Below are 111,288 nucleotides of genomic sequence, written 5' to 3'. Positions count from 1 at the left end.
CGGGTGGGCGGTCAGGCGCTGGCGGAGCCGGTACCCGTGCTCCGCGGTCAGCCGGGCCAGGTCGTCCACGTGGGGCCAGGGCCGCTCCGGGTTGACGTGGTCCGGGGTGACGGGGCTCACGCCGCCCCAGTCGTCGATGCCCGCGCGGATCAGCAGGCCGAGCTCGCGCTCGTCGGTGAGGTTCGGGGGCGCCTGCAGGTGCGCGTCGGGGCCGAGCACGAGGCGCGCGGTCGCGACGGCCGCGACGTAGCGATCGGTCGCGAGGTCCGGGGCGCCCTGCATCGCCGTCCGCGCCTTCGCCCGGAAGTTCTGCACGATCGTCTCCTGCACGTGCCCCCACCGGTCGTGGGCGTCGCGGATCGCGACGAGGGAGTCCGCGGCGTCGCGCAGCGTCTCCCCGATCCCGAGCAGCACGCCGGACGTGAACGGCACGCGGCTGCGCCCCGCGTCCTCGAGCACCTGCAGCCGCAGCGCCGGGTCCTTGTCCGGCGACCCGAAGTGCGCGCCGCCGCGCTGCGCCCAGAGCGGCACGGACGTCGTCTCGAGCATCATCCCCATCGACGGCGCGAGGGGCCGGAGGCGCTGCAGCTCGATCCACGTCAGCACGCCGGGGTTCAGGTGCGGCAGCAGGCCGGTCTGGTCGAGCACGAGCCGCGCCATCGCCGCGAGGTACTCGAGCGTCGAGCCGTAGCCGTGGGCCGCGAGCCAGTCCGCCGCCGCGGTCCAGCGCGCCTCCGGCCGGTCCCCGAGGGTGAAGAGCGCCTCGCGGCAGCCCGCCGCGGCGCCCTCCCGCGCGATCGCGAGCACCTGCTCGGGCTCCAGGTAGGCGGCCTCGCCCTTCCGCAGCAGCCCGTGCGGGGTGTCGACGAAGGTGCAGTAGTGGCAGCGGTCCCGGCACAGCGTCGTGAGCGGGATGAAGACCTTGCGCGAGTAGGTGATGACGCGGCCGGTGTCGCCGCCGCGCGCCGTCGCCCCCGCGTCCCTGGCCGCCGAGGCGAGGTCGAGCAGCGCCTCCAGCTCCGGCCCGCGCGCGGCGAGCAGCGACGTCGCGGTCGCGGCGTCGAGCCGACCCGCGCGCTCGCCGCGGGCCGCACGGGTCAGCGCGGCGCGGACGTCGGCGGCCGGCACGGCGGGCTCCGTCGGGGTCAGCGGCATGCGTCCAGTCTGCGGTGCGCGCCGCCGGGCGTCGGACCGCGCCCGGTCGGCGCGGTCCGGTCGGCGCGGTGCGATCAGGAAGACGGGGCACACTCGCTCCGACACGACCGAGGTCGCCGAGGTCGCCGAAGGGACGGGCATGAGCATCCGCCGCCGGACGAAGGTGCTGATCGTCGTGGGCGCGGTGGTGGTGGTCGGCGCCGTCGCCGCCGCGACGGCCGGCCCCGTGCTCTACCGAGACCTGGTCGTCGGGCCGCCCGACGCGGCACCGAGCCTGCAGGCGCAGGAGGAGGACGCGCCGACGCCGACGGTGAGTGCGTCCGTGGACCCGCTCGCCGCGCTCCCGTCCTCGTGGCGGGTCGCGCGCGGCTCCTACGCCGGGTACCGCGTGGACGAGCGCCTGAACGGCACGCCCGTCACCGTCACGGGCCGGAACCGCGCGGTCAGCGGGACGGTCGAGACCTCCGGCACCCGCGTGTCCGCGGCGACGATCGTGGTCGACCTGCGGAAGGTCGCGACGAGCGAGCCCGCCCGCGACGCCTACTTCCGCTCGACCGCGATCGACACCGACCGTCACCCCACCGCCACGTTCACCCTGACCGGCCCGATCGCCGCCCCGGCGGGCACGCGGATCGGTGCCGTCACCGAGGTCGTCGCGCGCGGCACCCTCGAGCTCCACGGGACGAAGCGGGAGGTCTCGGCCCCGCTCCAGGCCGTCGTCGGCGCCGAGTCGTCGAAGATCGCCGGATCCATCCCGATCCGCTTCTCGGACTACGGCGTCACCGCGCCGGACCTGGCGTTCGTGCAGGTGGAGAAGACCGGGCGCATCGAGTTCCAGGTGGAGCTGACCCCGGCGGGCTGACCTCCACGGACCGACCTCGGGGCCCGGATCGCTTCCCCTCGCTCCCCGCTCGGCCTAGGGTCCCGCGCATGTGCCGCAACATCCGCTGCCTCCACAACTTCGCGCCGCCGACGACGGACGACGAGGTGCGCGAGTCGGCGCTCCAGTTCGTCCGCAAGGTGAGCGGGTCGACGCGGCCGTCGCGGGCGAACGCGGAGGCGTTCGAGGACGCGATCGAGGAGATCGCCGTCGCGACCCGGCGCATGCTCGACCGGCTCGTCACGAGCGCGCCGCCGAAGAGCCGCGAGCTCGAGGCGGTCAAGGGCCGCGCGCGGCACGAGCAGCGCATGGAGCGCGAGGTGCGCATCCGGACGGGTGCGGCGTGACGCACTGGCTGATCTCCTTCCCGAGCGCGGCGATGCGGATCCCGGAGGAGGACCTCCCGGACGTGGTGCGCGACTCGCACGCGATGGTGCGGCGCGCGAAGGACGCGGGCGTCTGGCGGTTCGGCGGCGGCGTCGACGAGGCCGTCGAGCCCGTGCGCGTCCACGCGGACGGCGGCACGGACCGCGGGCCGGAGGCGGGGCTGACGCACCTCGACGGCGGGTTCGCCGTGCTCGAGCTCGCCACCCGCGAGGAGGCGCTCGTCTGGGCGGCCCGGTTCGCCGCGGCCTGCCGGTGCCCGCAGGAGCTGCGCGCGTTCGGAGCGGGCTCGGAGGCGTCCTAGGCCGGCGACGACGGTCGACGTGCCGCCCACTCGCGGCGCAGCAGACCCATCCGCACGACGTCCTCGTAGCGGCCGCGCACCCAGGCGTGCTTCCGCTGGCGCCCCTCGACGACGAACCCGACCTTCTCGTAGGAGCGGATCGCGGCCGCGTTCGACGCGATCGCCTCGAGGTGGAGGCGACGGAGGTTGCGCCGCACGAAGGCGAACTCGACGAGCAGCTCGAGCGCCGCCGTGCCGATGCCGCGTCCGCGCGCCTCGGCCACGAGGCCGATCCCGACCTCGGCGTGCCGCGCGAGGGCGTCGAACGCGAACAGGCTCGTCCCGCCGATCGCCTCGCCGTCGGCCTCGATGACGAACCGCGCGGTCTCGGGGGCGCCCTCGGCGTCGCGCCGTGCGAGCTGCGCGTCGAACTCGGCCCGGCTGAGCGGGGCGGGACCGGAGGGGCTGCGCTCCTCCCACGTGTCGAGATCGGCGGCGAGCCGGTGGAGCAGGTCCAGGTCCGCGTCCGTCCGGGCCCGCAGCAGTACCGCCGGTCGATCGCCCACGGCGGCACGGTACGCCGGGTCCGCGTCCCGTCGCTTCCCAGTCCGCTCCCACCGCGCTGGTGGGATCATCGCGGGAGACGTGCAGGTGAGGAGACCCCGATGTCCGACTTCCCCGCGGAGAACATCCGGGACTGGCGCGACCACGACGTCGTGGACGCCGCCGGCGACAGGATCGGCTCGCTCGAGTCGGTGTACTTCGACACCGCGACCGACACCGCGACCTTCGCCGCGATCCAGATCGGCCTGCCCGGCCGGCGGCGCCTGGTGTTCGCGCCGCTCACCGGCGCCGTCGTCGCGCCGCGGTACCTGAAGCTGCAGGTCGACAAGAAGACCGTCAAGGACGCGCCCTCCATCGACACCGACGGCGAGCTGACCAGCGAGGCGGAGCCGGCGGTGTTCGAGCACTACGGCCTGCCCTACGCGCTCGGCGCGAACGGCGAGCGCCGGCTCGGACGCCGCTGACCCCGCCTCCCCGCGGAGCGGCCGGGCACGGCAGAGTGTCGGCATGACGACGACACGACGGGGTGCTGCGGTCCTGACCGGCGTGGGCCGGCGGCGGGGCATCGCCGCCGCGATCGCGCTCGGCCTGGCCGAGGACGGCTGGGACCTCGTGCTGCCCACGTGGACCCCGTACGACCGCCGGCTCGGCATCGGCGGCGGAGCGGACGAGGTCGTGGCGATTGCGGCCGCGGCCCGCGACGCGGGTGCCGCGGTGACGCTCGTGGAGGCGGACCTCGCGGCGGTGGACGCGGCCGAGACGGTCTTCGCCGCGGCGGCCGCCGCCGACCGGCTCGGGCCGGTCCGCGCCCTCGTGCTGTCGCACAGCGAGTCGGTCGACAGCGGGATCCTCGACACGACCGTGGCGGCGTGGGACCGGCACTTCGCGGTCAACGCGCGGGCGGCCTGGCTGCTCGTGAAGCGCTTCGCCGAGGGGCTGCCCGACGCGCCGTCGACCGCCGTCACCGGCCGGATCGTCGCGCTGACCAGCGACCACACCGCCTTCAACCTCCCCTACGGCTCGAGCAAGGGGGCGCTCGACCGGCTGGTCCGCGCCGCCGCGGTCGAGCTCGGGCCGCGCGGCATCCGGGCGAACCTCGTCAACCCGGGCCCGATCGACACCGGCTGGATGGACGACGCGATCCGGGAGGCGTGCGTCGCGGAGACGCCGGCGGGCCGGCTGGGCACGCCGAGCGACACGGCCGACCTCGTCCGCTTCCTGCTGTCCGACGCCGGCGGCTGGATCTCCGGGCAGCTGCTGCACAGCAACGGCGGCTTCCACGTCGGCTGACGCCTCCCCGCTCCCCGTGGGCCCGCCCGGACTACCGTGCGTCCGATGGACCTCGTCGAGCTCGAGCGGCGGGCCGCCGCGCGGCTGCCGCAGCACGTCTACGACTACATGCGCGCCACCGCGGGCGGCTCCGAGGTGCTGGAGCGCCAGATCGCGGAGTGGGACGCGATCCGGCTCCGGCCGCGGGTGCTGACCGGCGCGACGCCGCCGGCGACCGCGACGACCGTGCTCGGCACGCCGGTCGCGGCGCCGATCCTCGTCGCGCCGATGGCCCAGCAGGTCGACGCGCATCCGGACGGCGAGCGCGCCACCGCCGCGGGCGCCCGCGCGGCGGGCTCGCTGCTCGGCGTCTCCACGAACACGGCGGTGCCGTTCGCCCGGATCGCGGAGGGCGGTGCGCCCTGGTGGTTCCAGCTCTACGTCACCCGCGACCGGCGGCTCAGCACCGCGCTGCTCGAGCGCGCGGTCGCGGCGGGTGCGGGCGCCGTGCTGCTGACCGTCGACATCACCCGCCTCCGGCACCCGCGCGCCGGCGCCTCGGTATCGGTCGAGCCGACGGACTGGACCGACGGCCGCACGGGCGCCCGGCTCGCCAACCTCACGGAGGAGGAACTCCGCATCGCGCGCGGCGAGGGCGGCCGCGGCGACCGCGGGCTCGGCGTCGACGCGATCACCTGGATCCGGGAGGTCACCGGCCTGCCGGTCGTCGTGAAGGGCGTCCTGCGCGGCGACGACGCGGCCCGCGCCGTCGACGCGGGCGCCGCGAGCGTGCTCGTCTCCACGCACGGCGGGCGGGGCCTGGCCTCGAGCGTCGGCTCGGCGGCCGTGCTGGCGGAGGTCGTGTCCGCGGTCGGCGGCCGGGCGGAGGTGTACGCGGACTCCGGCATCCGCTCCGGCCTGCACGCCGCGGCGGGGCTGGCGATCGGCGCCCGGGCCGTGTTCGTCGGGCGGCCGGTGATGTGGGGCCTCGCGGCGGACGGAGCGGCGGGCGTCACCACGGTGCTCGAGGCGCTGCGGGACGAGCTGGTCGGGGCGATGGACCTGCTCGGCGCGAGCACCGTGGCCGACCTGACGCCGGACCTCGTCGCGCCGCGCTGAGTTTTCGACGCCGGAGCCGCGGTCAGGGCACGAGCGCCTTGAGCAGCGCCTCGAGCCCCGCGCCCGGCCAGGGCCGGACCGGCTCCCCCTCCGGCCGCGTGCCCCAGGTCGTCGTCGTGCCGCGCTGCAGGGAGAAGTCGCGGACGGCGAGGTCGAGCGACCGGGCCTCCCGCCGACCGAGCGGCCGCACCTCCCCCGTCCACGGCGCGCCCGCGCCCGCGGTGGACTCGGAGCCCCAGGTCGTCGCCCGCACGAGCCGAGCGTCGGGCAGCAGGGCGTAGCGCGTCAGCTGGTGGTCGGTCTCGGCCTGCTCCGCGCCGTCCGCCTCCCAGGTGCGGCGGCGGTGCCAGGCGAAGTCCGCGAGCGGCCAGTGCCGGTGGAGCACGGGGTGCACGCGGTCGAGCCAGAACTCCTCCGCCGGCGTGCGGGTCGTCCGGGCCGCGCGCTCGGCGAGGCGCTGGGCGCCGCCGAGGTCGACCCAGTCGGAGCTGGTGCGCTGCGGGTCGGTCACGCGGGCTCCTTCCGGCTCGGCCTCCAGGATCCTCGCCGATCGCTGGACGCCGGGCGACGCGGAACGGCGCAGGACCCGCGAGCGGGTCCTGCGCCGTCCTGCGCCTTCAGCCGGTCGGGCAGCGGGCGGTCAGGAGCCCGTCGACGCGCTCGGCGCGGCCGAGGGAGCGGCGGGCGCGGCCGGTGCGCTCGGCGCACCGGAGGGGGCGCTCGGCGCCTCGGTCGAGCCGGACGGCGCCGACGGGGCGGCCGGCGCCTTCGGGGCCGCGCCGTCCTTCGGAGCCGGGCCGCCCTCGCCCGGCGCCGGCGGGGTCGGGCGGCCGACCTGCACGGCGGTCGCGTCGAGGGTGGTGCCGTCGGAGGCGACGGTGCCCGTCGCGTCGATGTGCTTGCCCTTCACGATCGCGGAGGTCGACGACGAGGCGCCGTCCTTCTCGACCTTCACGTCGTCGGACAGGCGGATCGTGCGCGTGAACCCGTCGGGGTCCTGCACGGTGACCGTGCTGCCGCTCACGGACTGCACGGTGCCGCCGATGTGCGGCGCGGGGTGGTCCCGGCCCGGACCGCGGCCCGGACCGCCCTGCGCGGGTCCCTGCGGCCCGCCGGCCGGACCGCCCTGGGGGCCGCCCTGCGGACCCCCCTCCGGCGCGACGGGCGCGCCGCTCGGCGCACCCGAGGGAGCGGCGGCGGGTGCGGACTGGGAGGCGCCGGGCGTCGGCATCCCGTCGGCGAAGGCGACGGTGCCGAACCCGACCGCGCCGGCGACGGCCAGCCCGGCGGCGCCGAGGACGACCGCGCTGCGGCGGGAGGGCTTCTTGAACGACTGCATGGGGTGCTCCTGACTGCTGGGGCCGGTCGCTCACGACCGGTGCCGCGCTTCCGGCGACGGGATCCAGACCACGGCCGCCCTCTGAAGCGGACCTGAAGCGGGCGGCGCCGCGGGCGGCCTTCAGCAGCGCTTCAGGCGCCGGGCCGGTTCATGGCTGGTTCATCGGATTCCGAGAGGGACGAGGGCCTTCCGCCGCGGTTCCGCACCGCACGATCGGAGGATGACCGCTCCCGCCCGGATCCTGCTCGTCGAGGACGACCCGCTCATCCGCGAGTCCGTCACGGCCGCCCTGCGCGGCGCCGGCATGGTCGTGCACGCGGCCGCGGACGGCACGGGCATCGGCGCCGTGCTCGCGGACTTCCGGCCCGACCTCGCGCTGCTCGACGTCTCGCTGCCGGGCGACGCGGACGGCTTCGCGCTGGCCCGGGCGCTGCGCCGCGACCGCGACCTCCCGATCGTCTTCGTCACCGCGCGCGACGCGGGCGCCGACCGCCTCGCCGGGTTCGCGGCCGGCGGCGACGACTACGTCGTGAAGCCGTTCCTCGTCGAGGAGCTCGTGGCCCGGGTGCGGGCGCTCCTGCGCCGCCTCGGCCGCGTCCCGTCGACGCTCGACCTCGGCGACCTCGTCGTCGACGAGGGCAGCGGGGAGGCGGTCCGCTCCGGCGCGGTCCTCGAGCTGACCGCGACGGAGTACCGCCTGCTCGCCTACCTGGCGCGGGAGCGCGGCCGCATCCTGTCGAAGACGCAGCTGCTCACGCAGGTGTGGGGCTACGACGAGTACGACCCGAACCTCGTCGAGGTCCACGTCAGCGCGCTGCGCCGCAAGCTCGAGCTGCACGGGCCGCGGATCCTCCACACCGTGCGCGGCTTCGGCTACGTCCTCCGCCCGGTCCGCGGGTCGGAGGCGGCGTGAGGACGCCGTCGCTGCGCCGCCGCGTCGTGCTGTGGGCGGTCGCGGTGCTCGCCCTCCTGCTGCTCGTCGTCGGCGTCGGCGTGGACCTCGCGCTCGGCGCCGTGCTCCGCGCCGAGCAGCGCCAGCGCCTCGAGTCCGTCGCCGGCCTCGCGACCGAGCTGACCGGGCTGTCCGACCAGTCCCTCGCCGACCGGCTGACGATGCCGGGCATCACGGCCCGCATCACCTACTCCTCCGGCGCGGATGCGGTGACCGGCGTGCCGCAGGCGCCCCCGGCCCGGCCCGGCGGCCGCCCGCCCGGGCCGCCGGCCGCCCGGCAGGCGGACGCGGACGTCGTCGTCACCGAGCGCGACGGCGGCCTCGTGGCGACGCAGGCGCTCCGCCCCGGCACCACCCTCGAGCTGCGGGCGGACAGCGGCCAGATGGACGCCGCACTCGTCCGCTTCCGCTGGATCATGGCCGTCGCGAGCGTCGTCGCGATCGCCCTCGCGGCCGTGGTCCTGCCCCTCGCGCTGCGCCGCGCGATGCGGCCGCTCGACGCGCTGACGGAGGCGGCGAGGGGCACCGCGGGCGGCGATCGGGGCCGCCGGCTCGCGCCGCAGGACCCCGGCACCGATCTCGGCCGGGCGGCGGCGCAGTTCGACGCCATGCTCGAGGAGCTGGAGGGTGCCGAGCGGCGGGCGGCCGACGCCGCCGACCGGCTGGCGCGCTTCCTCTCCGACGCCTCGCACGAGCTCCGCACGCCGCTCGCGGGCGTCTCCGCCGGCGCCGAGCGGCTCATCCGCGAGCCGCTCGACGCCGACGAGCGGGACCGCGTGACGGTGTCGATCGTCCGCGAGGCCCGCCGGGCCGGCCGCCTCGTCGAGGACCTCCTGCTCGTGTCGCGCCTCGGGGAGCTGCAGGTGCGCACCGCGCCGCAGCCCCTCGCGCCGCTGCTGCGCGAGGCGGCCGACCGCTCGGCGCAGCGGCGCCCGTCGCCGGCGGTCGAGGTGCTGGGCGGCGACGCGCTCGTCGCCGTCGACCGGGAGCGCCTCGACCAGGTGCTCGCGAACCTCGTCGGCAACGCCGCGCAGGCCGGCGCGCAGCACGTGCGGCTGCGCCTCCTCGACCGCGGCCGGGACGCGGAGGTCCGTGTCTCCGACGACGGGCCGGGCGTGCCCGCGGCCCTTCGCGAGGCCGTGTTCGAGCGGCTCGTCCGCCTCGAGCGCGCCCGGCCCGCCGCGACGGGCGGCGCGGGGCTCGGCCTGCCGATCGCCCGCGGGCTGGTCGAGGCCCACGGCGGCTCGCTGACCTGCGTCGACCCCGACGACGGCGACCTGCCGGGCGCCGTGCTCCGGCTCGTGCTCCCCCGGATCGACGCGGCGCCGGAGCGCGCCCCGGCGGGCTCCGGATCGGACCGGGCGGCGGTGTCGGAGGCGGGCGGCATGCTGCAGCGACCGTGACCGATCCCTCCGCGCCCTGCGCCGTGCCCGGCTGCGCCGACGCGGCCGCCCGGCCGGAGCTGATCCCGCTCTGCGCGGACCACCTCGCGCTCGCCGCGGAGGTCGAGGGCTCGGTGCACGGCGCCGCGGACGTGCTGCCCGCGCCCTGCCGCCTGTGCGGGTCGCGGCTCGGCGTCCGATTCCTCTCGGGCCGCGTGTGCGCGGTGTGCGAGTGGCCGTACGGCGAGCAGCCCGACGGCGAGCTGCCGCCCCCGCGGGTCGACGTCGTCTACTACCTCCGCTTCCGCGACCGCGTGAAGATCGGCACCACCGCCAACCCGCGGCAGCGCTTCGGCGCGATCCGGCACGAGGAGCTCCTCGCGTTCGAGCGCGGCGACCGGCGGGTCGAGCACCGCCGGCACGAGCAGTTCGCCGCGGACCGCGCCGGATCGAGCGAGTGGTTCGCCTACAGCGACGCGATCAGCTCGCACGTCGACGCGCTCGCCGCCGGCGTCGACCCGTGGGACCGGTGGCGGCGCTGGGTCGCGGAGGCGACGGCGACCGCCTGAGCCGCCCCCCTCCCGCTCCGGACCCGCCGTCCCACAGCGGCTCTTCAGGGAACGAGGCTCGGCACGACGTACACATGGACGGCTCGACGAGGAGGAGGTGGCGATGGACGGATCGGCGGAGCGCCTGTCGGTGCGGACCTCCGACTTCGACCGCGGCGTCGCCTCGTTGCGGTCGGTGTTCGGCGACGTGGACCTCGCGCCGCCCGAGGACCGCGCGCCCGACTTCGTCCTCCGGTCCACCCGCACCCCCGCCCTGACCGCGACGCGCTGGTCGATCTCGGGCGTCGCGGGCGGCCGCCGGGCCGAGTCCGACTGCGCCGAGCCCGCGTTCCTGACGGGCGTCCGGGTCGGCGGCGGCCTGCGCATGTGGTGGCGGTGGGACGACATCGACACCGACCGGCCCTTCCTCTACCCCGACGCGATCGACTCGGCGCTGCAGGACCCGGACATCGCGAACCTCGCGATCGCACGGGCCGCGGTCGACGAGCGGGCGCGGGCGATCACCGGCCGGGACGACTTCGAGGTGCGCTTCACCGGCACCGCGCCCATCGACCCCGCGATGGACGCGGTGTGGCGCAGCACCGCGGCCTACGCCGCACGCATGACGGAGACGCTGCCCGCGACCGAGGACGCCGCCCTGGCGCAGGCAGCCGTGGTCGACCTCGTCGCGACGGTGCTGCTGCGCGTCTTCCCGAACACGACGCTCGACGCGGCGAACCGGCGGGACATCGGCGGCCCGCGCGGCGCGGCGCTCCGGCGCGCGCTGCGCCACATCGACGAGCACCTCGACGCGGAGCTCACGGTCGTCGACATCGCGGCGGCCGCGCGGCTCAGCCCCCGCGGCCTCTACGCGGCGTTCCGCCGGGACCTCGACACGACGCCGATGCACCACGTGCGCTCGGTCCGGCTCGTCGCCGCGCGCGACGCCCTCCGCAGCGCGTCGCCGCTCGAGACGACGGTGGAGGCGGTCGCCCTCCGGTACGGCTTCCCCGACGCCGGCCGGTTCGCGCGCCGGTACGCGGCGGTGTTCGACGAGACGCCGGTCGAGACGCTGCAGCGCTGAGGACCCGCTGAGCAGACGAGGAGGGGCCCGGCGTCGCCGGGCCCCTCCTCGTCCGCGGCGCGAGCCGCTACTTCTTCGCCGGCTCGGGCTCCGGCGCCGGGTTCGCGTAGACCGGCCCCTCGACGCCCTTGGCGCCCGGCAGCTCCGGCTCGACCTCGGGCTTCTTCCGGGCCCGCGGGGCGCGCTTCGGCGCCTCCGTCACGGGCTCGGCGGCGGCCGGCGGCTTCGGCCGGGACGCGAACGTCTCGAACGCGACGCGCGGCTGCTCGCGGGCGAGCAGCTGGACCATGTCGCGGCCGAGCACGAAGTTGAAGACCCAGTTGCCGATGACCCGGATCTTGCGCTCCCACGTCGGGATCGCGAGGCCGTGGTAGCCGCGGTGCATCACCCAGGCCGGGAAGCCCTTCACGGCGATCTTGCCGCTCTGGAACGCGCCGACGTAGAGGCCGAGGCCCGCGACCGCGCCGAGGCTCTCGTGGTAGTAGTCCTTGACGCCCTCGCCGCGCAGGCTGGCGGCGATGTTCTTCGCGAGCAGCTTGCCCTGGCGCACCGCGTGCTGGGCGTTCGGGACGCAGAAGCCGCCCACGCCCTTGCCCGTGAGGTCCGGCACCGCGGCCACGTCCCCGGCGCCCCAGGCGTCGGGTACGACGTCGCCGTCGGCGGTGACGACCCGCAGGTCGGCCTTCACGCGGAGGCGCCCGCGCTCCTCCGTCGGCAGGTCCGTGTTGCGGAGCATCGGGGACGCCATCACGCCGGCGGTCCACACGATCACGTCGGACTCGAAGGTCTCGCCGGTCGACAGCTGGATCACGCCGCCCGTCGCGTCCTTCAGCTGGGTGTCGAGGTGCACGTTCGCGCCGCGCTCGGCGTAGTTCTTCAGCACCCAGTGCGAGGTCGGCAGCGACACCTCCGGCATGATCCGGCTCATCGCCTCGATCAGGTGGAAGTGCGTGTCGTCGAACGTGAGCTGCGGGTAGCGGGCGAGCAGCGCGGACGCGAGCGAGCGCATCTCGCCGAACACCTCGATGCCCGCGAAGCCACCGCCGACCACGACGAAGGTGAGGAGCCGGTCGCGCTCCGGCCCGGCCGGCAGGTTCGCCGCGAGCTCGAAGTTGCGGACGATCCGGTCGCGGATCGCCACGGCCTCCTCGATCGTCTTCAGGCCGAACGCCTCGTCGGCGACGCCCGGGATCGGGAAGGTGCGCGAGACGGAGCCGGCGGTGACGACGATCTGGTCGTACGACATCGTCCACGGCTCGCCGACCGGCGGCGTGATCTCCGCCGTCTTCGCGGCGTGGTCGATGCGGGTGACCTTGGCGGTGATGACGCGGGAGCGCTTCAGGTGCTTGCGCTGGTCGACGACCGCGTGGCGGGCCTCGACGGCGCCGCCCACGACCTCGGGCAGGAACGGCTGGTAGGTCAGGTACGACAGCGGGTCGACGACGACGATCTCCGCGTCCTTGGCGGAGAGCCACTTCTCCAGCTTCCACGCGGTGTAGAAGCCGGCGTAGCCGCCGCCGACGATCAGGATGCGAGGCACGATCGGAGGATTCCCTTCGGGGTCGGTCGTTGTTACCGGTGAACGATGCTATCGGGGCGCCGGAGCGGGCCACGGACCGATGAGCGAGCGGACGGGCGGCTCCGCGGCGGCCGCCTCGCTGAGCGCGAGGTCGCCGATCGGGTTCACGCCGGGTCCGGCGGCGAGCGCGTGACCGGCGAGGGCGTGCAGGCACTTGATCCGCACGGGCATGCCCCCGGCGCTGATGCCCGCGACCTCCTCCACCTCGCCCGCCGCGGCGCGGTCGGCGAGGTAGGCGCGGTGCGCGGCCGCGTACTGCTCGGCGTACGGGCCGTCGGCCTCGACGAGCGGGCTCCACTCGCGCATCAGCCCCTCCGCCTCGAGCCGGGAGACGGCCGCGACGAGCGCCGGGTGCGTCAGGTAGTAGAAGGTCGGGAAGGGCGTGCCGTCCGCGAGGCGCGGCGCGGTCGACACGACCGCAGGCGTGCCGTTGAGGGTGCGGGCGGCGATGCCGAGCACGTCGCGCACGGGTCGGCCGAGCTGGGCCGAGACCGTCGCGAGGTCCTCCTCCGTCGCCGGCGTCACCGGGCCGGCTCGGTGGTCGTGCCCGCCGCGACGAGCGACTGCACCAGCGCCTCGGTCCACGGCGTGCGGTCGGGCTGCGCGGTCGCGCCCGGAGCCGGGGCCGCGGCGTCCGCCGCGGACGAGTGGATGACGCGGTACGCGGTGGTGCCGGGCGTCACGTAGAAGAGCCGGCTGCCCGCCTGCGCGCGGACGTACGCGGGGTCGTCCCAGCGCGCCTTCTCCGCGCCCAGCCGCTGCAGGTCCGCCCGCTGCTGCGCGATGCGCGCCTCCGTGTCGGCGATCCGCCGCTGCTGCGCGAGGTTCGTGCTGACGGCGGGCGCGAGGGAGAGGACGCCGAGCACGAGGAGCACCAACGCGGCGATCGCCGCACCGGGCACGCGCACGCGCGCCGGGCGCGCCGGGCGCGTCGAGCGGGCGCCGTGCACGTCGTGCACGTCGTGCACGTCCTGCTCCGCCGCGCGCGTCCCGCTCATCCGCGTCCTCCCGATCCGAGTCGCCGAGTCTATTCGGCGGCCGGGCGCGGCCCGGCGGGCGCGCCGTCGCCCGGGCGGCGCCCCTCCCCGCCGTCGCCCGGGGCGGGTCCGGAAGGATGAGCGCCCGATCCGCCTGTGGAAGGACCACCGCCATGACCGCCGTCCGGCACACCGTCGCGTTCGCCCTGCCCCACCCGCCCGACTCGGCGGAGGAGGCCGCGTTCCTCGCGGACGCGCGCCGACTGGCGACGATCCCCGGCGTCGAGGGCTTCGTGGTGCTGCGGGCGGACGGCGGCGAGCTGCCGCTCGCCCTGTCGATGGAGTTCGCGGACCGGGACGCCTACGCGGCGTACGACGCCGACCCGCTGCACCGCGACTTCGTCGAGCGGCGCTGGCTGCCGACGGTCACCGCGTTCCAGGAGGCCGACTTCGCCGTCGTGCCCCCGCCCTCCGCGCTCGGCTGAGCGCAGCCCGGTCCGAGCCCTTCGCGGATCCGCAGAAACGACGCGGATCCGCAGAAACGGGGCGACGCGCCGGGTCGAGGAGGTCTCGGCCCGGCGCGTCGCCCGGGAACTGCGGATCCGCGATCAGGCGGAGAAGCGCGGGAACGCCGCGAGGCCCGGGTAGACCGCGGCCTCGCCGAGCTCCTCCTCGATGCGGAGCAGCTGGTTGTACTTCGCGACGCGCTCGCTGCGGGCCGGGGCGCCGGTCTTGATGAGGCCCGCGTCGGTCGCGACGGCGAGGTCGGCGATCGTCGTGTCCTCGGTCTCGCCCGAGCGGTGGGACAGGATCGCCGTGTAGCCGTTGCGCTGCGCGAGCGCGACCGCGTCGAGGGTCTCGGTCAGGGTGCCGATCTGGTTCACCTTGACGAGGATCGAGTTCGCGGCGCCGAGCTGCAGGCCCTTCGCCAGGCGCTCCGGGTTCGTGACGAACAGGTCGTCGCCGACGAGCTGCACCTTGTCGCCGACCTCCTGCGTCAGCGTGGTCCAGCCCTCCCAGTCGTCCTCGGCCAGCGGGTCCTCGATGGAGACCAGCGGGTAGTTCGCGACGAGGTCGGCGTAGTACGCGGACATCTCCGCCGCCGACTTCTTCTGGCTCTCGAACGTGTAGGCGCCGTCCGCGAAGAACTCGGTGGAGGCGACGTCGAGCGCGAGCACGATGTCCTTGCCGGGCGTGTAGCCGGCGGACTGGATCGCCTCCATCAGCAGGTCGAGCGCGGCGCGGTTGCTCGAGAGGTTCGGGGCGAAGCCGCCCTCGTCGCCGAGGCCCGTGGAGAGGCCCTGCTTGCTCATCAGGCCCTTGAGCGCGTGGTACGTCTCGACCCCGGCGCGGATCGCCTCGCGGAAGCTGTCCGCGCCGACCGGCAGGATCATGAACTCCTGGATGTCGACGTTCGAGTCGGCGTGCGCGCCGCCGTTGATCACGTTCATCATCGGCACCGGCAGCACGTGCGCGTTCGGGCCGCCGAGGTAGCGGAAGAGCGGCAGCTCGGCGGAGGCCGCGGCGGCCTTCGCGACGGCGAGGCTGACGCCGAGGATCGCGTTCGCGCCGAGGTTCGACTTGTTCTCGGAGCCGTCGGTCGCGATCAGAGTCGCGTCGACGATGCGCTGGTCGGCGGCGTCGATGCCCTCGACGGCCGGGCCGAGCTCGTCGATGACGGCGGCGACGGCCTTCTCGACGCCCTTGCCGCCGTAGCGGCCCTTGTCGCCGTCGCGCAGTTCGTACGCCTCGAACGCGCCGGTGGAGGCGCCGGAGGGCACCGCGGCGCGGGCGACCACGCCGTCCTCGAGCAGGACCTCGACCTCGACGGTCGGGTTGCCGCGAGAGTCGAGGATCTCGCGGGCGTCGATGGTGTCGATGGCGGCCATGGGTCTCCCTCTTTCCAGCTGCGGACGCGTGCTCCGCGACCGCCCGCAAGCCTAGTGAGGGCCGGGGAGCGCCTTCCGAACAGCAGGCGAACCCTGACCCGCCCCCTTCGCGGATCCGGAGATCCGTCGCGGATCCGGAGATCCCGGGCGACACGCCGTCCTGCGGGCTCCCGCACCGGGGTGTCGCGCAGGAACTCCGGATCCGCGAGCATCGCCTCATGGAGCACCCGATCATGTACGACGAGCACGACCCCGTGCTCGCGCGCGTGCGCGAGGTCGCGCTCGCGCTGCCGGAGACGGAGGAGCGCCTCAGCCACGGCCGCCCCTGGTTCCACGTCGTCGGGCGGCCTGCCTTCGCGGTCTACGGCAGCGGGACGAAGGGGCCGGAGAAGGTGATGCACCCGCACTCGGTCGTCGTCCACGTCGACGACGACGAGCGGCCCGCGCGCCTGCAGGACCCGCGGTTCTTCGTGCCGTCCTACCTCGGCCCGCGCGGGTGGCTCGGCCTCGACGTCGACGGCCCGGACACGGACTGGACCGAGGTCGCCGAGCTGCTCGACGCCTCCTGGCGCCGCTCGGCCCCCGCCCGCCTCCTCCGCTGACCACCACTTCCGTTTTGAAGGAGTTCTCGGCCCGAGCGCGCGAGAACTCCTTCAAAACGGAAAGAGCGGATCAGGCGGGGCGGGAGCGCCCGGCCGTCGACCACGCCTGCTCCACCGCGGCGAGCACCTCGTCCGCGCTGCGTCCGTCGACGACGACGACGAGGTCGGCATCGGGCGGGTCCGCGGCCTCGAGGTCGTGCAGCGCGCGCCGCTCCTCCTCGGTGATGAAGGGGTGCCCGTCCGGCCAGTGCGCCCTCACCGCGTCGTCGCTCGCGGCGAGCCGCACGAGGAACGCGTCCGGGACCGTCGACCGCCACACCTGAACCGTCCGCGGCGTGAGGACGTCCGCGACGACGACCTCGAAGCCGGCGAACGCGAACGCGATCGCGAGCCGGGCGGCGTTCTCCGCGCCGAGCACGCGTTGGCGGGCGCCCTCCTCCCCCTCCCACGGAGCGGCCGCGCCGGCGACCACCAGCCGACGCACGTCATCCGTGTCGATGAAGGCGCAGCGTCGCCGCGACTCGGCGAGGCGCCGCCCGATCGTCGTCTTCCCCGCCCCCGGCGGCCCGGTGAGCACGAGCGGCGGCCGCATCTCGTCACTCTGCACGGATCAGGCGAGGGGACGGAGGTCGCCGAGGCCCTCGGCCGTCACGACGCCGAAGCGGGTGAAGCCGTCCGCGGCGAGCGCGTCGAGCTGCGCGCGGCGGTTCTTCCTCGCGCGCTCGAGGCGCACCCGGCCGCCGTCCTCCTGCGCCTGCCGCTTCGCCGCGAGCAGCACGCCCGCGGGCACGTCGCCGTCGTGGAGCAGCGCGGTCGCGGTCGCGCCGGAGACGCGGTCGGGCAGCAGGTCGACGATGCGCTCGAAGCCGATGGAGAAGCCGACCGCCGGGACCTCGCGGCCGAGGAAGCGGCCGATCATCCCGTCGTAGCGTCCTCCACCGCCCAGCGAGGAGGTGGAGGACGGGTGCGCGATCTCGAAGATCGTGCCCGTGTAGTAGCCCATGCCGCGCACGAGGGTCGGGTCGAAGACGAGCTCCACCTCGGGCAGCGCGTCCTTCAGCGCCAGCAGGTCCGTGTACGCCTCGACGTCGAGCCAGGCGGGCGGGTCGACCGCGAGGCCCCAGTCGGCGGCGGCGAGCCCGCCGAACGCCTCCGCCAGCCCGTCGACCGGGACGCCCTGCTGCGCGAGCTCCGCGACGACGCCGTCGACGCCGATCTTGTCGAGCTTGTCGATCGTGATCAGCGCGGCCGAGCCGGCGTCGGCCGCGACGCCCCAGGTGCTGAGGAGGCGGGTGAGGATGCGGCGGTCGTTGATGCGGATGGAGGCGCCCTCGAGCCCGAGCGCGTCGAGCGCCGCGGCGGTCGCGCCGATCAGCTCGAGCTCGGCGATCGGGCCCGGCTCCCCCACGATGTCGATGTCGCACTGGACGAACTGGCGGTAGCGCCCCTTCTGCGGCCGCTCCGCCCGCCAGACCGGGCCGATCTGCACCGCGCGGAACACGGGCGGGAGCGCCGCCTGGTTCGTCGCGTAGAACCGGGCGAGCGGCACGGTCAGGTCGTACCGCAGCCCGAGGTCCGCGATCGCGGGCACGTCGTCGGCGGCCTGCCACTGCTCCGGGCCGATGCCGCGCTTCAGCACGCTGAACGACAGCTTCTCGTTGTCGCCGCCGAGCCCCGCGTGCAGGCGGTCGTAGTCCTCGAGCGCGGGCGCCTCGATCTCGTCGAAGCCGTGCCCGCGGTACACCGTGCGGATCACGGACAGCGCGTCCTCCCGCTTCGCCTTCTCGGCGGGGAGGAGGTCGCGCATGCCGCGAGGCGGGTTCACCGGGGAGGCCACGGGGCGATTCTTCCAGGCGCGGCGGTGGTCTCGAGGCTCGCTGCGCTCGCACCTCGACCAGCGGAACGGCTCGCTGCGCTCGCACCTCGACCAGCGGAACGGCTCGCTGCGCTCGCACCTCGACCAGCGGAGGAGCGCGGCGGGGAGGCGCGGGCGGCGTCAGCGGGTGAGCTCGGGGTGGAAGTCCGGGAGGTACGAGAGGCCGACGAGCAGCCCCTCCGGGCTCTGCAGCCGCGCGGTCCACTGGCCCCACGGCTCGACGTGCGCGCGGACGAGGATCTCGTGGCCGCCCTCCGCGAGCTCCGCCTCCCCCGCCGCGACGGCCTCGGGCGACGCCATCTCGAACTCGAGCCACGCCTGCGGCACGGGCCGGTCCTCCGGCCAGTCGTCCGTGCCGAAGGTCGCTCGGGCCGCCTGCGCGAGCGGCCAGAGGCCGAAGACGTTCGCGCCCGCCAGGCCGTGCGCGTGGTGGTAGTCCGGCGCCATCTCGTCGAAGCGCAGCCCGAAGGCGGTCGACCAGAACGCGAGCCCCTCCGCGCCGGAGCGGGTGATCGGCCCGAACCCCGCGATGAACCGGATGTCCATGCGCGCACGATAGGCGTGTCCGCCGACGATTGGCAGCAGGCGCGGACCCGGGATTCCCCCTGCAGGCGGAGGCGGCCCGCGCGGCCGCACCGATACCGTCCGCAGCATGGAAGCCGCCGGCATCGTCGTGGAGGGGGTGCGGCGGTCCTTCGGGTCGACGCACGCCGTCCGGGACATGACCTTCTCCGCCGCACCGGGCCGCGTCACCGCGCTGATCGGGCCGAACGGCGCGGGCAAGACGACGCTCATGCTGATGCTCGCGACCCTGCTCGCGCCCGACGCCGGCACGATCCGCATCGCCGGCCTCGACCCCGCCTCCGATGCGGCCGGGGTCCGCGCCGCGCTCGGCTGGATGCCCGACGTGCTCGGCTCCTGGGCGTCGCTGACGACCCGGACGACGCTGCAGCTCACCGGGCGTCTGCACCGGATGCCGAAGGACCGCGCCGCCGCCCGCGCCGACGAGCTGATCGCGCTCGTCGGGCTCGAGGGGCTCGCGGACCGGCCGACGCGCGTGCTGTCCCGCGGGCAGAAGCAGCGGCTCAGCCTCGCGCGGGCGCTCGTGCACGACCCGGCGGTGCTGCTGCTCGACGAGCCCGCGAGCGGCCTCGACCCGGAGGCCCGCGTCGAGCTGCGCACCCTCGTCCGCCGGCTCGCCGACGACGGCCGCACCCTCCTCGTGTCGAGCCACGTGCTCGCGGAGCTCGAGGAGATGGCGGACGACGCGGTCTACGTGCAGGAGGGGAGGACGGTCGACCCCGAGCGCGTCGCAGCGCTCCGCACCGCCGCCCGTCCGTGGCGGCTGCGCGCCCTCGACCCGGCCGCGCTCGACGCGGCGCTCGCTGCCAGGGGGCTGGCCGGGACGCAGGACCACCTCGGCCGCCTCGTCGAAGTCGCCGACGAGGCCGCCGCGGCGGACCTGCTCGCCGCGCTCGCCGCGGACGGCGTGCGGATCACCGCGTTCGGCCCCGCCGCGGGCGAGTTCGAGCGCACCTTCCTGGAGCTCGCGAAGGAGCAGGAGCGATGAAGGAGCGGATCCTCGCCGTCGGCACGGTCGTCGACCTCGAGCTGCGCCAGCGGGTGCGGAGCACCGCCTGGTACGTGCTGCTCGCCGTGTCCGCGGCGCTGCTGCTCATCGTCTCGGTGCTGCTGCTCGGCGTCGCGGCGGCGGTCGGGAAGGAGGGCGGGCCGCAGGTCTTCTCGGTGATCGTCTTCTTCGTCCTGCTGCTCGGCTCGCTCGTGACGCCGGCGCTGTCGGGCGGCGCCGTGAACGGCGACCGAGACGCGGGCACGCTCGCGACGACGCAGGTGACGCTCGTGACGACGACGCAGCTGATCGTCGGCAAGTTCCTCGCCGCGTGGACCGCGTCCCTCGCCTTCCTCGCGGTCGCGCTGCCGTTCCTGCTGCTCGCGATCGTCGCGGGCGGGGTGGACCCGGTCGTCGTGCTCGTCGCGCTGCTCGTCACGGTGCTCGAGCTCGGCGTGGTCGCCGCGGTCGGCGTCGGGCTCTCCTCCGTGATCGCGCGGCCGATCTTCTCCGTCGTCACCACCTACCTCGTCGTGGCGGCGCTCTCGATCGGCACGCTGATCGCGTTCGGCCTCGGCGGGGTCGCGCTGCAGACGTCGCAGACGACCGTCGAGCGCTACTACTCGACGGACGCGGACGGGAACCCGCTGCCGGGCGGCGTCTGCGACCCGGAGCAGCGCACCACCTCGCAGGTGCCGCGCTACGACCGGGTGTGGCCGATCCTCGCGGTCAACCCGTTCGTCGTGCTGGCGGACGCCGTGCCCGGCCAGTGGAGCAAGGACGGCTACGCGGCGGACGCGTTCAGCGGGCTGAAGGCCGTCACGCGGCTGGCGCAGGTCGCGCCGCCGGAACCCTCCGTGTACGACGACTGCGACCCCGCCCGGAACACGAGCGACCGCCGCACGCAGGAGCAGGTCGTCGCCGCCACGACGCCGACCTGGGCGGCCGGGCTCGTGCTGCAGCTCGTGCTCGCCGTGGCGCTGATGCTCGCGGGAGGGTCGGCCCTCCGCACGCCGGCGAAGCGCCTCGCGAAGGGCAGCCGCATCGCCTAGGCGCCAGGCGCTCCGGACCGGGTGCGCCCGCGCCCGCGGCCGCCCGGGCGCTCAGCCCTGGTGCGGGTCGGCCTCGACCGCGCGGATCGCGCCGGTGAAGCGGCGCAGGGCGGCGCGGAGGGCGCGCTCCGCGTCGAGGCCCTTCGCGGTCGCGGCGATCACGGTGTCGAGCAGCTCGTCGCCGAGCGCGTCCTCGTCGTCGGGCACGGCGCGGCCCGGCCGCACCTCGAGCCCCGCGCGCTCCGCGCGGCCGACGAGCTTCTCGGCGAGCAGCAGCGACGGCATCTGCATCGGCACCCCGTCGAGCACGCTCGTCCGGTCCGCCTTCTCGCGGCGCTTCTGCGCCTCCCAGACCTCCACGACCGCGTCGGCGTCCGCCGCCACTTCGTCGCCGAACACGTGCGGGTGCCGCCCGATCATCTTCGCGGCGGTGTCGCGGGCGACGTCCTCGACGTCGAAGCCCTCGCCCGGCGTCGCGCTCGCGAGGTCGGCGTGGAAGAGCACCTGGTAGAGCACGTCGCCGAGCTCCTCGCGCATGGCGGCGACGTCATGCGTCTCGATCGCCTCGACGAGCTCCGCCGTCTCCTCGATCAGGTAGCGGACGAGCGACTCGTGGGTCTGCTCCGCGTCCCACGGGCAGCCGCCCGGCGCGCGGAGGCGCGCCATCACGGCGACGAGGCGGTCGAGCTCGGAGGGCACCGCGCCATCCTCCCCGGTCGCGCCGGGCAGGTCGGTCGAGCCGGTCACGCGGGCTCGGGCGCGGGGCGCTCGGTCGCCGCCGCGTGCTCCGCGCGGAACGACGGCATCAGCGTCGCGACGACGACGGTCAGCGCGCCCGCGACGACGACGCCGATGAAGACGGCCGTGGAGGCGCTGCTGACCGCGGCGGCGGACGTGCGACCTGCGAGCACGCCGTTCGCCACGGCGCCGAAGACCGCGACGCCGACGGCGGAGCCGACCGAGCGGAGGAACGTGTTCGAGCCGGTGACGACGCCGCGCTCCGCGAACCCGACGCTCGACTGGCCGGCGATCAGCGTCGGCGTCGCGACGGTGCCGAGGCCGAGCCCGACGACGAGGCAGGCGATGCCGGTCAGCCAGATCGATGCGAGCGGCGTCGCGACGAGCACGCCGACGGCGCCGACCAGCGCGACCGTCGACCCGATCAGCGCGGTCGGCCGGAAGCCGAGGCGGAGGTAGAGGCGGCCCGCGTTCGACGCGGCGATCGGCCAGCCGATCGTGAGCAGCGCGAGCGCGAGCCCGGACTCGAGCGGCGACGCACCCGCGACCGACTCCAGGAAGTTCGGCACGTACGAGGTGAGGCCGAGCAGCAGGGCGCCGACGCCCGCGCTGATGAGCCCGGTCGTGAGCAGCAGGCGGCGCGAGAACACCCACAGCGGCAGCACCGGCTCCGGCGCGCGGCGCTCGACGAGGACGAACGCGACGAGGAGCACCACGACGAGGACCGGCAGGCCGATGCCGGGCAGCGACGCCCACGGCCAGGCCTGGCCGCCCTGCAGCAGCCCGAGGAGGAGCGCGGTGAGCCCCGCGGTCAGCAGGACCGCGCCCGGCACGTCGACCCGGTGGGTGCCGCGCTGCGGGGACTCCTTGTAGCGGCGGACGAGGACCGCCGCGGCGATGCAGAGGGGGATGTTGACGAAGAAGATCCAGCGCCACGAGACGAACTGGGAGAAGACGCCGCCGAGCGTCGGGCCGACGACGGAGGAGATCGCCCAGACGCTCGCGAGGTAGCCCTGCGCCTTCGCCCGCTCGGCGAGCGTGTAGATGTCGCCGGCGACCGTGATCGAGGTCGGCATGATCGCGCCGGCGCCGAGCCCCTGCACGGCGCGGAAGAGGATCAGCGTCAGCATCGACGGCGCGAAACCGCAGAGGATCGAGCCGAGCAGGAACATCCCGATCCCGTAGAGCAGCAGCGGCTTGCGGCCGATCGTGTCGGTCAGCTTCGCGTAGACGGGCACGGACACCGCCTGCGCGAGCAGGTAGACGGAGAACAGCCACGGGAAGCTCGAGAAGCCGCCGAGGTCCTGCACGATCGACGGCACCGCGGTCGCGAGGATCGTCGAGTCGATCGCGATGAGGCCGGTCGACAGCATCAGCGCGAGGAGGATCGGGCCGCGCTCGGAGCGGAGGCCCACGTCGCGACGGCTGATCTCGGGCGGGGCTCCTGCACTCACTCCGGGTTCCAATCCCCCTCCTCCCCCGCCTATTCCGTTTTGAAGAAGTTCTCGGCGCGCAGGCGCGAGAACTCCTTCAAAACGGAAGCAGGCGTCAGCGGGTCTTCGCGGCCATCAGGGCGACGCGGTAGGCGCCGCCCTTCGTCTCCTGCTCGCCGAGCCGCTCGAAGCCGAGGCGGGCGTGGAAGGCGAGCGACTCGGGGTTCTCGGGCCGCACGTTCACCTCGCAGGTCACCTCGTCGCGGCCGAACTCGCGGGCGCGCTCGAACGCGGCGCCGTACAGCGCCCGGCCGATGCCGCCGCCCCGCGCGCCGTCCGCGACGACGACGCGGTCGACATAGACGAAGGAGTCGGAGCGCGCCGCGAACCAGCGGTAGTTCTCGCTGTCGTAGTCCGTCCCCGGGTCCATGGCGAGCAGGAACCCGATCGGCGACGCCGGGGTCTCCTCCGCGACGACGGCGAGGGAGGCGGTCGCGACGAGCTCCGCGAGCTCCTCGGTCGTGGCCGGCGGCACCGCGGGCACGGCGGCGTTGTTCATGGCCAGCACGGCCGGGAGGTCGTAGGACTCGAGCGGGCGGACGACGACGGGCACGGCCGACCACGATAGACAGGCGGACCGCCGAGAATGCCGGGGTGCACCGCTCGCCCGCCGTCCTCGCCGCGGTGCTCGTCGCCGTCGCGCTGACGACCACGGGCTGCGCCGCGGGCGAGCCCGCCGCCACCCGGTCGGCGACGCGCAGCCCCGCGGAGACCGTCACGCCGCTGCCCACCCCTGCGAAGGCGGCCGGGGAGGTCACCCGGTCCGTGTTCGCGGACGGCTCGAACGAGGACCCGGCCGGCCCGATGCCGTCGACCGGCGCGGTCGCGGTCGACGTCGCGTGCGCGGGCGTAGACGGCAGCACGATGACCTGGAGCCTCGTCGGGGGCGACGGCCGCCCCCTCGGCCTGTCCGGCACCGCCGACTGCTCGGGCCCGCCGACCACCTCCTGGCTCGGCGTGACCGCCGAGCGCCGCCCGGCCGAGGTCCGGGTGCGGCTGCTGCCCGCGTCCGGCGTCGTCGCCGGCTACGCGGTCGTCCGCCGCGGCACCCCCTGAGCCGCCGCCTGGGAGGATCGGCCGGTGCCGTACCGGACCGCCGATCTCGCCCTCGCCGCTCCCGCCCTCGACGAGCTGACCGCCGCCCGCGTCCGCGACGGCCGGGCGCCCGCCTCCGCGTGGGCGGTGCTGGGCCCGGAGGGCGTCGTCGCCGCCGGCGCGCAGGGCGAGGGCGCCGACACCGCGAGCGCCTTCCGCGTCGCCTCCTGCACGAAGAGCTTCACCGCCGCGACGCTGCTGACGTTCGCGGCGGAGGGCGCGCTCTCCCTCGACACCCCGCTGACCGACGTGCTCGACGCGGCCGTGCTCGGCGCCTCCCGCGCGCCCACGCTCGGCGAGCTCGCCTCGATGGCGGGCGGCATCCCGATCGACGACCCGTGGGCGGATCGCCAGGAGTCGATGACGACCGCCGACTTCGACCGCCTCGTCGGCGAGGGCGTCCGGCTGGCCTACGAGCCCGGCACGACCTACGAGTACTCGAGCTTCGCCTACGCGATCCTCGGCCGCGTGCTCGAGCGGGTCGGCGGGCGGCCCTACCCGGAACTCGTGCGGGAGCGGCTGCTCGAACCGCTCGGCCTGACGGGGCTCGCGTTCGACCGGACCGTCGACGCGCGCGTGATCGAGGGCTTCGCGAAGGTCGAGGGCGCCTGGGTGCAGCAGCCCTGGGCGGAGCCCGGCGCGTTCTCGGCGCTCGGCGGCGTGGTCGCGACCCCCACCGCGCTCGCGACCTGGGCGGGCTGGCTGGCAAGCGCCTGGCGCGACGACGCGACGGACGACGTGCTCGCGGCGGGCCTGCGTCGCGCGATGCAGGAGCCCCGCACCCCGGTGCCGGGCCCGGCCGGGTCGCACTACGGGCTCGGGCTCGTGGTGGAGGAGGACCCGCGGCACGGCCGCGTCGTCAGCCACTCCGGCGGCTACCCCGGCTTCGGCGCGCACATGCGCTGGCACCCGGAGAGCGGCATCGGCGTGGTCGTGCTCGAGAACGCGCGGTACAGCGGCGCGACGCTGCCCGCCACCCAGGCCCTGACGCTCCTGCTCGACGGCGCGAGCACGCCCGCCGCGGCACCGGCGCTCTGGCCGGAGACCGCCGCCGCCCGCGAGGTCGTCGAGCGGCTGCTGCGGTCGTGGGACGACGACGCGCTCGTCGGCGTCGCCGCGGACAACGTCGTGCTCGACGAGTCGTTCGCGCTGCGCCGCGCGACCGCCGAGCGCCTCCGGGAGCGAGCCGGGCTCGCCGTCGATGCGCCGGTGGCACCGCTCGACGCGGTCGCGCTCCGCAGCGACTCCCCCGCGCACCTCGCCTGGACGGTGCCGGGCGCCGCGGGCCGGATCCGCTGCGAGATCCGGATGACGCCCGTCCGCGAGCCCCGCCTCCAGACCCTGGCCCTCCGCCTGGCCTGACTCGCCCCGCCCCGTCCGGTACCCTGGAGGCGGAGCGCCGGGAAGTCTGGTCGGCCCCCGAGTCGCGACCGCGAGCGGGGTGCGTCGCACCCGACCCGGGAGGCCCCGTGCGCTTCATCACCTCCGACCGCGGCTCCGCCGCGCTGCTGCTCGCCGCGGCGGCGCTCGCCCTCGTGCTCGCCGCGACGCCGGTCGGGCCGGCACTGCTCGCGGCGCGCGACCTGCACCTGCCGCTCGACGCGACCGGGCTGCACCTCACCGTCGACCACCTCGTCAGCGACGGGCTGCTCGCCGTGTTCTTCCTGCTCGTGGCGATCGAGCTGCGGCACGAGCTGACGCACGGCGACCTCGCGCACCCCGCGGCGGCCGCGCTGCCCGCTGCGGGCGCGCTCGGCGGCGTGGTCGTGCCGGCGCTCGGCTACCTGCTCGTCGCAGGCGGGACGGACCCCGCGGGCTGGCCGGTGCCGACCGCGACCGACATCGCGTTCGCGCTGGGGCTGCTCGCGCTCCTCGGCCGCGGGCTGCCGAGCCGGGTGCGGGCGTTCCTCCTCGCGCTCGCGATCCTCGACGACCTCGTCGCGATCCTCCTGATCGCGGTCGTGTTCCCGGTGCGGCTCGAGCCCGTGTTCCTCCTCGCCGCGCTGGTGCCGCTGGCGCTCTTCGCCGTGCTCGCCCGGCGGCTGCGCGGCGGCGCCCTCCGCACGGCCCTGCTCGTCGTGCTGGGCGTCGCCGCCTGGTACCTGACCGCGCGGTCCGGCGTGCACGCGACGCTCGCCGGGGTCGCGCTGGGGCTCCTGCTGCCGGGCCCGCTCGGGGCCGCGGTCGACCGCGCGCTGCAGCCCGTCTCGCGGGCGGCGATCCTGCCGCTGTTCGCCTTCACGGCGAGCCTCATCCGCATCGAGGACGTCGACGGCGCGGCGCTCGGCCCCGTGCTCGTCGGCGTGGCCGTCGCCCTGCCGCTCGGCAAGCTGATCGGCATCGTCGCGGGCGGCCTCGTCGGTCGCGCCGTGCTCGGCCGCCGGGCGCCCGACCCGATCCGCCCGGTCGAGCTCGTCGTCGTCGGGCTCGTCGGCGGGGTCGGCTTCACCGTCTCCCTCCTGATGGGCCGGCTCGCCTTCGCGACGGAGGACCTGCGCACCGCCGCGACGCTCGGCGTGCTGCTCGGCTCGGCGGCGGCGATCGTGCTGTCGGCGCTCGTCGTGCCGCTGATCGCCCGGCGGTCCCGGGCCCGGCCTTCCCGCCGTCGCTCCCGCGCTCTACCGTGAGCGCACCGAGTCGAGGAGGACGCATGGTCGCGATCGAAGGCGCGTTCAGCGGGATGAGCGTGCGGGACGTGCCGGAGGCGGTCGCCTTCTGGCGGGACGTCGTCGGGCTCGAGGTCGACGACGGGGAGATCGCCCGCCTCCGCCTGCCGGGCGGCGGGCACGTGATCCTCTACCCGAAGCGGGACCACGTGCCCGCGACGTTCACCGTGCTGAACCTCGTCGTCGCCGACGTCGGCATCGCGATCCGGGAGCTCGGCGAGCGGGGCCTGGAGCCGCAGCGCTACCCCGGCATGCCGCAGGACGAGGACGGCGCGATGCGCGGCCGCGGGCCCGACATCGCCTGGTTCACCGACCCCTCGGGCAACGTCTTCTCGGTCATCGTCGACTAGCCCACTTCTCTGCTCACGCTTCTGGACGCCGGTCGGACGGATCGGCGTCCAGAAGCGTGAGCACTTCGCCGGTGCGGCGGGGTCAGGCCTCGTTGCGGACGCGGGTCGGGAACCCGCCGCGGAGGACGGCGACCAGCACGACCGCGAGCGCGAAGGCGCCCGCGGCGAGCACGACCACGGCGGGCACGCCCGCGAGCGCGAGCACGCCGCCGCCGACCGCGGCGCCGAGGCCGATCCCGACGTTCGAAGCGGCGTTGTTCACGGCGGCGCACAGGTCCGGGCTGAGGGCGCGGGACCGGAGGCACGCGGCGGTGCAGAAGACGGGGATCGCGCCGAAGCCGACGACCCACAGGGTCACCGCGGCGACGGTGCCGGGCGTCGAATCGCGGAGCAGGAGCAGCGCCGCGATGCAGAGCGCCGCGAGCGCGAGCGCTCCGAGGAAGCCGGCGCGCGGGCGGCGGTCGATCACGAGCCCCGCGAGCCAGAGCCCGACCACGCCGGCGGCGCCGAACAGGAACAGCGCGGTGCCGATCGCCGACTCCGGCACCGCCGCGCCGAGCAGGACCGTCGACACGTAGGTGTAGAGCGCGTAGTGGCCGAAGAAGGCGAGGGCGTTCACGACGGCCGCCGAGACGAGGGCGCTGCGCGGGCCGCGAGCGGGATGCTCCTGCGGCTCCGTGCCGACGATCGCGGGCAGCGCGCCCGCGGTGACGAGCGCCGCGAGCACGGCGCCGATCGCGAGCGCGGCGAAGGCGGCCCGCCAGTCGAGGGCGGCGCCGATCGAGGTGACGAGCGGGACGCCGAGCACGTAGCCGGCGGAGGCGCCCGCCGCGGCGATCGCGAGCGCGCGCCCCTGGACCCGCGGCGGCACGAGCGCCGAGGCGTAGGCGGAGGAGAGCGAGAAGAACAGCGCGTGCGCGACGCCGCCGATCGCCCGGCCGGCGCAGAGCACCGCGAAGCTCGGCGCCAGAACGATGACGAGGTTGCCGACGCCGTACATCGCGATCGTGCCGAGCAGCAGCGGCTTCCGCGGCAGCCGGCCGGTGAGGCGCGTCAGGGGCACCGCGAGCACGGCGACGAGGGCGGCGTAGACCGTGATCAGCAGGCCGGTGACGGACTCCGGCACGGCGAACGCGCGGCTCAGCTGCGGCAGCAGGCCGACGGGGACGATCTCCGTGGTCACCGCCACGAACGACGCGAGCACGAGCGCGCCGAGCCCGAGCGCCGCGCCGAATCCGATGCGTTCGTCCTCGGGGCGTGCCACGCCCCCATCCTCCCCGGCCACCCGCCGCGGGCGGCGAGGCCGCGTCAGCGCGTCCGGGTGAAGACCTGGTGCACGACCCCGGAGGGGGACGCCGTCGTCTCGATCGAGAACCGCTCCTCCAGCCCCTCCTGCCCGTCCCAGATCCGCACGCCGCGCCCGAGCACGATCGGCACGACGACGAGGTGCAGGTGGTCGACGAGGTCCGCGTCGAGGAACTCGCGGACGACGGTCGCGCCGCCGCCGAGCCGCACGTCGAGGCCGCCGGCGAGCTCAGCCGCCTCCGCGAGCGCCGCCTCCGGCGTCGTGTCGCGGAACAGGAACGTCGTCTCCCCCTGCACGAGGTCCTCGCGCTCGTGGTGGGTGAGCACGACGACCGGGGTGCGGAACGGCGGCTCGTCGCCCCACCAGCCGCGCCACGACTCGTCCTCCCACCACGGCGGCGAGAGCGGGCCGAACTTGTTCGCGCCCATGATCTCGGCGCCGATGCCGTTCCACGACTGCGCGGCGAAGGCGTCGTCGACGCCCGTCGATCCCGCGCCCGTCGCCTCCGCCTCGTGCCCTGAGGCGGCGGCGAAGGTGCGGGTCGGGAAGAACCAGGACATGAGCCGGCCGCCCGCGTGCCCGAAGGGGGTCTCGAGCGACTGCCCCTCCCCCGTGGCGAAGCCGTCGAGCGAGACGGCGATGTTGTGCGCGCGCAGCCGGGCCATGGCGGAACGCTACCGAGGTCGGGCGACCGGCTGGATCAGGCGGGTGACCCACTCCTCCTGCGGCCGGTCGGGCGGCGTGAGGTAGACCTCGCGCGCCGGGCCCGCCAGGGCGCGGAGGGCCGCGGCGAGCGCCTCCCAGCTGCGGTCGATCACGTCCATCGCGCCGTGGTGCTCCGCGACGGCGGCGCGCTCGAGCTCGGGCAGGACGTGGAGCTCGAGGCCGGGCACGGGCCCGACGTCGTCGCCGACCTCGAAGCCGGCGGTGACGACGACGCCGTCGCCGGTCTCCTCCGAGCGGTAGAGCGCGACGGCGGGTCCGGTCGGCACGTCGCCGAGCAGCGCGGCGGCCTCGGGGAACATCGGCCCGACGACGGGGCCGATCTGCTGCGAGCCGAAGCCCGGCGCGTGGCGCGTGAGGGTCGCGACGCGCTGCGCGGGCACGCGGCGGATCTCGAGGTCGATGTCGGGCACGGCGGGCACCTCCGGGGATGCGGGCGGGGAGGGGGACGGGTCAGGCGGGGGCGGCGACGCCGACGAGGTTGCCGGCCGGGTCGCGGAAGTGGCCGACGACGACCCCGCCGCCGTCGTTGCGCTGCGGCCCGAGGACGACCGTGCCGCCGAGCCGCTCCGCCTCTGCGAGGGTCGCGGCCACGTCCTCGACCCCGACGTAGAAGACGGCGTGCGCCGCGAAGCCGGGCCCTCCGCCGATGCCGCCGGGGACCGGACCGGCGCCGTCCCCCGGCTCGACGAACGAGTAGGATGTCTCCTCCGAGATCGCAGGCGCCACCGGCGCGCCGACGCTGGCGTTCCAGCCGAACAGCGCGCCGTAGAAGGCGCGGAGGACGAACGGATCGGGGCCGATCAGCTCGACGTGCACCACCGGGTTCCGCATCGCCGCACGATGCCCCCGGCGCCTGCGCGAGGGCTGGACGTCAGGCGGTGCTCGAGGTCCATGGTCTCGAGGCTCGCTCCGCTCGCACCTCGACCAGCGTGATGCAGGTGCGGGGCTAGGCGGCGGCCTGCGGCGTCTTCGCCCAGATCGCGCCGAGCAGCACCTGGACCCACTCGATCAGCGCGGTGTCCGCAAGCGGCTCCCCCGCGGTCTGCGGCCACGGCACGTTCACCGCGCCGCCGATAACCCGGGCGCCCGGGTACATCCGCTGCAGGCGCACCTGCATCGAGTCCGGCAGGTCCGCCGGCGCGATGCGGAGGAACTTCGGCAGCGCGACGACGTCGGACAGCCCCGCGTGCTGGGCGAGCCGCCGCAGCTTCGAGATCCGGACGAGGTTCTCGACCTCCTCCGGCGCCTTCCCGTAGCGGTCGACCAGCTCCTCGAGCACGAGGTCGATGCGGCCCTCCGCGGAGGCCGGCCCGGCCGCCGCGGACAGCTTCTGGTACGCCTCGAGGCGCAGCCGCTCGCTGTCGATGTAATGCTCCGGGATGCGCGCGTCGACCGGCAGCTCGAGCCGCAGCTCGGTCTGGCCGTCCGCCACCTCGCCGCGGAAGTCACTGACCGCCTCGCCGATCATCCGCAGGTAGAGGTCGAACCCGACGCCCGCGATGTGGCCGGACTGCTCGCCGCCGAGCAGGTTGCCCGCGCCGCGGATCTCGAGGTCCTTCAGCGCGACCTGCATGCCGGAGCCGAGCTCGTTGTTCGCGGCGATCGTCTCGAGGCGGTCGACGGCGACCTCGCCGAGCGGCTTCTCCGCGTCATAGAGGAAGTAGGCGTAGGCGCGCTCCCGGCCGCGGCCGACGCGGCCGCGCAGCTGGTGCAGCTGGCTCAGCCCGTACTTGTCGGCGCGGTCGACGATCAGCGTGTTCGCGTTCGCGATGTCGAGGCCGGTCTCGATGATCGTCGTCGAGACGAGCACGTCGTACTTCCGCTCCCAGAAGTCGACCATCACCTGCTCCAGCTGGTGCTCGCCCATCTGCCCGTGGGCGACGGCGACGCGCGCCTCCGGCACCAGCTCGGCGATCTCCGCGGCGATGCGGCCGATGGAGGCGACCCGGTTGTGCACGTAGAAGACCTGGCCCTCGCGGAGCAGCTCGCGCCGGATCGCGGCCGTGATCTGCCCGGCGGAGCGCGCGCCGACGTAGGTGAGGATCGGGTGCCGGTCCTCCGGCGGGGTCGCCAGCGTCGACATCTCGCGGATGCCGGTGACCGCCATCTCGAGCGTGCGCGGGATCGGCGTCGCGCTCATCGCGAGCACGTCGACGTTCGTCTTCAGCTTCTTCAGCTGGTCCTTGTGCTCCACGCCGAACCGCTGCTCCTCGTCGATGATCACGAGGCCGACGTCCTTGTAGGACACCTCCTTGGCGAGCACGCGGTGCGTGCCGATGACCATGTCGACGGTGCCGTCGGCGAGGCCGCGGATCGTCTCCTTCGCCTCCTTGTCCGACTGGAAGCGGGACAGCGGCCGCACGTTGACCGGGAAGCCGGCGAAGCGCTCGTTGAACGTCTCGAGGTGCTGGCGGACGAGCAGCGTCGTCGGCACGAGCATCACGACCTGCTTGCCGTCCTGGATCGCCTTGAACGCAGCGCGGACCGCGACCTCGGTCTTGCCGAAGCCGACGTCGCCGGAGATGAGCCGATCCATCGGGATCGCCTTCTCCATGTCGGCCTTGACCGCGTCGATCGTCTCGAGCTGGTCGGGCGTCTCCGCGAACGGGAACGCCTCCTCCAGCTCGTGCTGCCACGGGGTGTCGGGACCGAAGGCGTGCCCCTTCGACGCCATCCGCGCCGAGTACAGCTTCACCAGCTCGACCGCGATGTCGCGCACGGCCTTGCGGGCCTTGCCCTTCGCGGCCGCCCAGTCGGAGCCGCCCATCTTCGACAGCTGGGGCGCCTCGCCGCCGACGTACCGGGTCAGCAGGTCGAGCTGGTCCGTGGGCACGTAGAGCTTGTCGCCCGGATAGCCGCGCTTCGACGGCGCGTACTCGATCAGCAGGAACTCGCGGACGACCTTCTCGGGCGCCTTGTCGCCGATGCGCTTCGGGCCCGTCTTCTGCACGGGCGCGACCTCGCGGCGGACGAGCTCCACGAAGCGGCCGATGCCGTGCGTCTGGTGCACGACGTGGTCGCCGGCCTTGAGCTGCAGCGGATCGACCACGTTCTTGCGGCGGGAGGCGAGCTTCTTCGGCCCGCGGTTGTCCATCGTCGCGGCGCGGCCGTAGAACTCGCGCTCGGAGACGACCGCGAGGGAGACCTCGGGCTGCTCGAAGCCGGTCTCGAGGTCGCCGATCAGCACGTAGGCGACCCCGGGCTCGAGCTCGGCGGGCAGCTCCTCCACGATGCGGGCGGCGGCGCCGCGCTCCGCGAGCACGTCGCGGGCGCGCTCGACGAGGCCCTTGCCCGCGGCGGTGACGACGGTCGACCAGCCGTGGCGGAGGCGGGAGGCGATGTGGTCGAGCAGCTCGGCCGGGCGGCCGGCGATGACGGGCGTCGCGCCGCCCTTCACGCGGAGGTACTCGGCCGAGTCGGCGAGCAGCGCGGCGGCCTTCGCGGGGTCGAGGTCGCCGACGGACTCGGCGCCGTCGGGCTGCGACTCGAACGAGCTGATCGTCCACCAGGTGCCCTCCGGCACCGACTCGCGCAGCTGGTTCACGGTGAGGAAGTCGCCCGACTCGAGGTCGATCGGCGCCTGGGCGCCGGCGGTCGCGGCGCTCCATGCGGCGTGGAGGAACTCGCGGTTCGTCTCGGCGAGGCTGACTGCGCGGCTCGCGACCCGCTCCGGCGAGAGCACGCAGACCGCAGCGCCCGCCGGCAGGTACTGCGTCACCGGCACGAGGCCGTCCGCGAGCACCGGCGCGAGCGACTCCATGCCCTCGACCGGGATGCCCTCCGCCACCTTGGCGAGCATCTGCGCGAGGTTCGGGAACTCGTGCCGCAGCTCGCGGGCGCGCTGCTGCACCGCCGGGGTGAGGAGCAGCTCGCGCGCGGGCACGAGCTCGGCGGCGTCGACGGGCAGGTCGAGCGTGCGCTGGTCGGCGACGGAGAAGCCGCGGAGGCCGTCCACCTCGTCGCCGAAGAAGTCGACGCGGACCGGGTGCTCCCCGATCGGCGAGAAGACGTCGAGGATGCCGCCGCGGACCGCGAACTCGCCGCGGCGGGTGACGAGGTCGACGCGCGTGTAGGCGAGCGCGACGAGCCGCTCGACGACGGCCTCGAGGTCGACGCCGCGCTGCCCGAGCCGCAGCGTGACCGGCTCGACGTCGGCGAGCCCGGCGACGATCGGCTGCAGCGCCGAGCGCACCGGCGCGACGACGACGAGGGGCGCGTCGCCCGGCTTCCACACCCGCATGCGGCGGATCGCGTGGAGGCGGCGGCCGACGGTCTCGACGCCGGGGCTCAGGCGCTCGTGCGGCAGCGTCTCCCACGCCGGCAGCTCGAGCAGCTCCGCGTCGGGCAGCAGGCAGGCGAAGGCGCTGCGCAGCGCGTCCGCCTCCCGCTCCGTGGCGGCGACGACGAGCAGCGCGTCGGCCTCGCCGTGCTCACGCCGACGCTGCAGCAGCGCGGCGAGCAGCGGCGCGTGCAGCCCCGGCGTGGCCGAGAAGTCGGCCGGACGCGAGGCGGCGAGCAGCGCATCGCTCATCGAATCGGCGTGCGAGAGCAGGCGCGGCAGACCCGAGAGACTCACTCGTCCCATTCTACGAGCGGCACCGACACCGACCTCGCTGTTCGCTGACGGGGTGATCCGCGGCACATCCGCGCGAGCGCTCGGCCCGTTCAGCAGCGGAGGGCCCCGCTAGGCGAGGTGGCCGGTGAGGCGCTCCCAGGCGCCGGAGGCGATCGACGCGCGGTCCTCCTCGGACACCGCCGCGGACTCGAGGAACGCCCGCGCCCGGCCGTCGCCGGTCGGCACGTACGGGTAGTCGGTCGAGTAGAGGATGCGGTCGACGCCGATCACCTCGGCGGTCCAGCGCAGGTAGCGCTCGCTCAGCATGCCGCTGCCCGTCACGCCGACGTTCTGCCGGAACACCTCCTCGATCGACCGCTCGAGGTGCAGGCCGGTGCGGCCGATCCCCGCCTCGAACCGCTCGAGGAAGAACAGGACGACCTCGCCCCAGTGCCCGACGACGACCTGCAGCCCCGGGTGCCGGTCGAAGACGCCGCCCACCACCATCCGCAGCAGCTGCACGCCGGTCTCGTAGTGCCAGCCGATGCCGTGGTTCGCGAACGCGCCGTCGACCTCGTCGCCGAAGCCCGAGTAGTACTGCTCGCGCACCGGTGCCGTCGGGGTCTGCGGGTGGAGGTAGAGCGGGGCGCCGAGGCGCTCCGCGACGCCGTACAGGTCGTCGAAGCGCCGGTCGTCGGCGTTCACGTCGCCCGTCCTCCCGTTCAGGAGCGCGCCGCGGAACCGGAGCGTCGAGACGGCGCGCTCGAGCTCCTCCGCGGCGGCGGCCGGGTCGGGCGTCGGCACGGCGGCGAACGCCTGGAAGCGGTCGGGATGCGCGGCGACGATCTCCGCGAGCGCGTCGTTCGCCTCGCGCGCCACGGGCACCGCGTCCGCCGCGGCCAGGTTCTGCACCCCCGGGCTCGTCAGTGAGAGCACCTGCACGTCGACGCCCTGGTCGTCCATCGCGGCGATCCGCTCCTCGCCGACGTCGCGGAGGCGCCGGGACAGCGGGTCGTCGCCGCCGCCGTGGACCTCGCCCCCGCCGGCCAGCCGGCGCCAGGCGTCGACCAGCTCGGGGACGACGAAGTGCTCCTCCAGACCCACGATGCGCATGCCCCGCACGCTCCTCCTCCCCCGCTGAAGACGCTCCCAGCCGCCCCCGCCGGCTGCGGGTGCGCCCGGTGCCACGGACCTCCCGGCGGATCCACCGCTCCTGCCCAGCCGTTGTCCGGGGTCAACGGTCCGTCGCCGCCTAGCGTGCGAGCGCCGTGCCGATCCCGCGGCGCCCACCGCCATGACGCTCACCCCCGGTCTGCTGCGACCCGACCGCCCCGCGCCGCGGCGCCTCGACGCCCTCGCGCGGCACTGCCGCGCGACGGTGCACGGCGAGACGCGCGGCCGCTTCGTGACCGGCGTCACGCTGCGCAGCCAGGACGCGCGGCCCGGCGACCTGTTCGTCGGCCTGCCGGGCGCGGGCGCGCACGGCGCCGCCTACGCCGGGGCCGCGCAGCAGGCGGGCGCGGTCGCGCTGCTCACGGACGCGGCCGGCGCCGACCTCGCCGCGGGGGTCGACCTCCCGGTGCTCGTGGTCCGGGACCCCCGCCGGATGCTCGGCGAGGCCGCCGCCTGGATCCTCCGCACCGCGGACGCCGTGCCCCTGCTGCTCGGCGTCACCGGCACGAACGGCAAGACCACGACCGCGACGCTGGTGGAGCACCTGCTGCGCCGGCTCGGGCTGCGCACCGCCCTCAGCACGACGGCGGAGCGCGTGGTCGACGGGGTGCGGGTCGCGAGTCGGCTGACGACGCCGGAGGCGGACGAGCTGCACGCGCTCCTCGCGGTGATGCGGGAGCGCCGCGTCGACGCGGCCGCCGTCGAGGTCAGCGCGCAGGCGATCGTGCGGGCCCGGGTCGCCGGGGTCCGGTTCGACGTCGCCGGGTTCACGAACCTCACGCACGACCACCTCGACGACTTCGGCGACATGGAGGCCTACTTCGCCGCGAAGGCCGCGCTGTTCGAGCCGGAGGCCGCGCGCCGGGGCGTCGTGTCGCTCGACTCGCCCTGGGGCGCGCGGCTCGCGGCCCGAGCGGGCGTGCCCGTCACGACGATCGGCGCTGACGCGGGCGACTGGCGGGTCGCCGTCACGCAGCGGCGGCAGGGCGGCACCGCCTTCCGGCTCGTCGCGCCGGACGGGCGCAGGCTGTCGACCCGGGTGGCGATGCTCGGCGACCACGCGGCGTCGGACGCGGCCCTCGCCGTCGCGATGCTCGTGGAGGCGGGCGTCGACCTCGGCCGCATCGAGGCCGCGCTCGGCGACGACGGCTTCGCCACCGCGGTCCCGGGGCGGCTCGAACGTCTGTCCGCACCCGGGGGTCCGGACGTGTTGCTCGACGTCGCGCACACGCCGGACGCGTTCGTGAAGTCGCTGGCGGCCCTCCGCGCGGTGACGCCCGGGCGGATCGTGATGCTGTTCGGCGCCGACGGCGACCGGGACCGCTCCAAGCGCTTCGGCATGGGCCGTGTCGCGGGCGAGCTCGCCGACGCGGTGCTGATCACCGATCACCACAGCCGGTTCGAGGACCCGGAGGCGATCCGCGCCTCCCTCCTCACCGGCGCGGCTTCGGCGCGCCGTGCGGAGGTGCTCGACGTGCCCGATCCGAGCACGGCCATCCGCATCGCCATCGGGATGACTGGCCCCGGCGACGCCGTGCTCTGGGCGGGCACCGGGCGGACCGAGTACCGGGACGTGCTCGGCACGAAGATCCCGTACTCGTTCCTCGCCGAGGCGCGCGCGGCGCTCGACGAGCTCGCGGTCGTCGCGGCGTGAGCACGGATCTGCGCGGCAGGGTCGCCCTCGTCACCGGCGCCTCCGGCGGCATCGGCTCGGACCTCGCGGTCCGGCTCGCGGCCGCCGGCTGCGACGTCGCCGTCCACTGGTCGGGGAACGAGGCGGCGGCGCGCGGGGTGGCGGACCGCGTGCGGGAGCACGGTGTCCGCGCCGCGGTGCTGCAGGCCGATCTCGCGGATCCCGCGCAGGCGGGCGGCCTGGTCGACGCCGTGGAGCGCGAGCTCGGCCCCGTCGACGTGCTCGTGCCGACCGCGGGCGTGAACCTGCCGGTGCAGGCGGTCGAGGACCTGTCCTTCGACGACTGGTCTCGGACGATCGCCGTGAACCTGACGGCGCCCTTCCTCCTCGCGCAGCGAGCGGTGCCGGGCATGGTGGAGCGGCGGTTCGGCCGGGTCCTGTTCGTCTCCTCCGTCGCGGCGTTCACCGGCGGGATGGTCGGCCCGCACTACGCCGCGAGCAAGTCGGGGCTGCACGGCATGCTCCAGTGGCTCGCGAAGCGCACGGCGAAGGACGGCGTGACCGTCAACGCGATCGCGCCTGCGCTCGTCGCGAGCGGCATGGTGCCCGACGACCTCGACGCCTCCGCGATCCCCGTCGACCGGATCGGGCAGCCGGAGGAGGTGGGCGAGCTCGCGATGGCGATGCTCACGAACGCCTACCTGACCGGCAAGGTGTTCCTCGCCGACGGGGGCATGTTCGCGCACTGATCGAGCCGAGGTCTCGACCGCGGCCCAATCGGGAATTGGCGGGAGTTGACCTCGAGCCCTCCGACGGTCGTAGCGGCAGCGGCAGCGACTCGTTGACTGCGCGGTGAGCGAGTTGCGCCATCTCTGCCCAAGACCCCGACACGCACGCCGCCAGCGGCTCGCCAGTGGGACGCAGTCGGGCCGACGTCAGGCTCTCCTTTGATAGGCGTTCGCGGGTTAAGTTGTTGCTGCAAGTCGAGACGAGCGCGTTCAGCGTTCGCAAGGGGGCGAGACGTGGCAAGGGCAAATTCGGCCGAGAAGCGGTATCAGGTATTCGTGAGCTCGACGTACCTCGACCTGAGGGAAGAACGCCAAGCGGTCATATCCACACTCCTTGACTCAGATGCGTTCCCAGCTGGGATGGAACTCTTCCCTGCGACCGACGATGACGCCTGGACGCTGATTCAGCAGGTCATCGATGACTCCGACTACTACATCTTGGTCATGGGCGGCAAGTACGGCTCACTTGACCCCGTGAGCGATCTCAGCTTCACGGAGAAGGAGTACGACTATGCCGTCGCGACCAAGAAGCCGGTTATGGCGTTTCTCCATGGGGCCCCAGCACTTCTCACCGTAGAGAAGTCGGAGAAGAAGGAGGACATGCAGGAGCGGTTGGCTCGCTTTCGCGCCAAGGTTGAACGCTCCAAGCATGTCAAGTTCTGGACCGGCGCGGAGCAACTTCAGGGTCAGGTTGCGGTTAGTTTCAACCGATTCACGCGGCAGGCGCCCGGAATCGGATGGCTTCGCGCTGACGCAGCCGCATCGAAGGAGACGCTTGCCGAATTAGCGAAGGCGCGCGAGCGTATTGCTGAACTGGAAGCCGTGCTGTCAGCGGCGCGATCTTCGCCTCCAGCCGGTATCGAGGATCTGGCGCAGGGCGAAGACAAAGTGACGGTCCCCGTGTCTGCACGAGGTTCGGTGCGACAGACCGACAGAACACTGCGCAACGTCGGTAAGTGGCTGCGAATCTCGACTACCTGGGATCAAATCTTTGGATACCTCGGGCCCACGCTACTGATTGAAGCCGAGGCGGAAGCGATGAAGGAGACGCTGAATACATCCTTCCTCGTTGACAACTTCCCTGCAATCGAGACGACCGTGCTTGAACGCGCGCGCGAGGCGAAGCTCAAGCTTCCCGAAGACCCAACAACCAGTGGAATCTCAGTGGAGCTGAGCAACGACGACTTTGGAACGGTTCTGATTCAACTCAAGGCCACTGGCCTGATCGAAGAGAGCAGACGAAAGCGAAGCGTCGCGGACAACGGAACTTATTGGACACTCACTCAGTTCGGCGAGCAGCGCGCGGTACAGATTCGTGCATTGCGGAGAAACGCAGATCGCGAAACCGACCTCGGAATCGGGGATGACGAGGAGCCACCCGAGAACAACTGACCACAGCATGCCGACGTTGTGAATCGTGCGCGCGTTCGACATGTCGCTCACCTCGTGTCTCAAGTACTCAGGCCGCGCGCGGCCCCGGATCGTGCTCGCGTCGTCGTCGCGCGAGCCGGGGGTCGACGAACGGGCCGGGCTGCCGGCGGTGCTCCGGGAGCGGGTCGCCCTGCCACCGCTTCGGCACGAACCAGAGCTCGTTCCGCCAGCGCCGGATCTCGACCCGGCCCCACGGCGCGTGGATCAGGTGGTGGTGATGGCTGCAGAGCATCACGCCGTTGCCGACGTCCGTCCTGCCGCCGTCGCGGTGGAACCACGCGACGTGGTGCGCCTCCAGGTACGGCGCCGGGGTGATGCAGCCGGGGAACTCGCACCGGCCGCCCGCGCGGGCGGTGAGCGCCTTCTTCTGCGCCGCCGTGAAGACCCGCTTCGACCGGGACAGGTGCAGGGGCTCGCCGTGGGCGCCGGTGACGAGGAGGCGGACGCCACCGCCGCACGCCCGCCGCTCGATCACCGGGATCGGGATGCCGGCGAGCACGCCGGAGGTCCAGCCCTGCCCGCGTCGGGCCTCGAGGTCGTCGGCGGCGACGTGGACGACGACCTCGTGGGTCACCGCCGCGGACTGCTCGGCCCGGACGCCGGACTCGATCGCGCCGAGGACCGTGTCGTAGTCCTGCTGGGCACGGCTGCGGGGCTCGTCGCCCTCCGCCGGAAGGCTCTCGCGCCACTCCGGATCGAGACCGTCGCCGTCCTGCCCGCCGCCGGCCGCCGTGCGGAGCAGCGGGACGCCCCGTCGCTGGGACTCGAGCAGCTCCTTCACGACCGCGAGGTGCTCGGGCGTGAGGAGCAGGCGCGCGGCGGTCATGCCGTCCGCCCGCGTGCGGCCGAGGGCGAAGGCCCGCTGGAACCGCTGGTTGCGCTCGGTGGGCTCGGCGCCGTCGGGGTCGAGCAGCAGCGCTAGGCCCTCGGCGACGTCGCGGACGACCTCGGTCTCCTCCGCCTTCGCCGCGTCGGTGAGCACGACGACGGCGTCCGCGAACTCCTCCGCGGTGATCCGCGGGCGGAGGTGGAGCAGCTTCGTCACCACGACCCGCGCGGACTCGACGCCCACCTCGCCCGCCCGCACGGCGTCGGCGAGCACGCCGAACCGGCCGGGGAGGAGGTCGCCGCGCAGCGACACCTCGGGCGCGAGCGCCGCGCCCAGCCCGATGCGCTGCTTCGCGGCGGGCCGCCCGATCCGGGCGAGGTGCGCCACGAGGTCGACCGCGTCGCGGGCGCCCTCCCGTCGCGCGAGCGGCAGGCCGCCGTCGGGCGAGACCGTGCGGCGCTCGACCTCGGCGGCGAAGTCGAGCCGATGTGCGTCGACGAGCCGGCCGAGCTCCTCGATCACGGCGCCGTCGGCGAGCAGCTCGTCGTCCGTCGCGGTGTGCACGCGCGACCCGACGGCGCGCAGCGCGTCGAGCGCGAGTGCCAGGTCCGGTGTCGCCGTCACGCACGCATGCAACCATGGCCCACCGACAGTGGCTCGCGGTTGAAAGACGGGCTTCAGCAGGAAGAACGGTTCTCAAGAAGCGGCGTGGCTGAGGCGCTCGACCGACTGTCCGAGGCCCGGGCGACGCTGACGGCATGCGCATCGGGGTGACGACGCCGACGGGCACGGTCGGCCGGCTGCTCCTCCGCTCGCTGGTGCGAGCCGGGCACCGCCCCGTCGCCCTCGTCCGCGATCCGGACCGTCTCGACCCGGCCGTGCGCCCGTTCGTCGACGCCGTCGTGATCGACCAGCGGGACCCCCGGCGCACGACCGCCGCGACGGCCGGGCTCGACGCCCTCTACTGGGTCGACCCCACGACGCCGGAGGAGGACCCGCTCGTCTCGTACGCGAAGGCGACCGACGCCGTCGCGGCCGCGGTGATGGCGAACCGCATCCCCCGCGTCGTGCTCCAGAGCAGCATCGGCGCCGAGCTGCGGGAGGGAGCGGGCGAGATCGACGGGCTGGCGGCGACCGAGGTCGCGCTCGATGCGACGGGCGCCGACGTCGCGCACCTCCGCTGCGGCCACTTCTTCACGAACCTGACCTTCGACCTCGACGCGGTGCGGTCCGGGACGCTCGAGACCGTGCTCCCGCTCGACCTCGCCTTCCCCTGGGTCGCACCGGCGGACATCGCCGAGGTCGCCGCCGGCCGGCTCGCGGGCGACTGGTCGGGCCGGGTCGTGCAGGGCATCCTCGGTCCGGCCGACCTCTCGTGGGCGGACGCGGTGCAAATCGTCGCGGCCGCCACGGGACGCTCGCTCGCGGTCACGAGGATCGAGGACGACGAGCAGCGGGCCGCCCTGCGAGCGATCGGCATGACGGGCGCGCGGGTCGAGTCCGTCCTCGGCATGTCGACCTTCCTGCGCGACGGGCACCGACCGGAGCAGCCTCGGGACGTCGTCTCGTCGACGCCGACTACGCTCGCGAGCTGGGCCCACGCGGAGCTGCGACCGCTGCTCTGACGGTGCTCCGCAAGCCCCGGATCCCGCTTTTCCATCCACCGGAAGAACACGCCGGATCCGCGCCGCGTGTCCCGCGACACGCGCCCGCGCCTCCGCACCCCCTGTTCCGGGGGTGCCTACGTTCGTCCGCGGTCGGGACGCCTCCCGGCCCCGGGGGAAGGGGCTCGTGCTGCACGGGGACGAGGACGTGACGGGGACCGGCTGGACGCCGGACCCCCGACGACGCCCGACCTGGGAGGCCCCGCGCGAGCTCCGCGGCCCCCGCATCCCGCAGCAGCCCGGCACCGCGCAGCAGCGCGACCCGCAGCAGCAGACGCGGCAGCAGCGGCCGCAGGACCCGCGCCAGCAGCAGCCCCGCCCGTCGCAGCCCCGCCCGTCGCAGCCCCGCCCGTCGCAGGATCTGCGCGCGCCGCGTCCGGCCGCGCCGCGCCAGGACCCGCGGCAGGCGACCCCGCGACCCCGCCCCGAGGGCACCGCCGCGACCGGGCAGCACCCCGTCGCCCGCACCCGCGAGACCTCGGGCGGCCCGACCGGCACGGCCCGCATCCCCGTCGTCCGCCAGACCCCGCCGGTCGTCCGCCCCGGCGTGCGGCAGCCGGAGGGCCCCGGCCGTCCCCTGCAGGCGCCGGTCCGCTCCCGCCTCCGCACCGCGCCGCCGATGCAGCCGCCGGTCACCCCGCCGACCGGCTCGACGCCCACCGGGGCGCAGCCGATGCCGGTCCAGCCGTTCTCGCAGCTGATCCCCGTCGCCATCCCGGTGCCGTCCTCCCGGCACGAGTCCGCGCCGCCCGTCGAGGAGGCGCGGCCCCGGCGCCGCACCGCCCGGGGCGCCGTCTCGATGCTCGCCGTCTTCGCGCTGGCCGTGCTCTGGGGCCTCCCCGCCTTCGCGAGCGAGGCCCTCGCCGCGCCGCCCGTCGGCGGCATCGAGGACGGCTCGGCCGACGTGCAGCAGCTCTCCGTCGGCGGCGTCGAGGTCGACGGCGCCTCCGCGGACGGCATCAGCGGCGCTGCTGCGGCGACCCGGTCCGCGCCGGTCGCGGCCGCGCCCGCCTGGCTCGTCCCCGTCGCCGGCCGCCTCGGCGACCCGTACGGCCCCCGCCCGGAGCAGCCGGTGCCGGGCGTCGCCCTCTTCCACCGCGGCCAGGACATCGTGGCGCGCTGCGGCGCCCCGATCCGCGCCGCGGCGTCCGGTGTCGTGAAGACCGCCACCTACTGGGGCACCTACGGCAACTGGATCCTCGTCGACCACGGCGACGGCGTCGCGGTCGGCTACGCCCACGAGTCGCGGATCCTGGTCTCGGCCGGGCAGCGGGTCTCCGCCGGGCAGGTCATCGGCCTCGTCGGTCAGACCGGCGCCGCCACCGGCTGCCACCTCCACCTCGAGGTGCACCTGAACGGCACCGCCGTGAACCCGGTCCCCTTCTTCATCGGCAAGGGCGTCCCGCTCGGCTGATCGCCCTTGCGAGATCGGCGCTCAGGCCTCGGTCGGCAGCGGCTCCTCGAGCAGGTCGACCGGCACCGGCTCGGCGCCCCGGCGCACCCGCCAGGTCCGGATCGCGTGCGCCGGGAGGGTCGCGCGGATCGTCGCGCCGACGAGCGGCAGCGCGATCACCGCGTCCGTCGCCCGGCCCGAGGTCTCCACGGCGCGGACCACGAGGTCGTCGCCGTCCTCCGCGGTCTTCACCGCCGTCACCTGCACGGCCGCGGGGCCCGCCTCCACCCAGGAGGTCCGGTCGCCGAGCACGCCGTCGTGGAAGCCCTCGAGCATCGCGCGCGGGCGCATCGTCAGCTCCGCGGCGCGGCGGTGCAGGTCCGGCACGTCGATCGGCCCGTGCGGCACGAGTCGCACCGTGAAGCGCTGCAGCCCCAGGTCCTGGTGCGACCGGACCCCCTCCGGGTCGAGCTCGGTCGGGTCGTGCCAGGCGAAGACCGGGCTGCGGACGGCGGTGATCCCGATGCTGGGCGACGCCTCCTCGGTCGCGGGCGACAGGTCGTACCCGTGCTTCGCGTCGTTCAGCACCGCGAGGCCCGCGTCGACCCGGGACAGGTCGATCCACGACTGGCCGGGCTCCTCGCCGCCGTCCACCCGGCGCTCGATGGAGCCGAACGGGATCTCGACGCGGCCGCGGGGGTCGTCGAGCGCGACCGGCACCCGCCACTTCAGCAGGTGCGCGGGCTCGTGCCAGTCGAGCTCGACGCGGACCTCGAGGGCGTCGTCGCCGGCGGTCAGCAGGAAGTCCTCGCTGAGCGTCGAGCGGTGCCAGGCGTGCTCCACGCGCACGCGGGCCCGGAGGGGGCCGTCCTCCCGCACGAGCACGCGGGTCACGGGCATCTCCGCGCCCGGCCAGGCGTAGCTCACGACCCGGTGGCCCCACGTGTCCGTCGGGTCCTCGCAGACCTGCAGGTGCGGACCGCGGGCGCCGGCGACGAGGTCGACGCCGGTCCGCTTGTCGAGCAGGCCCGTGAGCCAACCGGTCCCCTCGTCGAGCTCGACGCGCAGGAGGTCGTGCTCGAGCACGACGCGGCCGCCCGAGCGCGTGAGCATCGTGGGCGGCGCTGCCGGCGCGGGCACGGGCGACGCCGCCGGGCCCTCGGCCTGGTTCGCGACCGCGCCGGCGGCGAAGGCGGCCCCGGTCGCCGCGTGCAGGGCGTAGCGCGCGACGCCGAGCGGCGGCAGGGCCGCGCGGAACGCGACGGACCCGCCGGGCCGCCGCCCCACCGACGCCTGCGGGGGCACCGTCTGGCTCGGCACGCGCTCCCCCGCGCCGGTCGTCACGCGCTGCGGATCGACCTCGAGCCCTGCGCCGAGCTGCAGCTCGACGGTCGCCTCCACGGGCCAGGGGTGCGGGTTGAAGACGAGCACGGGCTGCGTCGCGGGGTCGAGCGGCACGTCGACGGTCGCGGCGAGCCGGTTCTGCGCCTTCGCGGTGATCCGCTTGGCGATCGAGACCGCCTCCCCCAGTTGGTCGCGCGCGTCCTCGAACGCGGCCTCGATCGCCGAGCCGGGGAGGATGTCGTGCGCCTGGTTGAACAGCACCTGCTTCCACGCCCGCTCGAGGTCCTCGCGCGGCACCGCGTCGCCGAGCACGACGCCGGCCACGGCCGCCCATCGCTCGGCGACGAGCAGCGCCGTCTGGGCGCGGCGCTGCCACCGCTTCACCCCGGAGTGCGCGGAGTAGCAGCCGGGCGCGTGGTGCTGCAGCTCGCCGTCGACGACCGGCAGCTCCGGGTCGAGGGCCCGCACTCGGGCGAAGTAGCGCTCGGGGTCGGAGAGCGGCAGCGCGCCGAAGGTGCCCATCCGGTCGAACCGGTGCACCGTCTCGATCTGCCGGATCGTCGGGCCGCCGCCGTGGTTGCCGACGCCGAAGAAGACCATCGTCTCCGGCAGCCGCTCGCCGCGCTCCGCGAGGGACTTCTCGATGTGCCGGTCCACCGTCTCCCGGCTCGACTGGTACTCGAACGGGATGCGGAAGGCGAGCACCGCCGTGCCGTCGGGCGCCCGCCAGCGGAACAGCGGGCTCGGCAGCGGCAGCTCGTGCGCCATCGGGCGGAGGAAGCAGTAGGCGTCCATCCCCTGCCCGGCGAGCACCTGCGGCAGCGTCGCCGCGTGCCCGAACGGGTCGACGTTCATGCCGACCGTGGCCGCCCGGCCGAACCGGCTGCGGAGGAAGCGCTGCCCGAACAGGCCCTGGCGGACGAAGGACTCGCCCGTCGGGATGTTGCAGTCCGGCTCGACCCACCAGCCGCCGGTGTTCACCCAGCGGCCCTCCGCGACCCGCGCGCGGATGCGCTCGAACAGGGCCGGGTCCTGCTCCTCCACCCACGACAGCAGCACGACCTGGTCGCAGGTGAAGACGAAGTCGGGGTACTCGTCCATCCGGTCGAGCACGCTGCGGAAGGTCGCCCGCGCCTCCTGGTAGCCCTCCTGCCACGGCCACAGCCAGACGACGTCGAGGTGGGCGTTGCCGACGAGGTGCACGACCCGGTCCGGGGAGGCCGCGGGCCGCGGCGCCGCGGGCACGTCGCGCGGCTCGAAGCGCTGCGGCGCGTTCGCGAGCGGGGCCTCCTCGTCGGGCGGCAGCGCGCCGGGGTCGCTCATGCGACGCGCTCCAGCGCGAGCAGCGCGGCGCCGACGGCCGGGGCGGCGCCGTCGAGCGCGGCCCGCTCGACGCGGACCGCGCGACGGATCGGCGCCATCGCGTTCAGCTCGACCGCGTGGCGGACCGCGTCGAGCACGGCGTCCAGGCGGCCGAGGCCGCCGTCGAGCACGACGACCTCCGGCTCGAAGACGTTGGTGAGGTCGGTGGCGAGCTGGCCCAGGCAGGCGAGCGCCTCGGTCCAGAGCTCGCCGGCCAGGGCGTCGCCCTCCGCCGCGGCCCGGACCACCGCCTCGGCGTCGAGCGCCGGCCCGTCGGCGAGGACGGAGTCGCGCCCCTCCGCGAGCGCCTCCCGGACCCGCTCGACGAGCTGGGTGCCGGCCGCGTACGCCTCCGCGCAGCCGAGCCGGCCGCAGGTGCAGCGCCGGCCGCCGGGCCGGACGCACACGTGCCCGAGCTCGCCCCCGTTCGTCGTCGCGCCGGCGAGCAGGCGCCCGTCGAGCACGGCCCCGCCGCCGAGGCCGCTGGAGACGGTGAGGTAGACGGCCGAGCCGGCGTCGGCCGCCGCGCCGGCGCGGAGCTCGCCCCACGCCCCGGCAGACGCGTCGTTCACGAGGAGGGCGGGCGCGCCGAGCCGCTCCTCCGCGATCCGGACGATCTCCACGTGGTCCCAGCCGGGCAGGTGGAGGGGGCCGAGCAGGACCCCGGCGTGCGCGTCGAGCGGGCCGCCGCAGGCGACGCCGACGGCGGCGATCCGGTCGTCCCCGCGCACGCGCTCCGCGAGGTCGAGCAGGCGGCCGATCACCGCGTCCGGCCCGTCCTCCCGCCCGGTCGGGACCCGATCCGCCCGCACCACCGCGCCGCGCTCGTCGACGAGGGCGACCGCGAGCTTCGTCGCGCCGATGTCGAGCGCGAGGGCCCGGCGTCCGTCCATGCCCAACCAGTACCAGCAGCGGGCTGTGCGCTCGGCTCAGGCGCCCGCGCAGCCCTGCGTCTCGACGAACACGGCGTAGAGCGAGCGGGAGGCGGCGATGAAGAGCCGGTTGCGCTTCGGGCCGCCGAAGCAGACGTTCGCGACCGCCTCCGGCGTGAGGATCATCCCGAGCAGCGTGCCGTCCGGCGCGAAGCAGTGCACGCCGTCGTAGCCGTCGCCGCCGCGCCCCGCGGCCGCCCACACGTTGCCGTGCACGTCGACGCGGATGCCGTCCGAGGTGCCGTGCCCCATGTCGATCACCCAGCGGCCGTTCCGCGGGCGGCCGTCGACCATCTCGTAGGCGCGCACATGCGTGTCGACGACGTAGAGCACGGACTCGTCGGGCGAGAACGCGATGCCGTTCGGCCGGTCCATGTCGGTGACGACCGCCTCCGCCTCGCCCGTGACCGGGTCGATGCGGTACACGGCGCGCGGCAGCTCCTCCTCCGCCCGCTCCCCCTCGTACATGCTCGTGATGCCCCAGCCGGGGTCGGTGAACCAGACCGCGCCGTCGCGACTCGTCACGACGTCGTTCGGCGCGTTGAGCGGGCGCCCGTCGAATCGGTCGAGCAGCACGGTGATCGATCCGTCGTACTCGGTGCGCGTGATGCGGCGGGTGAGGTGCTCGCACGTGACGAGGCGGCCCTGCCGGTCGCGGGTGTTGCCGTTCGCGTTGTTCGACGGGCGGCGGTACTCGTCGACGGCGCCGGTGGAGGCCGACCAGCGGAGGATGCGGTCGTTCGGGATGTCGCTGACGAGCAGCTCGCCGCGGTCGCCGAACCAGACCGGGCCCTCGAGCCACCGGCCGCCCGTCCAGAGCCGCTCGACGACCTCCTGGTACGGCACGAGGTCGCGGAAGCGCTCGTCGACCACGACGATCGCCGGGTCCGGGAAGCGGATCACCGTGCGGTCGCGGTCCCACGCGGCGGCGGTCGCGCCGACCGGGTACGGGCCGCTCATCCGCGGCCGATGAACGGCATGCCGGTCGCGGCGACGGTGAGCCACTGCACGGTCGCGGACGGCGGGAGGGAGGCCATGTAGAGGAGCGTCGCGCCGACGTCCTCGACCGAGAACGTCGGCTCCGGCCGCTGCTCGAAGTCCGCCTGCAGCACCCCGGACGACATCCGGGCCGTCATGTCGGTCGCGGCGTTGCCGATGTCGATCTGGCCGCAGGTGATGCCGAACCGGCGGCCGTCGAGGGAGGTCGAGCGGGTCATCCCGGTGACGGCGTGCTTCGTCGCGGTGTAGGCGATCGACAGCGGGCGCGGCACCTGCGCGGATATCGAGCCGTTGTTCACGATCCGGCCGCCCTGCGGGTCCTGCGCGCGCATCTCCCGGAACGCGGCCCGGGTGCAGAGGAACGTGCCCGTCACGTTGAGGTCGACGACCTCCCGCCACTCGTCGAGGTCGACCTCGTCGATCTCGACGGGGCTGCCGCCGCGGCCCGCGTTGTTGAACAGCAGGTCGAGCCGGCCGAAGCGCGCCACGACGGCGCCGAACACGGCGTCGACCGACGCCTCGTCGGTGACGTCGCCCGGGAACGCGTGGACGCCAGGAACCCGCTCCGCGAGCGCCTCCAGGGGCTCGGCGCGGCGGCCGACGACCGCGACGGTCCAGCCCGCCTCCGCCAGCGCGGTCGCGCACGCGGCGCCGATCCCGCTGCCGCCACCGGTCACGATCGCGATGCGCTCCGTCGCCACGGCACAGGTCTACCCCATGTCCGTTTTGAAGGAGGTCTCGGGCGGATCGCGCGAGAACTCCTTCAAAACGGAAGCGGGGTCAGCGGGAGGCGCGCGGCGCGTTCCAGCGCTGCTGCGCCGGGTCCAGGCCGAGGTCCGCGAGGTCGATCACCGCGTCGGCCGCGTCGCCGACGAGCAGCGGCAGCTCCTTGCGCTCCGTCGGCGTGAAGTCCTTCAGCACGAAGTCGGCGGCGGGCTGCCGGCCGGGCGGGCGCCCGATGCCGACACGGACGCGCGGGAAGTCCGGGGTGCCGAGCACGGCGGCGATGTCGCGGACGCCGTTGTGGCCGCCGTGGCCGCCGCCGGTCTTCAGCCGGAGGTCGCCGAACGGGATGTCGAGCTCGTCGTGGACGACGATGATGCGCTCGGCGGGCAGCGAGTAGAACTTCGCGAGCGCGCCGACGGGGCGGCCCGACTCGTTCATGTACGTCTGCGGCGCGGCGAGCACGAAGCGCGTGCCGCCGGGCCGGTCCCGCCCCTCCGCGACGCCCGCCCCCGTCTTGTGCCGGGTGAAGCGGGCGCCGAATCGGGAGGCGAGCTCGTCGACCACCATGCGGCCGACGTTGTGGCGGTTGCCCGCGTACTGCGGGCCGGGGTTGCCGAGCCCGACGACGAGCCAGGCGTCGTCGGGCATCGGCGTCAGACCCGGAGGATCAGGACTCGCTCGCGACGACGTCGCCCTCGGCGGGCGCGTCCTCACCGGCGGTCGCGTCCTCGAGGGACTGCTCCGACTGCGAGTTCGCGACGCCGACGATCAGCAGCGCGGGATCGCCCGCGAGCTCGGCGCCCTCCGGCAGCTGGACGTCCGCGGCGGTGATCTGGGTGCCGTCCTCGGCGCCCTCGATGTTCACGACGAGGTTCTGCGGGATCGCGGTCGCCGAGACCTTGAGCAGCAGCGTCTGCGAGTCGAGGTTCGCGACGGTGCCCGGCGCGGCCTCGCCCTCGAGCACGACCGGCACCTCGACCTCGACGAGCTCGCCCGTGCGGACGAGGATCAGGTCCAGGTGCTCGATGATCTGGCGCACCGGGTCCTTCTGCACGTCCTTGACCAGCGCGAGCTGGCTGCCGGTCGGCAGGGCGAGGTCGAGCACCGCGTTCGCGCGACGGATGATGAGGGCCGTCTCGTGCGCGGGCAGCGAGATGTGCACCGGGTCGGTGCCGTGGCCGTACACGACGGCCGGGATGCGGCCGGCGGCGCGCAGCTTGCGGGCCGCGCCCTTGCCGAAGGCGGTGCGCGTCTCCGCGCTGATCTGCTCAGCCATGCTGGTCCCTCCACACGGGGCCGCAGGGCGACCCGGTCGATACGGTCGGCGGTGCCGCAACGGCCCGGGTGCGGGCCTGCTGCGTCGATCACGGCCGCGGCAGCACGCCGCGACCCTCGCCGAAGTCCAGCCGTCGACTATAGCGGAGAACCGAGGCGCGATCCTCCCGGTCAGGCGGGAGGATGGCCGGGTGAGCGACCTCCGCGCGACGACCGACGCCCATCGCGGGCAGCCCGAGCCGTTCCGGTGGGAGGGCGTGGACGAGCTCGCCTACAAGGAGCACGACACGACCTTCCGCGGGGTCACCCGCCGCGTGCTGTTCGGGGCCGGCGACGGGCAGGCCGTGGAGGTGCGCTACTTCGAGGTCGCGCCGGGCGGCTGGAGCACGCTCGAGCACCACGGGCACACGCACCAGGTGGTCGTGCTCCGCGGCTCCGGGGCATGCCTCGTCGAGGACCGGGTGATCCCGCTCGCGCCGCACGACCTCGTGTTCGTGCCCGCCTGGGCGTGGCACCAGTTCCGCGCGACCGGTGACGAGCCGCTCGGATTCCAGTGCATCGTGCCGCTCGACCGCGACCGACCCGCGCTGCCGACGGACGACGAGTTCGCGGCACTGACTGCGGATCCGGCGGTCGCGGACTTCGTCCGCCGCTGAGCCGCGCCCGCGCCGAGGCCACCCGGGATCAGGCGGCCTGCTCGACGAGGGCGCGGAAGCGCTCGGCCGCGCCCCTCGGGTCGCCGTCGCGGTGCAGCTCGCCGCCGATGAGCAGCGCGACGTCGGGGCCGTAGAGGTCGACGAGCTCCGGCACCCGGTCCGGGCGCATGCCGCCTCCCGGCGCAGGGAGGGAGGGCGCGAGCCCCGCGAAGGGGCGCGCGCAGCCGTCGGCGATCGCGCGGCACTCCTCCGGCGTGAAGCTGAACCGGCCGCCGGCGGAGGGGAAGATCGCGACGTCCGCGCCGGCGAGGCGCAGCAGCGACCCGTAGAGCACGTCCGGCGCGATGCCGGCCGTCGGCGAGACCGCGAGCGCGCCGAGCAGCGCCGGGTGCGCCATCAGCACGAAGTCGTCCGGGGTGTTCCGGGCCAGCCAGCGCAGCAGGGGCAGCCCGCCGACGCCCGGCACGATGAGCAGGCCGCCCGCGCCCGCGTCGAGCGCGATCCGCAGGCGCGCCTCCACGTGCTCCGGCGGGGCGTCGAAGCACGGGAGGTAGCGGGCCGCGTGCCCCGAGGCCGCGTTGCCGGCGGCGACCGCCTCGGCGATGCGCGGCACCCGCTCGGCGTAGGGCGCCCAGTGCTGGTCCCCGAGGCCCTGGTCGTCCTTGATCAGGTCGATGCCGCCGTCCGCGAAGGCGCGGCCGAGCGCGGCGAGGTCCTCGGTCGGCAGCCCGACGGGCTTCAGCGCGGTCGCGAGGATCGGCCGCTCGGCCACGCCGAGCGCGCGCCGCACCCCGGCGACGCCGAGCGCGGGTCCGCCGCCGACCGCGGCCCCGAGCGCCTCCGGCACGTCGAGGCCGACCAGCCGCACGGCGGGCAGCAGCGCGCAGTTGCCGAACACCATCACGAGCAGCTGGGTCAGCTCGGCGCCCGCGAGCTCGTCCGGGAACGCGATGGTCGCGAGCGCCAGGTCCGGCCCCTGCTCCGCCACCTCGACCACGTGCGCGCGGGAGGGCGCGGCCTTCGCCGGCGCCAGCTCGGGCGGGAACTCGTGGCTCTGCTCGACCGCGAGCGCCTCCGCCCTGACCCTGGCGTCCCGGACGTCGCCGGTGAGCGCGTAGACCGCGCGGACGGTCATCGCGCGAGCTCCGCGATCGCCGGGCCGAAGGGCGCCCGCAGGACGCCGCGCTCGGTCACGATGCCGGTGACGAGGTCGGCCGGCGTGACGTCGAAGGCGGGGTTCCAGACCGCGGTGCCAGCGGCCGGCGCTCCGGGCCCGGTGCCGAGCACCTCGCTCGCGTCGCGCTCCTCGATCGGGATCGCGGCGCCGGTCGGCGTGCCGGGGTCGACCGCGTTCCAGGTCGCCGCGACGTAGAAGGGGACGCCGGCGTGCCGCGCGGCGATCGCGAGGGCGAGGGTGCCGATCTTGTTCGCGGTGTCCCCGTTCGCCGCGATCCGGTCCGCGCCGACGACGACGGCGTCGACCCGGCCCGTCGCGAGCGCCGCGGCCGCCGCCGAGTCCACGAGCAGCGTCACGGGGATCCCCGCCTGCTGCAGCTCCCAGACGGTGAGGCGCGCGCCCTGCCGCAGCGGCCGCGTCTCGGTGGCGAGCACCTCCACCGGCTCCCCCGCCGCGGCCTTGGCGTAGACGATCCCGAGCGCGGTGCCGCGCCCGGTCGTGGCGAGCACGCCGGTGTTGCAGTGCGTGAGGATCCGGGAGGCGCCGGCCAGCGCCGCGCGCCCGAGCTCGCCGATCGCGGCGCACGCCGCGCGGTCCTCCTCGAGCAGCCGGACCGCGACGTCGAGCGGGTCGTCGCCTGCGAGCCGGGCCGCGTGGGCGAGGTCGACCCCGACGCGGAGGTTCACCGCGGTCGGCCGGGCGGCGACCACGCGCGCCGCGACGTCGACCGGGTCGAGCCCCGCGCGCACGCCGAGCGCGTAGCCGAAGGCGCCGGCGGTGCCGATCACGTTCGCGCCGCGCACCGCGAGCGTCGCGATCGCCTCGACCACGGCGTCGACGTCGGCGAGGTCGAGCAGCACGGTCTCGTCCGGCACGCGCCGCTGGTCCACGACGCGGAGCGCGGCGCCCGTCCACGCGATGCTCTCGATCACGGTCACGGCCCCGACGCTAACGAGCGGGAGGCGCCGGCCGCAGCCGGGCGCGTCACCGGGAGGAATGGAGCGCGACGGAGCGCGGCGACGCCGGGTCAGCGGGCCTGGAGCACCTTCGCGAGCACGGTGTCCTCGACGTCGCCGGCCGGGCCGGTGATCGGGACGATCACGCCGGGCTCGCCCGGCACCAGGCGCTCGAGGGTCGCGAGCTGCGAGTCGAGCAGCGACGCCGGCATGTATTGGTGCTTGCGCGCCTTCAGCCGCCGCTGGAGCTCGGCGCGGTCGACGTCGAGCAGCACGAAGAACGCCTCCGGCTCCTCGGCGAGGATCCGCTCGCGGTAGGCGCGCCTCAGGGCGGAGCAGGCCATGACCGGCGTCGAGCCGGCCCGGGTCGCGGCGCGCATCGCCCGCCCGACCGCGTCGAGCCAGGGCGCCCGGTCGACGTCGGTGAGCGCGATGCCGTTCCGCATCTTCTCGACGTTCGCAGCGGGGTGCAGGTCGTCCGCGTCGATGAACACGGCGCCGTCGATGCGGCGCGCGAGCTCCTGCGCGACGGTCGTCTTGCCCGAGCCCGAGACGCCCATGATCACGAGCGGAGGCGTTGCCATGGCGACATCCTCGTCGGTCCGGCTCGGAAGCGCTCCGGGCGAGCGGCCGTGGTGGTCTCGAGTCCCTCGGTCGGGAACTCCGACCGTGGGGCCCGTCGCCGGCGCCCGCACCTCGACCGGCGGGGACGGGCGCCGACCCGATGATCGAGGTGCGAGCGCAGCGAGCCTCGAGATCAGCGACGGGTCAGTAGAACTCGCGGGTGTTGACCGGGTTGATCAGGTCGTCGCCGTCGAGGTACCGGGTCGCGTTGCGGGCGAAGAGGTCCGCGATCAGGGCGTCCTCCTTGTCCGACAGCGCCGCGGTGTGCGGGCTGAGGAGCACATTCGGCAGGTCCCAGAGCGGGGAGTCCTCCGGCAGCGGCTCGGGGTCGGTGACGTCGAGCGCCGCGAAGCCCACGCGGCCGTCCTGCAGCGCGGCGACCAGCGCCTCCTGGTCGATCACCGTGCCGCGACCCACGTTCGCGATCGTGACGCCGGGCTTCACGGCGGCGAGCACGTCGGCGCTCACGAGGTGCCGCGTCTCGTCCGTGCCGGGCAGCGTGACGACGACGCCGTCGAATTCGCCGACGCGCGCCGCGAGGTCGCGCGGGTGGATGACCTCCTCGACCCCGTCGACCTGCACGTCGCGGCGGCTCGTGCCGGCGACGTGCACGCCCTGGTGCGCGAGCCGGTCCGCGACGACCTTCCCGATGGAGCCGAGGCCGACGACGAGTACGCGACTGTCCTCGAGGCGCCGCATCATCCAGCGCGATTCCGCCCACTCGTGCGCGCGCTGGTGCTGCTGCAGCCGCGGCAGCGTCTTGAACCCGGCGAGCAGGCCGAACTCGCACCACTCCGCGAGCGGCACCGCGTGCACGCCGGCGGTCGTGGTGAAGCGGACCCGCTCGAGCTCGTCCTGCTCCAGCTTCGCGGCCTTCACCTGGGCGCCGCCGCCCGCGGGCATCAGCTGCACCCACTCCAGCCGGGCGTTCGCGCGGATCGTGCGCGCGAGGTGCGACGGGCGCTCGTCCGGGATCCCGTAGAGCACCTCGGCCGAGTCGACCAGCTCCTGGAACCGCCGCTCGTCCGCCTCGGACCGGGAGAATGCGGGGTCGCCCTGGTGGTCGCCGGCGTGCCGCATCGGCGGGAGGAGGTCCTGCTCGACGACGAGGTCGAGGCGCGGCTCCGCCTCCCGGATCCGCTCGGCGAGGTCGTCGGGCAGCGGGGTCGCGGCCACCGCGCGCAGTCGTCGTCCGGTCACGGCGGCGAGCCTAGGTGGGACCGGCGGGCCCAGGCTGACCCGCACCCGCGGCGATACGCTCGAAACGGGATCCATCGGAGGAGGAGCACGTGAGCGAGAAGCCGGTCGGCGTCGCCGACATCGGGGTCGTGGGCATGGCCGTCATGGGGTCGAACCTGGCGCGGAACCTGGCCCACCACGGCAACGTGACCGCGGTCTACAACCGCACGGACGCGAAGACGGACGAGCTGATCCGCGACCACGGCTCGGAGGGCGAGTTCGTCCCCAGCCACGACATCGACGACTTCGTCGCGAGCCTGAAGAAGCCGCGCGTCGCGATCATCATGGTCCAGGCGGGTCGCGGCACCGACGCCGTGATCGAGCAGCTCGCGGACCGGTTCGAGCCGGGCGACATCATCGTCGACGGCGGCAACGCGAACTTCCTCGACACCATCCGCCGCGAGAAGGACCTGCGCGAGCGGAACCTCAACTTCGCGGGCACCGGCATCTCCGGCGGCGAGGAGGGCGCGCTGAACGGGCCCTCGATCATGCCCGGCGGCTCCGACGAGGCGTGGGACCGGCTGAAGCCGATCCTCGAGTCCATCGCCGCGGAGGCGGAGGGCGAGCCCTGCGTCACCCACATCGGCCACGACGGCGCCGGCCACTTCGTGAAGATGGTGCACAACGGCATCGAGTACGCGGACATGCAGCTGATCGCGGAGGCCTACGACCTCCTCCGCCGCGTCGGCGGGCACGACACCGCCGCGCTCGCCGAGGTCTTCGACGAGTGGAACCAGGGCGACCTCGAGTCGTACCTGATCGAGATCACCGCCGAGGTGCTGCGGCAGAAGGACGCCGAGACCGGCAAGCCGCTCGTCGACGTGATCACCGACCAGGCCGGCAGCAAGGGCACCGGCGTCTGGACCGTGCAGAACGCGGTCGGCCTCGGCATCCCGGTGTCGGGCATCGGCGAGGCCGTCTTCGCCCGCGCCGTCTCCTCCAAGCCGAAGCAGCGCGAGGCCGTGCAGGCGCTCGAGAAGGGGCGCCCCGAGCCGGTCGCGAAGCCGGACGGCTTCGAGGACGACGTCCGCGCCGCGCTCTACGCCTCCAAGGTCGTCGCGTACGCGCAGGGCTTCGACATCATCATCGCCGGCGCCGAGCAGTACGACTGGCAGATCGACAAGGGTGCCGTCGCGAAGATCTGGCGCGCGGGCTGCATCATCCGCGCCCGGTTCCTCAACCGGATCGTGGAGGCGTACGAGCGGAACCCGGAGCTGCCGACGCTGCTCGCCGACGAGTACTTCGCGAAGGTCGTCGCCGACGGGGAGGCCGCGTGGCGCCGCGTCGTGTCGACCGCGGCCCTGTCGGGCGTGCCGGTGCCGGGCTTCGCCTCCGCGCTGTCGTACTACGACTCGCTGTCGTCGGACCGCCTGCCGGCCGCGCTGATCCAGGCGCAGCGCGACTTCTTCGGCGCGCACACCTACGGCCGCATCGACAAGCCGGGCGTCTTCCACACGCTCTGGAGCGGCGACCGCAGCGAGATCCAGACCGAGGGCTCGGGACACTGAACGAGCTGCTGCTCGTCCGGCACGGCGAGAGCGAGGCGAACGTCGCGGCCGCGGAGGCGTACGCGACGGGAGCCCTGCGCATCGCCGTGCCGGAACGCGACCCCGACGTCGAGCTCTCGCCGACCGGCGTGCAGCAGGCGGAGGCGCTCGGGCGCCGGCTCGGCGAGCTGAGCGCCGACGCCGCCCCGCAGGCGCTCTGGGTGTCGACCTACCGTCGGGCGCGGTCGACCGCCGAGCACGCGCTGCAGGTCGCGGGGATGACGCTGCCGACGACGGTCGACGAGCGGCTGCGCGACCGGGAGCTCGGCATCCTCGACACGCTCACGTGGACCGGGGTCGAGCAGCTGCACCCGGAGGAGGCCGCACGGCGGAACTTCCTCGGGAAGTACTACCACCGGCCTCCCGGCGGCGAGTCCTGGGCGGACGTCTCGCTCCGCCTCCGCTCGGCGCTGCGCGACATCGCCGACGCCGGCGCGGAGCGCGTGCTCGTCGTGTCGCACGACGCGACGACCCTGATCATCCGCGGCATCCTCATGGGCATCGAGGAGGCGGAGCTGCTCGAGCTGTCGCGCACCGAGCCGGTGCCGAACGCCTCCGTCACGCGGATGGTGCGGCGCGGGGACGGCTGGCACGCCGAGCCGATCAACGACGTCAGCCACCTGCGGGGCGAGGCCCCGGCGACGCACCACGGAGGCGAGCACCATGGCACGCGACCCTGAGCCGTTCGGCCCCGGCGACCTCGACCCGCTGCCGGCACCCGGTTCGGGCAAGCGCGACCGCGGCGACGTGCTCGTCATCGGCGGGGCGCGGAAGACGCCCGGCGCCGCCGCGCTGACCGGCATCGCGGCGCTGCGCGTGGGCGCGGGTCGGCTGACGGTCGCGGTCGCGGAGTCGGTGGCCGGCGCCTTCGCGGTGTCGTTCCCGGAGTCGGGTGTGATCGGGCTGCCGGAGACGAGCGGCGGCGCGGTCGCCGGCCATAAGGCGGCGGACGCCGTCGCGGACGACCTCGACGTCGACTGCCTGGTCATCGGCCCCGGCCTCGACGACCCCGACGAGGCGGGCGCGCTGCTCGAGCGCGTGCTGCCCGCCGTCCCCGAGCGCACGCTCGTGCTGCTCGACGCCTACGCGCTGGGCGCGCTCGGCAACGCGCCGGAGCTGGGCGAGCCGCTGAAGGGCCGGCTGATCCTCACGCCCAATGCGACCGAGGCGTCGTTCCTGCTCGGGAAGGACGTCGACGACCTCGCGGAGGCGGGCCCGGAGGTCGCGGAGCGCTTCGGCGCCGTCGTCAGCGGCGGCGGCATGGTCATCGAGCCGTCCGGCCGGATCCGCGCCGTGCAGGCGGGCGGCCCCGGCCTCGGCACCTCCGGCAGCGGCGACGTGCTCGCCGGCGCGATCGGCGGCCTGCTGGCCCGCGGCGCCGGCATCGCGGACGGCACCTGCTGGGCGACCTACCTCCACGCCCGCGCCGGCGACCGCCTCGCCGAGCGCGTCGGCCCGCTCGGCTTCCTCGCCCGCGAGCTCGCCGACGAGCTGCCCGCGGTGCTCGCCCGCTCCGCCACCGCCTGACCCCTCCCCGCGGAACTTTGCTCACGCTTCTGGACGCGCGATCCGCGATCGCGCGTCCAGAAGCGTGAGCAGAGTCGGGGTTCGCGGGGTCAGTGGACGGAGAAGCCGCCGTCGATCGCGATCGACTGGCCGGTGACGTAGCCGGAGGCGGGGCTCGCGAGGAAGAGGACGGCGGTCGCGAAGTCCTCCGCGAGGCCGTTCCGCCCCACCATCGTGCGCGCCGCGAGCGCAGCTACCCGCGCCGGGTCGTCCTGCAGGCGGGCGTTCAGCGGCGTGAGCACGAAGCCGGGCACGAGGACGTTGCTCGTGACGCCCGAGGAGGACCACGCCTCCGCCTGCGACCGCGCGAGCCCCTCGAGCCCCGCCTTCGAGACCCCGTAGGCGCCGCTGTCGACGAAGGCGCGGTGCGCCTGCTGCGACGAGATCGCGATCAGGCGGCCGTAGCCGCGCTCCGCCATGCCGGGCCCGAACCGCTGCCCGAGGAGGAAGGGCGCGTCGAGGTTCAGGCGCATCGTCGCGTCCCACACGGCCTCGTCGATCTCGGCCATCGGCGGGCGGAGGTTCACCCCGGCGGCGCTGACGACGACGTCCGGCTCCCCGGCCGCGGCGACGACCGCCTCCGCGGCCTCCCGCACCCCGTCGCGGGAGCCGAGGTCGGCCGCGACGACGACGACCTCCCCGCCGTCGGCGCGCATCGCCTCGGCGGACGCCTCGAGCCGGGCCGGGTCGCGCGCGACGAGCACCGTGCGGGCGCCGGCGGCGGCGAGCGCCGCGGCGATCGCGCGCCCGATGCCGGAGCTGCCGCCGGTGACGACGGCGGTGCGGCCCTCGAGCGAGAACAGGGCGGCCAGGTAGTCGGCGGGCTGCATCCCCCGAGCATGGCAGCGCGGGTCAGGGCGCGAGGAGGGCGAGCGCGACGACGACCGCGAGCTGCACCGCGGCGAGCGGGAGGAGGACGGCGAGCGCGAACCCGGCGAGGCGGCGCGGGCGCGGCACCGGGAAGCGCCGCTGCAGGAGCACCAGGAGCGCGCCGAGGACGATGACGACGGCGGCTAGCGGCAGTGCGCCGCCGGGTCCGCCGAGGCCGAGGAGGAGCACGGCCGCCGTCGCCGCGGCCGCGACCGGCTGCGCGGCGAGGGCGGCCGACACGAGCAGCCCCGCCGGTCCGCGACCGGGTCGGGGCACCGCCTCCGGCAGCAGCGCACCGGCCGCGACGAGGAGCACCACGACCGCGACCGGCGCCGCGATACCGACCGGCAGCGACTGCGCCTGCACGATGCGCGTCGCGTCGAGGCTCCCGGTCGAGACGACGGGGACCGCGAGCGCCAGCAGGAGCGCCGGCTCGACCGCGAGCGCCGGCAGCAGGCGGCGGCGGTCGAGGAGGCCGAGCCCGAGCAGCCAGACGGCGTCCGCGACGACGAGCCAGCCGATGCCGAGCGGGCCGCCGAGCAGCGGCGCGGCGAGGACGGGGAGCGCGAGCACCCGCACCAGCGCGGACGCGAGCAGCAGGGCGCCGGCGACCGTCGGCCGCGCGGCGCCCCGGGACGGCCGGGTCCGGAGGCAGCGGGCCGCGTCGGCCGCCGGCCCGAGCACCGCGATCGAGGCGGGCACGCCGAGTCGGACCCCGTCGAGCACGGCGCGGAGCGCGGCCACGCCGAGCCCGAGGACGAGCAGCGCCCCGGCGGCGAGCACGCCGGTGAGGACCGCGTCAGGCATCGCCCGGCACCGGCTCGGTCGCGGCGACGAGGAGCGGCAGCGCCGCTGCGGGTCGCCCGATGAGGCGCCGCTTCGACGGGGTCGCCACGGCGTCGCCCTCCGGCTCCAGCAGCGCGAGCAGGCGCGCCCGCACGTCGACGCCCGGGGTGTCGTGACGCAGGAGACGGGCGAGGCTCGCGGAGCGCCGCACCGCTGCGGCCACGCGGCGCACCCGCGGGCGGAGGGCGCCGAGGTCGCGGCCGCCGAGCGCGAGGTCGACGACCCGGTCGAGCCGCAGGGCGAGCGCCGGCAGACCGGCGAGGCGCAGCAGCCCCGCGGCGTCCGCGATCGCGAGGAGCACCGCGGGGTCCGGTAGCGGGTCGTCCTCCGGCTCCGCGGGCAGCCGCCGCTCGCCGACCGCGGTGATGCGGCCCGCGCGGTCCACGGCGCAGTCGAGCAGCAGCCCCGCCGGCCAGTCGCGGGCGAGCGCGCACGCCCCGGGCGCGGCGGCGGCGCGCACGAGCGGCGGCGCCTCGGCGGCGGTGCGGCGCTGCAGCGCCGTGTCGGCGAGCACCCGGGCGGCGCTGTCGAGCGCGTCCGGCAGCTGCTCCGCCGTGCGCACGGTGCGCCGCGCGCGCGGGACGGGCACCCGGCTCCAGAGGTCGTCGACCGCCGCCGCGACCTCCGGCCGGGGCGTGCCGCAGACGAGCACGAGGTCGGCGTCCTCCGGCCGGGAGACGACGGTCCAGCCGCGGGCCCGCACCGCCGCCTCGGCGCGGAGGCGCAGCAGCGGGCGGCCGGGCAGCTCGACGACGAGCACGGCGACGCGCAGCACGGCGAGGGCCGCGATCAGGCCCATAGGAGCGGTCCGCTCACGCCCGGAAGCGGGCGAGCCGGAGGGAGTTGCCGACGACGAGCACGCTGGACGCGGCCATGGCTCCTCCGGCGACGATCGGGTTCAGCAGGCCGAGCATCGCGACCGGCAGGGCGGCCGCGTTGTACGCGAACGCCCAGAACAGGTTGCCGCGGATCGTCCTGAGCGTCGCCCGGGAGAGCCGGACCGCGGTGGCGATCAGCGCGGGGTCGTCGCGCACGAGGACGAGGTCCGCGGCCGCGCCGGCCGCGTCCGTGCCGCCGCCCATCGCGATGCCGAGGTCGGCCGCGGCGAGCGCCGCGGCGTCGTTCACGCCGTCGCCGACCATCGCGACGACGTGCCCGGCGTCCTGCAGCGCGCGGACGCGGTCGAGCTTGCCCTGCGGGCTCGCGCCGGCGAACGCCTCCACGACGCCGACCTCGGCGGCGACCGCGTCGACCGCGCCCGCGTTGTCGCCCGAGAGCAGCACGGGGTCGAGGCCGAGCGCGCGGAGGCGGGCCACGGCCTCCGGAGCGCCGGCGCGGACCGCGTCCGCGACCTCGACGACGCCGACCGCGGCGCCGTCCCGGGCGACGACCACCGCGGTCGCCCCGGTCGCCTCCGCCGCGGCGACGAACGGCGCCGCCGTGTCGACCGCGACGCCCTCCTCCGCGAGCCAGCCGAGCCGGCCGACGCGGACCGTCGTGCCCTGGACGTCGGCGCGGACGCCGCCGCCCGCGACGGCCTCGAACCGGTCGGCGACCCGTGGACCGCCGGCGAGCGCCCGGCCGACGGGGTGCTCCGAGTCGTGCTCGGCCGCCGCCGCGAGGCGCCGAACCTCCGCCTCGTCCGCCCCGCCGAGCGGCAGCACGCGGCGCACGGCGACCCGGCCGGTGGTCAGCGTCCCGGTCTTGTCGAGCACGACGGTGTCGACCCGGCGCATCCGCTCGAGGACCTCGGGCCCGCGGATCAGCACGCCGAGCTGCGCCCCGCGGCCGGAGCCCGCGAGCAGCGCGGTCGGCGTGGCGAGCCCGAGCGCGCAGGGGCAGGCGATGACGAGCGTCGTCACGGCCGCCGTCACGGCCCGCTCCGGGTCGCCCGCGACCAGCCAGCCGACGAGGGCGACCGCCGCGAGCCCCAGCACGACGGGGACGAACACCGAGGAGACGCGGTCGGCGAGGCGCTGCACGGCCGCCTTCCCGTCCTGCGCCCGCGCGACGAGCCGGCCGATGCGCGCGAGCTCCGTGTCGGCGCCCACCCGGTCGAGCTCGACGAGCAGGCGTCCGCCGCCGACCGCGACCGTGCCGCCGACGACCGGGTCGTCGGGGCCGACCTCGGTCGGCACCGACTCGCCCGTCAGCAGGGACGCGTCGACCGCGGAGCGGCCGTCGACGATCCGCCCGTCGCTCGGCACGGTCTCGCCCGGCCGCACGACGACGCGGTCGCCGACCGCGAGCGCCGTGACGGGGACGCGCTCCTCCGCGCCGTCCGGCCGGATCCGGAGGGCGTCCTTCGCGCCGAGCGCCGCCAGCGCCCGGACGGCCGCGCCCGCACGGCGCCGCACCGCGGCCTCCGCGACCCGGCCCGCGAGCACGAACACCGTCACGACGACGCCGACCTCGAGGTAGGTGTCGCCGCGCCCGCGCAGCAGCGCGACCGCGGACCACAGCGAGGCCGCAATCACCCCGAGGCTGATCAGGGTGTCCATCGTCGCGGCCCCGTGGCGCAGGTTCAGCGCCGCGGCGCGGTGGAACGGCCACGCGCACCAGGTCACGACGGGCACCGCGAGCAGCGCGGCGACCACCTCCCACGCCGGGAAGTGCAGCGCGGCGACCATCGACAGCAGCACCACCGGGACGGCGGCGACGATCCCGACGACGAGCCGCGGGCGGAGCCGCCGGGCGTCGCGCTCGGCCGTCGCGGCGCCCGTGGGGCGCGCGCCGTAGCCCGCCGCCTCCACGGCCGCGACCAGGTCCGGCAGGCGGACCGGGCCGCGGACGACCGCGGTCTCCGTGGCGAAGTTCACGGACGCGGCGGCGCCGGGCACCCGGTTCAGCCGTCGCTCGACCCGCGTCGCGCAGGCGGCGCAGGTCATCCCCGTGATGTCGAGGCGGACCTCGGTGCTGGTCGGCATGGGTCAGGCGAGCGTGTAGCCCGCCTCCTCCACGGCCGCGCGGACCTCGTCGCCGCCGAGCGGGCGGGAGGCGCTGACGACGACCGTCGAGAGGGCGCCGGGCTTGAGGTCGACCGCGACCGCGTCGACGCCGTCGAGGGCCGAGAGCTCCTCGGTGACGCTCGCGACGCAGTGCTCGCAGGTCATGCCCGCGACGGCGAAGGACTGGCCGTCGGCGGCCGTCGCGTGCGCCGCCCCGTGGGCGTGCCCGTGGCCGTGCGCGCCGCCGTGGCCGCCGCAGGCGCCTCCGCAGCCGCAGCCGCTCGTCGCCGCGGCGCTGACGTCGGTGATCCCGAGATCCTGCATGTCGTCCCCTGTCCTCGTTCGGTGGTCCTGCTCGGTGGTCCTGCTCAGCGGACGAGCCGGGCGATCGCCGCCGACGCCTCGCGCAGCTTCTCCTCCGCGACCGGCCCGCCCTCGGCGCTCGCCTCGGCGACGCAGTGCGCGAGGTGGTCGTCGAGCAGCGCGAGCGCGACGCTCTCGAGCGCCTTCGTCGCGGCGGAGACCTGCGTGAGGACGTCGATGCAGTACGTGTCGTCCTCGACCATCCGCTGGATGCCCCGCACCTGGCCCTCGGCGCGTCGGAGCCGCTTGAGCAGCTCGTCCTTGTCCGCGACGTAGCCCACCGGTCCGTGCATACTGCGATGGTACCCGGTGGGGGTATGGACGTCCGCGCGCCGGCGCGACGGGCACGAGAGGGTCGGGCACCGGGAGGACACTGCCGGTCATGCGGATCCCTGCCGTCGCCCTCGCCGCGGCCTGCCTCGCCGTGCTCCCGCTCACCGGCTGCGCGTCGGCCGGCGGTGTCGCGACGCCCGCGTCGGCCGGCGCGCCCTCCTCCGCGGGGCCGACGACCGCCGCATCGCCGGCGGCCTCCGGCGCGGCCGCGGACCTGGCGGGCACCACGTGGCGGGTGCGGGAGGTCGACGGCGAGACCGTCCGCTTCGACGGGACGAGCGTCACGGTCACCGCCGGCGACCGGTCGTCGACCGCCGCGTGGACGGCGCAGGGCGACGAGGTCCTCGTCGCGCCCGCGTCCGCCTCCCTGGCCGGCGGGGCGCCCGCCGCCTGGCTCACGGAGGCGACCCGGGTGGCGCGCGACGGCGACGGCTGGGCGCTGGCCGATGCGAGCGGCCGCGTCACCGCCCGCCTCGACCCGACGGGGTCGGCATCGCCGGCACCCACGACGCCGACGACGCTGCTCGAGACGGCCGCGCCGCGCTCGGGGGTGGTCGACCGGCCCGCGTCGGCGCTCGAGGGCCGGTGGGTCGTCGCCGGGCAGGCGAAGGCCGCGATCACGTTCACGAACGGCACGTGGGTCGCGACCGCCGACTGCCGCTCGGGCGCGATCGGCAGCCGGGGCGCCTACCGCGTGCTCCCCGGCGGCCGGCTGCTCGTGCTGCGGACGGCGACGCCGATCCGCGGCTGCCCGGTCTTCGACGGCGCGCCGCCCGTGCGGGCCGGCGCGATCACGGGCATCGCCCGGGCCGCCTCGTTCCGCATCGCCGACGGCGTGCTCACCCTGTTCGACCGCGCGGGCACGACCCTCGGCGCGCTCTCCCGCCCCTGACCCGTCCTGCTGGTCGAGGTGCGACCGGGCCGGAGCGGAGCCCGGGGCGGGAGCCGCGGGCGCGGTCAGTCGATCTCGATGGTGAAGTCCCAGGTGATGAGGGGCTTCCCGAGCGGCTGCCAGGTGAGCGTGGTGTGCCCGGAGGCGAACCGCGCGTGCAGGTGCAGCGTCACCGGGTGACCCGGCCGCACGACGCCGGAGCGCCGGTCGGTGCCGAGGACGAACTTCGACTGCTCCTCGTTCAGGCCGAGGAACTGGTCGCTCGCGAGCCGGGCGCTGCCCCGGGTCGCCGCGGCCGTCACGGTGAGCACGCCGGGCGCGCTCGGCGCGCTGATCGGCTCGCCCGGCTTCGGCTGCGGCACGTCCACGTCCGGGCCGGCGACGGTGACGAGCAGGTCGGCGCCCTGCAGGTGGACGCGCACCGGATCGCCGGCGGCGACGAGCGCGTAGCCGCCCGCCGACACGGACTGCGTGCGCGTCACGTCCGCGCCCGCGACGGCGACCGGGTAGCTGCCGGCGTGCGCGGCGTGCGCCGTCGGGGCGGCAGCGGGAGCGCTGCAGGCGGTGAGCGCGGCGAGCGCGACGGCCGCAGCCGCCGCGCCCGCCGCGAGGCGGATCCGCCTCACTCGCCGTCCCCCTGCGTGATCGGGGCGCGGGACACGGGCCGTTCCGTGCGGGTCAGCGTCGCGACCGCGGTGTAGACGCCGCCCTCGCCCGCCGGCTTCGGCTTCAACAGGCGGCCGGACGGGTTGTTGTAGACGTCCGGACCGAACGGGCGGAGGCCGTCGGCCGCCGCGTACCCGATGTGCCCGTGCCCGTCGGTGCCGCCGGAGCGGACGCCGAACAGGTCCTCCATCGACCGCAGCCAGCTGTAGTGGTTGTACGGCTGGTCGGTGACGGAGCCGGGCGTGATGTACGGGCTGAGCAGCACCGAGCCGGTGATGCCGCCGCCGGGCGTCGTGTCCTGGTTGAACGCGTTGTCGCCGGGCTGCGTCGTGTTCGGGCCGGGCAGCTCGTTGCAGCAGCCGACCACGGACTGGGCCGTGTTCGCCTGGGCCTCGACGCTCGTGCCGTTCAGCGCGCTGTTCGCGGCGCCGGTGATGGTGCCGAGCCCGGCGTCGGCCGCGTAGTGCTTGTCCGCGATCGAGTTGCCGTAGGAGGCGTAGGGCGGGAAGCCCTCGTCGAACGTCACGTCGATGAGGCCGCCGTCCTGGTACGCCTTCGACCGCATGATCGCGGGGACGACCTGCTGCAGGAACAGGTCGGCCGCGTAGAGCCCGCCCTGCGTGTTCGCCGGGGTCCTCTTCGCGCCGGTGAGCGCGTTCGACCCGCCCGAGAGGTTGTCGCCCTTGCAGGTCGCGTCGTGCGCGTCGGAGCAGTTGTTCGGCGTGATCCACGAGAACGCGGGCGTCGAGGACTCGTGCGCGAGGTCGTGCTGCAGGTTCCGCACGAGCGGCACCACCTTCTTCGCGCAGTCGCCGTTCGACAGCAGCGAGCCGAACCACGGGAACGGGTTGTGCTTCGGCACGTACTGGTCGTCGACCGTCTTCGTCGGGCTCTGCAGCGAGCCGGGCGCCGCGTACGGACCCTCGGCTCCGCCCGGGTCGACCGTCGTCGCGGAGACGCCGCCGACCGGCGCGCCGCACGTGGTCTGCTCGCGGGACGGGTCGTCGCCCATGTCCTGCATGTAGCCCTTCCACGAGACGTGCCTCGCGTCGAGCTGGTCGAACAGCGTCGGCACCTGCTTGCCGAACACGCACCCGGGCTGCTTCGAGCCGTTGAAGTAGGTGCCGTCGGCCTTCGCCGTGTCCTGCAGGATCTTGTACTGCCCGTCGGCGACCCTCTGCAGGGGGCCGGTCGGGTTGTAGATCGGGCAGTCGGCCTGCGGGCCGGGCGACGGCGCCTGGCCGGAGGCGAGCGACAGGTAGTTGTCCTCGCTGAAGTGCCCGGTGCCGTAGTACTGGCGCAGGAGCGCGCCGTACGTCGGCAGGGTCTTCCAGAGGTAGGAGTTCTTGTTGAGCCCGGTGAAGGACGCCTCGTAGGACTTGTTCTCGAGGACGATCAGCCACACGTGCTTGATCTTCGGCGGGGCGTACGCGGTGGCATGGCCGCCGTGCGCGGGGGCGAGCGCCGCGCCCGTGAGCGCGACGAGCGGCACGGCGGCCGCGAGGAGGGCGATCAGCGCGCGCCGGAGGCGGCGGCGAGGGGTGGGTGTCACATCCCCGAGACCATCACCGGAGCCGGGCGTGGCGGGCGACCTCCGGGTGAACAGCGGCTGCGCCTCTGCCGTGACTTCGGCACCCGTTCATGCGCGCTGCAGGAAGCCCTGGTCACGGCCCGCTCTCAGCCGCCCCGAGGTCGCCTCCGCGGGCGCGCTCCCCCGCTGGTTCGGTCTTCCCGCTCGTCGGGCACACCCGCTGGTCGAGGTGCGAGCGCCAGCGAGCCTCGCGACCACCCGCAGTGCGTGATCTCGAGGCTCGCTCCGCTCGCACCTCGATCACCGGGGGCAGCCCTGCGCTCAGCTGGCGGGGACGATGCCCGTCTCGCCGACGCCCTGGAACGACTCGATCGCCTCCTCGAGCACACCGGCCGCGTCATCGAGCAGCGCCTCGGAGATCACGACGGAGGGCAGGAGGCGGAGGACGCTGTCCCAGCTGCCCGCGTCGAGCGGGATCACGCCGTGCTCGGTCGCGTACTTCAGCACGTGCTTGAGCAGCGCCGGGTTCGGCTTGCGGGTGCCGGGCTCGACGAGCTCGACGCCGAACATGGCGCCCTTGCCGCGCACCTCGCCGACGACGTCGTACCTGTCCACCCAGCCGCTGAAGCGGTCGACGATCGCGCGCTCCACGCGCTGCGCCTCGCCGAGCAGGTCCTCCCGCTCGATCAGGTCGAAGACGGCGAGCGCCGCCGCCGTCGAGACCGGGTTGCCGCCGAAGGTGCCGCCGATGCCGCCGGGCTGGACGGCGTCCATGATCTCCGCGCGGCCGGTGACCGCGGCGAGCGGCATGCCGCCCGCGATGCCCTTCGCGGAGGTGATGAGGTCGGGCACGACGTCGCCGTGGTGCTCGATCGAGTACCACGTGCCGGTCCGCGCGATGCCGGCCTGGATCTCGTCGGCGACGAACACGATGCCGTTGTCGCGGCAGTACTCGGCGATGCGGGCGAAGTAGCCGGGCGCGGGGATGACGATGCCGCCGTCGCCCTGGATGGGCTCGGCGAAGAACGCGGCGACCTCGCGCGCCCCGATGTGGGTCTCGATGTAGTCGATGGTCCGCTCGGCGGCCTCCTCGCCGGTGAGGCCGTCGCGGAAGGGGTAGCTGATCGGCACGGAGTAGATCTCGCCGGGGAAGGGCCCCATGCCCTCGCGCTCCGGCCAGGGGCGGTAGGTCATCGCCATGGTCATGTTCGTGCGGCCGTGGAAGGCGTGGTCGAGCACGACGAGCGCCCGGCGGCCCGTGAAGCGCCGCGCGATCTTCGCGGCGTTCTCGACCGCCTCCGCGCCGGAGTTCACGAGGATCGAGTGCTTCTCGAAGTCGCCCGGCGTGATCTCGGCGAGCTTCTCCGCGACCCGCACGTAGTTCTCGTACGGGGTCACGGTGAAGAGCGTGTGGGTGAGCTTCGCGGCCTGCTCGGCGACCGCGGCGGCGACGGCCGGGTGCGCGTGGCCGATCGTCGTGACACCGATGCCGCAGCCCAGGTCGATCAGCCGGTTGCCGTCGACGTCGACGAGGATCGCGCCGGCGCCGTGGTCCATGTAGATGTTCGCGAGCGTGCCCGCGCCGCGGCTGACGGAGGCGAGGCGGCGGGCCTGCAGCGCGAGCGAGTTCGGGCCGGGCAGGGCGGTGACCACCTTCCGCTCCTGCGGGACGGCGAACGTGCGGGCCTCTGCGCTGCTCATGTCCCCCAAACTAGGCACCCGCCCCGACCCCGAGCCGCGAGAACCGCCGAGGTGCTCACGCTTCTGGACGCCGCGGCGGCGACGCGGCGTCCAGAAGCGTGAGCACTTCGGGAGGCAGAGTGGCGGGGTGGACTTCGACGAGGCGCGGGGCCGGGTGCTCGGGCTGCTCGAGCGCGGCGACCCCTCGAGCGCCTCGGGACGACGCCGGGTGCTGCTCGGCATCGCGGGCGCGCCCGGCGCGGGCAAGACGACGCTCGCCGAGCGGCTCGTGACCGCGGTCCGCGACGACGGCCGCTACCGCGCGGCGCACGTGCCGATGGACGGCTTCCACCTCGCCGACGTCGAGCTCGACCGCCTCGGCCGCCGCGATCGGAAGGGCGCGCTCGACACGTTCGACGGCTGGGGCTACCGGGCCCTGCTGCAGCGGCTCCGCGACCGGCCGGACGAGCCCGTCTACGCGCCCGGGTTCGAGCGGGTGCTCGAGCAGCCGGTCGCCGCCAGCATCGCCGTCGGCCCGGAGGTGGACCTGGTCGTGTCCGAGGGCAACTGGCTCCTCGTCGACGGCCCGCCGTGGCGCGATGCGGCCGCCCTGCTGGACGAGGTGTGGTTCGCCGACGCCCCGCTCGCCGTGCGGCGGGCGCGGCTCGTCGCGCGGCACGTCGCCTTCGGCAAGCCGCCGGCCGCGGCCGCCGCGTGGGTGGAGGCGGTCGACCTGCCGAACGCCGAGGCGATCGAGCCGGGCCGCGACCGGGCCGACGCGGTGGTCGTCACCGGCTGACTCGCGCCGGCGCGAGCAGCTGGAACAGGGCGTGGTCCTGCCACTCCCCCGCGATCCGGAGGTACTGCGGCGCGGTCCCGATCCGCTCGAACCCGTTCTTCGCCAGCACCCGCTGCGAGCGCGCGTTGTGCAGCAGGGTGGACGCCTCGACCCGGTGCAGCCCGAGCTCGCCGAACGCGACGGCGGTGATCGACGCCACCGCCTCCGACGCGTACCCGCGTCCGTTCGCCTCCTGCGCCACCCAGTACCCCATCGAGCAGGACTCGAAGGCGCCGCGCACCACGTCGGTCAGCCGGACGACCCCGACGAGCGCGCCGTCGTCGTCGAGGATCGCGTGCCCGAGGGCGCTGCCCTCCTCGTGGCGCTGGAGCAGCCGCCGGACCTCCGTCTCCTGCCCCGGGACGGTGTAGAAGACGTCGGGCCGGATCGCGTCCCACGGCGCGAGGAAGGCGCGGTTCGCCGCCTGCAGCGCCGCGATCCGCGGGGCGTCCTCGAGCACGATCGGGCGGGTGCGGGCGGGCATGCGCCGATCGTGCCACGAGCGCGGCGCCGCCCCGTCAGGGCGCGGAGTCGGCGACCGGGACCTCGACGGCGAACACCGCCGGGACGCGGGAGAGCAGCACGGCGTCGCCGCCGACGGACCGCGCGAGCCGCCGGGCGAGCGCGAGGCCGAGGCCGGCGCCCTCGCTCCCCGCGTCCCGCACCCCGGGCTCGAACACGTCGCCGACGCCGTCCGGCACGCCGTCGCCGTCGTCCTCGACGGCGATCACGATCCGGTCGCCCCGGCGGTCGGCGCCGATCCGCACGGCGGTGCGCCCGTGCCGGGCCGCGTTGTCGACGAGGGGCGCGATCGTCCGCCCGAGCAGCTCGGCGGGCGCGGCGGCGACGAGCCCCGGCGCGGGCTCCTCCACCCGAACGGGCAGCGCGAGCCCGCTCCGGGCCGCCTGCGCCTCGAGCACGGCCGCGATGTCGGAGGTCGCGGAGGAGCCGGAGCCGCGGGCGGCGTCGAGCAGGGTCGTCATCGCGGAGCCCATGTCGTCGGCGGCGGCGACGATCCGGTCGAACCGCTCGCGCTCGGCCCGGCGGAGGCGCGGGGTCGCGGCGCCGAGCTCCGCCTCGCCCCGCATCACCGTGAGGGGCGTCCGGAGCTCGTGGGCGACCTCCGCCGTCAGCCGCTGCTCCGTGCGGATGGCGCGGTCGACCCGGTCGAGCAGGCCGTCGAGCACGCTGGCCAGCCCGGTGATCTCGTCCCGGGGCGGGCCGAGCCCGAACCGCCGGTCGGGGCGCTCGTGGGACCAGGCGTCGGCCGTCGCGACCATGTCGGCGACCGGGGCGAGCGCCCGCCGGACGATGAGCCCGGCGAGCAGCGTGACCCCGGCGACCACGACGACGCCCGTGATGACGGAGGCGGCGATGAGGCGCCCGAGGCCCGACCGGTACGGGTCCGTGTCGACGGCGACGACGACGCGGCCGAGGTCCGACCCCGGCCGGATCGCACCGCTCAGCAGGCGCCACTCCCCCACCTCGACGGTGCCGCGGCCGTGCCGGGCGAGGGCCTGGACCGTGCTGCGGAGCTCCGCGGGCCCGGCGGGCCCGGCGATGAGGCGCCCGTCCGCGTCGGCGATCCAGGCGGAGGTGTCCGCGGAGGGGTCGCGCGGGTCGATCGTGGCGCGGCCGTCCTGCACCTCCACGGCGCCGCGGGCCGCGGCGAGCCGGGTGGCGAGCACCTGGTCCATCTCGTGGTCGGTCGTCCGCCACGCGACGAGCATCACGACCACGATGAGCGCCAGCATGCCGAACGTGCTGATCGCCGCGGTCGCGGCCGTGAGCCGACGGCGGACGGAGGCGCTCGACCGGGGCCGCGGGTCGGTCATCCCAGCCGGAACCCGACGCCGCGGGCGGTGTGCAGCCGCTCCTCCGAGCCGACCTGCTCGAGGATCCGGCGGATCCGGCGCATGTACGAGTCGAGCGTGTTCGCCTGCACGACCGCGCCGACCGGCCAGGCGGCGGCGATCAGCTCCCGGCGGCGCACGACCTCGCCGGGCCGGGCGAGCAGGGTCGCGAGCAGCCGGAACTCCGTCGGCGTGAGCCGCTCCTCCGCGTCCCCGTGCCGCACGGAGTAGCGCTCGGGGTCGAGGCGGAGGGTCCGCTCGTCGGTGCTGGGGGCGGGCGCCCGGCGCACCAGCGCGGTGACCCGCGCCTGCAGCTCGGCGACCGCGAACGGCTTGACGAGGTAGTCGTCGCCGCCGGCGCCGAAGCCCGCGACGACCTCGTGCACGCCCCCGCGCGCGGTGAGGAAGAGGACCGGCGCCGTGACGCCGCTCGCGCGCAGCGCCTGGCAGAGGTCGCGGCCGTCCCCGTCGGGCAGCCCGATGTCGAGCACGAGGGCGCGGAGCCCCGACTCCGGCGTGAACTCGCGGACCGCCTCCGCGGCGCGGTGCGCGACCACGACGTCGAGGTCGACCGCCCCCAGCGCCTCGACCACGACGCGGCGCACCTGGGGGTCGTCCTCGCACAGCCCGACCGCGACCATCGTTCCTCCTCGGCTCACGCCTGCCGGTGCCACCGGTCGATGACCCCGCGGCCGTGGAGCCCGGGCCTCCGGCGGCGCACCCGCTGACGGTACAACCCCGCCGACACGCCGGAGCGCGCCCGCTCGGTCCACGTCCAGGTGCCGTGCAGGTCGACGGGCGGCCTCAGGGCCGACCCGGGGAGCCGCGGCCGGCGTACGCTGCGCGCACGACCCGGTCCGACCGCGCTCCCGCCGACCGCTCCGAGCCGACGGAGCAGCAGGAGGAGACCGTGTCCCGGAAGCAGCACCGGCTGCCCGCGGCGAAGCCGTGGGTGCCGCTCGTCGCGGGCGACGAGAAGCCGTTCGACCAGACCAACGGGGTCGTCGACTTCGACACGGCCGCGAAGGACGACGGGCCGGAGCCCGACCTGATCGGCAGGGCCGTCGCCTCGAACACCGTCAACGTCGGCTTCTTCGGCGGCGGCGGGTTCTGACGTCGGGACGCCGGCGGCCCGGCCGGGAGACGCGGTGCGCCTCCCGGCCGGACCCGGCTCAGTCGCCCTTCACGTTGACGAGCTGCCGCAGCACGTGCCGCACCCGGACGAGGTCCGCGGCGTCGGCCATGACCTGCTCGATCGGCTTGTACGCCTGCGGGATCTCGTCGAGGAAGGCGGCCGTGTCGCGGAACTCGATGCCGACCATCGCCTCGCGGAGCTGGTCGTGCGTGAACGTCCGCCGCGCGGCGGACCGCGAGTAGGACCGACCGGCGCCGTGCGGCGAGGACTCGAGCGCCATCCGGTTCCCGAGCCCCTCCACCACGTAGGAGGCGGTGCCCATCGAGCCCGGGATGAGGCCCGCCTCGCCCTCGCGGGCCGAGATCGCGCCCTTCCGGGACACCCAGACGTCCTTCCCGAAATGCCGCTCGAGCTGCGTGAAGTTGTGGTGGCAGTTGATCCGCTCCTGCTCCACGACGGCCTCGCCGAGGTGCTCGGACAGCTGGCGGACGACCCGGTCCATCATCTCCTCGCGGTTGAGGAGCGCGAACCGCTGCGCCCACCGCAGCTCAGCGATGTAGCGGTCGAACTCGACCGTCCCCTCCACGAGGTAGGCGAGGTCGCGGTCCGGCAGTTCGATCCACCACTTCGTCATCAGGGCCTGGGCGACCTTGATGTGCGCCTGCGCGATCCGGTTCCCGACGCCGCGGCTGCCCGAGTGGAGGAACGCCCACACCCGGTCCTGCTCGTCGACGGACACCTCGATGAAGTGGTTCCCGCTGCCGAGCGACCCGAGCTGCTGCCGCCACGCCTTCGCGGTCCGGTCCGGCTCGAAGCCCGCGTCGGCGGCCAGCGCCTCCAGCTCCGCGACCCGCGGCGCCGCCGTGGCGACGATCTTCGCGTTGGCCGCGCCCGCGGACAGCGGGACGGCGCGCTCGATCTGCTGCCGCAGCGCCGCGAGGTCGCCGCGGCGCTCGAGGGCGCCCCGGTCGAACTGCGTGCGGACCGCGATCATGCCGCAGCCGATGTCGACGCCGACGGCGGCGGGCATCACGGCACCGAGCGTCGGGATGACCGAACCGACGGTGGCGCCGAGCCCGAGGTGGGCGTCCGGCATCAGGGCGATGTGCGGGTGGATGAACGGCATCCGCGCACTGGTGCGGGCCTGCTCGAGGGTGGACTCCTCGAGCACGCTCGCCCAGCTCACGAGCCGCTTGGCGAGGGTCTGCATGAGACCGCTCCTTCCTGTGGTGGAGACCGGTGACCGCGGTTCGGGCACGCGGCCTCCCACGAGGAAGGCAGGCGGGGACGCCCGGACCATGACCCGGCCCGGGCGATGCGCGACGACTACTGCGTCGCGCTCGGACGGGCCGGGAGCAGGGGCTGGAGATTCACGAGGCGTTCGCTCTTCCGATACGACATCGCGGTTCCTTCCTCTGCTCGACCGGACGCGCGCCGGGTCCGGCGCAGCCGGGCGACGTTACGGCAGTCCGAGCGGCGGCACAAGAGCCGTCCTCCGACCGTCGCGCCTCCGGATGCCGATCGCCGACGGCGACGGCCTACGGCCGGAGGTGGCGCTCGAGGTCCTCGAGCAGGCCGAGGTGCGTCGGCGTCCAGCCGAGCTCCGCCCGGGTGAAGGCGCTCGACGCCGGCTGGTCCGCCGCGAAGATCGGGCCGATCGGGCCGTAGGTCTCCTCCGGCAGCTGCTGGACCGGCAGCTCGAGGCGCCGCCCGATGACCGCCGCGATGTCGCGGACGGCGTCGCCCTCGTCCTGCACCGCGTGCCACGCCGATCCGGCCGGGGCGCGCTCGATCGCGAGCCGGAACAGCACCGCCGCGTCGAGGGAGTGCACCGCGGGCCAGCGCTGCTCACCGGTCCCCGGGTAGCCCGAGACGCCGGACCGCCGCGCCATCTGCGTGAGGATCCCGGCGAACCCGCCGTCGCCGTCCTTGTGCACCGTGCGCGGGAGCCGCACCGCCGACGTCCGGACGCCGCGTGCCGCGAACTCCTCGAGCACGCGCGTCACGGTGGCGCCCCTGCCGCCGACCGGTCCCTCGGTGGGCAGCGGATCCGACTCGACCGACGGGCGTCCCACCGCGGAGGGCGTGCCGGACACGATCGCGAAGGGGCGGTCGCTCCCGACGAGAGCGGCGGCGATCGTCTCGATCGCCGCGGTCTCCTCGGCGATGTTCGCCGCGAGCGCGTCCGGTCCCGAGAAGTCGTTGCCGAAGGCGAGGTGGATCGCGCCGTCAGCGGCGTCCGCCGCGGTCCGGATCGCGGCGAGGTCGGCGAGGTCGCCGCGCACGACCGCGGCTCCCGCCTCCCGAGCGAGCGCGGCAGAGGCATCCGACCGGGCGAGCACGGCAGCGCCGTGCCCGTGCTCGATGAGCTCGGCCACGACGGCCGACCCGATGTTGCCGGTGCCGCCGGTGATGAAGAGCTGCATGAGGACCTCCCGAGGTGATGCGACTGATGTCCCATCACCGTAGCACCGTGATGCGACAACAGTCCCATCAGTGGGGTGATGGGATGCGAGTCCCGTCGAATAGCCTGGTCGGATGGGCCGCTGGGAACCGGGAGCGCGCGAGCGCCTCGTGCTCGCCGCGGTCGACCTGTTCCACGAGCAGGGCTACGACGAGACGACCGTGGCGCAGATCGCCGAGCGCGCCGGCGTGACGCGGAGCACGTTCTTCCGGCACTTCCCGGACAAGCGCGACGTGCTGGTCGCCGGCCAGGCGGCGCTCAGCGCCCTGCTCGCGGAGGGCATCGCCGAGGCACCGGCGGGCGCGTCTCCGCTCGACGCGGTGGCGGAGGGGCTCCGCCGCGCCGCTGCCGTCTACGGGCCGATGAGCAGGGAGATCGCGCCCCGGCTCGAGGCGGTCATGAGCGCCAGCGCCGAGCTGCGGGACCGCAACGCGCAGAAGGCCGTCGGGCTCGCCGCGGCGATGGAGGAGGCCCTGGTCGCGCGGGGCGCCGCCCCGGTCGTGGCGCGGCTCGCCGCCGAGCTGGGCGTCCTCGCGCACCATCGCGCGTTCGAGCGCTGGGCGGCCGAGCCCGACGCGACCACCGAGGCCATGGCCCGCTACGCGGTCGAGGCGCTCGACGACCTCCGGGTCGCCGCGGCCGCGCTCGGCTGACCGGGCCGACCGCCTACTGGTAGGTGATCAGGTCCGGCGTCGGGTGCACCTGCTGGATCGTCTGCCGCGGCGTGAGCACCGGGTGGTCGGTCTTCAGGAAGTTCTTCCAGCCCCAGCCGACGTGCGGGGCGCCGGCCCGGACGGCGCGCCAGGTCGCCTGCTTGTCCGGCTGCGAGCCCTGCCCGTCGACGTGGATCAGCACGTCGAGCTCGGGGCGGTCGACCACGATCTCCTGCCGCTGCTGCAGCATCGTCAGCCGGAACTGGTGCAGCACGAACGGCTTCGGCGGCAGGCCGTGCGTCCGCACGAGGTCCGCGAGCCAGGCGGAGGTGCGGTTCACCTCCGCCGCGGACACCCGCCCGATCTGCACGAGCGGCTTCTGCTTCGGGCCGAGCCGCCACTCCGGGTCGAGGGCGAGGCCGACGCCCGGCTTCTCCAGCAGCGACGCGTACTGCTTCGCCTGGCTCAGGAAGTCCTCGCGCCCGGGCTGGAGGTCGAGGATCACGGGCACGCCGGCCTTCAGCGCGCGGTCGACGTACGGCTCGAGCGCCTCCGGGTCGATCTCGCCGGAGTAGTCGCCGTCGCCGGTCGGGCCGCCGGAGGCGACCGTGGCGATCACCTCGAGCATCGGCGAGACCTTCCGGGCGGTCAGCGCCTGGTACTGCCCGGCCAGCGCCGTCGCGCGGGCGATCGTGGCCGGGCCGTCCTGCCGGCCGAGCACGCCGAGCACGGGGGCGCCGGGGGTGCCGTAGAGGGCGACGTGCAGGCTGCGGCCGTCCCACGCGCGCTGACCGCCGTCGGGGTAGGTCCAGCCCGTCCGCGCGGCGGTCACTGCCCAGTCGAGGTCGCCCCGTGCGTGGAAGCGGCTGCCGATCAGCACCGCCCGGGCGCGCTTCGCGCGGGAGAGCGCCCGGACCGCGGCGGCGCTGCCGTTCAGGTCCGGCCCGCCCGTCACGACCTGCCCGCCGGCGGCCCGGGCGGTGGCGATCGCCGCGGTGTCCGCGCCCGGGTCCGCGACGACCGCGACCAGCGCCCGCCCCGCCGGGGCGCTCGGCGCCGCGTCGCCCGCGCGCCGCGCGCGGACCCCGGGGAGCGCGGCGCCGAACCCGACCGCCCACGTCGCTCCGAGTCGCTGCACCTCGTCGCGCACGTCGCCGTCCTCCGCCGCAGCGGGCGTCCCCGAGGGCGACGGGGACGGGCTCGCCGATGCGGACGCGGCTCCGCGGACGAGCAGCATCGGGACGCGGAGTCGCGCCGCCTCCGCCGCCGCCCGGCGCTGCGCCGCGCCGTCGCCCGCCGGCGCCAGCACGACGCCCGGGGACGCGGCGAACACCGAGCGGCTCACCTGCACGGCCCGCTCCGGCGCGCGGGACGCGTCGGCGACCGCCGTCGCATCCGACGCGACCAGCCGGACCGCCGCCGATCTCGGCGTCCGGGTGGGCTCCGGCGCCGGCGCGGCGGTGCAGCCGCTCAGGACGAGCGCGGCGGCGGCGAGGACGACGACGAGGGCACGCACCCGCTCCAGTCTGCCGAGTGCGCGCCCTCCGACCGGCGCGGATCCGGAGTTCCTGCGCGACACGCCGCCGCCCACGCCCGCGCGGCGGCGTGTCGTCAGAGAACTCCGGATCCGCGGAGGAAGTCCGGATCCGCGAAGACCCGGGTCGGTCGGGTCGGGTCGGGGCGGGGCGGGTCAGGCGAGGCGCTGGGCCGGGGCGTTGGCGGCCGTGCGGGCCGGGTCGCGCTCGATCGCGTCGCCGAGCACCTCGTCGATGCGCTCCATCAGCGGCAGCGGGATGACGACGCCAGCGGCCTTCACGTTCTCCGCGACCTGCTCGGGCCGGGAGGCGCCGATGATCGCGGAGGCGACGTTCGGGTTCTGCAGCACCCAGGCCACGGCGAGCTGGGCCGGCGTGAGGTCGAGCTCCGCCGCGATCGGCCCGAGCTCCTGCACGCGCGCGAGCAGGTCGTCGCGCAGCCAGCGCTGCACGAACTGCGCGCCGCCGCCCTTCTCGTCGGTGGCCCGGCTGCCGGCCGGCGGCTGCCGGCCGGGCTTGTACTTGCCGGTGAGCACGCCCTGCGCGATCGGCGAGAACACGACCTGGCCGATCCCGAGCTCCTGCGACGCCGGCACGACCTCGCCCTCGATCACCCGCCAGAGCGCGGAGTACTGCGGCTGGTTCGACACGAGCCGGAAGCCGAGGTCCGCCGCGAGCGCCTGCCCGGCGCGCAGCTGCTCCGCGGTCCACTCGGAGACGCCGATGTAGAGCGCCTTGCCCGCGCGCACGACGTCGGCGAACGCCTGCATCGTCTCCTCGAGCGGGGTGAAGGCGTCGTACCGGTGCGCCTGGTACAGGTCGACGTAGTCCGTGCCGAGCCGCGCGAGCGAGCCGTCGATCGACTCGAGCACGTGCTTGCGCGACAGCCCGGTGTCGTTGTGGCCCTTCGGGCCGGTCGGGAAGTACACCTTCGTGAACACCTCGAGCGACGCCCGGCGGACCCCCTTCAGCGCCCGGCCGAGCACCTCCTCCGCCGCGCCGTTCGCGTACGCGTCGGCGGTGTCGAAGGTGGTGATCCCCGCGTCGAGCGCGGCGCGGACGCACGCCGTCGCGGCGTCGTCCTCCACCTGCCCGCCGTGGGTGATCCAGTTGCCGTAGGTGATCTCCGAGACCTTCATGCCCGATGCGCCCAGATGACGGAACTCCATGGGCCGACCGTAGCGGTCGGCGAGGACACGGCCGGCTCCCTGCTCCCGGTGGCCGGACGCCCAGTCTCGGCCGCGCCCTCGTCGTTACCCTCGGCCGACCGCTCCCCGGAAAGGCCCTCATGACGGACCGTCGCTCCCGCTCGTACCCGCTCGGCGTCACCCTCGAGGACGGCGGCGCCAACGTCGCGGTCTACTCGGAGACGGCGTCGAACGTCTTCTTCTGCTCCTTCGACGGCGACGCGGAGACGCGGATCGAGCTCACGCACCGCACCGGCTACGTGTGGCACGGCTTCGTCGAGGGCGTCGCCCCGGGCACCCGCTACGGCCTCCGCGTCGACGGGCCGTGGGATCCGGCGAACGGCCTGCGCCACAACGTGAACAAGCTGCTGCTCGACCCGCACGCCCTCGCCGTCTCGGGCGAGTACGAGGTCGACCAGCGGCTCTTCGGGCACGACATGGACGCGCCGGAGGAGATGGACCCGTCCGACTCGGCCTCCGCGATGCCGCGCTGCGTCGTGGTGGACCGCTCGTTCGACTGGGGCGACGACCCGGTGCCGACGCGCACGCGGGTCCCGCTCGAGGAGACCGTCGTCTACGAGACGCACGTCAAGGGCTTCACGAAGCGCATGCCGGGCGTGCCGGAGGAGCTGCAGGGCACCTACGCCGGCCTCGCGCACCCGAAGGCGATCCAGCACCTCGTCGACCTCGGCATCACCTCCGTCGAGCTGCTGCCCGTGCACCAGTTCGTGCAGGACCAGACGCTGAAGGACAAGGGCCTCTCGAACTACTGGGGCTACAACTCCATCGCCTTCCTCGCCCCGCACGGCGCCTACAGCTCCGCGGGCGACGCGGGCGCGCAGGTCGCCGAGTTCAAGACGATGGTGAAGGCGCTGCACGCCGCCGGCCTCGAGGTGATCCTCGACGTGGTCTACAACCACACCGCCGAGGGCAACCACATGGGCCCGACGATCGCCTACAAGGGCCTCGACAACGGCGCCTACTACCGCCTCGTCGACGAGCAGCGCGACTCCTACTTCGACACCACCGGCACGGGCAACAGCCTCAACGTCCTGCACCCCGCGGCGCTCGGCCTGATCATGGACTCGCTCCGCTACTGGGTGCAGGAGATGCACGTCGACGGCTTCCGCTTCGACCTCGCCACCACGCTCACCCGGCAGGGCGGCGAGGTCGGCCTGCGCAGCGCCTTCCTCGACCTCACGCTGCAGGACCCGGTGCTGCAGCCGATCAAGCTGATCGCCGAGCCGTGGGACACCGCCGGCTACCAGGTGGGCGAGTTCCCGGCCGAGTGGTCGGAGTGGAACGGCAAGTTCCGCGACGACGTGCGCGACTTCTGGTCGGGCGCGGAGAGCCTGCTCGGCACGACGAGCCAGCGCGTGCTCGGCAGCCCGGACATCTACCAGCCGGACCGCCGCTCACCGCTCTGCAGCGTGAACTTCGTCACCGCGCACGACGGGTTCACCCTCGCGGACCTCACCGCGTACGCCGAGAAGCACAACGAGGCGAACGGCGAGGACAACACCGACGGCGAGAGCGACAACAAGTCGTTCAACGGGGGCGCGGAGGGCCCGACCGACGACGCCGAGGTGAACGCCTACCGCCTCCGCCAGCGGAAGAACTTCCTCGCGACCCTGCTGCTGTCGACCGGCGTGCCGATGCTGCTCGGCGGCGACGAGCTCGGCCGCACGCAGGGCGGCAACAACAACGCCTACTGCCAGGACAACGAGATCTCCTGGTACGACTGGGACGCCGTCGACGAGGAGCTGCTCGCCTTCACGAAGCGGCTGCTCGCGATCCGGCGGGAGAACGAGGCGCTCCGGCCCTCCTGGTACCACTACGCCCCGGCCGAGGGCGTCACGGACTGGGTCGTGCTGAAGCGCTCCGACGACCAGGAGTTCGCCGAGGGCGACTGGGACGACCCCGAGGCGCGGACGATCACGTTCCTGCTCGGCCACGAGGGCGGGGACGCCTTCGCGCTGCTGCTGAACTCCGCCGCGAACGGCGTCGAGTTCCAGGTGCCCGCGGCGCCCGGCGCGGAGTGGGAGCTGGCGCTCTCGAGCGACCCCGAGCAGGTCGTCGAGGGCCCCGTGTCGACGCTGATCGTGCGCGACGGGTCGTTCACCCTGCTGCGCTCGGCAGCGGCCTGACGGACCGCCTCGGGTCCGGGAGCGCCCTGCGCCTCCCGGGCCCGCGGCCGCGTCAGCGTCCGCCTCAGCGGCGCAGGATCGGTCGCCCCGCGGCGATCCAGCCGATCAGGGTGACCAGCAGTACGTTGACGACGCCGATCGCGAGCGCGCCGGCGACGACGAGCACCGACAGCGCGAGCGTGGGCGGCGCGGTGAAGAGCGGCAGCGCGGCGGCGGCGACCACGCCCGCCGGCCCGAGGGGCACGCCGACCAGCGCGATCGCGGCGGGGTCGACCAGCCGCGCGGCGACGAGGGCGAGGAGCAGCACCGCGAAGCCGGCCGTGCCGGCGACGTAGAGCGCGCCGGGCGTCGGCCGGCGGCGCAGCGGCAGGTGCAGGCCGACGGTCATGGCCGCGATCCTGCTGGTCACAGCCCGCTTCGGCCAGCCCCGGTTCCGGTGGCACGCCCGCGAGGGGCGTGCCACCGGCGCCCGGTCAGGGCAGGTAGTAGTTCGGGTTCGGCAGCTTGAAGCCCTTGTCCGCCGAGCCGCCCTTCAGGTCGCTGTACTGGTCGCCGACGTTCGCGACGATGTCGTAGCCGAGCGACTCGATGTGCTTCCGCGTCGCGGACTTGTACTCGATCGTCGTGCACGCGTCGTCACCGCAGCGCTGGGTGAGGTAGGTCGGGTAGTCCGCGAGCGCCGGCTTCGTGTAGAGGCCGTCCTCGGGGCCCGTCCCGTCCGGGTCGGTCGGCTGCGGGTAGCCCGCGTCGACGCCGGTGCCGTCCTTCGTCAGGTTGCCGAGCGTGGCGACCTCCTGCGCGGCGCCGCGGCCGGTGAGGAAGAAGACGGCGTAGCCGTGCGCCTTCGCGGCCTTCACGAGCCGGACCATGCCGGGCACGGCCGGGAACAGCTGGTCGGTGACGTACTGCCCGTTCGTCGTCGGGTTGTACGCCCAGTTGCTCTTCACCTCGTAGTTCCAGGTGGCGAGGGCGGTGTCGTCGACGTCGAGCAGGATCGCCTTCTTCTTCCCGCGCGCGTGGTGCGCGTGGGCCAGGTACTTCGCGGCACGGCGCTCGACGCCGTGCACCTCCTTCACGTAGTTCGACTTCGCGCCGATCGTGCCGGTCTTCAGCGGATCGCCGTAGTAGTTCGCGATCTGCTGCCGCAGCACGTCGATGTTCGTGATCGAGTCGGCGCGCTTCGGGGTCGAGGTGCGGATCGCGGGCTGGGCGACCTCGGCGACGGCGACGCCGCCGACGCCGACCAGGGCGGCGGTGGCGATCGCGGCCGCGACGAGGCGGCGGCGGGTGCGGAGGATGGGCATGGCGGTCCTTCCGGTTCGGGACGGGTGGCGGCCTCACGGTAGGCAGGGGCTCCGACCGCGCGCACGGGCGCACGCCGATCCCCGCCGACGCCATCCGCTCACCGGAACTCCTGCGCGTCGTGCGGCGTGTCCGCCCGCCCGCTCCCACCTCCGCGACGCCGTCGGCGGGCGGGATCAGCCGCCCGGCGCGGCCCGACGCCCGGCGCGGTCGAGCAGCGCGGCCAGCGGCGGCGGTTCGACCCCGTCCGGGAGCGCCTCGGCGAGCGCGGCGTCGATGCGCGCCTTGCGCCCCGACCCCGCCGCGATGAACCGGCGCAGCTGCGCGACCTCGGGCCGGCCGCGGTGCGCGGGCTGGGCCTGCAGGGTGCGGAAGGCGGGCAGGTCGCCGGTGGCCGCGAGCACCGCGAGGGCGCCGCCGACGCCGAGCGCGCGGATCAGCTCGTCCTCGAGGTCCGCCCGGCAGACGAAGACCGCGTCGTCGGGGCCGAGCGCGCGGACCACCTGGGGCGCCTCCGCCTCGTCGCAGAGCGCCAGGACCGCGCGCGGCGGCGTCGGCAGGGCCCGCAGCGCGCGCCGGACGCCCGAGGCGCCGCCCGTGGGCAGGACGGGCGGCGCGTCGCCGCCGCGCCGCGCGGCGAGCACCCGGAGCACGGCCGCGTCGCTCTCCCCCTCCACGAGCACGAGGAGGTCGGTCATGCGGGCCAGGAGGGCGCGGCGCTGCCGAGCGGCGCGGGCCCCGTGTCGAAGCGGGCCGCGACGCCGCCCACGTCGACCGGGAACGGCAGCACGGCGGCCGGGCCCCACGGGGTCTCCCGGCGCTCCCCCTCCGGCAGGGCCGGCGCGGTCGGCTCGGTCGGCTCCCCCGGCTCGGCCGGGACCAGCTCGGCGGCCGTGCGGGCGAGGGAGAGCAGGGCGCGGGACCCGCTGCCGCCGCGGAGCCGGTCGCGGAGCCCGGCGACGGCGGCCGCGGCCATCAGCCAGCCGGTCGCGTGGTCGAGGGCCTGCACGGGCAGCGGCACCGGGCGGTCGGCGCCGGCGAGCCGCATGCCCCGCTCCGCCACGCCCGCGGACATCTGCACGAGCGAGTCGAACCCGCGCCGGCCGGTCCACGGCCCGTGCCAGCCGTAGGCGGTGAGCGCGACCTCCACGATCCCGGGACGGATCTCCTGCCGCGCCTCCTCGCCGAGCCCGATCGGCTCGAGCGCGCCGCGTCGGTACCCGTGCACGAGCACGTCGGCGCCGGCGAGCAGGTCGCCGAGCCGCTCCCGCCCCTCCGGCGTCCGCGCGTCGAGCCGGGCGGGGAGCTTGCCGAGGGTCATGTCGGGCGCGACGGCGGGCTCGTCCCAGTCGGGCGGGTCGACGCGCAGCACGGTGGCGCCGAGCGCGGCGAGCGCCCGCGTCGCGACCGGGCCGGCGATCACGCGGGTCAGGTCGAGCACCCGCACGCCGGCGAGCGGGCGCGTCGGGTCCGGGTGCCACCGCGTCTGCGCGGGCACGGTGTGGAGGCGGTCGACGAGGGGCTCCCGCCGCGCGGCCGCGCCCTGCGGGTGCGCGGTCCACGCCTCCGCGGTCCGCATCGTCGCCGCCGCGCCGCCCGCCTCGACCACGGCGGCCTCGAGGTCGTCCGCGGCCCAGGCGGCCACCCGGGCGGCGACCGCGTCCCGGTCCGCGGGCGCGTCGAGCACCCGCAGCGCGGCCGCGCGGTGCCGGGGCGCATTCGTGTGGAGGCGGATCCAGCCGTCGGCCGCGCGGTAGTCGCCCGCGATCGGGTCCCACGGCGAGGGCAGCGACCAGCCCACCGGGGTCAGCGCCTGCCGGAACCAGGCGCCGACCAGGGCGGCGTCGACGGCCGCGCTCGCCTCCGTCCCCGCCTCCCGCAGCAGCGCGACGACCGCGTCGGCGAAGGCGGCGACCGCGCCCGTCGCGAGCGCGTCGACGTCCCACGCGGCGGTCAGCCCCGTCGAGCCGCGCACCCCGCTCCCGGCGACCGTGTCGAACAGGCGGGCCGACTCGAGCTGCACCGGCGGGGTCATGCTCCGCAGTCTCGGGACGCCGCCCGGGAGGTCTCCGAGAACGTCAGTTGCGCGTCGCAGTCCCGATTGCGCCCGAGCGCTCCCGCGCAATTGCGACTGGAGCACGCAACTCCCGCACCGGCCTCGCGCTGGACCTGCGGCGCCCACGGCTGCGGCGCGGGACGTCAAGCAGGCGGGTCATCGCCGCCGAACCAGAGCAGGCGTCCCGCGGGGAGCACGCCGTGGAGCGCGCCCGCGAGCTCGAGCGCGTCCGCGCGATACGCCGCTGGCGAAGTCCCGTCCGCGGTCGCCCGCCACACGTGCACCCGGCGGCGGAGTGCGTCGGGGAACCGTTCGAGCGCGGGCTCCACGCCGTCCGGGGTCCAGGCGACGGGCCCCTCGAAGCGCAGCAGCACGGGGACGCCGCGCGTCCGAGCCTCGAGCCCGAGTGCCCCGCAGTCGCGCAGGCCGCCGTCACCCTCGCCCGCGAGGCACCAGACCGTCCAGTCGTCGCCGAGCGCGCGCTGCACCCGGGCCGCCAGCGCGAACGCCTCGACCTCGAGCGCGCGCCACGCGGCGGGCGTCGTCGGCGTGGGCAGCAGGTCGTTCGGGTCGGCCGCGATCTCGCAGCGGTCGTTCCAGTCCTCTAGCGCCGAGCGCAGGCGCTCCGACAGGCCCAGCTCCGCGGCGTCGAGCTGCCCTGCGTCGAGGTCCGCGCTCCGGGCCCACAGCGGCGAGTCGCCGGCCGTGTACTCCCACATCAGGAGCAGGGTCCGCTCGCGCGCTGCCGCAGCAGGCACGGGGCACGCTCCCCGTCGCGCCGTCGCGGTCCGGGTCAGGCGGCGCCGTTGAACATCGAGGTCACCGAGCCGTCCTCGAAGACCTCGTGGATCGCCTGCGCGATCGTCGGGGCCATCGACAGCACCTCGAGCTTCTCGAAGCGCTGCTCGGGCGCCAGCGGCAGCGTGTCCGTGACGATCACGCGGTCGACCGCGTCCGACGCGAGCCGCTCGGCGGCCGGGTCGGAGAAGATCGCGTGCGTCGCCGCGACGATCACGCCGGTCGCGCCGTTCGCCTTCAGGGCCTCCGCGCCCTTCACGATCGTGCCGCCGGTGTCGATCATGTCGTCGACGAGGAGGCACATCTTGCCGCGCACGTCGCCGACGATCTCGTGGACCGTCACCTGGTTCGGCACGGCCGGGTCGCGGCGCTTGTGGATGATCGCGAGCGGCACGTCGAGGTTGTCGCTCCAGATGTCCGCGACGCGCACGCGGCCCATGTCGGGCGACACGACGATGAGGTTCTCCATGTCGACCGTGGCCTTGATGTGGTCGATGAGCACGGGCATCGCGAACAGCTGGTCGAGCGGGCCGTCGAAGAAGCCCTGGATCTGCGCCGCGTGGAGGTCGACGGAGATGATGCGGTCCGCGCCCGCGGTCTTGAACAGGTCCGCGACGAGGCGGGCCGAGATCGGGTCGCGGCCGCGGCTCTTCTTGTCCTGCCGCGAGTACGGGTAGTACGGCACGACCGCCGTGATCCGCTTCGCGGACGCCCGCTTGAGCGTGTCGATCATGATGAGCTGCTCGACGAGCCACTCGTTGACCGGGCCGGAGTACGACTGGATGACGAACGCGTCCGCGCCGCGGACGCTCTCCTCCATGCGCGTGTAGATCTCGCCCGAGGCGAAGGTGCGCAGGTCGACCGGGAGCAGCCCGGTGGAGAGCTCGTCGGCGATGCGGGAGGCGAGCTCCGGGTGGGAGCGGCCGCTGATGACGACGAGGCGCTTCTCGCCCTGGGACTTGATGCCGGTCACGGGGTGGTGTCCTCCTCGGGCGCGCCCGTCGCACGGGCCGCGGTCGTGGCGGCATCGGTGCCCGGACGGTGGGAGGCCACCCAGCCCTCGATGTTGCGCTGCGGCGCCACGTTCACGGCCAGCGCACCGGGCGGGACGTCCTTCCGGACGACCGTGCCGGCACCCGTGTAGACGCCGTCACCGATCGTAACGGGGGCGACGAAGACGTTGTGCGACCCGGTCCGCACGGCGGAGCCGACGCGCGTGCGGTGCTTGTGCACGCCGTCGTAGTTCGCGGTGATGGTGTTCGCGCCGATGTTCGAGCGCTCCCCCACCTCCGTGTCGCCGATGTAGGAGAGGTGCGGCACCTTCGAGCCGTCCCCGATCACCGCGTTCTTCGTCTCGACGAACGTGCCGATCTTGCCGTCGGCGCCGAGCCGCGTGCCCGGCCGGAGGTACGCGAAGGGCCCGACGTCGGCGCCCGCGCCGATCACGGCGAGCGTGCCGTCGGTGCGGCTGACGCGCGCGCCCTCGCCGACCTCGCAGTCGACGAGCGTCGTGTCGGGCCCGACGACCGCGCCGGGCGCGATCAGGGTCGCGCGCTGCAGCTGCGTGTTCGGGCGGATCTCGGCGTCCTCGCCGATCACGACGGTCGCGTCGATCCACGTCGTCAGCGGGTCGACCACCGTGACGCCCGCGAGCTGGTGCCGGCGGACGATCGCGTCGTTCAGGCGCCGCGCCGCCGCTGCGAGCTGCGCGCGGTCGTTCACGCCCGCGACCGCGTCGAGGTCCGCCGCCTGCACGGCCGCGACCCGCTCGCCGTCGGCGCGGAGGCGCACGAGCACCTCCGGCAGGTAGCGCTCGCCCTGCGCGTTCGCGGACCCGAGCGCCGCGAGCCGCGGGCCGAGGCCCTGCCCGCGGAAGACGTACAGGCCGGCGTTGATCTCCGCGACGGCGCGCTCGTCGTCCGTCGCGTCGCGGTGCTCGACGATCCGTTCGACGTCGCCCGTCGAGGTCCGCAGCACGCGCCCGTAGCCGGTCGGGTCGGGCACGACCGCGGTGACGATCGTGGCGGCGGCCGCGGTGCGGCGGTGCTCGGCGAGGAGGGGGTCGAGCACGCCGCCGTCGACGAGCGGCACGTCGCCGGACAGCACGAGCACGTCGCCGTCGAACGCGCCGAGGGCGTCGACGGCGGCCTCGACCGCGCGGCCGGTGCCCGGCACCTCGTCCTGGTCGACGACCTCCGCCTCCGGCGCGTGCTCGGCGACTGCGGCTGCGACCGCGTCGCGCTCGTGCCGCACGACGACGACCAGGCGGGCGGGCGCGAGGGCCCGAGCGGCCACGAGCACGTGCGCGACCATGGGCAGACCGGCGAGCGGGTGCAGCACCTTCGGGGTGCGCGAGCGCATGCGCGTGCCCTGGCCTGCGGCGAGGACGACGACGGCGAGCTGCCGGTCCGCGGGGTCGACTGCTGGGCTGGGGGTCACGCGACTCCTCGATCGTCACCGACGGATCGCTGCTCCGCCTCCAGGATTCGAACCTAGTCCTCACAGCTCCAAAGGCTGTCGTGCTGCCGTTACACCAAGGCGGATCGGGCGCGCCAAGTCTGCCCCACCGCGCCCCGCACCAGGCGTTCATCCGCAGGCGGCACCGGGGTGCTAGGCAGAGCGGATGACCGCGGCCGCCGTCCCGCTGCGGCGCCCGTCGCCGCGCGTCCGGAGCGCGCTCGCGCCGGTGCTCGCGGGGCTCGGCGCGGCCGTCGTCGCCGGGGTGCAGGTCGGGCGGCCCGCGGTGTGGCGGGACGAGGTCGCGTCGATCGCGATGGCGCAGCGCGACTGGGACCCGTTCCGGGCGACGATCGCGCACGTCGACGCGGTGCACGCGCTCTACTACGCGGCGCTGCACCTGTGGTTCGCCGTCGTCCCGTACTCGCCGACGACGCTCCGCCTCCCCTCGGTGCTCGCCGCCGCGGGCACCGCCGCCCTGCTCGTGGTGCTCGGGCGCCGCGTCGCCGGACCACGGGCGGGCCTCGCCGCGGGTGCGCTGTCGGCCGTGCTCCCCGCGATGATCTGGGCGGGCGGGGAGGGCCGGTCGAGCGCCGCGACCGCGCTCCTCGCGACGGCCGCGACGCTCGCCCTCGTGCACGCCCTCGACGCGGACCGGCGCCGTGCGGTCGCCTGGGTCGCGTACGGGGCGCTGCTCGCGCTGACGATCGCGGTCTTCGCCGACGCGGCGCTGCTCGCCCCCGCGCACCTCGTCACCGTGCTGCTGGTCGGCCGCGGTCGTCGCCTGCCGGGCGCCGCGGCCGTCGTCGCCGGCGTCCTGCCGACCGTCCCCCTCCTGCTGCTCGCGCACGCGCAGAGCGGGCAGGTGAGCTGGATCGCGCAGCTCGGCCCGCCGCCGCTCGTGCCCGACGGGGTCGTGCAGCAGTGGTTCCGCGCCGACGCGGTCGGCGTCGCCTGGGGCGCCGCGCTGGTCGTCGGCGCCGTCGCGGCGGCCGTCCGTCGACGACCCGTGCACCGGCTCCTCGCCGTCGCGCTGCCGTGGGCGGTGCTGCCCCCCGTCGCGCTCGCCGCGACGGCGCTGACGGGCGACCCGCTCTACTGGCCGCGCTACGTCGCCTTCACGGCACCCGCCGTGGCGCTGCTCGTCGGCGCGCTGCTCGCGGCGCTCCCGCTTCCGGCCCTGGTCGCCGCGGTGCTCGTGCTCGGGCTGGTCGCCGTGCCGCAGGAGCGTGCGGACCGGCAGCCGCGGGCGAAGGCTGAGAGCGAGATCGAGCTCGCCGCACGGCTCGTCGCGGCCTCCCGCGGCCCGGACGACGGGCCCGCCGGCATCGTCTTCGGGCAGTACGGCGACGTGCGCGGGCTGACGACGCGGGCGGCGGCAATCAGCTACCCCGCTGCCTTCCGCGGCCTCGAGGACCTCACCGCGCGGGTCCCGCTCGCCCGGAGCACGGAGCTCTTCGGGTCGGACCTGCCGACGAGCGCCGCGGTGCCGCGCGCGACGCGCCTCCGCACGGTCTGGATCCTGCTCGACATGGACTCGCGGCCGAAGACCGTCGTGCCGGCGGCCGGCCTGCGCGCGGCTGGATTCACCGAGACCGGGCGGTTCCGGGCGCCGGGCAGCCTTCTGCTGCGCTGGACCCGGTGAGGCCGGCCCCGCTGAGTCAGCCGAGGTCGGAGAGGTCGCCCGAGCCGCGCCCGGTCCCGGTCGCGCGGTTCGCGACGACGGTGACGCCCCAGAGCACGAGGCCGAGCGCCAGCAGCGCCCCGGCGATCGCGTACTGGGTCCCCTCCCGCCCGGACGTCCACGGCAGCACGAGCACGACGCAGGCGACGACCCCGACGATCGGCAGGGCGGTCGGCGTGCGGAAGTGGTGGTGGTCGACCCGGTCGCGCCGCAGCACGAGGACCACGACGTTGACGACGGCGAAGACGCTGAGCAGCAGGAGGGACGTCGTGCCGCCGAGCAGCGCGACGACCGGGTTGTCGGACGCGAGCGACAGCACCGCGATCAGCACGATCGCGAGCGCGGTGGTGAAGATCACCGCCGCGTACGGGGTGCGGCGGCGCGGCAGCACGCGGCCGAGGAACGGCGGCAGCACCGCCTGGCGGCTCATGCCGTAGATGAGCCGGCTCGCCATGAGCATGTTGATCAGCGCGCTGTTCGCGACGGCGAACATCGAGATGAACGGCAGCAGGGCGTTGATCGGGAAGCCCGGCACCGCGGTCTCGACGACGGTGGTGAGCGGCGTCTCGCTCTTCGCCAGCTCGCCGACCGGCACGACCGCGACGGCCACGATCGAGACGAGCACGTAGATGACCGCGGCGAGCGTGAGCCCGGTGAGCAGCATGCGGGGGAAGATCCGCGACGGGTCCTTCGTCTCCTCCGCCATGTTCACGCTGTCCTCGAACCCGACCATCGCGAAGAAGGCGAGGGAGGTCGCGGTCGTCACGGCGAGGAGCACGGACTTGTCGCCCGGGGCCTCGAACAGCACGACCCGGGAGAAGTCGGCGTTCCCGCCGAAGATCGCGAACGAGCCGAGCAGCAGCACGAGCAGCAGGCCGGAGAGCTCGATCAGCGTGAAGACGACGTTGAGCCCGACGCCCTCCGCGACGCCGCGGAGGTTGACGGCGAGGATCACGAGCATGAAGGCGAGCGCGACGACCAGCGGCAGCAGCCCGTTCGACTCGAGCCCGAACGCCGCGTCGAAGTTCGACGCGAACGCGACGGACGCGGCCGACGCGGACGTGATCCCCGACGACATGACCACGAACATCACGAGGAACGTGACGATGTGGATCCCGAACGCCTTGTGCACGTACAGCGCGGCGCCCGCGGCCTGCGGGTACTTCGTCACGAGCTCGAGGTAGGAGAAGGCGGTGATCGTCGCGACCGCGAACGCGACGAGGAACGGCACCCAGGCCGCGCCGCCGACCTCGCCCGCGACCTGGCCCGTCAGCGCGTAGACGCCGGTGCCGAGGATGTCGCCGATGATGAACAGCAGCAGCAGCTTCGGCCCGATCGCGCGCTTCAGCTCGGTCGGCTGCTCGCCGGTGCTGCGGTCGGTCTCGGTCGTGGCGGTCACGCGCTGCCTCCTCACGGGGACGGATGCATCAGGTTCCCGGAGGACGCCCGGCCCGCGACCTTTTTGCAGGTTGTTTGCAGGTTCAGCAGCCCGCTGGTCGAGGCGCGAGCGCAGCGAGCCCTCCCGCTGATCGAGGTGCGAGCGCAGCGAGCCCTCCCGCTGATCGAGGTGCGAGCGCAGCGAGCCTCGAGATCACGCCGCGTCAGGCGGACTCGAGGCGCTCGGCGGCCTCGAGCCACTCCAGCTCGAGCGTCTCGCGCTCCTCCTCGCGGTCCCGGATGCGCCCGGCGATCGCCTCCAGGCCGACGTAGTCGCTCTGGTCGTGCGCGGCGAGCGCGTCGTGGTCGGCGCGCGTCTCGGTGGCGAGGCGCTGCATGCGGCGGTCGAGGGAGGCGAGCTGCTTCTCGAGGTCGCGCCGCTCGGAGCCCGAGAGCGAGGGGCCGGCCACCGCCTGCGCGTCGGGCACGACGACCGTCTCCGCGTCCTCCAGCGACAGGTACTCGTCGACGCCGCCGGGCAGGTGCCGCAGGCGGCCGCCCGCCACCGCGTACTGCTGGTCGGTCACGCGCTCGATCAGGTACCGGTCGTGGCTGACGACGATCAGCGTCCCCGGCCAGGTGTCGAGCACGTCCTCCATCGCGGTGAGCATGTCGGTGTCGAGGTCGTTCGTCGGCTCGTCGAGGATGAGCACGTTCGGGCCGTCGAGCAGCACGAGCAGCAGCTGCAGCCGCCGCTTCCACCCGCCGGAGAGCTCGCCGACCCGGGTCGAGAGCTGGGCGGAGGGGAAGCCGAGGCGCTCGAGCAGCTGGCCGGGCGCGAGCTCCGCGTCGCCGACGCGGTAGCCGGTCCTCAGCCGCCCGATCACGTCGAGCACGCGGTCGCCGGCGACGTCCGCGAGCTCGTCGAGCTGCTGCGTCAGCCGGCGCACGCGCACGGTCTTGCCCTGCTTCACGCGCCCCGCGGTCGGCGCGATCGTGCCGTCGACGAGGCCGAGCAGGGTCGACTTCCCGGCGCCGTTGCGGCCGAGGATCCCGGTCCGCTCCCCCGGCGCGATGCGCCACTCGACGTGCTCGAGCACGGGCGCGCCGCCGTAGCCCGCGGACGCGTCGACCAGGTCGACGACGTCGCGGCCGAGCCTCGCGACGGCCATCGAGTGCAGCTGCACGCCGTCGCGGGGCGGCGGCACGTCCGCGATCAGCTCGTTCGCCGCCTCGATGCGGAACTTCGGCTTGCTGGTGCGCGCGGGCGCCCCGCGGCGCAGCCACGCGAGCTCCTTGCGCAGCAGGTTCTGCCGCCGCTCCTCCATCGAGCGCGCCTGCCGGTCGCGCTCCAGGCGCTGCAGCACGTAGGCCGCGTAGCCGCCCTCGAAGGCGTCGACGACGCGGTCGTGCACCTCCCACATCCGCGTGCAGACGGCGTCGAGGAACCAGCGGTCGTGGCTCACGACGACGAGCGCGCCCTGCCCCGCCGGCCACCGGTCGTCCAGGTGCGCGGCGAGCCAGCGGACGCCCTCGATGTCGAGGTGGTTCGTCGGCTCGTCGAGGAGCAGCACATCCGCGTCGCCCGTCAGCAGCGCGGCGAGCGCGACGCGGCGGCGCTGGCCGCCGGAGAGGCTCTCGACGTCCGCGTCCGGGTCGACGCCGTGGAGGAGGCCGGAGAGCACCTCGCGCACGCGGCGGTCGCCCGCCCACTCGTGCTCGGGCCGGTCGCCGACCACGGCCTGCAGCACGGTGCCGGGCGCGAGGCGGTCCGCCTGGTCGAGCACGCCGATGCGCACGCCGTTCCGCGCGGTGACCCGGCCGGCGTCCGGCTGCCGGGTGCCGGCGAGCACGCCGAGCAGCGTCGACTTCCCCTCGCCGTTGCGGCCGACGACGCCGATCCGGTCCCCGGTCTCGAGACCGAGGGAGAGCTCGTCGAGGATCACCCGGGTCGGGGTCTCGAAGCGGACGCGTTCCGCACCGACCAGGTGTGCCATGGTCTCCAAGGGTACGGACCGGCGCGGCGACCCGGTTCCCGCCCGCGGAGCCGTGCGGCTGCCAGGATCGCTGCATGAGCACCACGGCGCGGTCCGACATCGGCATCATCGGCGGCGTCGGCAACCAGCCGCTCGAGCTGGAGGACGCCGAGGAGCTCGACGTCCCCACGCCCTACGGGCCGACCTCCACCCGGGTCCGGGTCGGGCTGCTCGGCGGCGTCCGGGTGGCGTACGTCATCCGCCGCGGGCTCGTCGACGCGCTGCAGCCGCACCTCGTGCCCTACCGCGCGAACGTCTGGGCCCTCGCCTCGCTCGGCGTCACCTCGCTCATCACGACGACCGCGGGCGGCGGGCTCCGCGAGACGTTCCCGCCCGGCATGTTCGTCATCACGGACCAGCTCATCGACCGCACGTCGAGCCGGGACCTCACCTTCTACGACGAGGGCGTCGTGTTCGAGCTGTCGCCGGTCGAGCCGTTCGACGCGACGCTGCGCGGGCTCGCCACCGAGGCGCTCGCGGCGCAGTCGGTCCGGTTCCGGGACTTCGGCACCGCGGTCGTGATCAACGGGCCGCGGTTCTCGACGCGCGCGGAGTCGCGCTGGCACGCGGCCGCGGGCGGCGACGTCGTGGTCACGACGCTGATGCCGGAGACGACGCTCGCGATGGAGCTCGGCATGGGCGTCGTGAACGTCACCTTCGTCACCGACAGCGAGGCGGGCTCCGCCACGGGCCCGGCGGAGGACGTGAGCGCGGAGCTCGTGCGCCGCCGCATCACCCAGGCGCGCCCCGTGCTCGTGCGCACCGTCACCGAGATCGCCCGGCGGATCCCGGCCGGCTTCCGCCCGGCGACCGCGGTGCCCGCCGAGCTCGTCGCGGGCGTGCTCGCCCGCGAGCCGCGGTAGATGCTGCTCGTCACCGGCGGCGCGGGGTTCATCGGCGGCGCCGTCGTCGCCGCCGCGCTCGCCCGGGGGCTGCCCGTGCGCGTGCTCGACTCCCTCCGGGCCGACGTGCACGGCGACGGCGCGGCGCTGCCGGAGGGCGTGGAGGCGGTCCGGGGCGACGTCGCCGACCCGGCCGCGGTCGCCGCGGCGCTCGAGGGCGTGGACGTCGTCTGCCACCAGGCCGCGAAGGTCGGCCTCGGCGTCGACTTCGCCGACGCCCCCGACTACGTGCGCTCGAACGACCTCGGCACGGCCGTGCTGCTCGCCGGGATGACCGCGGCGGGCGTCGACCGGCTCGTGCTCGCGTCCTCGATGGTCGTCTACGGGGAGGGCGCCTACGCCTCCTCCCGCGGCCCGGTCGCCGTGCCGCCGCGCCGCGTGCCGGACCTCGACGCCGGCCGGTTCGAGCCGGTCGACCCGGAGACGGGCGAGCCGCTGCAGCCGCGCCTCGTCACGGAGGACGCGCCGATCGACCCGCGCAACGTCTACGCCGCGACGAAGGCGCAGCAGGAGGCGCTCGCCGCCGTCTGGGCGCGGGAGACGGGCGGCCGCGTGGCCGCGCTCCGGTACCACAACGTGTACGGGCCGGGCATGCCGCGGGACACCCCGTACGCCGGCGTGGCCGCGCTCTTCCGCTCGCAGCTCGAGCGGGGCGAGGCGCCGACCGTGCTCGAGGACGGGCGCCAACGCCGCGACTTCGTGCACGTCGACGACGTCGCCGCGGCGAACCTCGCGGCCGTCGCGTGGACCGGTGCGCAGCCGACCGGCGCGGTCCGGGCCTTCAACGTCGGCAGCGGCGTCGTCCACACGATCGGCGACCTCGCGCAGGCGCTGTCCGCCGCGCGCGGCGGCCCCGAGCCGGTCGTGACCGGCGGGTACCGGCTCGGCGATGTGCGGCACATCACCGCCTCGTCGGAGCGCCTCCGCGCCGAGCTCGACGTGCCGCCGCCCGTGCCGTTCGAGGAGGGCGTGCGCGCCTTCGCGACCGCGCCGCTGCGCGCCTCCGCCCGCCGCTCGTGACGGCCGTGACGGTGGACGTGGTCCTGCCGTGCCTGGACGAGGCGGCGGCGCTGCCCGGCGTGCTCGCCGCGCTGCCGCCCGGGCACCGCGCGATCGTGGTCGACAACGGCTCGACCGACGGATCGGCGGACGTCGCGCGCGCGCACGGCGCCCGGGTCGTCGTCGAGCCGCGCCGGGGCTTCGGCGCCGCGGTCCACGCGGGGCTGCTCGCGGCGGAGGCGGACCTCGTGGCCGTGCTCGACGCCGACGGCTCCCTCGATCCCGCCGACCTGCCGCGCCTCGCCGCGCCGGTCCTCGCCGGGGACGCCGACCTGGTGCTCGGGCGGCGGCGGCCGCAGCCCCGCTCGGCGTGGCCCCTCCACGCGCGCCTCGCGAACCGCGCGCTCGCCGGCGCGATCCGCCGCGCCTCGGGCGTCGTCGTGCACGACCTCGGCCCGATGCGGGTCGCGCGGCGGGCGGACCTGCTCGCCCTCGACCTGCGGGACCGGCGCAGCGGCTACCCGCTCGAGATGCTGCTCGCCGCCGCCCGGGCCGGCCTGCGGGTGCAGGAGCTCGACGTGCTCTACCGGCCGCGCGTCGGCCGCTCCAAGGTGACCGGCACCGTCCGCGGCACCCTCACCGCCGTCCACGACATGCGACGGATCCTGCACGAGCACCGCGGGGACCCTGCGTCGTGACCGAGCGCTCCGAACCCCTGGCATGACGACCGTGATCGTCCTGGCCAAGGAGTGCGTCCCCGGCCGGGTCAAGACCAGACTGACGCCGCCGTTCGAGCCCGAGGAGGCCGCCGCGCTCGCCGCCGCGAGCCTCGCGGACACGCTCGACGCGGCCGGTCGGGTCCGCGCGGACCGCCACCTCCTCTGGTTCGACGGCGCCGCCCCGCGCGGCACCGGCTTCGACGTCGCGCAGCAGCCGGCCGGCGGCCTCGACGAGCGCATCGCCGCGGCCTTCGACGCCGTGCAGGACCGCGCGGTGCTGATCGGGATGGACACCCCGCAGCTCGACCCCGGGGTGCTGCAGGGCGTGCTCGACGACGACGGCCCGGACGCCTGGTTCGGACGGGCGGAGGACGGCGGCTTCTGGGCGCTCGGGCTCGACCCGCGCCCGCGCCGCGGCGACCTCGTCCGCGGCGTGCCGATGTCGACGGAGCACACCGGCGCGGCGCAGCTGCTGCGGCTCCACGCCGCGGGCCTCGCCGTGCGGACGCTCCCCCAGCTGACGGACGTCGACCACGTGGCGGACGCCGTCGCGGTCGCCGCGCAGGCGCCCGGCTCGCGGTTCGCCGCGCTGCTCGCCCGGCTCGCGCCGCGCATCCCGGCCGCCGCGTGAGCGCGGTGCTGCCCGCCGCGCGCTTCGGCGCCGGCGGGGCCCGGCCGTGGGCGGCCGCGCTGCGCGGCGCCGCCGCACGCCTCGAGCTCGTCCGCGACGACGTGCAGGGCCTCCCCGAGCCGCTCGACGTGCAGCGCTGGCGGGCGGAGGCCGACGACGTCGACCGCGCCCTCCTCGACGGGCTCGACGGCCCGCTGCTCGACCTCGGCTGCGGGCCGGGCCGGATGGTCCGCGCCGCGCTCGACGCCGGCCTGCCCGCCTGGGGCGTCGATGCGGACGCCGCCGCGGTCGCGGTCTGCCGGGCGGCGGGCCTGCCGGTGCTCCGGCGCGACGTGTTCGACCCGCTGCCGCTCGAGGGCCGCTGGTCGACGCTCCTGCTGCTCGACGGCAACGTGGGCATCGGCGGCGACGTCGCCGCGCTGCTCGCCCGGTGCGCGGCGCTGCTGCAGCCGGGCGGCCGCCTCGTGGTCGAGGCGCACGCGGACCCGACCCGCGACGTCGCCGCGCTGTGGCGCGTGCGGGGCGCCGGCGGCGCGAGCGAGCCCTTCCCGTGGTCCCAGGTCGGCCTGCCGGCGCTGCTGCGCGCGGCCGGCGCGTTCCGGGTCGAGGCGACCGAGGAGCGGGGCGGCAGGACGTTCGCCCGCCTCCGCTCCCGCTGACGCCGCGTCGATCGTCGACTCGGCCCGTCTCGAGCACCTCGGCGGGCTGCGAGCGCTTCGGCAGGCTCCGGAGGCGCCTCAGGACCCGCGGCCGGTCAGCCCCGTCGAGCGCGGCGGAGGCCGATCGCGACGACGACGACGGCGGTGACGATCCCGATCGCGGCCCACGCGAGCGCGAGGTGCAGGCCGTAGGGGAAGACGAGCACGGAGGGGTTCCTGGCGCCGAGCTGCTGCGACCGGATGCCGGGGAACGCGATGAGCGTCAGCGCCCCGCCGACGACGAGCGCGACCTGCACGGCCGCCACGCCGCCCCAGGACAGTCGGCCGCCCGCGCGCCGCAGCAGCCGCGTGCCGAGCAGCACGAGCGGCGCGAACACGGCGTCGTGCAGCACGACCGCGCCGGCGAGCCAGAGGAGGACGCCCGGCCACTGCCGCACCGGCACGCCGGCGACGAACACCACGGCCCCGACCCCGGTCAGCACGACGCCGATCGCGATCAGCACCGCGCGCGCGGCCCGCACCCCGGTGCCCGTCGCCGGTGCGCCCGTGCTCCCGGTGCTCATCGGACCTCCAGGCTGCGCAGCCACTTCGTCTGCAGCACGCCGGGCCGTGCCGGGGAGATCAGCCGGGCCGGGTAGCCGTGGTCGACGTGCAGCACCTCGCCGTTCAGCTCGAGCGCGACGAGCGTCAGCGGGTCCTCCGCGAACTCGCGCTGGAGGACCGTGGCGCTGTACGCGCCGCGGGCGAAGCTGCGGACGAGCAGCTCGCGGTCGCGCGCGCCGACCAGGTCCGCGAGGTCCCGCACGCGCACGCCGCGCCACCGCGCCTGCGTGCTCCAGCCCTCGACGCAGGCGATCGGCAGCCCCGCCTCCGTCTGCGGCATCGCGCGCAGGTCGGCGAGCGACAGGGCGGCGGTGCGCTCCGGCCCGCGCAGCTCGAGCCGCCAGGCGGGATCGAGCGCCGTGCGCTGCACCCCGCCCTCGGCGGCCGTGCGGTTCACGGGCAGCCCCTGCGGGCCGTAGCGGAGGCGGCGCGGCGCGAACGCGTTGACGGGGGCGAGCGCGGGCAGGGTCTCCCCCGCGGTGAGCGCGACCACGGCGACGGTCGCGGCGCCCGTGGCCGCGAGCACCGCGCGACGGCTGACCGCGGCGGGCGGCACCGCCGCGCGGTCGATGCGGCGCTGCAGCAGACCGGTCAGGCCCGACGCGGCGGGCTCGGGCCGCAGGTCGCCCTCCCCCTCCGCCACCGGCAGCAGCGCGCCGTCCGGGGCGATCGACCGCGAGCGCCGCCACCACCGCGCGATCACCGGCAGCTTCACGCCGATGTGGATCGCGAGCGTGCCGACGATCGCCCAGGCGAGCGCGAAGTGCGTCTCCCGGAACCGGAACGGCCACGGGTACCACTGGTAGGTGTTCGCGACGCCGGTCGCCAGCTCGACGAGGGCCGCCGCGACGAGCAGCGCGATCGCCGCCCGCTCGAGCAGGCCGCCGACGGAGCGGACCGGCGGCCAGCGGAACAGCAGCGGGTAGACGGTCCAGAGCTTCGCGAGCAGCAGCGGGATCAGCGCGGTCCCGACGACGACGTGGACGCCCTGCGTCACGCGGTACAGGGAGGCGGGCCGGGTGGGGAACGCCATGCCGGGCAGCGGGTTCTGCAGGTAGTGGCTGAACAGCCCGGTGCCGAAGCAGACGAGGAACCCGAGGCCGAGCAGGCGGCCGATCACGACCGCGGTGCGCGGGTGCCGCGCCGGCGAGGCGAGCGCGCTCCGAACGAGGACCAGCACCCTCATCACCTCCGACGCTCCGAACGCATACCGACATGTTCGGAGCGGACCGGGAAGATGACGGGGTGCGCGTCGCGACCGTCCGCATCCTGCCGGTCGCCGCGCTCCTCGTGGTCGTCGGCGCGCTGACGGTCTGGCTCGTCGCGGGGCTCGGCCCGGTCACGGGGCGCACGATCCCTCGGTACCTCGCGATCGAAGGCGCCTGCTGGACGCTCGTGACCGCCGCGGTGCTGCTCCTGCGCCGCGTGCCCCGCCGCGCGGTGCCCGGGGTCGTGCTGGCCGGCGCGCTGCTGCTCGGCGCCGCGGGGGCGAGCGGGCAGCCGACGCTGAGCACGGACTCGGCCCGGTACGCCTGGGACGGCATCGTGCAGGACGCGGGCGTCTCGCCGTACGCGCACGTGCCCGCGGACGCCGCATTGGCGCACCTCCGGCCCGACTGGCTCTTCCCGGCGGGCACCCGCGGCCCCGACGGCGCGCTCGAGTGCCCGGGCCCGTACGCGCAGCCGACGACGCAGGTCGGCGCGCCCGGGAAGATCTGCACCCCGATCAACCGGCCGCTCGTCCCGACCATCTACCCGCCGGTCGCGGAGGCGCTGTTCGCGATCGCGCGCCTGCCCGTGCCCGCCGACGTCGGCTGGCTGCCGATGCAGCTGCTGGGGCTGCTCGCGGTGCTCGCGACGACCGCCCTCCTGCTGCGCGCGCTGCCGCGGGCGGGCCGGGACCCGCGGTGGGCGGCCGTCTACGCCTGGAGCCCGTTCGTCGTCACGGAGGCGGTGACGAACGCGCACGTCGACGCGTGGGCGGCGTTCCTCGCCCTGGCCGCGACCGTGCTCGTGGCGCGGGGCCGCCGCGTGGTCGGGGGCGTGGTGCTCGGCCTCGCGGTCGCCACGAAGTTCCTGCCGCTGCTCGTCGCCCCGCCGGTCCTGCGCCGCAGACCGTGGGCGATCGGCCTCGCCGCGCTCGGCACGGTCGTCGCGGTGTACCTGCCGCACGTGCTCGCCGCCGGCCCCTCCGTGATCGGCTACCTGCCCGGCTACCTGAACGAGGAGGGGTACGACAGCGGCAGCCGGTCGGCGCTGCTGTCCGCCGTCCTCCCCGCGGGCGCCTCGACGCCCGTGGCGGTCGCGCTGCTCGCGGTGCTCGCGGTCGCCCTCCTCGTGCGGACGGACCCCGCGCACCCCTGGGCGGCCCAGGCGCTCATGATCGGCGCCGCGCTCGTGCTGCTCACGCCGCGGTACAGCTGGTACTCGCTGCTGCTGCTGCCCTTCGTCGTGATGAGCGGCCGCTGGGAGTGGCTGACCGTCCTCCTCGTGCTCGCCGTGCCCGCGCTCCAGCGGGACGAGCAGGCCTTCCGCGCCGTGCTGCTGGTCGCGGTCGTCGTCGTGGCCGTCGCGGGCGTCGTGCGGCGGAGGGTGGGCTCCGTGAACCTGACGAATCCCTGACTGCACCGAACCGCGCATCCGATGGTTCCGAACCCTCGACACCTGCACCACAGGATCCGGGAGCGGATCGAGCGCGGACCGTCCGCGCGCTGCACGCTCCCCGAGAGGAATCCCGCATCATGCGCACCACCACCAAGTCGCTGACCGCGCTGCTGAGCGCCGGCATCGTCGTCGCCGCCCTGGCGGGCTGCTCGCAGGCGAGCACGGGCAACGACACCCAGGCCGGCGCAGGCTCGTCGTCCTCGTCCTCGGCGTCCTCCACCCCGTCGGCCTCGCCGACCCCCGCCGCGGTCTTCACCTCGGTGAACGGCAAGACGACGGCGATCACCCTCGACTCCGGCTTCGTCGACGCGCTGACGTCGCTGAAGCTCACGCCGGGCGTCATCGGCAAGGCGACGCTCTCCGACGCGGGCGTCCTGACCTTCCCGATCACGGGCGGCAACGTCACCTACTACGACCCGTCGACCGGCGTCCGCCCGTACGTCCAGGGCGAGCTCGACCACGACGGCTCCGGCCTCTCGCTGACCGCGGGCGGTACCAAGGTCGAGCTGAAGGACTTCGTCATCGACCCGGGCAACGACAGCCACGTGAACGGCGACGTGTACGTGAACGGCAAGGAGGCCGCCAAGGGCGCGAACCTCTTCCGCCTCGACGGCTCGACGCTGAACCCGGTCATGAAGGACGGCGACGCCTACGTCCTCGAGGGCACGACCGTCTACATCTCCGAGGACGCGGCCAGCCTGCTGAACAGCACCTTCAAGACCACCGCCGTGACCGGCGACCTGAAGGTCGGCATCGCGAAGCTCACCGTCACCGGCAGCTGATCCGTTCCTGCATCGCACGCAGCACGAGGGCCGTCCACCGTCCGGTGGGCGGCCCTCGCCGCGTCAGCCGACGAGCCGGGCGCCGTGCGCCGGACCGGTCGCGCGCAGCACGGTGTGCCGCGCGGCCGAGAGCGCGATCTGCAGGCTGAGCGCCGCGTCGAGGTCGGCGGCGAGGAACGCGATCGTCGGCCCGGATCCGGAGACGATCCCGGCGAGCGCCCCGTTGCGCTCGCCGAGCTCGAGCAGGTCCGCCAGCTCGGGCCGCAGGTGCAGCGCGGCCACCTGCAGGTCGTTGTGCAGCGACTCCGCCAGCGCGACCGGGTCGCCCGACCGCAGCGCCTGCAGCACCGCCGCATCGACGTGCGGAGCCGCCGTCGGCGGCAGGTCCGCCGCGTGGCGCTCGCGGTGCTCGTCGAGGGCGCCGTACACGGCGGGCGTGCTGAGCCCCGGCTCCGACAGGGCGACCACCCAGTGGAACGGGCCCTTCGCGAGCGCCGGGCTCAGCAGGTCGCCCCGCCCCGTGCCGATGGCGGTGCCGCCGGTCAGCGCGAACGGCACGTCCGCGCCGAGCTCGGCCGCGAGCCCGAGCAGGTCCTCCCGCCCGAGCCCGAGGCCCCACAGCGCGTCGAGGCCGACGAGCGCGGCGGCCGCGTCCGCCGACCCGCCGCCCATGCCGCCGGCGATCGGCACCCGCTTGACCACCGAGATCCGAGCGCCGCCGCGGTACCCGGACCGGGCCTGCAGCAGGTGCGCGGCGCGCAGCACGAGATTGGTGCGGTCGACGGGCAGCCCGCCCGTCGCGATCGGGCCCGAGAAGGTCAGCGACAGCTCGTCGTCCCGCTCGGCCCGCAGCTCCTCGTAGAGGCTCACCGCCTGGTACGCCGTGGCGACGTCGTGGTATCCGTCCGCCATCGGCGCCCCGACGCGCATCGCGACGTTGATCTTCCCCGGTGCCCGCACCAGCACCGAGCGGATCGGAGCGCCCATGAGGAGAACCTATCCGCAACGAAGCGAGGCGCTTCCGACGGGTCCGGTCCACCGACGGATGCCCTATCCTCCGACCGACCGCCCGATCCAGTGCTGACCAGGAGTTCCACCCGTGCTCGCAGCCGACGCCGCCCCCGCCTCCCTCGCCGGGCTCGAGGTGGTCGACCGCCGCGGCGAGCGCCTCGGCCGCGTCCGCCAGGTCTACCGCGACGGGGACCGGCTGGGCTGGGTCGGCGTGCGCGGCAACCTCTTCGGCACCGAGGAGGTGCTCGTGCCGCTCGACGGCGCGGTGCTCGAGGACGACGTCGTCGCCGTCACGGTGCCGCGCTCCCGGTTCGCGGCGGCACCCCGACGGCGACCGGACGCGCGGCTCGCCGACGGCGAGCGCGCGGAGGTCCGCGCGTTCTGGTCCGAGCCCGTCGCGGAGGCCGAGGCCGCCGCGACCCCCGCCGAGGCCGCGGCCGGCGGATCCGGCCCGGACGCCCCGGCGGAGGAGGCGGGCGTGATGACCGCCTCCGAGGAGCGCCTGCGGGTCGAGACGGAGCGCGTGCCGCGGACCCGGGTGCGGCTGCAGAAGGTCGTGGTCACGGAGCAGCGGACGCTCACCGTGCCCGTCCGGCGCGAGGAGTACCGGCTGATCCGCGAGCCCATCGAGGGCGCGGCGCCGGTCGAGGGCGCCGTCATCGGGCCGGAGGAGCAGGAGGTCGTGCTCTACGAGGAGCGCGTCGTCGTCACGACGGAGGTGGTGCCCGTCGAGCGGATCCGCCTCGTCAAGGAGGAGGTCGTCGACCGCCGGGAGGTGACCGGCGAGGTGCGCCGGGAGCGGATCGACCTCGTGTCGGAGGCCGGTGCGGTCGCGCTGCCCGCGGCGCTGCCGGACGAGGTGGAGGACCCGGTGGAGCCCGTGGTCGAGGCGGTCGAGGTCGACGAGGTGCCGCCGGCGGCCGGGGAGCTCGAGGCGCCGGCTCAGCCCGCCCCGACCGCGTCGGCGGCCCGGGCGACCTCGACGAAGCGCGCGACGTCGAGCCGCTCGCCGCGCAGGGCCGGGTCGACGCCGGCGCGCTCGAGCACCTCGGCCGCGGCGGACGCGCCGCCGAGCACCGGCGCCAGCGACTGACGCAGCGTCTTGCGGCGCTGCACGAAGGCCGCGTCCACGAGGCGGAACACGTTCCGGCGCAGGGCCTCGTCGCCGGGCGGCGTCGCGCGCTCGAAGCGCACCAGGACCGAGTCGACGTTCGGCACCGGCCAGAACACGCCGCGGGGCACCTGCCCGGCGAGCGCGAACGGCCCGTACCAGGCCGCCTTCACGCTCGGGGACCCGTAGATCTTCGACCCGGGTCCCGCGGCGAGCCGCTCCCCCACCTCCGACTGCACCATCACGACGCCGGAGGCGAGCGACGGCACGTCCGCCAGCAGCCGCAGCAGGATCGGCACGGCGACGTTGTAGGGCAGGTTCGCGACGAGCCGCACGGGCTCGCCGGGCACGGGCACGCGGACGGCGTCGCCGGTCACGACGGTCAGCCGCTCGGCCGCCGCGGGCAGTCGCTCCGCCGCGGTGGCCGGCAGGGCGGCGGCGAGGCGCTCGTCGATCTCGACCGCGACCACGGCCGCGTCGGCCTCGAGCAGCCCGAGGGTCAGCGAGCCGAGGCCGGGTCCGACCTCGAGCACCGTCTCCCCCGCCTCGACGCCCGCGACCCGCACGATGCGCCGCACCGTGTTCGCGTCGTGCACGAAGTTCTGGCCGAGCGACTTCGTCGGCGCGACGCCGAGCGCGGCCGCGAACCGGCGCACGTCCGCGGCGCCGAGCAGTCCGGGTCCCTGGTCCATCGCACCTCCCCGGTGAGCGTATTGCCGCGCGGGGCCGCTCCCCTCCGCGCGGTCGCGATAGCCTGGCCGCTGTTCGTCGCGCGACCGATGGAGGCGCAGGATGTCGACCCCCACGCGGGCGCCGCGCGCGGCATCGATCCGCGACGTGGCGCGCATCGCCGGGGTCTCGCACCAGACCGTCTCCCGCGTGCTGAACAACCACGTCAGCATCCGCGAGGAGACCCGCGACCGGGTCCTCGCCGCGATGGCGGAGCTGCAGTACCGGCCGAGCGCCGCCGCCCGCGCGCTCAGCACGAGCCGGACGCGGACCATCGGGGTGCTCGCCTCCACCCGGGCGCAGTACGGGCCCGCCCGGAGCATCCAGGCGATCGAGCAGGCGGCGCGGGAGCGCGGCTGGTTCGTCACGTCGTCCTCCGTCGCGGAGCCCGACGAGTCCTCCCTGCGGGACGCGCTCGCGAACCTGTTCGACCAGGACATCGAGGCCCTCGTCGTGATCGCGCCGCAGCAGCGCGTGTTCGACACGATCGCGGACCTGGCGCCGCGCGTGCCGTACATCACGCTCCGCGCGCTCGGGCCGGGCGACGCGTCCGCGCTCCGCGTCGACGAGATCGCGGGCGCCCGCATCGCGACCCGGCACCTGATCGACCTCGGGCACCGGTCCATCGGCCACCTCGCCGGTCCGCGCGACTGGATCGAGGCGGAGGCGCGGATGCAGGGCTTCCTGCAGGAGCTGAACGCGCAGGACCTGCCGGTGACCGTGCCGGTGCTCGGCGACTGGACCGCCGACTTCGGCTACCGCGCGGGCCTGCAGCTGCTCCAGTGGCGGGACGTGACCGCCTGGTTCTGCAGCAACGACGCGATGGCGATCGGCCTCATGCACGCCGCGCGCGACCTCGGCGTCGACGTGCCCGGCGAGTTGTCGATCATCGGCTACGACGACGTGCCGGAGGCCGCGCACCTGTGGCCGCCGCTCACGACCGTGCGCCAGGACTTCGCGGAGCTGGGCCGGCGCTGCATCACCGCGCTGCTCGGCGAGGCGCCGGCGGAGACCCCGATGGTCCCGGAGCTCGTCCTCCGCGGCTCGACGGCGGCCCCGCGCGGCTGAGCCGCGGAGCTCGCTCCACCCCGCGAACCACGCCTCGCCCGCTCCCGCTGGTCGAGGTGCGAGCGCCAGCGAGCCTCGAGACCACCCCGCGGGTCCTGATCTCGAGGCTCGCTTCGCTCGCACCTCGATCGACGGGGTGGGACGACGGAGGGCCCCGCCGTCCGGCGGGGCCCTCCGTGCGCGTGCGAGCGGGGTCAGCGACCGCCGCTGCGGCGCTTGTTGTAGATGTCGAACGCGACCGCGGCGAGCAGCACGAGGCCCTTGATGACCTGCTGCACGTCGATGCCGACGTTCAGGATCGACATGCCGTTGTTCAGGATGCCGATGATCAGACCACCGATGATCGCGCCGGGCACCGTGCCGATGCCGCCGGTCACCGCCGCGCCGCCGATGAAGACGGCGGAGATGGCGTCGAGCTCGAAGCCGTTGCCGTTCACCGGGCTCGCGAGGTTCAGCTGCGCCGTGAAGACGAGGCCGCCGAGCGCCGCGATGACGCCCATGTTCACGAACAGCAGGAACGTGGTCCGCTTCGTCTTCACGCCGGAGAGCTGCGCCGCGGCGAGGTTGCCGCCGATGGCGTAGATGTGGCGGCCGAAGACGGTGCGCCCCATGACCAGCGTGTAGACGACGACGAGCGCGCCGAGGATCAGCAGCACGATCGGGGTGCCGTTGTAGCTGGCGAGCAGCACGGTGACGAGCAGCACGAGCCCGACGGTGAAGACGAGCTTGACGAGGAACCACACGAGCGGCTCGTCCTCGAGGTCGTACTTGCGGCGGATGCTGCGCTGGCGGAGCTGCGTGATCACGATCGCGATCGACGCGAGCGCGCCGAGGATCATCGTCAGCGGCTCGTAGCCGGTCGTGCCGAAGGCGGGCAGGAAGCCGGAGCCGATCGCGCGGAACCCGTCCGGGAAGGGCGAGATCTGCGTGCCGCCGAGCACGACCTGCGCGAGGCCGCGGAACAGCAGCATGCCGGCCAGGGTGACGATGAACGCCGGGATGCCGAAGTAGGCGATCCAGAAGCCCTGCCAGGCGCCGACGACGGCGCCGAGCACGAGGCAGAGCACGATCGCGACGGGCCACGGGATGCCCATGCGCGTGATCATCACGCCGGCGACGGCACCGACGAACGCGACCACGGACCCGACCGACAGGTCGATGTGGCCCGCGATGATCACCATGACCATGCCCACCGCGAGGATGAGGATGTAGCTGTTCTGGTTGATCAGGTTGGAGACGTTGTCCGGCTGCAGCGTGACGCCGCCCGTGGTGATCTGGAAGAACAGCACGATGACGATCAGCGCGAGGAACAGGCCGGTCTGGCTCAGCTGGCTGCGCAGGTAGCGCAGCGCGCGGCCCACGGGGTTGCCCTGCGGCGGCGTCGGCACGGGCGCGGCGCCGCGCTGCTCGGGGGTGAGGGTGCTGGTCATGCTTCCGTGGTCTCCCGGTAGGTGGTCATGTACTGCATCAGGTGCTCCGGCGTGGCCTCGGCCCGCGGCACGTCCGCGGTGATGTGGCCCTCGCTGAGCGTGTAGATCCGGTCGCAGATGCCGAGCAGCTCGGGCAGCTCGGAGGAGATGACGATGACGCCCTTCCCCTGGTCGGCGAGGCGGTTGATGATCGTGTAGATCTCGTACTTCGCGCCGACGTCGATGCCGCGGGTGGGCTCGTCGAGGATCAGCACGTCGGGGTCGCTGTACATCCACTTGGACAGCACGACCTTCTGCTGGTTGCCGCCGGAGAGCTTGCCCGTGATCGCGGCGACCGTGGGCGCCTTGATGTTCATGCTCTTCCGGTACTCGTTGGCGACCGTGGTCTCCTTGTTCCCGTTGACGACGCCCCACGTGGCGAGCTTGCCGAGGGCGGAGCCGGAGATGTTCCGCTTGATGTCGTCGATCAGGTTGAGGCCGTAGCGCTTGCGGTCCTCCGTCGCGTAGGCGAGGCCGTTCTCGACGGCCTGCGCGACGGTGTTGACCTTGATCTCGCGGCCGCGCTTGTACACGTGGCCGGAGATGTTGGAGCCGTAGGAGTGGCCGAAGACGCTCATCGCGAGCTCGGTGCGGCCGGCGCCCATGAGGCCCGCGATGCCGACGATCTCGCCCGCGCGCACCACGAGGTTCGCGTCGAAGACGACCTGGCGGCTGCGGTCGATCGGGTGGAAGACGTTCCAGCCCTCGATGCGCAGCAGCTCCTCGCCGATGTGCGGCTCGTGGTCCGGGTAGCGGCTCTCGAGGTCGCGGCCGACCATCCCCTTGATGATCCGCTCCTCGGACACCTCGCCCGCCTTCAGGTCGAGCGTCTCGATGGTGCGGCCGTCGCGGATGATCGTGACCTTGTCCGCGATCGCCTCGATCTCGTTCAGCTTGTGGCTGATGATGATCGAGGTGATGCCCTCCTCGCGGAGCTGGGAGATCAGGCCGAGCAGGTGGGCGGAGTCGTCGTCGTTCAGGGCGGCGGTCGGCTCGTCGAGGATGAGCAGCTTGACCTCCTTGGAGAGCGCCTTCGCGATCTCCACGAGCTGCTGCTTGCCGACGCCGATGTCGACGATCTTCGTGATCGGGTTGTCCTTCAGGCCGACCCGGCGGAGCAGCTTGCCCGCCTCGAGGTTCGTCCGGTTCCAGTCGATGAGACCGCCGCGGGACTGCTCGTTGCCGAGGTAGATGTTCTCCGCGATCGAGAGGTAGGGGCTGAGGGCCAGCTCCTGGTGGATGATCACGACGCCTGCGGCCTCGGAGTCGTTGATCGAGCGGAACTCGACCGGCGACCCCTCGAGCAGGATCTGGCCGTCGAAGCTGCCGGCGGGGTAGACCCCGGAGAGCACCTTCATCAGGGTCGACTTGCCGGCCCCGTTCTCGCCGCAGATCGCGTGGACGGTGCCGCGCTCGACCTGCAGGGTGACGTCCTGCAGCGCCTTGACACCGGGGAAGGTCTTCGTGATGCCGCGCATCTCGAGGATCGTGTCGGCCATGCCGCTCCTCTTCCTACTGCTTCATGACGTGCCGAGGGCGCCCCCGCCGGCCCGGCCGCCCGAGGGCGGGACCGGGCCGGCGGGAGCGCCGCGGCGGTGTGGGGACTACTTGAGGTCGGAGGCCGAGTAGTAGCCGCTGTCGACGAGGACCTTCTCGTAGTTGTCCTTCGTCACGACGACCGGCTGGAACAGGTAGGACGGGACGACCTTGACCTTGTTGTTGTAGCTCTTGGTGTCGTTGACCTCGGGGGTCTTGCCCGTGAGCAGGTCGTTCGCCATCTTCACGGACTCGTCCGCCAGCTGACGGGTGTCCTTGTAGATGGTCGAGTACTGCTGGCCGGCGATGATCGACTTGACGCTCGGGATCTCCGCGTCCTGACCGGTGATGATCGGGAGCTTCGTGCCGGAGCCGCCGTAGCCCGCACCCGTGAGCGCGGAGATGATGCCGATCGAGATGCCGTCGTACGGGGACAGGATGCCCTGCACCTTGTCACCGCTCGAGTAGGACTTCGCGATGATGTTCTGCATGCGCTGCTTGGCGCGGTTCGCGTCCCACTGCTGGGTCGCGACCTGCTGGAACGACGTCTGACCGCTCTTGATGACGATGGTCTTGTCGTCGATGTAGGGCTTCAGGGTGTCCATCGCGCCGTTGAAGAAGAACGTCGCGTTGTTGTCGTCGGCCGAGCCGGCGAAGAGCTCGACGTTGATCGGGCCCTTCTTGTCCGTCTTCTTGCCGTCCGCGTCCACGAGGCCGAGGCCCGTGAGGAGGCTGGTGGCCTGGTCGACGCCGACCTTGTAGTTGTCGAACGTCGTGTAGTAGTCGACGTTCTTGTTGCCGTTGATCAGGCGGTCGTAGGCGATGACCTTGACGCCCTTCTTGCCGGCGGTGTCGAGCTGGTCGGACAGCGCGGTGCCGTCGATCGACGCGATGATCAGGACCTTCGCGCCCTTGGTGATGTCGTTCGACACCTGCTGGACCTGCGTCGGGATGTTGTCGTTCGCGTAGTCGAGCTGGACCTTGTAGCCGAGCTTCTCGAGGCCCGCCTTGACGGCGTCGCCGTCGTGGATCCAGCGGGTCGAGGTCTTGTTGGGCATGAGGACGCCGACGAGGGCGCCCTTGTTGTCGGTGCTCCCGGAGGCGGCGGAGTCGCTGCCGCGGCCGCCGGAGCAGGCCGCGAGGGAGAAGGCCATGCCGACGGCGACGGCGCCGACGGCCAGCTTCTTGAACTTCACTGTTGTTCCCTATCTGTCCTGCGCGGACGTCATCGTGTCGCTCGTGGTGCGAGGGACCCGGGTCGAACGGGCGCGGACGCGCGGGTTCGAGCTCGGATGGTGCGGGAGGCGCCGCCCCGGCGGTGGCACGGACGGGCGGCCGGTGGATCCGGTCCGGCCAGAGGCCGACCGACGCCCTCGTCGCCGTTCGTGTGACACCGTGTGAACGGTCACATCCGAGGGGAGATGATCGTCCGAGAAGTCGGTCAGGTCAAGTTCACCGGGGCGCGTGGCGCGCATCGTGACGCGCTCGTTATGAGCGCTCACTCCCTGCGCACGGAAGAGGGCCGCCCGTGCACCGGACGGCCCTCCCCCTGCGGCTGCGCCGACCCGATCAGGTCCTCGCGAGCGAGGCGCCCGAGCGCTTGCGCGACAGGGCATCGACCGTGGCGGCGAGCACGAGCACGCCGCCGGTGATCAGCAGGTTGATGCCGCCCGGGAGGGCGAGCAGGCCGAGGCCGTTCGTGATCATCGAGATGAGGATCGCGCCGACGGCCGCCTGGACGAGGCGGCCGCGGCCGCCGAACAGGCTCACGCCGCCGACGACGGCCGCCGCGACGCCGTTCAGCACGATGGTCGAGCCGAAGCTCGAGCCGACCGTGCCGACGCGGCTGGCGGTGAAGAGGCCGGAGACGATCGCGAGCGTCGAGCAGATCATGAACGCCGAGATGCGGATCGCCGCGACGTTGATGCCGGCGCGACGGGCCGCCTCCGGGTTGCCGCCCACCGCGTAGAGGTGGAGGCCGAACCGGGTGCGGTCGAGCACCTGCGTGCCGATCCAGATGATCGCCAGGGTGATCGGCACGACGATCGGCACGCCCTCGACGGGCACGACCGAGACGGACCGGTTCTGGTTCAGCAGCAGCACGAAGATCAGCGACGCGACCGCGACGACCGCGACGCGGATCCACAGCAGGCCGAGCGGCCGGACGGGCACGCCCGCCTTCAGCCGGCGGCCGCGGTCGTAGTAGGCGCTGCCGATCGACACGAGCACGATGACGGCCCACATGACCCAGCCCGCCCACTGCGGCAGGTTGTTGTTCATGATCGCCAGCACCTCGGGCGACTGGATCCGGTAGGTGTTGCCGTCGCCGAGCATGACGAGCAGCAGACCGGGCAGGCCGAGGAACAGGCCCAGCGTGACGACGAACGACGGGATGCCGACCTTCGCCACGAAGTACCCGATGAACGTGCCGATCGCGAGGCCGACGAGCAGGCCGACCAGCAGCGCCGCGGCCCAGTTCCAGTCCGCGAGGCTGTTCAGCAGCACGAACGCCGCCATGCCGACGCCGGCCGTGACGCCCGCGGAGAGGTCGATCTCGCCGAGCAGGATCACGAAGACCAGCGCGATCGCGAGCACCGCGAGGGACGCGGACTGCGTGAAGAGGTTCGCGATGTTCAGCCGCGTCAGGAAGAACGGGCTGAGCGCCGAGAACAGGATCGTCAGGACGATGAGGCCGGCGATGGCGGGCAGCATGCCCATCTCGCCGCTCCGCACCCGGGAGACGTACGCCTTGACCTGGTCGCCGATGCCGCCCTCGTAGCCGGTCGCGATGCCGGGAGGGGTCGCCCCGCCGGCGACGTCGAGCGCCGTCGCGAGCGACGGGTCGGTGCCCTTCGTGGTGGTCATCGGGCCGCTCCTTCGAGGTCGGGCTCGTACGTCTTCAGGCCCGTGATGTAGCCGATGACGTCGTTGTTGTTCGTCTTCGCGGTCTCGACCTGGGCGACCATCGTGCCGAGGTAGAGCACGTTGATGTGGTCGGCGACCTGGAACACGTCGGCGAGGTTGTGGCTGATGATCAGCACGCCCACGCCGGCGTCCGCGAGGCGCCGGACCAGCGCGAGGACCTGCGCGGTCTGCGCGACGCCGAGGGCGGCGGTCGGCTCGTCGAGGATGACGACCCGGGCCTCCTGCAGCACGGCGCGGGCGATCGCGACCGTCTGACGCTGACCGCCGGAGAGCGAGGACACCTTCTGCCGCACCGACTTCATGGTGCGGACGGAGAGGGAGCCGAGCGTCGCGGACGCCTTCTTCTCCATCTCGCCGTTGCTGAGCATCCCGTGCTCGCGCTCCTCGCGGCCCAGGAACATGTTCTGGACGATGTCGAGGTTCTCGCAGAGCGCGAGGTCCTGGTACACGACCTCGATGCCGTGGCGGGAGGCCTCCTTCGGCGAGCCGAGGTGGACCGGCGCCCCGTCGACGAGGACCTCGCCGGAGTCGTAGGGCTGCACGCCCGCGAGCCCCTTGATCAGGGTCGACTTGCCGGCGCCGTTGTCGCCGACGAGGGCGCTGACCTGGCCCGGGTAGATCTTGAGGTTGACGCCCTTCAGGACCTCGACCGGGCCGAAGCCCTTCCGGATGTCCTTGAGCTCGATGATCGGGGCGGCCATGCCCCCTCCTTCCGCGTCCGCCGCGGGTGCGGCGGTTCGATCCGGCCGATGTCGGACGGACCGAGGTCCCCGCGCCCGATCCAGGGCGCGGGGACCACGGTCCGGACGGGGACTACTTGATGCCGGCCTTGTCGCAGGCGGCGGCGACGTCGCCCTTGCAGATGTCGGCGGCGGTCGCGTTGCCGTCGGAGATGACCTTCTTGATGCCCTCGGCGTCGGTCACGAGGATCGGCGTCTCGTTGAAGAAGGGCACGCCGTTGACCTCGGACGGGGCCTTCGGCTTCTGGCCCTGCAGCAGGCTGACGGCCAGCTTGCCGGCCTCGTCGGCCTCGAGCTGGAACGGCTTGTAGACCGTGCCGGTCTGCTTGCCGAGCAGGATGTTCTGCAGGCCGGCGATCGAGGCGTCCTGACCGGAGACCGGGACCTTCTTGCCGTTCTTGTCGAGGATGGCGATCACGCTGGCGGCGTTCGCGTCGTTCGCGACCCACACGGCGTCCACGTTCCCCTTGAGGGCGGTGTAGGCCTGCTCGAAGTTCGTGCCGGACTTGTCGGCGTCCCACGTGCCCTTGGGCTCGAAGGCCGGCTTGATGCCCGCGGCGGACATGACCTTGTCGGCGCCGTCGTGGAAGAACTTCGCGTTACCGTCGGTCGGGTCGCCGCCCATGTAGACGACCTTCGCCGTCTTCGGGTCCTTCTTCTCGGCCTTGAGGCCGTCGACGATCAGCTGGCCCTCGAGCTGGCCGACCTTGTCGTTGTCGAAGGAGACGTAGTAGTCCGCGCCGGCGATCGGGCGGTCGTAGGCGATGACCGGGATGCCCTGGCCCTTCGCCTTGGTCAGGACCTGCGCGCCCGCACCGTTCAGGTCGACGAGCAGCATCACGCCGCAGCCCTTGCTGAGCTGCTGGTCCGCGATGGTGGCGTACTTCTCGGTGTCGTTCTGCGCGTTCTGGATGTCCGCGGAGAAGCCGGCGCTCTGGAGCGCCTTCTGCAGCGCGGGACGGTCGCCCGACTCCCAGCGGGGGGACGACTCGGTGTCCGGCAGGATGACGCAGGCGCGCTTGCCGGCGGCGTTCGTGGCACCGCCGGAGGCGGAGCCGCCGTCCGAGCTGCCGGGTCCGGCTGCGGAACACCCTGCGAGGGCGAGGGTCGAGATGACGGCGACCGTCGCCATCCCCAGGATCGTGCTCTTCAAGGCTTCGTTACCTTTCTCCAAGCGGGGCGGGGGCCTCCGCGTCCTCGACGTCGAGAACTCGCAGACTGTATCCAGGTTGCGGTGCCGCCCTTGTGACCCGTCACATAACGATGCAGTAACAACGGTTCGCGGCGGCTGACGTGGAAGGCTGTGGCGCGACACGGGCCGCTGCGGCGCGGCCCGGGAAGGTGCGGCGTGCGATTCACCGACGGCTTCTGGCTGATGCGCCCCGGCGTCGAGGCCCACTACGCCCGGGAGGCGTACGAGGCCCGGGTCCGGGACGACGCGCTCGTCGTCACCGCACCGACGAAGGCGATCCGCACCCGCGGGGACACGCTGAACCTGCCCGTCCTCACCGTGACGGTCGCGCCGCACATCCCCGGCGTGGTCCGCGTGCGCATCGAGCACCACACCGGCGGCGGCGAGCCCGTCCGCTTCGAGACCGCCCCGCGATCAGGTGGTTCGGTCACGGTGGAGCCCGACGGCACCGGCGTCGTGACGAGCGGCGGCCTCGAGGCGCGGGTGACCCCGGGCGAGCCCTGGAACCTCGAGTTCCGCGCCGGCGGCCGGCGGCTCACCGGCAGCGGCCACCGGTCGCAGGCGTGGATCCGGCTCGCGCCGGACGCGCAGGTCGACCCGCCGCCGGTGGAGCTGGGGCTCGGGCGGACGTACGTGCACGAGCAGCTCGACCTCGGCGTCGGCACGCTCGTCTACGGCCTCGGCGAGCGCTTCGGCCCGCTCGTGAAGAACGGGCAGACCGTCGAGATCTGGAACGCGGACGGCGGCACCTCCAGCGAGCAGGCGTACAAGGGCGTGCCGTTCTACCTGACCGACGCGGGCTACGGCGTGTTCGTCGACGAGCCCGGCCACGTCTCCTTCGAGGTCGGCTCGGAGGCGGTGCAGCGGGCGCAGTTCTCCGTCGAGGGCGAGTCCCTCCAGTACTTCGTCATCGCGGGCGAGACGCCGGCGGCGATCCTCGAGCGGTACACGGCGCTCACCGGCCGCCCGGTCGAGGTGCCCGCCTGGAGCTACGGCACCTGGCTCACCACGAGCTTCACCACCGACTACGACGAGGCGACCGTGACGTCGTTCCTCGACGGCATGCGCGACCGGGACCTGCCCCTGTCGGTCTTCCACTTCGACTGCTTCTGGATGCGCGAGTTCCAGTGGACCGACTTCCTCTGGGACG

The 111,288-nt window shown here is 74.9% G+C and carries 108 protein-coding genes, 1 tRNA gene and 1 pseudogene (2 of these 110 running past the window's edge); 43 read left to right on the top strand and 67 right to left on the bottom strand.

Annotated elements, in window-relative coordinates; all coding sequences use genetic code 11:
- Window positions 1–1,155 carry the 5' portion of a 7,8-didemethyl-8-hydroxy-5-deazariboflavin synthase CofG gene (cofG, locus tag D1781_RS05600; RefSeq protein ID WP_119481229.1) on the bottom strand. Its footprint begins 1,269 nt before the window's first position, so the window shows 1,155 of its 2,424 coding nt (coding positions 1–1,155); it begins with the start codon at window positions 1,153–1,155; its stop codon lies beyond the left edge, outside the window.
- Between the two features lie 139 nt (window positions 1,156–1,294).
- On the opposite strand from cofG, the gene D1781_RS05595 reads away from it, so the two are divergent.
- The 3 genes from D1781_RS05595 (at window position 1,295) to D1781_RS05585 (ending at window position 2,723) form a co-directional block, all read left to right on the top strand.
- Entirely contained in the window at window positions 1,295–2,017 is a 723-nt protein-coding gene (locus D1781_RS05595; protein WP_233551027.1) for a YceI family protein, read from the top strand.
- 68 nt (window positions 2,018–2,085) lie between these two features.
- Window positions 2,086–2,382, top strand: coding sequence for a DUF2277 domain-containing protein (locus D1781_RS05590; protein WP_119481228.1), 297 nt, complete (start codon window positions 2,086–2,088; stop codon window positions 2,380–2,382).
- Window positions 2,379–2,723: a YciI family protein gene (locus tag D1781_RS05585; RefSeq protein ID WP_119481227.1), complete on the top strand. Its 345-nt coding sequence runs from the start codon at window positions 2,379–2,381 to the stop codon at window positions 2,721–2,723. Before D1781_RS05590 ends, D1781_RS05585 begins: the two co-directional genes overlap by 4 nt.
- Here D1781_RS05585 and D1781_RS05580 read toward each other — a convergent pair.
- On the bottom strand, window positions 2,720–3,268 hold the full coding sequence (locus D1781_RS05580) for a GNAT family N-acetyltransferase (RefSeq protein ID WP_158590007.1): 549 nt from the start codon (window positions 3,266–3,268) through the stop codon (window positions 2,720–2,722). The two genes, D1781_RS05585 and D1781_RS05580, sit on opposite strands and share 4 nt — an antisense overlap.
- Before the next feature lie 99 nt (window positions 3,269–3,367).
- Between D1781_RS05580 and D1781_RS05575 the strand changes: the two genes are divergently transcribed.
- Genes D1781_RS05575 through D1781_RS05565 form a run of 3 tightly spaced genes read left to right on the top strand, consistent with a single transcriptional unit; the run spans window position 3,368 to window position 5,654 of the window.
- Window positions 3,368–3,730, top strand: coding sequence for a PRC-barrel domain-containing protein (locus tag D1781_RS05575; RefSeq protein WP_119481225.1), 363 nt, complete (start codon window positions 3,368–3,370; stop codon window positions 3,728–3,730).
- Between the two features lie 43 nt (window positions 3,731–3,773).
- Window positions 3,774–4,556, top strand: coding sequence for an SDR family oxidoreductase (locus D1781_RS05570; protein ID WP_119481224.1), 783 nt, complete (start codon window positions 3,774–3,776; stop codon window positions 4,554–4,556).
- Window positions 4,557–4,601: 45 nt separating this feature from the next.
- On the top strand, window positions 4,602–5,654 hold the full coding sequence (locus tag D1781_RS05565) for an alpha-hydroxy acid oxidase (protein ID WP_119481223.1): 1,053 nt from the start codon (window positions 4,602–4,604) through the stop codon (window positions 5,652–5,654).
- A 22-nt stretch (window positions 5,655–5,676) separates the two neighbouring features.
- Here the strand turns inward: D1781_RS05565 and D1781_RS05560 are convergent, their stop codons facing one another.
- Window positions 5,677–6,165 carry a hypothetical protein gene (locus tag D1781_RS05560; RefSeq protein WP_119481222.1) on the bottom strand — a complete coding sequence of 163 codons (489 nt, stop codon included), beginning with the start codon at window positions 6,163–6,165 and terminating at the stop codon, window positions 5,677–5,679.
- Between the two features lie 129 nt (window positions 6,166–6,294).
- Window positions 6,295–6,993 (bottom strand): single stranded DNA-binding domain-containing protein, encoded by a 699-nt coding sequence (locus D1781_RS05555; RefSeq protein ID WP_119481221.1) that lies wholly within the window; start codon window positions 6,991–6,993, stop codon window positions 6,295–6,297.
- 220 nt (window positions 6,994–7,213) lie between these two features.
- Here D1781_RS05555 and D1781_RS05550 point away from each other — a divergent pair, with 220 nt between their 5' ends.
- From D1781_RS05550 to D1781_RS05535, 4 genes are all read left to right on the top strand, one after another.
- Window positions 7,214–7,906: a response regulator transcription factor gene (locus tag D1781_RS05550; RefSeq protein ID WP_119481220.1), complete on the top strand. Its 693-nt coding sequence runs from the start codon at window positions 7,214–7,216 to the stop codon at window positions 7,904–7,906.
- A complete protein-coding gene (locus D1781_RS05545; protein ID WP_119481219.1) occupies window positions 7,903–9,348 on the top strand; it encodes a sensor histidine kinase in 1,446 nt (481 codons plus the stop codon). Before D1781_RS05550 ends, D1781_RS05545 begins: the two co-directional genes overlap by 4 nt.
- Window positions 9,345–9,896 carry a GIY-YIG nuclease family protein gene (locus tag D1781_RS05540; protein WP_325048787.1) on the top strand — a complete coding sequence of 184 codons (552 nt, stop codon included), beginning with the start codon at window positions 9,345–9,347 and terminating at the stop codon, window positions 9,894–9,896. The genes D1781_RS05545 and D1781_RS05540 overlap by 4 nt, the downstream gene beginning before the upstream one ends.
- A gap of 103 nt (window positions 9,897–9,999) precedes the next feature.
- On the top strand, window positions 10,000–10,959 hold the full coding sequence (locus D1781_RS05535) for a helix-turn-helix domain-containing protein (RefSeq protein ID WP_119481218.1): 960 nt from the start codon (window positions 10,000–10,002) through the stop codon (window positions 10,957–10,959).
- A gap of 67 nt (window positions 10,960–11,026) precedes the next feature.
- On the opposite strand, the gene D1781_RS05530 is transcribed toward D1781_RS05535, so the two are convergent.
- Genes D1781_RS05530 through D1781_RS05520 form a run of 3 tightly spaced genes read right to left on the bottom strand, consistent with a single transcriptional unit; the run spans window position 11,027 to window position 13,536 of the window.
- Window positions 11,027–12,499, bottom strand: coding sequence for an NAD(P)/FAD-dependent oxidoreductase (locus tag D1781_RS05530; RefSeq protein WP_119481217.1), 1,473 nt, complete (start codon window positions 12,497–12,499; stop codon window positions 11,027–11,029).
- 48 nt (window positions 12,500–12,547) lie between these two features.
- Window positions 12,548–13,063 carry a DUF501 domain-containing protein gene (locus tag D1781_RS05525; protein ID WP_119481216.1) on the bottom strand — a complete coding sequence of 172 codons (516 nt, stop codon included), beginning with the start codon at window positions 13,061–13,063 and terminating at the stop codon, window positions 12,548–12,550.
- Complete coding sequence (locus D1781_RS05520; RefSeq protein ID WP_119481215.1) at window positions 13,060–13,536, bottom strand: septum formation initiator family protein; 477 nt, start codon at window positions 13,534–13,536, stop codon at window positions 13,060–13,062. The genes D1781_RS05525 and D1781_RS05520 overlap by 4 nt, the downstream gene beginning before the upstream one ends.
- Before the next feature lie 152 nt (window positions 13,537–13,688).
- Between D1781_RS05520 and D1781_RS05515 the strand changes: the two genes are divergently transcribed.
- The gene (locus D1781_RS05515) at window positions 13,689–14,000 is read left to right on the top strand and encodes a Dabb family protein (protein ID WP_119481214.1); all 312 of its coding nucleotides are present in this window, start codon (window positions 13,689–13,691) and stop codon (window positions 13,998–14,000) included.
- A gap of 123 nt (window positions 14,001–14,123) precedes the next feature.
- Here D1781_RS05515 and eno read toward each other — a convergent pair whose 3' ends face one another.
- Window positions 14,124–15,404: a phosphopyruvate hydratase gene (eno, locus tag D1781_RS05510; RefSeq protein WP_119481213.1), complete on the bottom strand. Its 1,281-nt coding sequence runs from the start codon at window positions 15,402–15,404 to the stop codon at window positions 14,124–14,126.
- A gap of 218 nt (window positions 15,405–15,622) precedes the next feature.
- Here eno and D1781_RS05505 point away from each other — a divergent pair, with 218 nt between their 5' ends.
- Window positions 15,623–16,006 carry an MmcQ/YjbR family DNA-binding protein gene (locus tag D1781_RS05505; RefSeq protein WP_119481212.1) on the top strand — a complete coding sequence of 128 codons (384 nt, stop codon included), beginning with the start codon at window positions 15,623–15,625 and terminating at the stop codon, window positions 16,004–16,006.
- A gap of 70 nt (window positions 16,007–16,076) precedes the next feature.
- Here the strand turns inward: D1781_RS05505 and D1781_RS05500 are convergent, their stop codons facing one another.
- From D1781_RS05500 to D1781_RS05490, 3 genes are all read right to left on the bottom strand, one after another.
- Window positions 16,077–16,598, bottom strand: a complete 522-nt coding sequence (locus tag D1781_RS05500) for a shikimate kinase (RefSeq protein WP_119481211.1) — start codon at window positions 16,596–16,598, stop codon at window positions 16,077–16,079.
- Window positions 16,599–16,616: 18 nt separating this feature from the next.
- Complete coding sequence (locus D1781_RS05495; RefSeq protein WP_119481210.1) at window positions 16,617–17,843, bottom strand: histidine--tRNA ligase; 1,227 nt, start codon at window positions 17,841–17,843, stop codon at window positions 16,617–16,619.
- A 159-nt stretch (window positions 17,844–18,002) separates the two neighbouring features.
- Window positions 18,003–18,428: a glyoxalase gene (locus D1781_RS05490; RefSeq protein ID WP_119481209.1), complete on the bottom strand. Its 426-nt coding sequence runs from the start codon at window positions 18,426–18,428 to the stop codon at window positions 18,003–18,005.
- 106 nt (window positions 18,429–18,534) lie between these two features.
- On the opposite strand from D1781_RS05490, the gene D1781_RS05485 reads away from it, so the two are divergent.
- The gene (locus D1781_RS05485; RefSeq protein ID WP_119481208.1) at window positions 18,535–19,452 is read left to right on the top strand and encodes an ABC transporter ATP-binding protein; all 918 of its coding nucleotides are present in this window, start codon (window positions 18,535–18,537) and stop codon (window positions 19,450–19,452) included.
- On the top strand, window positions 19,449–20,504 hold the full coding sequence (locus D1781_RS05480) for an ABC transporter permease (RefSeq protein ID WP_119481207.1): 1,056 nt from the start codon (window positions 19,449–19,451) through the stop codon (window positions 20,502–20,504). Before D1781_RS05485 ends, D1781_RS05480 begins: the two co-directional genes overlap by 4 nt.
- Before the next feature lie 51 nt (window positions 20,505–20,555).
- Here D1781_RS05480 and D1781_RS05475 read toward each other — a convergent pair whose 3' ends face one another.
- From D1781_RS05475 to D1781_RS05465, 3 genes are all read right to left on the bottom strand, one after another.
- Complete coding sequence (locus D1781_RS05475) at window positions 20,556–21,203, bottom strand: MazG family protein (protein ID WP_233551025.1); 648 nt, start codon at window positions 21,201–21,203, stop codon at window positions 20,556–20,558.
- Window positions 21,204–21,247: 44 nt separating this feature from the next.
- Window positions 21,248–22,615 (bottom strand): MDR family MFS transporter, encoded by a 1,368-nt coding sequence (locus D1781_RS05470; RefSeq protein WP_119481757.1) that lies wholly within the window; start codon window positions 22,613–22,615, stop codon window positions 21,248–21,250.
- 175 nt (window positions 22,616–22,790) lie between these two features.
- Window positions 22,791–23,288 carry a GNAT family N-acetyltransferase gene (locus D1781_RS05465; RefSeq protein ID WP_233551023.1) on the bottom strand — a complete coding sequence of 166 codons (498 nt, stop codon included), beginning with the start codon at window positions 23,286–23,288 and terminating at the stop codon, window positions 22,791–22,793.
- Window positions 23,289–23,329: 41 nt separating this feature from the next.
- On the opposite strand from D1781_RS05465, the gene D1781_RS05460 reads away from it, so the two are divergent.
- The 4 genes from D1781_RS05460 to D1781_RS05445 all read left to right on the top strand — a co-directional run bounded on the left by D1781_RS05460 (window position 23,330) and on the right by D1781_RS05445 (window position 26,846).
- Entirely contained in the window at window positions 23,330–23,791 is a 462-nt protein-coding gene (locus tag D1781_RS05460; RefSeq protein ID WP_119481206.1) for a hypothetical protein, read from the top strand.
- A gap of 24 nt (window positions 23,792–23,815) precedes the next feature.
- A complete protein-coding gene (locus D1781_RS05455) occupies window positions 23,816–25,192 on the top strand; it encodes a serine hydrolase domain-containing protein (protein ID WP_119481205.1) in 1,377 nt (458 codons plus the stop codon).
- A gap of 107 nt (window positions 25,193–25,299) precedes the next feature.
- Entirely contained in the window at window positions 25,300–26,457 is a 1,158-nt protein-coding gene (locus D1781_RS05450; RefSeq protein WP_119481204.1) for a Na+/H+ antiporter NhaA, read from the top strand.
- Between the two features lie 23 nt (window positions 26,458–26,480).
- A complete protein-coding gene (locus tag D1781_RS05445) occupies window positions 26,481–26,846 on the top strand; it encodes a VOC family protein (protein WP_119481203.1) in 366 nt (121 codons plus the stop codon).
- A gap of 82 nt (window positions 26,847–26,928) precedes the next feature.
- On the opposite strand, the gene D1781_RS05440 is transcribed toward D1781_RS05445, so the two are convergent.
- From D1781_RS05440 to D1781_RS05415, 6 genes are all read right to left on the bottom strand, one after another.
- Window positions 26,929–28,110, bottom strand: a complete 1,182-nt coding sequence (locus tag D1781_RS05440; RefSeq protein ID WP_158590006.1) for an MFS transporter — start codon at window positions 28,108–28,110, stop codon at window positions 26,929–26,931.
- Between the two features lie 44 nt (window positions 28,111–28,154).
- Window positions 28,155–28,817: a dihydrofolate reductase family protein gene (locus tag D1781_RS05435; protein ID WP_119481201.1), complete on the bottom strand. Its 663-nt coding sequence runs from the start codon at window positions 28,815–28,817 to the stop codon at window positions 28,155–28,157.
- Window positions 28,818–28,826: 9 nt separating this feature from the next.
- Window positions 28,827–29,288 carry a GyrI-like domain-containing protein gene (locus D1781_RS05430; protein WP_158590005.1) on the bottom strand — a complete coding sequence of 154 codons (462 nt, stop codon included), beginning with the start codon at window positions 29,286–29,288 and terminating at the stop codon, window positions 28,827–28,829.
- Window positions 29,289–29,328: 40 nt separating this feature from the next.
- The gene (locus D1781_RS05425) at window positions 29,329–29,709 is read right to left on the bottom strand and encodes a VOC family protein (protein WP_119481199.1); all 381 of its coding nucleotides are present in this window, start codon (window positions 29,707–29,709) and stop codon (window positions 29,329–29,331) included.
- 115 nt (window positions 29,710–29,824) lie between these two features.
- Window positions 29,825–33,454 carry a transcription-repair coupling factor gene (gene mfd / locus D1781_RS05420; protein WP_407641656.1) on the bottom strand — a complete coding sequence of 1,210 codons (3,630 nt, stop codon included), beginning with the start codon at window positions 33,452–33,454 and terminating at the stop codon, window positions 29,825–29,827.
- A 108-nt stretch (window positions 33,455–33,562) separates the two neighbouring features.
- A complete protein-coding gene (locus D1781_RS05415; RefSeq protein WP_119481197.1) occupies window positions 33,563–34,546 on the bottom strand; it encodes an amidohydrolase family protein in 984 nt (327 codons plus the stop codon).
- Between the two features lie 181 nt (window positions 34,547–34,727).
- Between D1781_RS05415 and D1781_RS05410 the strand changes: the two genes are divergently transcribed.
- From D1781_RS05410 to D1781_RS05400, 3 genes are all read left to right on the top strand, one after another.
- A complete protein-coding gene (locus tag D1781_RS05410) occupies window positions 34,728–36,260 on the top strand; it encodes a Mur ligase family protein (protein WP_119481196.1) in 1,533 nt (510 codons plus the stop codon).
- Window positions 36,257–36,988, top strand: a complete 732-nt coding sequence (locus D1781_RS05405) for an SDR family NAD(P)-dependent oxidoreductase (protein ID WP_119481195.1) — start codon at window positions 36,257–36,259, stop codon at window positions 36,986–36,988. The genes D1781_RS05410 and D1781_RS05405 overlap by 4 nt, the downstream gene beginning before the upstream one ends.
- 315 nt (window positions 36,989–37,303) lie before the next feature.
- Window positions 37,304–38,419: a DUF4062 domain-containing protein gene (locus D1781_RS05400; RefSeq protein WP_158590004.1), complete on the top strand. Its 1,116-nt coding sequence runs from the start codon at window positions 37,304–37,306 to the stop codon at window positions 38,417–38,419.
- A 67-nt stretch (window positions 38,420–38,486) separates the two neighbouring features.
- Here D1781_RS05400 and D1781_RS05395 read toward each other — a convergent pair whose 3' ends face one another.
- Entirely contained in the window at window positions 38,487–39,911 is a 1,425-nt protein-coding gene (locus D1781_RS05395) for an HNH endonuclease signature motif containing protein (protein WP_158590003.1), read from the bottom strand.
- Window positions 39,912–40,045: 134 nt separating this feature from the next.
- On the opposite strand from D1781_RS05395, the gene D1781_RS05390 reads away from it, so the two are divergent.
- Both D1781_RS05390 and D1781_RS05385 read left to right on the top strand, forming a co-directional pair.
- On the top strand, window positions 40,046–40,912 hold the full coding sequence (locus D1781_RS05390; protein ID WP_119481192.1) for an NAD(P)H-binding protein: 867 nt from the start codon (window positions 40,046–40,048) through the stop codon (window positions 40,910–40,912).
- Between the two features lie 166 nt (window positions 40,913–41,078).
- Entirely contained in the window at window positions 41,079–42,365 is a 1,287-nt protein-coding gene (locus tag D1781_RS05385; RefSeq protein ID WP_119481191.1) for a M23 family metallopeptidase, read from the top strand.
- Between the two features lie 21 nt (window positions 42,366–42,386).
- Here D1781_RS05385 and D1781_RS05380 read toward each other — a convergent pair whose 3' ends face one another.
- From D1781_RS05380 to D1781_RS05355, 6 genes are all read right to left on the bottom strand, one after another.
- Entirely contained in the window at window positions 42,387–45,011 is a 2,625-nt protein-coding gene (locus D1781_RS05380) for an alpha-mannosidase (RefSeq protein WP_119481190.1), read from the bottom strand.
- Window positions 45,008–45,943, bottom strand: a complete 936-nt coding sequence (locus tag D1781_RS05375; RefSeq protein WP_119481189.1) for an ROK family protein — start codon at window positions 45,941–45,943, stop codon at window positions 45,008–45,010. The genes D1781_RS05380 and D1781_RS05375 overlap by 4 nt, the downstream gene beginning before the upstream one ends.
- Window positions 45,944–45,979: 36 nt before the next feature.
- The gene (locus D1781_RS05370; RefSeq protein WP_119481188.1) at window positions 45,980–46,942 is read right to left on the bottom strand and encodes an SMP-30/gluconolactonase/LRE family protein; all 963 of its coding nucleotides are present in this window, start codon (window positions 46,940–46,942) and stop codon (window positions 45,980–45,982) included.
- Window positions 46,939–47,682 (bottom strand): SDR family oxidoreductase, encoded by a 744-nt coding sequence (locus D1781_RS05365; protein ID WP_119481187.1) that lies wholly within the window; start codon window positions 47,680–47,682, stop codon window positions 46,939–46,941. The genes D1781_RS05370 and D1781_RS05365 overlap by 4 nt, the downstream gene beginning before the upstream one ends.
- Window positions 47,683–47,761: 79 nt before the next feature.
- Complete coding sequence (gene pth / locus D1781_RS05360) at window positions 47,762–48,355, bottom strand: aminoacyl-tRNA hydrolase (protein ID WP_119481186.1); 594 nt, start codon at window positions 48,353–48,355, stop codon at window positions 47,762–47,764.
- A 19-nt stretch (window positions 48,356–48,374) separates the two neighbouring features.
- On the bottom strand, window positions 48,375–48,983 hold the full coding sequence (locus D1781_RS05355) for a 50S ribosomal protein L25/general stress protein Ctc (protein ID WP_119481185.1): 609 nt from the start codon (window positions 48,981–48,983) through the stop codon (window positions 48,375–48,377).
- A gap of 190 nt (window positions 48,984–49,173) precedes the next feature.
- On the opposite strand from D1781_RS05355, the gene D1781_RS05350 reads away from it, so the two are divergent.
- Complete coding sequence (locus D1781_RS05350) at window positions 49,174–49,638, top strand: cupin domain-containing protein (protein ID WP_233551021.1); 465 nt, start codon at window positions 49,174–49,176, stop codon at window positions 49,636–49,638.
- Between the two features lie 28 nt (window positions 49,639–49,666).
- On the opposite strand, the gene D1781_RS05345 is transcribed toward D1781_RS05350, so the two are convergent.
- The 4 genes from D1781_RS05345 to D1781_RS05330 form a co-directional block, all read right to left on the bottom strand.
- Window positions 49,667–50,773: a RuBisCO large subunit C-terminal-like domain-containing protein gene (locus tag D1781_RS05345; protein ID WP_119481183.1), complete on the bottom strand. Its 1,107-nt coding sequence runs from the start codon at window positions 50,771–50,773 to the stop codon at window positions 49,667–49,669.
- Window positions 50,770–51,753, bottom strand: a complete 984-nt coding sequence (gene mtnA / locus D1781_RS05340) for an S-methyl-5-thioribose-1-phosphate isomerase (protein WP_233551019.1) — start codon at window positions 51,751–51,753, stop codon at window positions 50,770–50,772. The genes D1781_RS05345 and mtnA overlap by 4 nt, the downstream gene beginning before the upstream one ends.
- Before the next feature lie 89 nt (window positions 51,754–51,842).
- Complete coding sequence (locus D1781_RS05335; protein WP_119481182.1) at window positions 51,843–52,355, bottom strand: gluconokinase; 513 nt, start codon at window positions 52,353–52,355, stop codon at window positions 51,843–51,845.
- 184 nt (window positions 52,356–52,539) lie between these two features.
- A complete protein-coding gene (locus D1781_RS05330; RefSeq protein ID WP_233551018.1) occupies window positions 52,540–53,595 on the bottom strand; it encodes a D-2-hydroxyacid dehydrogenase in 1,056 nt (351 codons plus the stop codon).
- A gap of 89 nt (window positions 53,596–53,684) precedes the next feature.
- Between D1781_RS05330 and gndA the strand changes: the two genes are divergently transcribed.
- Genes gndA through D1781_RS05315 form a run of 3 tightly spaced genes read left to right on the top strand, consistent with a single transcriptional unit; the run spans window position 53,685 to window position 56,708 of the window.
- The gene (gndA, locus tag D1781_RS05325) at window positions 53,685–55,142 is read left to right on the top strand and encodes an NADP-dependent phosphogluconate dehydrogenase (protein ID WP_119481180.1); all 1,458 of its coding nucleotides are present in this window, start codon (window positions 53,685–53,687) and stop codon (window positions 55,140–55,142) included.
- Entirely contained in the window at window positions 55,094–55,861 is a 768-nt protein-coding gene (locus D1781_RS05320) for a histidine phosphatase family protein (protein ID WP_325048803.1), read from the top strand. The genes gndA and D1781_RS05320 overlap by 49 nt, the downstream gene beginning before the upstream one ends.
- The gene (locus tag D1781_RS05315; RefSeq protein ID WP_119481179.1) at window positions 55,845–56,708 is read left to right on the top strand and encodes an NAD(P)H-hydrate dehydratase; all 864 of its coding nucleotides are present in this window, start codon (window positions 55,845–55,847) and stop codon (window positions 56,706–56,708) included. Before D1781_RS05320 ends, D1781_RS05315 begins: the two co-directional genes overlap by 17 nt.
- Before the next feature lie 89 nt (window positions 56,709–56,797).
- Here the strand turns inward: D1781_RS05315 and D1781_RS05310 are convergent, their stop codons facing one another.
- From D1781_RS05310 to D1781_RS05285, 6 genes are read right to left on the bottom strand one after another with little or no spacing between them, the layout of a single operon-like run.
- On the bottom strand, window positions 56,798–57,577 hold the full coding sequence (locus tag D1781_RS05310; protein WP_119481178.1) for an SDR family NAD(P)-dependent oxidoreductase: 780 nt from the start codon (window positions 57,575–57,577) through the stop codon (window positions 56,798–56,800).
- Between the two features lie 22 nt (window positions 57,578–57,599).
- Window positions 57,600–58,424: an NADH-quinone oxidoreductase subunit H gene (locus D1781_RS05305; RefSeq protein ID WP_119481177.1), complete on the bottom strand. Its 825-nt coding sequence runs from the start codon at window positions 58,422–58,424 to the stop codon at window positions 57,600–57,602.
- On the bottom strand, window positions 58,417–59,262 hold the full coding sequence (locus D1781_RS05300; protein ID WP_119481176.1) for a hypothetical protein: 846 nt from the start codon (window positions 59,260–59,262) through the stop codon (window positions 58,417–58,419). Before D1781_RS05300 ends, D1781_RS05305 begins: the two co-directional genes overlap by 8 nt.
- 13 nt (window positions 59,263–59,275) lie before the next feature.
- Window positions 59,276–61,390 (bottom strand): heavy metal translocating P-type ATPase, encoded by a 2,115-nt coding sequence (locus tag D1781_RS05295; RefSeq protein WP_119481175.1) that lies wholly within the window; start codon window positions 61,388–61,390, stop codon window positions 59,276–59,278.
- 3 nt (window positions 61,391–61,393) lie between these two features.
- On the bottom strand, window positions 61,394–61,735 hold the full coding sequence (locus D1781_RS05290; protein ID WP_119481174.1) for a heavy-metal-associated domain-containing protein: 342 nt from the start codon (window positions 61,733–61,735) through the stop codon (window positions 61,394–61,396).
- Window positions 61,736–61,779: 44 nt separating this feature from the next.
- On the bottom strand, window positions 61,780–62,067 hold the full coding sequence (locus D1781_RS05285) for a metal-sensitive transcriptional regulator (protein ID WP_119481173.1): 288 nt from the start codon (window positions 62,065–62,067) through the stop codon (window positions 61,780–61,782).
- Window positions 62,068–62,156: 89 nt separating this feature from the next.
- Between D1781_RS05285 and D1781_RS05280 the strand changes: the two genes are divergently transcribed.
- Window positions 62,157–62,999 carry a hypothetical protein gene (locus tag D1781_RS05280; RefSeq protein ID WP_119481172.1) on the top strand — a complete coding sequence of 281 codons (843 nt, stop codon included), beginning with the start codon at window positions 62,157–62,159 and terminating at the stop codon, window positions 62,997–62,999.
- 65 nt (window positions 63,000–63,064) lie between these two features.
- Here D1781_RS05280 and D1781_RS05275 read toward each other — a convergent pair whose 3' ends face one another.
- The 3 genes from D1781_RS05275 to D1781_RS05265 form a co-directional block, all read right to left on the bottom strand.
- Window positions 63,065–63,625: a hypothetical protein gene (locus D1781_RS05275; protein WP_119481171.1), complete on the bottom strand. Its 561-nt coding sequence runs from the start codon at window positions 63,623–63,625 to the stop codon at window positions 63,065–63,067.
- Window positions 63,622–65,217: an alkaline phosphatase family protein gene (locus D1781_RS05270; protein WP_119481170.1), complete on the bottom strand. Its 1,596-nt coding sequence runs from the start codon at window positions 65,215–65,217 to the stop codon at window positions 63,622–63,624. Before D1781_RS05270 ends, D1781_RS05275 begins: the two co-directional genes overlap by 4 nt.
- A 300-nt stretch (window positions 65,218–65,517) precedes the next feature.
- Window positions 65,518–66,897: an aminotransferase class III-fold pyridoxal phosphate-dependent enzyme gene (locus tag D1781_RS05265; RefSeq protein ID WP_119481169.1), complete on the bottom strand. Its 1,380-nt coding sequence runs from the start codon at window positions 66,895–66,897 to the stop codon at window positions 65,518–65,520.
- A gap of 127 nt (window positions 66,898–67,024) precedes the next feature.
- Here D1781_RS05265 and D1781_RS05260 point away from each other — a divergent pair, with 127 nt between their 5' ends.
- Window positions 67,025–67,675 carry a nucleoside/nucleotide kinase family protein gene (locus D1781_RS05260; protein WP_233551017.1) on the top strand — a complete coding sequence of 217 codons (651 nt, stop codon included), beginning with the start codon at window positions 67,025–67,027 and terminating at the stop codon, window positions 67,673–67,675.
- On the opposite strand, the gene D1781_RS05255 is transcribed toward D1781_RS05260, so the two are convergent.
- From D1781_RS05255 to D1781_RS05245, 3 genes are read right to left on the bottom strand one after another with little or no spacing between them, the layout of a single operon-like run.
- Window positions 67,665–68,198, bottom strand: coding sequence for a GNAT family N-acetyltransferase (locus tag D1781_RS05255; RefSeq protein ID WP_119481168.1), 534 nt, complete (start codon window positions 68,196–68,198; stop codon window positions 67,665–67,667). The genes D1781_RS05260 and D1781_RS05255 overlap by 11 nt on opposite strands.
- A 34-nt stretch (window positions 68,199–68,232) precedes the next feature.
- Window positions 68,233–69,549: a sensor histidine kinase gene (locus D1781_RS05250; RefSeq protein ID WP_119481167.1), complete on the bottom strand. Its 1,317-nt coding sequence runs from the start codon at window positions 69,547–69,549 to the stop codon at window positions 68,233–68,235.
- Complete coding sequence (locus tag D1781_RS05245) at window positions 69,546–70,208, bottom strand: response regulator transcription factor (RefSeq protein WP_119481166.1); 663 nt, start codon at window positions 70,206–70,208, stop codon at window positions 69,546–69,548. The genes D1781_RS05250 and D1781_RS05245 overlap by 4 nt, the downstream gene beginning before the upstream one ends.
- A 269-nt stretch (window positions 70,209–70,477) precedes the next feature.
- On the opposite strand from D1781_RS05245, the gene D1781_RS17335 reads away from it, so the two are divergent.
- A complete protein-coding gene (locus D1781_RS17335; protein WP_147392041.1) occupies window positions 70,478–70,681 on the top strand; it encodes a hypothetical protein in 204 nt (67 codons plus the stop codon).
- Between the two features lie 58 nt (window positions 70,682–70,739).
- Here D1781_RS17335 and D1781_RS05235 read toward each other — a convergent pair whose 3' ends face one another.
- A complete protein-coding gene (locus D1781_RS05235) occupies window positions 70,740–71,912 on the bottom strand; it encodes an RtcB family protein (protein ID WP_119481164.1) in 1,173 nt (390 codons plus the stop codon).
- A gap of 328 nt (window positions 71,913–72,240) precedes the next feature.
- Window positions 72,241–73,128 carry an NAD-dependent epimerase/dehydratase family protein gene (locus tag D1781_RS05230; protein ID WP_119481163.1) on the bottom strand — a complete coding sequence of 296 codons (888 nt, stop codon included), beginning with the start codon at window positions 73,126–73,128 and terminating at the stop codon, window positions 72,241–72,243.
- Window positions 73,129–73,240: 112 nt separating this feature from the next.
- Between D1781_RS05230 and D1781_RS05225 the strand changes: the two genes are divergently transcribed.
- Window positions 73,241–73,819, top strand: a complete 579-nt coding sequence (locus tag D1781_RS05225; RefSeq protein ID WP_119481162.1) for a TetR/AcrR family transcriptional regulator — start codon at window positions 73,241–73,243, stop codon at window positions 73,817–73,819.
- 13 nt (window positions 73,820–73,832) lie between these two features.
- Here D1781_RS05225 and D1781_RS05220 read toward each other — a convergent pair whose 3' ends face one another.
- The gene (locus D1781_RS05220; protein ID WP_233551016.1) at window positions 73,833–75,335 is read right to left on the bottom strand and encodes a hypothetical protein; all 1,503 of its coding nucleotides are present in this window, start codon (window positions 75,333–75,335) and stop codon (window positions 73,833–73,835) included.
- Between the two features lie 174 nt (window positions 75,336–75,509).
- On the bottom strand, window positions 75,510–76,523 hold the full coding sequence (locus tag D1781_RS05215; protein WP_119481161.1) for an aldo/keto reductase family protein: 1,014 nt from the start codon (window positions 76,521–76,523) through the stop codon (window positions 75,510–75,512).
- A gap of 119 nt (window positions 76,524–76,642) precedes the next feature.
- On the opposite strand from D1781_RS05215, the gene glgX reads away from it, so the two are divergent.
- The gene (gene glgX, locus D1781_RS05210; protein ID WP_119481160.1) at window positions 76,643–78,688 is read left to right on the top strand and encodes a glycogen debranching protein GlgX; all 2,046 of its coding nucleotides are present in this window, start codon (window positions 76,643–76,645) and stop codon (window positions 78,686–78,688) included.
- Window positions 78,689–78,752: 64 nt separating this feature from the next.
- Here the strand turns inward: glgX and D1781_RS05205 are convergent, their stop codons facing one another.
- The 8 genes from D1781_RS05205 to D1781_RS05170 all read right to left on the bottom strand — a co-directional run bounded on the left by D1781_RS05205 (window position 78,753) and on the right by D1781_RS05170 (window position 85,387).
- Window positions 78,753–79,076 (bottom strand): hypothetical protein, encoded by a 324-nt coding sequence (locus D1781_RS05205; protein ID WP_119481159.1) that lies wholly within the window; start codon window positions 79,074–79,076, stop codon window positions 78,753–78,755.
- Window positions 79,077–79,161: 85 nt separating this feature from the next.
- A complete protein-coding gene (locus D1781_RS05200; protein ID WP_119481158.1) occupies window positions 79,162–79,992 on the bottom strand; it encodes an HAD family acid phosphatase in 831 nt (276 codons plus the stop codon).
- A 174-nt stretch (window positions 79,993–80,166) separates the two neighbouring features.
- Entirely contained in the window at window positions 80,167–80,688 is a 522-nt protein-coding gene (locus D1781_RS05195) for an ATP-dependent endonuclease (RefSeq protein WP_199706396.1), read from the bottom strand.
- The gene (locus D1781_RS05190; protein ID WP_119481157.1) at window positions 80,685–82,025 is read right to left on the bottom strand and encodes a CoA transferase; all 1,341 of its coding nucleotides are present in this window, start codon (window positions 82,023–82,025) and stop codon (window positions 80,685–80,687) included. Before D1781_RS05190 ends, D1781_RS05195 begins: the two co-directional genes overlap by 4 nt.
- A gap of 164 nt (window positions 82,026–82,189) precedes the next feature.
- Window positions 82,190–82,804 carry a hypothetical protein gene (locus D1781_RS05185; protein WP_147392040.1) on the bottom strand — a complete coding sequence of 205 codons (615 nt, stop codon included), beginning with the start codon at window positions 82,802–82,804 and terminating at the stop codon, window positions 82,190–82,192.
- 35 nt (window positions 82,805–82,839) lie between these two features.
- Complete coding sequence (locus D1781_RS05180) at window positions 82,840–83,817, bottom strand: ribose-phosphate diphosphokinase (protein WP_119481155.1); 978 nt, start codon at window positions 83,815–83,817, stop codon at window positions 82,840–82,842.
- On the bottom strand, window positions 83,814–85,283 hold the full coding sequence (gene glmU, locus D1781_RS05175; RefSeq protein ID WP_119481154.1) for a bifunctional UDP-N-acetylglucosamine diphosphorylase/glucosamine-1-phosphate N-acetyltransferase GlmU: 1,470 nt from the start codon (window positions 85,281–85,283) through the stop codon (window positions 83,814–83,816). Before glmU ends, D1781_RS05180 begins: the two co-directional genes overlap by 4 nt.
- Before the next feature lie 32 nt (window positions 85,284–85,315).
- Window positions 85,316–85,387, bottom strand: a tRNA-Gln gene (locus D1781_RS05170).
- 80 nt (window positions 85,388–85,467) lie between these two features.
- On the opposite strand from D1781_RS05170, the gene D1781_RS05165 reads away from it, so the two are divergent.
- Window positions 85,468–86,946: a glycosyltransferase family 39 protein gene (locus D1781_RS05165; RefSeq protein ID WP_119481153.1), complete on the top strand. Its 1,479-nt coding sequence runs from the start codon at window positions 85,468–85,470 to the stop codon at window positions 86,944–86,946.
- A 16-nt stretch (window positions 86,947–86,962) separates the two neighbouring features.
- Here D1781_RS05165 and D1781_RS05160 read toward each other — a convergent pair whose 3' ends face one another.
- On the bottom strand, window positions 86,963–88,384 hold the full coding sequence (locus tag D1781_RS05160) for an APC family permease (RefSeq protein ID WP_233551015.1): 1,422 nt from the start codon (window positions 88,382–88,384) through the stop codon (window positions 86,963–86,965).
- A 202-nt stretch (window positions 88,385–88,586) separates the two neighbouring features.
- The gene (locus D1781_RS05155; protein ID WP_119481152.1) at window positions 88,587–90,359 is read right to left on the bottom strand and encodes an ABC-F family ATP-binding cassette domain-containing protein; all 1,773 of its coding nucleotides are present in this window, start codon (window positions 90,357–90,359) and stop codon (window positions 88,587–88,589) included.
- 74 nt (window positions 90,360–90,433) lie between these two features.
- Between D1781_RS05155 and D1781_RS05150 the strand changes: the two genes are divergently transcribed.
- The 5 genes from D1781_RS05150 to D1781_RS05130 are packed head-to-tail and all read left to right on the top strand — an operon-like array spanning window position 90,434 to window position 94,308.
- On the top strand, window positions 90,434–91,261 hold the full coding sequence (locus tag D1781_RS05150; protein ID WP_119481151.1) for an MTAP family purine nucleoside phosphorylase: 828 nt from the start codon (window positions 90,434–90,436) through the stop codon (window positions 91,259–91,261).
- Window positions 91,262–92,320 carry an NAD-dependent epimerase/dehydratase family protein gene (locus D1781_RS05145; protein WP_119481150.1) on the top strand — a complete coding sequence of 353 codons (1,059 nt, stop codon included), beginning with the start codon at window positions 91,262–91,264 and terminating at the stop codon, window positions 92,318–92,320.
- Window positions 92,317–92,997, top strand: a complete 681-nt coding sequence (locus tag D1781_RS05140; RefSeq protein WP_199706394.1) for a glycosyltransferase family 2 protein — start codon at window positions 92,317–92,319, stop codon at window positions 92,995–92,997. Before D1781_RS05145 ends, D1781_RS05140 begins: the two co-directional genes overlap by 4 nt.
- Window positions 92,998–93,019: 22 nt before the next feature.
- Window positions 93,020–93,649 (top strand): TIGR04282 family arsenosugar biosynthesis glycosyltransferase, encoded by a 630-nt coding sequence (locus D1781_RS05135; RefSeq protein ID WP_119481149.1) that lies wholly within the window; start codon window positions 93,020–93,022, stop codon window positions 93,647–93,649.
- Window positions 93,646–94,308, top strand: a complete 663-nt coding sequence (locus tag D1781_RS05130; protein ID WP_119481148.1) for a methyltransferase domain-containing protein — start codon at window positions 93,646–93,648, stop codon at window positions 94,306–94,308. The genes D1781_RS05135 and D1781_RS05130 overlap by 4 nt, the downstream gene beginning before the upstream one ends.
- 95 nt (window positions 94,309–94,403) lie before the next feature.
- Here the strand turns inward: D1781_RS05130 and D1781_RS05125 are convergent, their stop codons facing one another.
- Together D1781_RS05125 and D1781_RS05120 are read right to left on the bottom strand one after the other, a co-directional pair.
- Window positions 94,404–94,871 (bottom strand): hypothetical protein, encoded by a 468-nt coding sequence (locus D1781_RS05125; protein WP_199706392.1) that lies wholly within the window; start codon window positions 94,869–94,871, stop codon window positions 94,404–94,406.
- On the bottom strand, window positions 94,868–96,091 hold the full coding sequence (locus D1781_RS05120; RefSeq protein WP_407641655.1) for a molybdopterin-dependent oxidoreductase: 1,224 nt from the start codon (window positions 96,089–96,091) through the stop codon (window positions 94,868–94,870). Before D1781_RS05120 ends, D1781_RS05125 begins: the two co-directional genes overlap by 4 nt.
- A gap of 65 nt (window positions 96,092–96,156) precedes the next feature.
- Here D1781_RS05120 and D1781_RS05115 point away from each other — a divergent pair, with 65 nt between their 5' ends.
- Together D1781_RS05115 and D1781_RS05110 are read left to right on the top strand one after the other, a co-directional pair.
- Window positions 96,157–97,533, top strand: a complete 1,377-nt coding sequence (locus D1781_RS05115; protein WP_158590002.1) for a glycosyltransferase 87 family protein — start codon at window positions 96,157–96,159, stop codon at window positions 97,531–97,533.
- A 119-nt stretch (window positions 97,534–97,652) separates the two neighbouring features.
- Window positions 97,653–98,357 (top strand): hypothetical protein, encoded by a 705-nt coding sequence (locus tag D1781_RS05110; protein WP_119481145.1) that lies wholly within the window; start codon window positions 97,653–97,655, stop codon window positions 98,355–98,357.
- A 63-nt stretch (window positions 98,358–98,420) separates the two neighbouring features.
- Here D1781_RS05110 and D1781_RS05105 read toward each other — a convergent pair whose 3' ends face one another.
- Window positions 98,421–99,344 carry a 4-(cytidine 5'-diphospho)-2-C-methyl-D-erythritol kinase gene (locus D1781_RS05105; RefSeq protein ID WP_119481144.1) on the bottom strand — a complete coding sequence of 308 codons (924 nt, stop codon included), beginning with the start codon at window positions 99,342–99,344 and terminating at the stop codon, window positions 98,421–98,423.
- A 112-nt stretch (window positions 99,345–99,456) separates the two neighbouring features.
- On the opposite strand from D1781_RS05105, the pseudogene D1781_RS17875 reads away from it, so the two are divergent.
- Window positions 99,457–100,164, top strand: a pseudogene (locus tag D1781_RS17875) (DUF2382 domain-containing protein); the annotation flags it as partial.
- Between the two features lie 146 nt (window positions 100,165–100,310).
- On the opposite strand, the gene rsmA reads toward D1781_RS17875, so the two are convergent.
- Window positions 100,311–101,171 carry a 16S rRNA (adenine(1518)-N(6)/adenine(1519)-N(6))-dimethyltransferase RsmA gene (gene rsmA / locus D1781_RS17870; protein ID WP_119481142.1) on the bottom strand — a complete coding sequence of 287 codons (861 nt, stop codon included), beginning with the start codon at window positions 101,169–101,171 and terminating at the stop codon, window positions 100,311–100,313.
- Window positions 101,172–101,271: 100 nt separating this feature from the next.
- Here rsmA and D1781_RS05090 point away from each other — a divergent pair, with 100 nt between their 5' ends.
- Complete coding sequence (locus D1781_RS05090) at window positions 101,272–102,276, top strand: LacI family DNA-binding transcriptional regulator (RefSeq protein WP_119481141.1); 1,005 nt, start codon at window positions 101,272–101,274, stop codon at window positions 102,274–102,276.
- A 194-nt stretch (window positions 102,277–102,470) separates the two neighbouring features.
- Here the strand turns inward: D1781_RS05090 and mmsB are convergent, their stop codons facing one another.
- The 6 genes from mmsB to D1781_RS05060 all read right to left on the bottom strand — a co-directional run bounded on the left by mmsB (window position 102,471) and on the right by D1781_RS05060 (window position 110,078).
- Window positions 102,471–103,706, bottom strand: a complete 1,236-nt coding sequence (gene mmsB, locus D1781_RS05085; RefSeq protein ID WP_119481140.1) for a multiple monosaccharide ABC transporter permease — start codon at window positions 103,704–103,706, stop codon at window positions 102,471–102,473.
- Window positions 103,703–105,244: a multiple monosaccharide ABC transporter ATP-binding protein gene (mmsA, locus tag D1781_RS05080; protein ID WP_119481139.1), complete on the bottom strand. Its 1,542-nt coding sequence runs from the start codon at window positions 105,242–105,244 to the stop codon at window positions 103,703–103,705. Before mmsA ends, mmsB begins: the two co-directional genes overlap by 4 nt.
- 105 nt (window positions 105,245–105,349) lie before the next feature.
- Window positions 105,350–106,477, bottom strand: coding sequence for a multiple monosaccharide ABC transporter substrate-binding protein (gene chvE, locus D1781_RS05075; protein ID WP_325048786.1), 1,128 nt, complete (start codon window positions 106,475–106,477; stop codon window positions 105,350–105,352).
- 373 nt (window positions 106,478–106,850) lie between these two features.
- On the bottom strand, window positions 106,851–108,146 hold the full coding sequence (locus tag D1781_RS05070) for a sugar ABC transporter permease (RefSeq protein ID WP_119481138.1): 1,296 nt from the start codon (window positions 108,144–108,146) through the stop codon (window positions 106,851–106,853).
- A complete protein-coding gene (locus D1781_RS05065; protein WP_119481137.1) occupies window positions 108,143–108,907 on the bottom strand; it encodes an ATP-binding cassette domain-containing protein in 765 nt (254 codons plus the stop codon). The genes D1781_RS05070 and D1781_RS05065 overlap by 4 nt, the downstream gene beginning before the upstream one ends.
- 112 nt (window positions 108,908–109,019) lie before the next feature.
- Window positions 109,020–110,078 carry a sugar ABC transporter substrate-binding protein gene (locus D1781_RS05060; protein ID WP_119481136.1) on the bottom strand — a complete coding sequence of 353 codons (1,059 nt, stop codon included), beginning with the start codon at window positions 110,076–110,078 and terminating at the stop codon, window positions 109,020–109,022.
- A 216-nt stretch (window positions 110,079–110,294) separates the two neighbouring features.
- Between D1781_RS05060 and yicI the strand changes: the two genes are divergently transcribed.
- Window positions 110,295–111,288 carry the 5' portion of an alpha-xylosidase gene (gene yicI, locus D1781_RS05055; RefSeq protein ID WP_119481135.1) on the top strand. 1,334 nt of this gene lie beyond the right edge of the window, so only the first 994 of its 2,328 coding nucleotides appear in the window; it begins with the start codon at window positions 110,295–110,297; its stop codon lies off the right edge, out of view.

The organism is Amnibacterium setariae (genome assembly GCF_003581425.1).
In the GTDB taxonomy this organism is placed as follows: Bacteria; Actinomycetota; Actinomycetes; order Actinomycetales; family Microbacteriaceae; genus Amnibacterium; species Amnibacterium setariae.
This window is presented reverse-complemented; position numbering and strand designations above follow the sequence as displayed.

What these genes read in the sequence shown, in the direction of transcription:
- D1781_RS05575 (WP_119481225.1), top strand. Translation starts at nt 3,368, where the DNA reads ATGTCCGACTTCCCCGCGGAGAACATCCGGGACTGGCGCGACCACGAC.
- D1781_RS05285 (WP_119481173.1), bottom strand. Translation starts at nt 62,067, where the DNA reads ATGCACGGACCGGTGGGCTACGTCGCGGACAAGGACGAGCTGCTCAAG.
- D1781_RS05255 (WP_119481168.1), bottom strand. Translation starts at nt 68,198, where the DNA reads ATGCCCGCCCGCACCCGCCCGATCGTGCTCGAGGACGCCCCGCGGATC.
- D1781_RS05435 (WP_119481201.1), bottom strand. Translation starts at nt 28,817, where the DNA reads ATGGCCCGGCTGCGCGCGCACAACATCGCCGTCTCGCTCGACGGCTTC.
- D1781_RS05310 (WP_119481178.1), bottom strand. Translation starts at nt 57,577, where the DNA reads ATGCAGCCCGCCGACTACCTGGCCGCCCTGTTCTCGCTCGAGGGCCGC.
- D1781_RS05485 (WP_119481208.1), top strand. Translation starts at nt 18,535, where the DNA reads ATGGAAGCCGCCGGCATCGTCGTGGAGGGGGTGCGGCGGTCCTTCGGG.
- D1781_RS05145 (WP_119481150.1), top strand. Translation starts at nt 91,262, where the DNA reads ATGCTGCTCGTCACCGGCGGCGCGGGGTTCATCGGCGGCGCCGTCGTC.
- D1781_RS05150 (WP_119481151.1), top strand. Translation starts at nt 90,434, where the DNA reads ATGAGCACCACGGCGCGGTCCGACATCGGCATCATCGGCGGCGTCGGC.
- D1781_RS05235 (WP_119481164.1), bottom strand. Translation starts at nt 71,912, where the DNA reads ATGCAGACCCTCGCCAAGCGGCTCGTGAGCTGGGCGAGCGTGCTCGAG.
- D1781_RS05555 (WP_119481221.1), bottom strand. Translation starts at nt 6,993, where the DNA reads ATGCAGTCGTTCAAGAAGCCCTCCCGCCGCAGCGCGGTCGTCCTCGGC.
- D1781_RS05590 (WP_119481228.1), top strand. Translation starts at nt 2,086, where the DNA reads ATGTGCCGCAACATCCGCTGCCTCCACAACTTCGCGCCGCCGACGACG.
- D1781_RS05300 (WP_119481176.1), bottom strand. Translation starts at nt 59,262, where the DNA reads ATGGGCCTGATCGCGGCCCTCGCCGTGCTGCGCGTCGCCGTGCTCGTC.
- D1781_RS05265 (WP_119481169.1), bottom strand. Translation starts at nt 66,897, where the DNA reads ATGAGCAGCGCAGAGGCCCGCACGTTCGCCGTCCCGCAGGAGCGGAAG.
- D1781_RS05520 (WP_119481215.1), bottom strand. Translation starts at nt 13,536, where the DNA reads ATGAGCGGGACGCGCGCGGCGGAGCAGGACGTGCACGACGTGCACGAC.
- D1781_RS05345 (WP_119481183.1), bottom strand. Translation starts at nt 50,773, where the DNA reads ATGACCGTCCGCGCGGTCTACGCGCTCACCGGCGACGTCCGGGACGCC.
- D1781_RS05065 (WP_119481137.1), bottom strand. Translation starts at nt 108,907, where the DNA reads ATGGCCGCCCCGATCATCGAGCTCAAGGACATCCGGAAGGGCTTCGGC.
- D1781_RS05155 (WP_119481152.1), bottom strand. Translation starts at nt 90,359, where the DNA reads ATGGCACACCTGGTCGGTGCGGAACGCGTCCGCTTCGAGACCCCGACC.
- rsmA (WP_119481142.1), bottom strand. Translation starts at nt 101,171, where the DNA reads ATGGACCAGGGACCCGGACTGCTCGGCGCCGCGGACGTGCGCCGGTTC.
- D1781_RS05390 (WP_119481192.1), top strand. Translation starts at nt 40,046, where the DNA reads ATGCGCATCGGGGTGACGACGCCGACGGGCACGGTCGGCCGGCTGCTC.
- D1781_RS05370 (WP_119481188.1), bottom strand. Translation starts at nt 46,942, where the DNA reads ATGAGCGGCCCGTACCCGGTCGGCGCGACCGCCGCCGCGTGGGACCGC.
- D1781_RS05570 (WP_119481224.1), top strand. Translation starts at nt 3,774, where the DNA reads ATGACGACGACACGACGGGGTGCTGCGGTCCTGACCGGCGTGGGCCGG.
- D1781_RS05480 (WP_119481207.1), top strand. Translation starts at nt 19,449, where the DNA reads ATGAAGGAGCGGATCCTCGCCGTCGGCACGGTCGTCGACCTCGAGCTG.
- D1781_RS05125 (WP_199706392.1), bottom strand. Translation starts at nt 94,871, where the DNA reads ATGAGCACCGGGAGCACGGGCGCACCGGCGACGGGCACCGGGGTGCGG.
- D1781_RS05425 (WP_119481199.1), bottom strand. Translation starts at nt 29,709, where the DNA reads ATGCGGAACCCGGTGGTGCACGTCGAGCTGATCGGCCCCGATCCGTTC.
- D1781_RS05060 (WP_119481136.1), bottom strand. Translation starts at nt 110,078, where the DNA reads ATGGCGACGGTCGCCGTCATCTCGACCCTCGCCCTCGCAGGGTGTTCC.
- D1781_RS05225 (WP_119481162.1), top strand. Translation starts at nt 73,241, where the DNA reads ATGGGCCGCTGGGAACCGGGAGCGCGCGAGCGCCTCGTGCTCGCCGCG.
- D1781_RS05205 (WP_119481159.1), bottom strand. Translation starts at nt 79,076, where the DNA reads ATGACCGTCGGCCTGCACCTGCCGCTGCGCCGCCGGCCGACGCCCGGC.
- D1781_RS05595 (WP_233551027.1), top strand. Translation starts at nt 1,295, where the DNA reads ATGAGCATCCGCCGCCGGACGAAGGTGCTGATCGTCGTGGGCGCGGTG.
- pth (WP_119481186.1), bottom strand. Translation starts at nt 48,355, where the DNA reads ATGCCCGACGACGCCTGGCTCGTCGTCGGGCTCGGCAACCCCGGCCCG.
- D1781_RS05410 (WP_119481196.1), top strand. Translation starts at nt 34,728, where the DNA reads ATGACGCTCACCCCCGGTCTGCTGCGACCCGACCGCCCCGCGCCGCGG.
- D1781_RS05445 (WP_119481203.1), top strand. Translation starts at nt 26,481, where the DNA reads ATGGTCGCGATCGAAGGCGCGTTCAGCGGGATGAGCGTGCGGGACGTG.
- mmsB (WP_119481140.1), bottom strand. Translation starts at nt 103,706, where the DNA reads ATGACCAGCACCCTCACCCCCGAGCAGCGCGGCGCCGCGCCCGTGCCG.
- D1781_RS05295 (WP_119481175.1), bottom strand. Translation starts at nt 61,390, where the DNA reads ATGCCGACCAGCACCGAGGTCCGCCTCGACATCACGGGGATGACCTGC.
- eno (WP_119481213.1), bottom strand. Translation starts at nt 15,404, where the DNA reads ATGGCCGCCATCGACACCATCGACGCCCGCGAGATCCTCGACTCTCGC.
- mmsA (WP_119481139.1), bottom strand. Translation starts at nt 105,244, where the DNA reads ATGGCCGACACGATCCTCGAGATGCGCGGCATCACGAAGACCTTCCCC.
- D1781_RS05070 (WP_119481138.1), bottom strand. Translation starts at nt 108,146, where the DNA reads ATGACCACCACGAAGGGCACCGACCCGTCGCTCGCGACGGCGCTCGAC.
- D1781_RS05380 (WP_119481190.1), bottom strand. Translation starts at nt 45,011, where the DNA reads ATGAGCGACCCCGGCGCGCTGCCGCCCGACGAGGAGGCCCCGCTCGCG.
- D1781_RS05190 (WP_119481157.1), bottom strand. Translation starts at nt 82,025, where the DNA reads ATGACCCCGCCGGTGCAGCTCGAGTCGGCCCGCCTGTTCGACACGGTC.
- D1781_RS05335 (WP_119481182.1), bottom strand. Translation starts at nt 52,355, where the DNA reads ATGGCAACGCCTCCGCTCGTGATCATGGGCGTCTCGGGCTCGGGCAAG.
- D1781_RS05215 (WP_119481161.1), bottom strand. Translation starts at nt 76,523, where the DNA reads ATGGAGTTCCGTCATCTGGGCGCATCGGGCATGAAGGTCTCGGAGATC.
- D1781_RS05245 (WP_119481166.1), bottom strand. Translation starts at nt 70,208, where the DNA reads ATGGTCGCGGTCGGGCTGTGCGAGGACGACCCCCAGGTGCGCCGCGTC.
- D1781_RS05290 (WP_119481174.1), bottom strand. Translation starts at nt 61,735, where the DNA reads ATGCAGGATCTCGGGATCACCGACGTCAGCGCCGCGGCGACGAGCGGC.
- D1781_RS05105 (WP_119481144.1), bottom strand. Translation starts at nt 99,344, where the DNA reads ATGGGCGCTCCGATCCGCTCGGTGCTGGTGCGGGCACCGGGGAAGATC.
- D1781_RS05515 (WP_119481214.1), top strand. Translation starts at nt 13,689, where the DNA reads ATGACCGCCGTCCGGCACACCGTCGCGTTCGCCCTGCCCCACCCGCCC.
- D1781_RS05195 (WP_199706396.1), bottom strand. Translation starts at nt 80,688, where the DNA reads ATGACCGACCTCCTCGTGCTCGTGGAGGGGGAGAGCGACGCGGCCGTG.
- D1781_RS05415 (WP_119481197.1), bottom strand. Translation starts at nt 34,546, where the DNA reads ATGCGCATCGTGGGTCTGGAGGAGCACTTCGTCGTCCCCGAGCTGGTC.
- glgX (WP_119481160.1), top strand. Translation starts at nt 76,643, where the DNA reads ATGACGGACCGTCGCTCCCGCTCGTACCCGCTCGGCGTCACCCTCGAG.
- D1781_RS05305 (WP_119481177.1), bottom strand. Translation starts at nt 58,424, where the DNA reads ATGCCTGACGCGGTCCTCACCGGCGTGCTCGCCGCCGGGGCGCTGCTC.
- D1781_RS05500 (WP_119481211.1), bottom strand. Translation starts at nt 16,598, where the DNA reads ATGCGGCCGCCGCTCGTGCTCACCGGGCCGCCGGGGGCGGGGAAGACG.
- D1781_RS05490 (WP_119481209.1), bottom strand. Translation starts at nt 18,428, where the DNA reads ATGGACATCCGGTTCATCGCGGGGTTCGGGCCGATCACCCGCTCCGGC.
- D1781_RS05110 (WP_119481145.1), top strand. Translation starts at nt 97,653, where the DNA reads ATGCGCACCACCACCAAGTCGCTGACCGCGCTGCTGAGCGCCGGCATC.
- D1781_RS05230 (WP_119481163.1), bottom strand. Translation starts at nt 73,128, where the DNA reads ATGCAGCTCTTCATCACCGGCGGCACCGGCAACATCGGGTCGGCCGTC.
- D1781_RS05280 (WP_119481172.1), top strand. Translation starts at nt 62,157, where the DNA reads ATGCGGATCCCTGCCGTCGCCCTCGCCGCGGCCTGCCTCGCCGTGCTC.
- D1781_RS05470 (WP_119481757.1), bottom strand. Translation starts at nt 22,615, where the DNA reads ATGCTGTCGACCGGCCTCATCGCGATCGACTCGACGATCCTCGCGACC.
- D1781_RS05165 (WP_119481153.1), top strand. Translation starts at nt 85,468, where the DNA reads ATGACCGCGGCCGCCGTCCCGCTGCGGCGCCCGTCGCCGCGCGTCCGG.
- D1781_RS05355 (WP_119481185.1), bottom strand. Translation starts at nt 48,983, where the DNA reads ATGGCTGAGCAGATCAGCGCGGAGACGCGCACCGCCTTCGGCAAGGGC.
- D1781_RS05200 (WP_119481158.1), bottom strand. Translation starts at nt 79,992, where the DNA reads ATGCCCATCCTCCGCACCCGCCGCCGCCTCGTCGCGGCCGCGATCGCC.
- D1781_RS05135 (WP_119481149.1), top strand. Translation starts at nt 93,020, where the DNA reads ATGACGACCGTGATCGTCCTGGCCAAGGAGTGCGTCCCCGGCCGGGTC.
- D1781_RS05535 (WP_119481218.1), top strand. Translation starts at nt 10,000, where the DNA reads ATGGACGGATCGGCGGAGCGCCTGTCGGTGCGGACCTCCGACTTCGAC.
- D1781_RS05090 (WP_119481141.1), top strand. Translation starts at nt 101,272, where the DNA reads ATGTCGACCCCCACGCGGGCGCCGCGCGCGGCATCGATCCGCGACGTG.
- D1781_RS05565 (WP_119481223.1), top strand. Translation starts at nt 4,602, where the DNA reads ATGGACCTCGTCGAGCTCGAGCGGCGGGCCGCCGCGCGGCTGCCGCAG.
- D1781_RS05375 (WP_119481189.1), bottom strand. Translation starts at nt 45,943, where the DNA reads ATGGACGGACGCCGGGCCCTCGCGCTCGACATCGGCGCGACGAAGCTC.
- D1781_RS05505 (WP_119481212.1), top strand. Translation starts at nt 15,623, where the DNA reads ATGGAGCACCCGATCATGTACGACGAGCACGACCCCGTGCTCGCGCGC.
- D1781_RS05315 (WP_119481179.1), top strand. Translation starts at nt 55,845, where the DNA reads ATGGCACGCGACCCTGAGCCGTTCGGCCCCGGCGACCTCGACCCGCTG.
- D1781_RS05550 (WP_119481220.1), top strand. Translation starts at nt 7,214, where the DNA reads ATGACCGCTCCCGCCCGGATCCTGCTCGTCGAGGACGACCCGCTCATC.
- D1781_RS05250 (WP_119481167.1), bottom strand. Translation starts at nt 69,549, where the DNA reads ATGACCGACCCGCGGCCCCGGTCGAGCGCCTCCGTCCGCCGTCGGCTC.